72 protein-coding genes, 2 tRNA genes, 1 rRNA gene and 1 pseudogene (1 of these 76 only partly in view) are annotated in these 81,048 nt (G+C 69.5%); 39 read left to right on the plus strand and 37 right to left on the minus strand.

Annotated elements, in window-relative coordinates; all coding sequences use genetic code 11:
• The 4 genes in view from IEX05_RS11625 to IEX05_RS11640 are tightly spaced (at most 8 nt apart) and all read right to left on the minus strand, a layout consistent with a single transcriptional unit that may run on beyond the window.
• Nucleotides 1–622, minus strand: partial view of an SDR family oxidoreductase gene (locus IEX05_RS11625; protein ID WP_188702045.1) — the 5' portion only. 140 nt of this gene lie to the left of the window's left edge; only the first 622 of its 762 coding nucleotides appear in the window; its start codon is at nucleotides 620–622; its stop codon lies beyond the left edge, outside the window.
• A complete protein-coding gene (locus tag IEX05_RS11630; RefSeq protein ID WP_188702047.1) occupies nucleotides 619–1,614 on the minus strand; it encodes a 5-oxoprolinase subunit C family protein in 996 nt (331 codons plus the stop codon). Before IEX05_RS11630 ends, IEX05_RS11625 begins: the two co-directional genes overlap by 4 nt.
• On the minus strand, nucleotides 1,611–2,321 hold the full coding sequence (locus tag IEX05_RS11635; protein ID WP_188702048.1) for a 5-oxoprolinase subunit B family protein: 711 nt from the start codon (nucleotides 2,319–2,321) through the stop codon (nucleotides 1,611–1,613). Before IEX05_RS11635 ends, IEX05_RS11630 begins: the two co-directional genes overlap by 4 nt.
• A gap of 8 nt (nucleotides 2,322–2,329) precedes the next feature.
• On the minus strand, nucleotides 2,330–3,100 hold the full coding sequence (locus IEX05_RS11640; protein WP_188702050.1) for a LamB/YcsF family protein: 771 nt from the start codon (nucleotides 3,098–3,100) through the stop codon (nucleotides 2,330–2,332).
• 196 nt (nucleotides 3,101–3,296) lie between these two features.
• Here IEX05_RS11640 and IEX05_RS11645 point away from each other — a divergent pair, with 196 nt between their 5' ends.
• Entirely contained in the window at nucleotides 3,297–4,307 is a 1,011-nt protein-coding gene (locus IEX05_RS11645) for a LacI family DNA-binding transcriptional regulator (protein WP_188702052.1), read from the plus strand.
• 154 nt (nucleotides 4,308–4,461) lie between these two features.
• Here the strand turns inward: IEX05_RS11645 and IEX05_RS11650 are convergent, their stop codons facing one another.
• Nucleotides 4,462–5,820 (minus strand): MFS transporter, encoded by a 1,359-nt coding sequence (locus tag IEX05_RS11650; RefSeq protein ID WP_188702054.1) that lies wholly within the window; start codon nucleotides 5,818–5,820, stop codon nucleotides 4,462–4,464.
• Between the two features lie 280 nt (nucleotides 5,821–6,100).
• Here IEX05_RS11650 and IEX05_RS11655 point away from each other — a divergent pair, with 280 nt between their 5' ends.
• Complete coding sequence (locus IEX05_RS11655; RefSeq protein ID WP_188702062.1) at nucleotides 6,101–7,687, plus strand: CotH kinase family protein; 1,587 nt, start codon at nucleotides 6,101–6,103, stop codon at nucleotides 7,685–7,687.
• A gap of 44 nt (nucleotides 7,688–7,731) precedes the next feature.
• Here IEX05_RS11655 and IEX05_RS11660 read toward each other — a convergent pair whose 3' ends face one another.
• The 6 genes from IEX05_RS11660 to IEX05_RS11685 form a co-directional block, all read right to left on the minus strand.
• Complete coding sequence (locus tag IEX05_RS11660; RefSeq protein ID WP_188702071.1) at nucleotides 7,732–12,162, minus strand: glycoside hydrolase domain-containing protein; 4,431 nt, start codon at nucleotides 12,160–12,162, stop codon at nucleotides 7,732–7,734.
• Between the two features lie 13 nt (nucleotides 12,163–12,175).
• Nucleotides 12,176–13,216: a COG1470 family protein gene (locus IEX05_RS11665; RefSeq protein ID WP_188702073.1), complete on the minus strand. Its 1,041-nt coding sequence runs from the start codon at nucleotides 13,214–13,216 to the stop codon at nucleotides 12,176–12,178.
• Nucleotides 13,217–13,275: 59 nt separating this feature from the next.
• Nucleotides 13,276–13,890: a hypothetical protein gene (locus IEX05_RS11670; RefSeq protein WP_188702075.1), complete on the minus strand. Its 615-nt coding sequence runs from the start codon at nucleotides 13,888–13,890 to the stop codon at nucleotides 13,276–13,278.
• Nucleotides 13,891–13,949: 59 nt separating this feature from the next.
• Nucleotides 13,950–16,709, minus strand: a complete 2,760-nt coding sequence (locus tag IEX05_RS11675) for a fibronectin type III domain-containing protein (RefSeq protein WP_229661282.1) — start codon at nucleotides 16,707–16,709, stop codon at nucleotides 13,950–13,952.
• Between the two features lie 140 nt (nucleotides 16,710–16,849).
• Nucleotides 16,850–17,515: a BMP family ABC transporter substrate-binding protein gene (locus tag IEX05_RS11680; protein WP_188702076.1), complete on the minus strand. Its 666-nt coding sequence runs from the start codon at nucleotides 17,513–17,515 to the stop codon at nucleotides 16,850–16,852.
• A 79-nt stretch (nucleotides 17,516–17,594) separates the two neighbouring features.
• Complete coding sequence (locus tag IEX05_RS11685; RefSeq protein ID WP_188702078.1) at nucleotides 17,595–18,830, minus strand: multidrug effflux MFS transporter; 1,236 nt, start codon at nucleotides 18,828–18,830, stop codon at nucleotides 17,595–17,597.
• Between the two features lie 60 nt (nucleotides 18,831–18,890).
• On the opposite strand from IEX05_RS11685, the gene IEX05_RS11690 reads away from it, so the two are divergent.
• Nucleotides 18,891–19,328, plus strand: a complete 438-nt coding sequence (locus tag IEX05_RS11690; protein ID WP_188702080.1) for a MarR family winged helix-turn-helix transcriptional regulator — start codon at nucleotides 18,891–18,893, stop codon at nucleotides 19,326–19,328.
• A 17-nt stretch (nucleotides 19,329–19,345) separates the two neighbouring features.
• On the opposite strand, the gene IEX05_RS11695 is transcribed toward IEX05_RS11690, so the two are convergent.
• From IEX05_RS11695 to IEX05_RS11710, 4 genes are all read right to left on the minus strand, one after another.
• A tRNA-Met gene (locus tag IEX05_RS11695) sits at nucleotides 19,346–19,418 on the minus strand.
• Nucleotides 19,419–19,572: 154 nt separating this feature from the next.
• Nucleotides 19,573–19,645, minus strand: a tRNA-Arg gene (locus tag IEX05_RS11700).
• A gap of 83 nt (nucleotides 19,646–19,728) precedes the next feature.
• Nucleotides 19,729–20,289, minus strand: coding sequence for an asparagine synthase (locus tag IEX05_RS11705; protein ID WP_188702083.1), 561 nt, complete (start codon nucleotides 20,287–20,289; stop codon nucleotides 19,729–19,731).
• Between the two features lie 53 nt (nucleotides 20,290–20,342).
• Nucleotides 20,343–21,632 (minus strand): MFS transporter, encoded by a 1,290-nt coding sequence (locus IEX05_RS11710; protein WP_188702085.1) that lies wholly within the window; start codon nucleotides 21,630–21,632, stop codon nucleotides 20,343–20,345.
• Between the two features lie 79 nt (nucleotides 21,633–21,711).
• On the opposite strand from IEX05_RS11710, the gene IEX05_RS11715 reads away from it, so the two are divergent.
• Nucleotides 21,712–22,284, plus strand: a complete 573-nt coding sequence (locus tag IEX05_RS11715; protein WP_188702087.1) for a winged helix-turn-helix domain-containing protein — start codon at nucleotides 21,712–21,714, stop codon at nucleotides 22,282–22,284.
• A 7-nt stretch (nucleotides 22,285–22,291) separates the two neighbouring features.
• Here IEX05_RS11715 and IEX05_RS11720 read toward each other — a convergent pair whose 3' ends face one another.
• The 8 genes from IEX05_RS11720 to iolC form a co-directional block, all read right to left on the minus strand.
• Nucleotides 22,292–23,770: a glyceraldehyde-3-phosphate dehydrogenase gene (locus IEX05_RS11720; protein ID WP_188702088.1), complete on the minus strand. Its 1,479-nt coding sequence runs from the start codon at nucleotides 23,768–23,770 to the stop codon at nucleotides 22,292–22,294.
• 312 nt (nucleotides 23,771–24,082) lie between these two features.
• Nucleotides 24,083–25,099, minus strand: a complete 1,017-nt coding sequence (locus tag IEX05_RS11725; protein WP_188702090.1) for a Gfo/Idh/MocA family protein — start codon at nucleotides 25,097–25,099, stop codon at nucleotides 24,083–24,085.
• Between the two features lie 11 nt (nucleotides 25,100–25,110).
• A complete protein-coding gene (locus IEX05_RS11730) occupies nucleotides 25,111–26,028 on the minus strand; it encodes a sugar phosphate isomerase/epimerase family protein (protein WP_188702091.1) in 918 nt (305 codons plus the stop codon).
• Nucleotides 26,029–26,050: 22 nt separating this feature from the next.
• Nucleotides 26,051–27,964: a 3D-(3,5/4)-trihydroxycyclohexane-1,2-dione acylhydrolase (decyclizing) gene (gene iolD / locus IEX05_RS11735; protein WP_188702094.1), complete on the minus strand. Its 1,914-nt coding sequence runs from the start codon at nucleotides 27,962–27,964 to the stop codon at nucleotides 26,051–26,053.
• 2 nt (nucleotides 27,965–27,966) lie between these two features.
• Nucleotides 27,967–28,851: a 5-deoxy-glucuronate isomerase gene (gene iolB, locus IEX05_RS11740; RefSeq protein ID WP_188702096.1), complete on the minus strand. Its 885-nt coding sequence runs from the start codon at nucleotides 28,849–28,851 to the stop codon at nucleotides 27,967–27,969.
• A 41-nt stretch (nucleotides 28,852–28,892) separates the two neighbouring features.
• Entirely contained in the window at nucleotides 28,893–30,425 is a 1,533-nt protein-coding gene (locus IEX05_RS11745) for a CoA-acylating methylmalonate-semialdehyde dehydrogenase (protein ID WP_188702098.1), read from the minus strand.
• Between the two features lie 20 nt (nucleotides 30,426–30,445).
• Nucleotides 30,446–31,351, minus strand: a complete 906-nt coding sequence (locus IEX05_RS11750; protein ID WP_229661283.1) for a class I fructose-bisphosphate aldolase — start codon at nucleotides 31,349–31,351, stop codon at nucleotides 30,446–30,448.
• Complete coding sequence (gene iolC, locus IEX05_RS11755; protein WP_188702100.1) at nucleotides 31,348–32,298, minus strand: 5-dehydro-2-deoxygluconokinase; 951 nt, start codon at nucleotides 32,296–32,298, stop codon at nucleotides 31,348–31,350. Before iolC ends, IEX05_RS11750 begins: the two co-directional genes overlap by 4 nt.
• A gap of 151 nt (nucleotides 32,299–32,449) precedes the next feature.
• Here iolC and IEX05_RS11760 point away from each other — a divergent pair, with 151 nt between their 5' ends.
• Both IEX05_RS11760 and IEX05_RS11765 read left to right on the plus strand, forming a co-directional pair.
• Nucleotides 32,450–33,211 (plus strand): GntR family transcriptional regulator, encoded by a 762-nt coding sequence (locus IEX05_RS11760; protein ID WP_188702102.1) that lies wholly within the window; start codon nucleotides 32,450–32,452, stop codon nucleotides 33,209–33,211.
• A 41-nt stretch (nucleotides 33,212–33,252) separates the two neighbouring features.
• A complete protein-coding gene (locus IEX05_RS11765) occupies nucleotides 33,253–34,623 on the plus strand; it encodes a MinD/ParA family ATP-binding protein (protein ID WP_188702104.1) in 1,371 nt (456 codons plus the stop codon).
• A gap of 9 nt (nucleotides 34,624–34,632) precedes the next feature.
• Here the strand turns inward: IEX05_RS11765 and IEX05_RS11770 are convergent, their stop codons facing one another.
• On the minus strand, nucleotides 34,633–37,131 hold the full coding sequence (locus tag IEX05_RS11770; protein WP_188702106.1) for a DEAD/DEAH box helicase: 2,499 nt from the start codon (nucleotides 37,129–37,131) through the stop codon (nucleotides 34,633–34,635).
• Between the two features lie 91 nt (nucleotides 37,132–37,222).
• Here IEX05_RS11770 and IEX05_RS11775 point away from each other — a divergent pair, with 91 nt between their 5' ends.
• The 9 genes from IEX05_RS11775 to IEX05_RS11815 all read left to right on the plus strand — a co-directional run bounded on the left by IEX05_RS11775 (nucleotide 37,223) and on the right by IEX05_RS11815 (nucleotide 47,107).
• On the plus strand, nucleotides 37,223–37,867 hold the full coding sequence (locus IEX05_RS11775; protein ID WP_188702108.1) for a YigZ family protein: 645 nt from the start codon (nucleotides 37,223–37,225) through the stop codon (nucleotides 37,865–37,867).
• Nucleotides 37,868–37,963: 96 nt separating this feature from the next.
• Nucleotides 37,964–38,974 (plus strand): LacI family DNA-binding transcriptional regulator, encoded by a 1,011-nt coding sequence (locus IEX05_RS11780; RefSeq protein WP_188702110.1) that lies wholly within the window; start codon nucleotides 37,964–37,966, stop codon nucleotides 38,972–38,974.
• A 387-nt stretch (nucleotides 38,975–39,361) separates the two neighbouring features.
• Nucleotides 39,362–40,690: an ABC transporter substrate-binding protein gene (locus tag IEX05_RS11785; RefSeq protein ID WP_188702112.1), complete on the plus strand. Its 1,329-nt coding sequence runs from the start codon at nucleotides 39,362–39,364 to the stop codon at nucleotides 40,688–40,690.
• A 73-nt stretch (nucleotides 40,691–40,763) separates the two neighbouring features.
• Entirely contained in the window at nucleotides 40,764–41,666 is a 903-nt protein-coding gene (locus tag IEX05_RS11790) for a carbohydrate ABC transporter permease (protein WP_188702114.1), read from the plus strand.
• A gap of 8 nt (nucleotides 41,667–41,674) precedes the next feature.
• Nucleotides 41,675–42,622, plus strand: coding sequence for a carbohydrate ABC transporter permease (locus IEX05_RS11795; protein ID WP_188702115.1), 948 nt, complete (start codon nucleotides 41,675–41,677; stop codon nucleotides 42,620–42,622).
• Complete coding sequence (locus tag IEX05_RS11800) at nucleotides 42,619–43,896, plus strand: arabinan endo-1,5-alpha-L-arabinosidase (RefSeq protein ID WP_188702117.1); 1,278 nt, start codon at nucleotides 42,619–42,621, stop codon at nucleotides 43,894–43,896. Before IEX05_RS11795 ends, IEX05_RS11800 begins: the two co-directional genes overlap by 4 nt.
• Nucleotides 43,893–44,534 (plus strand): YesL family protein, encoded by a 642-nt coding sequence (locus tag IEX05_RS11805; RefSeq protein ID WP_188702118.1) that lies wholly within the window; start codon nucleotides 43,893–43,895, stop codon nucleotides 44,532–44,534. The genes IEX05_RS11800 and IEX05_RS11805 overlap by 4 nt, the downstream gene beginning before the upstream one ends.
• 61 nt (nucleotides 44,535–44,595) lie before the next feature.
• Nucleotides 44,596–46,098 carry an arabinosylfuranosidase ArfA gene (gene arfA, locus IEX05_RS11810; protein ID WP_188702120.1) on the plus strand — a complete coding sequence of 501 codons (1,503 nt, stop codon included), beginning with the start codon at nucleotides 44,596–44,598 and terminating at the stop codon, nucleotides 46,096–46,098.
• Between the two features lie 7 nt (nucleotides 46,099–46,105).
• Nucleotides 46,106–47,107 (plus strand): arabinan endo-1,5-alpha-L-arabinosidase, encoded by a 1,002-nt coding sequence (locus tag IEX05_RS11815; protein ID WP_188702122.1) that lies wholly within the window; start codon nucleotides 46,106–46,108, stop codon nucleotides 47,105–47,107.
• A 90-nt stretch (nucleotides 47,108–47,197) separates the two neighbouring features.
• Here the strand turns inward: IEX05_RS11815 and IEX05_RS11820 are convergent, their stop codons facing one another.
• On the minus strand, nucleotides 47,198–47,998 hold the full coding sequence (locus tag IEX05_RS11820; RefSeq protein ID WP_188702123.1) for an alpha/beta fold hydrolase: 801 nt from the start codon (nucleotides 47,996–47,998) through the stop codon (nucleotides 47,198–47,200).
• Between the two features lie 116 nt (nucleotides 47,999–48,114).
• Here IEX05_RS11820 and trxA point away from each other — a divergent pair, with 116 nt between their 5' ends.
• The 4 genes from trxA to IEX05_RS11840 all read left to right on the plus strand — a co-directional run bounded on the left by trxA (nucleotide 48,115) and on the right by IEX05_RS11840 (nucleotide 53,163).
• Nucleotides 48,115–48,477, plus strand: a complete 363-nt coding sequence (trxA, locus tag IEX05_RS11825; protein ID WP_188702126.1) for a thioredoxin — start codon at nucleotides 48,115–48,117, stop codon at nucleotides 48,475–48,477.
• Nucleotides 48,478–48,550: 73 nt separating this feature from the next.
• Nucleotides 48,551–50,263, plus strand: coding sequence for an AMP-binding protein (locus IEX05_RS11830; protein ID WP_188702128.1), 1,713 nt, complete (start codon nucleotides 48,551–48,553; stop codon nucleotides 50,261–50,263).
• Between the two features lie 169 nt (nucleotides 50,264–50,432).
• The gene (locus IEX05_RS11835; RefSeq protein WP_188702130.1) at nucleotides 50,433–51,275 is read left to right on the plus strand and encodes an alpha/beta fold hydrolase; all 843 of its coding nucleotides are present in this window, start codon (nucleotides 50,433–50,435) and stop codon (nucleotides 51,273–51,275) included.
• A gap of 121 nt (nucleotides 51,276–51,396) precedes the next feature.
• On the plus strand, nucleotides 51,397–53,163 hold the full coding sequence (locus tag IEX05_RS11840) for an HNH endonuclease signature motif containing protein (RefSeq protein ID WP_188702131.1): 1,767 nt from the start codon (nucleotides 51,397–51,399) through the stop codon (nucleotides 53,161–53,163).
• A 914-nt stretch (nucleotides 53,164–54,077) separates the two neighbouring features.
• Here IEX05_RS11840 and IEX05_RS11845 read toward each other — a convergent pair.
• On the minus strand, nucleotides 54,078–54,515 hold the full coding sequence (locus IEX05_RS11845) for an SRPBCC family protein (protein ID WP_188702133.1): 438 nt from the start codon (nucleotides 54,513–54,515) through the stop codon (nucleotides 54,078–54,080).
• A 113-nt stretch (nucleotides 54,516–54,628) separates the two neighbouring features.
• A complete protein-coding gene (locus tag IEX05_RS11850) occupies nucleotides 54,629–55,186 on the minus strand; it encodes a MarR family winged helix-turn-helix transcriptional regulator (RefSeq protein WP_229661284.1) in 558 nt (185 codons plus the stop codon).
• 76 nt (nucleotides 55,187–55,262) lie between these two features.
• On the opposite strand from IEX05_RS11850, the gene idi reads away from it, so the two are divergent.
• From idi to IEX05_RS11895, 9 genes are read left to right on the plus strand one after another with little or no spacing between them, the layout of a single operon-like run.
• Nucleotides 55,263–55,841 (plus strand): isopentenyl-diphosphate Delta-isomerase, encoded by a 579-nt coding sequence (idi, locus tag IEX05_RS11855; protein WP_188702135.1) that lies wholly within the window; start codon nucleotides 55,263–55,265, stop codon nucleotides 55,839–55,841.
• On the plus strand, nucleotides 55,841–56,887 hold the full coding sequence (locus IEX05_RS11860) for a polyprenyl synthetase family protein (RefSeq protein ID WP_188702137.1): 1,047 nt from the start codon (nucleotides 55,841–55,843) through the stop codon (nucleotides 56,885–56,887). The genes idi and IEX05_RS11860 overlap by 1 nt, the downstream gene beginning before the upstream one ends.
• Nucleotides 56,884–57,750: a phytoene/squalene synthase family protein gene (locus IEX05_RS11865; protein ID WP_188702139.1), complete on the plus strand. Its 867-nt coding sequence runs from the start codon at nucleotides 56,884–56,886 to the stop codon at nucleotides 57,748–57,750. Before IEX05_RS11860 ends, IEX05_RS11865 begins: the two co-directional genes overlap by 4 nt.
• Entirely contained in the window at nucleotides 57,747–59,276 is a 1,530-nt protein-coding gene (gene crtI, locus IEX05_RS11870) for a phytoene desaturase family protein (protein WP_188702142.1), read from the plus strand. Before IEX05_RS11865 ends, crtI begins: the two co-directional genes overlap by 4 nt.
• Nucleotides 59,273–59,608, plus strand: coding sequence for a lycopene cyclase domain-containing protein (locus IEX05_RS11875; protein ID WP_188702145.1), 336 nt, complete (start codon nucleotides 59,273–59,275; stop codon nucleotides 59,606–59,608). The genes crtI and IEX05_RS11875 overlap by 4 nt, the downstream gene beginning before the upstream one ends.
• The gene (locus IEX05_RS11880; protein WP_188702147.1) at nucleotides 59,605–59,907 is read left to right on the plus strand and encodes a lycopene cyclase domain-containing protein; all 303 of its coding nucleotides are present in this window, start codon (nucleotides 59,605–59,607) and stop codon (nucleotides 59,905–59,907) included. The genes IEX05_RS11875 and IEX05_RS11880 overlap by 4 nt, the downstream gene beginning before the upstream one ends.
• A complete protein-coding gene (locus tag IEX05_RS11885; RefSeq protein WP_188702149.1) occupies nucleotides 59,897–60,757 on the plus strand; it encodes a prenyltransferase in 861 nt (286 codons plus the stop codon). The genes IEX05_RS11880 and IEX05_RS11885 overlap by 11 nt, the downstream gene beginning before the upstream one ends.
• Nucleotides 60,758–60,771: 14 nt before the next feature.
• Nucleotides 60,772–61,941, plus strand: coding sequence for a ferrochelatase (locus IEX05_RS11890; RefSeq protein WP_188702151.1), 1,170 nt, complete (start codon nucleotides 60,772–60,774; stop codon nucleotides 61,939–61,941).
• Nucleotides 61,938–63,299, plus strand: coding sequence for a cryptochrome/photolyase family protein (locus tag IEX05_RS11895; protein ID WP_188702152.1), 1,362 nt, complete (start codon nucleotides 61,938–61,940; stop codon nucleotides 63,297–63,299). Before IEX05_RS11890 ends, IEX05_RS11895 begins: the two co-directional genes overlap by 4 nt.
• Here the strand turns inward: IEX05_RS11895 and IEX05_RS11900 are convergent.
• Nucleotides 63,272–64,369, minus strand: coding sequence for a carboxylate-amine ligase (locus IEX05_RS11900; RefSeq protein ID WP_188702155.1), 1,098 nt, complete (start codon nucleotides 64,367–64,369; stop codon nucleotides 63,272–63,274). The two genes, IEX05_RS11895 and IEX05_RS11900, sit on opposite strands and share 28 nt — an antisense overlap.
• A gap of 145 nt (nucleotides 64,370–64,514) precedes the next feature.
• Here IEX05_RS11900 and IEX05_RS11905 point away from each other — a divergent pair, with 145 nt between their 5' ends.
• A complete protein-coding gene (locus IEX05_RS11905) occupies nucleotides 64,515–65,051 on the plus strand; it encodes a DUF488 domain-containing protein (protein WP_188702157.1) in 537 nt (178 codons plus the stop codon).
• A 116-nt stretch (nucleotides 65,052–65,167) separates the two neighbouring features.
• Entirely contained in the window at nucleotides 65,168–65,431 is a 264-nt protein-coding gene (locus IEX05_RS11910; protein ID WP_188702158.1) for a DUF6458 family protein, read from the plus strand.
• 13 nt (nucleotides 65,432–65,444) lie between these two features.
• Here IEX05_RS11910 and IEX05_RS11915 read toward each other — a convergent pair whose 3' ends face one another.
• Genes IEX05_RS11915 through IEX05_RS11925 form a run of 3 tightly spaced genes read right to left on the minus strand, consistent with a single transcriptional unit; the run spans nucleotide 65,445 to nucleotide 67,635 of the window.
• Entirely contained in the window at nucleotides 65,445–65,837 is a 393-nt protein-coding gene (locus tag IEX05_RS11915; RefSeq protein WP_188702160.1) for a DUF1304 domain-containing protein, read from the minus strand.
• Between the two features lie 20 nt (nucleotides 65,838–65,857).
• Nucleotides 65,858–66,703 (minus strand): NAD-dependent epimerase/dehydratase family protein, encoded by an 846-nt coding sequence (locus IEX05_RS11920; RefSeq protein ID WP_188702162.1) that lies wholly within the window; start codon nucleotides 66,701–66,703, stop codon nucleotides 65,858–65,860.
• A 56-nt stretch (nucleotides 66,704–66,759) separates the two neighbouring features.
• The gene (locus IEX05_RS11925) at nucleotides 66,760–67,635 is read right to left on the minus strand and encodes a helix-turn-helix transcriptional regulator (RefSeq protein WP_188702164.1); all 876 of its coding nucleotides are present in this window, start codon (nucleotides 67,633–67,635) and stop codon (nucleotides 66,760–66,762) included.
• A 102-nt stretch (nucleotides 67,636–67,737) separates the two neighbouring features.
• Between IEX05_RS11925 and IEX05_RS11930 the strand changes: the two genes are divergently transcribed.
• The 5 genes from IEX05_RS11930 to IEX05_RS11950 all read left to right on the plus strand — a co-directional run bounded on the left by IEX05_RS11930 (nucleotide 67,738) and on the right by IEX05_RS11950 (nucleotide 72,033).
• Entirely contained in the window at nucleotides 67,738–68,955 is a 1,218-nt protein-coding gene (locus tag IEX05_RS11930; protein ID WP_188702166.1) for a multidrug effflux MFS transporter, read from the plus strand.
• A 29-nt stretch (nucleotides 68,956–68,984) separates the two neighbouring features.
• Complete coding sequence (locus IEX05_RS11935; protein ID WP_188702167.1) at nucleotides 68,985–70,007, plus strand: zinc-dependent alcohol dehydrogenase family protein; 1,023 nt, start codon at nucleotides 68,985–68,987, stop codon at nucleotides 70,005–70,007.
• Between the two features lie 10 nt (nucleotides 70,008–70,017).
• Complete coding sequence (locus IEX05_RS11940) at nucleotides 70,018–70,443, plus strand: cupin domain-containing protein (RefSeq protein WP_188702169.1); 426 nt, start codon at nucleotides 70,018–70,020, stop codon at nucleotides 70,441–70,443.
• A 109-nt stretch (nucleotides 70,444–70,552) separates the two neighbouring features.
• On the plus strand, nucleotides 70,553–71,314 hold the full coding sequence (locus tag IEX05_RS11945) for a sulfite exporter TauE/SafE family protein (protein ID WP_188702171.1): 762 nt from the start codon (nucleotides 70,553–70,555) through the stop codon (nucleotides 71,312–71,314).
• A 182-nt stretch (nucleotides 71,315–71,496) separates the two neighbouring features.
• On the plus strand, nucleotides 71,497–72,033 hold the full coding sequence (locus IEX05_RS11950) for a type 1 glutamine amidotransferase domain-containing protein (RefSeq protein ID WP_229661285.1): 537 nt from the start codon (nucleotides 71,497–71,499) through the stop codon (nucleotides 72,031–72,033).
• Between the two features lie 81 nt (nucleotides 72,034–72,114).
• Here the strand turns inward: IEX05_RS11950 and nrdF are convergent, their stop codons facing one another.
• Genes nrdF through nrdH form a run of 4 tightly spaced genes read right to left on the minus strand, consistent with a single transcriptional unit; the run spans nucleotide 72,115 to nucleotide 75,990 of the window.
• Nucleotides 72,115–73,089 (minus strand): class 1b ribonucleoside-diphosphate reductase subunit beta, encoded by a 975-nt coding sequence (nrdF, locus tag IEX05_RS11955; RefSeq protein WP_188702176.1) that lies wholly within the window; start codon nucleotides 73,087–73,089, stop codon nucleotides 72,115–72,117.
• A 33-nt stretch (nucleotides 73,090–73,122) separates the two neighbouring features.
• Nucleotides 73,123–75,282, minus strand: coding sequence for a class 1b ribonucleoside-diphosphate reductase subunit alpha (gene nrdE, locus IEX05_RS11960; RefSeq protein WP_188702177.1), 2,160 nt, complete (start codon nucleotides 75,280–75,282; stop codon nucleotides 73,123–73,125).
• Nucleotides 75,264–75,722: a class Ib ribonucleoside-diphosphate reductase assembly flavoprotein NrdI gene (nrdI, locus tag IEX05_RS11965; RefSeq protein WP_188702179.1), complete on the minus strand. Its 459-nt coding sequence runs from the start codon at nucleotides 75,720–75,722 to the stop codon at nucleotides 75,264–75,266. Before nrdI ends, nrdE begins: the two co-directional genes overlap by 19 nt.
• Nucleotides 75,723–75,756: 34 nt before the next feature.
• Complete coding sequence (gene nrdH, locus IEX05_RS11970) at nucleotides 75,757–75,990, minus strand: glutaredoxin-like protein NrdH (RefSeq protein WP_114117742.1); 234 nt, start codon at nucleotides 75,988–75,990, stop codon at nucleotides 75,757–75,759.
• A 344-nt stretch (nucleotides 75,991–76,334) separates the two neighbouring features.
• Between nrdH and IEX05_RS11975 the strand changes: the two genes are divergently transcribed.
• Nucleotides 76,335–77,486: an acyl-CoA dehydrogenase family protein gene (locus IEX05_RS11975; protein WP_188702181.1), complete on the plus strand. Its 1,152-nt coding sequence runs from the start codon at nucleotides 76,335–76,337 to the stop codon at nucleotides 77,484–77,486.
• Between the two features lie 53 nt (nucleotides 77,487–77,539).
• Here the strand turns inward: IEX05_RS11975 and IEX05_RS15325 are convergent.
• A pseudogene (locus tag IEX05_RS15325) lies at nucleotides 77,540–78,304 on the minus strand (transposase); the annotation flags it as partial.
• Between the two features lie 114 nt (nucleotides 78,305–78,418).
• Here IEX05_RS15325 and IEX05_RS11990 point away from each other — a divergent pair.
• The 3 genes from IEX05_RS11990 (at nucleotide 78,419) to IEX05_RS12000 (ending at nucleotide 80,863) form a co-directional block, all read left to right on the plus strand.
• On the plus strand, nucleotides 78,419–78,757 hold the full coding sequence (locus IEX05_RS11990; RefSeq protein WP_013350246.1) for a PadR family transcriptional regulator: 339 nt from the start codon (nucleotides 78,419–78,421) through the stop codon (nucleotides 78,755–78,757).
• A complete protein-coding gene (locus IEX05_RS11995) occupies nucleotides 78,754–79,383 on the plus strand; it encodes an HAAS signaling domain-containing protein (RefSeq protein WP_114116940.1) in 630 nt (209 codons plus the stop codon). Before IEX05_RS11990 ends, IEX05_RS11995 begins: the two co-directional genes overlap by 4 nt.
• A 166-nt stretch (nucleotides 79,384–79,549) precedes the next feature.
• Nucleotides 79,550–80,863 (plus strand): ISL3 family transposase, encoded by a 1,314-nt coding sequence (locus tag IEX05_RS12000; protein ID WP_188702182.1) that lies wholly within the window; start codon nucleotides 79,550–79,552, stop codon nucleotides 80,861–80,863.
• Nucleotides 80,864–80,947: 84 nt separating this feature from the next.
• Here the strand turns inward: IEX05_RS12000 and rrf are convergent.
• Nucleotides 80,948–81,048: ribosomal RNA gene (rrf, locus tag IEX05_RS12005) — 5S ribosomal RNA — on the minus strand; the annotation flags it as partial.

Below are 81,048 nucleotides of genomic sequence, written 5' to 3' on the forward strand. Positions count from 1 at the left end.
TCAGCGATTCGTAGCCCTCGAAGTAGGTGGCCCACGCCTCCGCCTCGGTCTCCGGCGTGCGACCGACATTGCGCGAGAAGATCTCGGTCTCGATCCGCCCCGGGCTGAGCTCGGTCACCCGCACGCGCTTGCCGAGCGCGTCGTTGCGCAACTGGCGCGAGAGCTGGTGAACGGCGGCCTTCGTGGCGTGGTATCCGGTGTGCCCGAAGAAGTTGTAGTGGCCTGCGATCGAGGAGATGTTGAGCACGTGGCCGCGATCGCGCTCGACCATTCCGGGGTAGAGCAGGCGCAGGATGTGCATGACGGCACCAAGGTTGACCTCGATGAGGTCGTCGATGTCGGCCTCCGTCGCGGTGAGGATGTTGCCCTGGCGACCGACGCCCGCGCTGTTAAGCACGATGTCCGCCTCCACCCCCTCGAGCGCCCGGGTGAGGGCGGCGGTATCGCGCACGTTGAGGGCGTGCGTGATCGCACCCTTCTCTGCCAGCGCGGCGAGACGCTCCTCGTCGCGGGCGATCGCGTGAACGGTCAGCCCCTTGTCGAGGAACAGGTCGACGGCGCCGCGGCCGACGCCGCTCGTGGCACCGGTGACGACGGCGACTCGGTAGTCGGAAAAGGTCATGAAAGGGTCCTTCCGGATGAAGTGGGCAGCGCGTCCAGCGCCGTGAAGACGGAGCGAACGCGGAGGCGAAGAGCATCGAGGGCGGCGCGCTCCGCGCGAGCGCGCTCGGTTGCCTGCGCTTCCGACACGCGTCGGAAGCGCAGGGTCTGGCCGGGGCGCGCCTGGGCCAGCACGTCGAGCGCGGTCGTCGTGACAACGGCGAGCACGGGATACCCCGCCGTCACCCCGCGGCCTCGATGCAGGACGAGAAGCTCGTTCCCGGGCGGAACCTCGACCGCGCCCACGGGCACGCCGCGCGAGAGGACCTCGCCCTGCACGCGGCGTTCGGGAAGGATCCCCGTCATCCGCAGGCCGATGTGGTTGCTCGTCGGCGATACCACATAGGGTTCCTCGTACAGGCGCCGGGCGGTGTCCGCGAAGTCGGCGATGTCGGGGCCGTCCGTCGCCTCGACGGTGGTCGTGTCCGGGCGCGCGGGGACGTTCAGCCGGTACAGCTCAGCGCCGAAGTTGGTGTTGAGGATCGGCGGCGTCGCGCGCGTGAGCGGGATCCGCTGACCCGCGAGGAGCCGTCCACCGAAGCCGAGCACCGAGTCGGGTGCGCAGCTGCCGAGCAGCCGCGGCACGTCGAAGGATCCGGCGACCGCGAGGTACGCGCGCAGGCCGCCCGTGATCTGCCGCACCTCGATCGTCTCACCGGCGCGCACCGAGACCGGCTGCTCGTTCGGGCGCTCGATGCCGCCGACGCGGAGGGTCGCAGCGGTGCCCGCCAGGGCGATCAGGATGTCACTGTCGGCGATGAACTCGGCGTCCAACGCCATGATCTCGAGGAGTGGCGCGCGGTCGTCGTTGCCGGCCAGGATGTTGGCGATCCTCGCCGAGCGCTGGTCGAGTGCGCCGCCCACGGGCACGCCGTATCGCGGCCCGCGGCTGCGGCCGAGGTCGGTGATCTGCGCCGATCCCGCCTCGACGACCGTGAGGAAGCCCGCGCTCATGAGGCCACCATCCTGGTGCCGAGCAGCGAGACGTACTCGTCGCGAGCGATGGGCCGGAACCGGATCAGGTCGCCGGGCTCGTACGGCACGAAGGGCTCGGCGTCGAGGTCGAGCACCACGAGAGGGGTGCGGCCGATCAGGGCCCAACCGCCGGGCGCGGCGGCCGGCGTGATCGTCGCCTGGCGCCCCGCGACCGACACCACGCCCTGCGGCACGCTCGCACGGGGGCTCGACAGCCGCGGAACCGGCAGCGGGAACGCGGGGCCGTCGAGCATGGGGGAGCCACCGGGCGCACCGAGGCACCGCACGACGTAGCTCGGCTCGCTGTGGAGGCGCACGATGTCTGCGGTGCTCAGCCCTTGCGCCTCGGCCACCATGCGGAGGTCGAGTTCGCCGTCGAGGTCGTAGAGCACCGGAACTTCGAAGAGGCGCGGCGTCTCGGTGAGCGGGCGGTCGGAATCCAGCCGGGCGATGACGCTCTCGAGGTACGAGCGCATGCGCTCGAGCGAGGACTCGACGGGGTCGATCTCGATGAGGGCGGCGTCGTAGGTGGGGATCACGCACTCGACGCCGGGCACCTGCGCGTCGTCGATGAATCGGGCCAGGTGGTGCACGAGCCGCCAGCCGGCCTCGCGATCCTCGAGCGCACTCGATACCCGCAGCGCGGCGTTTCCGCTCGCGGAGATGGTGGCGACGGGCGATGGCATCGGGGCGCTCACTGCAGCCAGTCGGCCAGCGGGGCGATCTCGACGCCCTCGGCCTCGAGTCCGGCGCGGATCTGCTTCGCGAGCGCAACCGCGCCCGCGGTGTCGCCGTGCACGAGCACCGTGTCGCAGGCGACGGGAATCTGCACGCCGCCCCTGCTCTCGATCACACCGTCGACGACCATCCGCACGGTGCGACGGCGGATCTCCTCGGCGTCGTGGATCACGGCGCCCGGTTCGGAGCGGCGCACGAGCGTCCCATCGTCCTCGTAGGCCCGATCGGCGATGCCGACGATGCCGACGCGCAGCCCCTGAGCGCGGGCGGCGTCGGCGAGCGCGCCGTCCTGCGCGAGCACAATCAACTCGGGATCGACCCTGCGCGCGGCCTCGGCGACGGCCGCCGCGTAGTCCTCGCGGACGGCGACGAGGTTGCCCAGGCGGCCGTGCGGGGCGAGGTGCGTGACGGCGGATCCGTGGTACGCGGCGACCGCCTGGAGGGCGCCGAGCTGATAGAGCACGTCGGTGCGCACCTCCTCGGCCGTCAGGCCCATGTCGCGACGCCCGAAGCCCTGCCGGTCGGGAAAGGACGGGTGAGCGCCGATGCCGACGCCGCGCGCGATGCACTCGCGCACGGTCTGGTCCATGATCTGCGGGTCACCCGCATGAAAACCGCAGGCGATGTTCGCCGAGCTGAGCACATCGAGCAGTGCGGAGTCGTCGCCCATCCGCCACGGTCCGAATCCCTCGCCGAGATCCGCAACGAGATCGATCTTCCGGCCCATGTCCGCCTCCGCTCTGAGTGCTTCTGCTGTCGAAATCAGCGTAGGTCGATGGCATTCGACGGTGCATATGTTCTGCCAACTCTGTGCCAGATCGCGTGACAAAACGGCTTTATATCAAGCCTCGTGGGCGCTACGATGGCAAGATCTGTGCAGGATTACGTGCGCCCGAGGGCGGCAGACACGAAGGAGGACGGGGATGGCCATTCCGGAACGCAGGGTGCAGCGTCGCGTGACGCTGACGGAGATCGCCGAGGCGTGCGGCATCGCACCGTCGACCGTGTCGCGCGCATTTTCGAACCCGAACCGGGTCAGCCCCGCGATGTATCAGCGCATCACGAGCAAGGCGCAGGAGATGGGTTACTCCTCCGCGCTCCTCCCCGCGCGCGACGATCGGCTCGCGCGCGGCACGATCGCCCTCATCCTCCCCAACCTCACCAACCCGTTCAACCTCGACGTCATCCGCGGGGCGCAGGCGCAGATACGCGCCGCAAGCTATCTGCACCTCGTGGTGAGCACCGAGGAGTCGCTCGCAATGGAGGAGCAGTGGCTGCGGGAGATGGCCCGCACGGTGGACGGCATCGTCGTCTCCTCACCGCGCGTCGACGACGACACGCTACGTTCCGTTAGCCAGACCGTGCCGACCGTCGTGATCAACCGCGAAGCGCCGGGACTGTCCGGCGTCGTGATCGACACCCCGGAGGGCCTCGCCCAGTCGCTGCACTACCTGCACTCCCTCGGCCACCGGCGGGTCGCGTACGTGCACGGCCCGCACGGATCCTGGACCGACAGGGCGCGCTTCGACGCCCTCTCGGAGGCCGCGTCCGCGCACGACGTGGAACTCATTCCCGTCGGACGGTATCAGCCGACACTCGCGAACGGCGCCGCGGCCGCCGACGCCGTGGCGTTGACGCACGCCACCGCCTGCGTGTTCTTCAACGACGTCCTCGCGATCGGCGCGCTCGACCGCTTCCGCCAGCTCGGCATCTCCGTGCCCCAGGACCTGAGCGTGGTCGGGTGCGACGACATCTTCGGAACCTCGTTCTCGAGCCCGCCGCTGACGACCGTGACCTCGCCCGGCGAAACCGCCGCCCGAGCCGCGGTCGACATGCTCATCGGTCGGTTCTCGACGCGCGATCGCACGGATCGCATCGACCACATCTCCGCGCACCTCACCGTCCGGGCATCGACGGCGCCGGTCGCGGGCTGAGGCCCGGAGGGGTCCCTTCCGGCCGAGGGTTCCTCTCCCGGATCCGTTCAGAAGGAGATGAGCCCTATCTCAGGAGCAGATCATCATTCCGCTCCTGAGATAGGGCTCATCTCCTGACTTGCGGATCCCCGGGAGCACCCGCGCAATGGCTCTACTACGGCCGGGGCAGCACGATCGATGCCGTTACCGCGGCCTTCTCGCGATCGCTCTGCTGCAGGTCATCGATCTCGTCCATCGTGTGATCCTTCGTCTCCTTCGCCGTCATCGCCGCGAAGGCGGCGACCAGCATCAGCGCGATGGCGAGCATCGACGGACCGATCCAGCTCGTCAGCTCCGCACCCGCGAGGGCCGTCGAGGCGACGGGGCCGATGGCGCCGGCGATCGCGAAACCGATCTGCGTGCCGACCGCGAGGCCCGAGACCCGAACACGGTGCGGGAACATCTCGGCGAAGAACGACGGCCAGGCGGCGTTCGCGGTCGAGTAGAAGAGACCGTTGCACAGGATGCCGAGCGTGAAGATCAGCGCCCAGTTGCCCGTCGTGATCGACCAGAGGTAGGGGATCGTCGTCAGCCCCGCACCGATGACGCCGATGAGGAACACGGTGCGTCGCCCGAACTTGTCGGCGAGCAGGCCTGCGAGCGGCGTGTAGGCCAGCGCGAGAAGGCTCGCGAGCACGGGGACCCAGAGCATCGTCGGTCGGTCGAGGCCGTATCCGGTTGTCGCGAAGGCCACCGAGAAGGTGGCGAACAGGTAGCTGATGCCCGCGACGAGCGCACACGCCGCGACGCGGAGGATCGCGAGCCGGTGGAAGCGCAGCGTCTGCGTCATCGGCGCCATCTGAACCTTGATCGCCTGCGTCTCGATGAAGGTCGGCGTCTCTTCGAGCGTGCGGCGGATGATGTACGCCACCACGACAACGACCGCCGACAGCCAGAACGGCACGCGCCAACCCCAGCTGAACAGCTGATCCTGCGGGAGCGCGGCGAAGGGAATGAACACGGCCGTCGCGAGGAGACCACCGGCCGCCGATCCGCTCGTCGTGAAGCTCGTCGTGAAGGCGCGACGGTGCTCCGGCGCGTGCTCGAGGCTCATCGTGATGGCGCTCGCCTGCTCGCCGGAGACCGACAGGCCTTGGATGATGCGGATCACCACGAGCAGGATCGGCGCGATCACGCCGGCCTGATCGTAGGTCGGCAGGCAGCCGATGATGAACGTACAGATGCCGATGCCGAACAGCGTGAGCATCATGACGGCCTTGCGTCCGTAGCGGTCACCGATCGGTCCCAGGATGAATGCGCCGAGCGGACGGACCACGTAGCCGACGGCGAGCGTCGCCATGCTGAGCAGGACGCGGATGCCGGCGGGCAGATCCTCCGGGAAGAACAGTTCGTTGAGCACGAGCGCAGACGCCGTGCCGTAGACCGCGAAGTCGTAGTACTCCAGCGTCGTCCCGGCCCAGGAGGCGATAGCCGCCTTCGCGGGAGTCTTCCGTGGGGTTGCAACTGTCGTCATGGCGCCTCCATTGGCGGGGTCATCTGGCGGCCCGTGTGGGGGAGCGGGATGCCGCCGGCCGCCTGAATCGAAACTGTAAGAACGCGATGCCCGCTCCGGCAACTCGCGTGCCACTTCTGTGCCATCGGGCGTGCTCAATCACCAGGAAATTAGGGAAGTACACGGATACGCGTGAAGTTCTGTGCCATTGCGATTGCCAATTATCGCGTGTGCGCACAGTCATGAATGTTTCATAGCCTCCGGAAACGGCTCGATAAGGCGGGGCTGGTTCGCTTGCGTCATGAATCATTCCGCATCCTCACGACATCATCTCCTGCCCGCTGCCCGCGGGACGCGCGTCGCGGCGGTGACTGCCGGGCTCGCCGCCGTGGCGCTCGTCGCGGCGGGCTGCACCGGTGGCGACGAGCCCGCCAGCGCCACCGCCAACGAGGCGGCCTTCTTCCACGCGGACGCCGTGCACACGGTCGCCGTCGAATTCGACGAAGATGACTACCAGGCCATGCTCGACGCCTATGCCGAGTCCGAAGAAAAGGACTGGATCACCGCCACGGTGACGATCGACGGCACGACCTTCGAGAATGTCGGCCTGCGGCTCAAGGGCAACTCGAGCCTGCGCGGCCTCGGCGGCAACGAGGCCCGCCCGGGTGCACCGGGCGCCGGCGAAGAGGAGGACGGCGAGGCGCAGGCCGACGAGGAGCCGTCGCGGGACGAGGGCGACGGCGACGGATCCGCCGACGACCCGGCCTCGCTCCCCTGGCTCATCCGGCTCGACAAGTACGTCGACGGTCAGCAGTACGCGGGGCGCTCGGACTTCGTCGTGCGCGGGAACAACACCGAGTCCTCGCTCAACGAGGCCGTCGCCCTGCACGTCCTCGACGAGGCGGGGGTCGCGGCGGAGGACGCCGCCTACGTGCGGCTGAGCGTCAACGGCGGCGACGAGCGACTGCGGCTCGTGCTCGATGTGCCCGACGACGACGCGTGGAACGAGGACGCATTCGGCGGCACCGGCATTACCTATAAGGCCGACGCGTCGGGCGATTACTCCTACCGCGGCGACGACAGCGCCGAGTATCTCGACGTCTTCGACGTGAAGTTCGACGCCGAGGGCCTCTCGGAGGAGGAACAGTACGCGCCGCTCATCGACTTCCTCGACTTCATCAACAATTCGTCCGATGAGGAGTTCGCCGAGCAGCTGTCCGATTACCTCGACGTGGATTCCTTCGCGGACTACCTCGCGGTGCAGGATCTCGTCGCGAACTCCGACGACATCGACGGACCGGGCAACAACTCCTATCTCCACTACGATCCGGACACCGATCTCATGACGGTGGTCGCGTGGGACCAGAACCTCTCGTACGGCGGCCTCGGGGGTGGCGGCTTCGGGGCGCCCGGCGGCGACATGCCGCAGCGCGATGGCGAGGGCATGCCCGAGATGCCGGAGGGCGCCGAGTTCCCCGAGGGATTTGAACCGCCCGAGGGCATGGAGCTCCCCGAAGGCGCGGAGCTCCCCGACGACCTGCCTCAGGGCGGCCGCCCCGGCGGCATGATGGGCGGCGAAAACGTGCTCGCCATGCGCTTCCTCGAGAACGCCGACTTCGCGCAGCTCTACGACGACTCTCTCGCCGAGCACACGGAGGCGATCTACGACAGCGGATCCGCGCAGGAGTACCTCGACGGGCTCGTCGCGCTGCTCTCCGAGCAGGCCGACGACCTGATCGACGCCGACACACTCCAGAGCGAGGCCGACTCGATCTCGCAGACGATCGCGGGCGAAGCGACGGGCGCCGGATCCCCGACCGGCGGATCCCCCGACCCGGGAGCCACCGAGGCGCCCGCGGCCGAGGGCCCGGAGGCCGACGCGTCGTAACCCGTTCGGTGGCGCGGGGCTCCCCCGCCCGCGCCACCGTTCGTTTAGCCCGCCGCCTCGTACGCGGCGGTCCGCGTGACGGTCGCGTCGCCGCCCGTCACGGTGACGGTGACCTCGCCCGCCGGGATCGCGGTGAGGCGCGAGTTGACCGACACGCTCGCCGTCTCGCCGGGTTGAACGCCCGCGAAGGTCTTGGATCCGTAGGCCGTGTCGACCACGAGGTCAACGGCGATGGCGGCGTCGTTCGCGACGCGCACGGAGACGTACTTCTTACCGGCGACCGTGCGCGTGTCGGCTTCGACCGTGACGTTGAGCCCCGGATCCTCGGGCCCGCCGAGCGCATCGAGCGCCGCTTCCAGCGCGCTCGCCGCCTCGGCGAACTGCTCGTAGCTCGCGTCGGATCCGATGGTGCGGGCCGCGTCGAGAGCCGCGTTCACGGCCGCGACGTCGTCGGCGGCGTGCGCATCCGGGTCCACGGCCTCGGCCCGCGCGATGAGGAGCGGCAGGTGGCGGGCAGGCCGCCACTCGAGCTGAGCGGTTGCGAGGTCGAGCACCCTCTGGGCCTCATCGGCGCGCTCCTGGGTGACGTCGCCCGCCGCGGCAACGGCGGCCGCCCGGTCGAGCGCCGCGACGAAGACGGCGAAGTCGAATGAGACGTAGCGCTCCTCCTCGCCGCGCAGAGGCTCGGCGGCTCCGATGGCGTCGTTCAACGCCGTCAGGTCGACGTCGCCCTCGGGAGACGGATCCGGACCGAACTCGAACCACTGCAGATTCGACACGTACGCGTATTCCTGACCCTCGACCGCGTCGGCGCGCATGACGACGATGAGCGTGTGCTCGCCCGAGATCGGGCGGTCGAGCACCGCCGTGGTCTCGACGTATCGATCCCATCCCCCGGTCTTCGGCAGCTCCACGGATCCGACCCGTGCCGCATCGCTCACCTCCTCGAGGTAGAACTCGAGGCGGCGGTTCTCACCCACGCGCTCATCGCGCGTCGACGTGCTCACCGTCACGTGGGTGAGCGGCTCCGAGCCGAACTCGCGGTCGCGGTACTCGAGGGTGCCGCCATCCCACGTGCCGCCGACGTTTCCGGAGGGGGCCTCGCCGCCCTCCTTCTTCAGGCCTCCCCCATTGTCGGCGTCGTAGGTCTCGGCCTCCACCCGCACGCGCAGCGAGACCGCCTCGATCTCGAGGGCGCCCGCCGCGCGCTCGAGGGCCTCGAAGGCCGACCGCAGCTCGTCGTCGGTCGCGGCGACGTTCGTGAGAACGTCGCCGGCGGATCCGCGGGCCGCGTCGAACGCGTCGAAGGACGCGGACGAATAGGATCCGCGCACGACGAGCGCCGCCTCGGCGGCGAGCGCCTCCAGCTGCTGGCGCCAGCGCTGGTCGCGTTCGATCACGAACGAGCCGAGCCCGGAGATCCCGTCGCCGCGCACCGTCGTGGCCGACGCGCCATCGAAGGCCGCGTCGGTGAAGTTCAGCGCGAAGGAGGCGCGACGGGCGTCACCGATGCTCCCGCCGAGGCTCATCCTGACGGTCGAGGCGTCCTGCACGACCGCGGACGCCGACACCATGTCGGGCAGACCCGCGAGCGTCAGCGCGCCGTCGGCGATGAGGTCTCGGCCGTTCGCGCCGGCGAAGCTCGCTCCGCTCGCCGTGAGCGTCACCGTGCCATCGAGCGCGCCGTCGTCTGCGGCCTTCAGCCGCGTGACGTCGGCCGCGACGGCGGGGTCTGCGAAGCTCACCCTGAGGGCGAACTCGCGCGTGCCGTTCGAGGGCTTCCGTGAGAACGCGGTATCGGAGATGGCTAGCGCGAGATCGTCGATGCTGTCGAGCGGGGTGGACGCCTCGGCTGTTCCCACGAGCTCCAGTGCCGCGGTGCGCGTTCCGGTGCGGGTCGCGACGAGTCTGAGGCCCGCGGGGAGGTTCTCGGCCGTGATCGCGCCAGAGAGGTCGGCGCCGTCGGACCCGGCGAACGTGCCGTTCGCGATCCTCAGCTCGATGCTGTTCCCGATCGTGCCGTCGCCCGCGTCGGCCTCGCGGAACTCCCGCGAGGAGACCGAGATCGCGCTGATGGGGTCGTACACCGAGCTCGGAAGCTCGTCGCTGAGCGACGACGACGCGACGGAGTCCGCCGCCCACTCCGACGGCTCCTCGCCCATCACGAAGGCGAGCTCTCCGCCCGCGGTCAGTTGGTCGTAGGTGACCCAGGTGCGGTCGAACGGCGCGCCGTTCAGGCTCACCGACTGCACGTAATACGCGTCGGGCGATACGCCCTCGGCCGAGATGTCGAGCTCGCGGCCCGAGGGGTAATCGATGCGCACGTTCTCGAAGAACGGCGTTCCGATCTGGTACTCGTCGGATCCGGCGAGCACCGGGAAGAGTCCCATTGCCGCCGCCACGAAGGTCGACGACATCGTTCCCGTGTCGTTGTCCATCGTCGGAAGGAAGCCCCGCGGGGAGTTCGTGAACACCCGCGTCTTGATCGGCGGGGTGAATTCGCCGCCGCCCGAGGGGTACTCGTGCGTGGACCCGGTGGCGATGTAGCGGTTCCAGGTCTCCTGCGTGTAGATGCTGCGCACCCAGTGCTGCGTCTTCGACGGGGCGCCGACGTAGTTGAACAGGTACGGCGCCTGCAGGTCGATCTCGTTCGCGTTGGCGTGCAGCATGCGCGAGCCGTCGTCGGGCGCGTGCTCGCCGAACATGAAGCTCAGCGCGCTCCGTGCCGTGTCCTCGCCGCCCATCTTCTCGATGAGACCGCCCATGTCGGGGGCGGCGTACCAGTGGTACTGCCAGAGGGTGCCCTGGTAGACGTTGCCGGCCTCGAAGCGCTCCGGATCCGCGGAGATCCAGGATCCGTTCGCGTCCTTCGGGAAGATCAGTCCCGTCTTCTCCCCGTCCGCGAGGGTGACCGCGTCGTCTCGGTACAGGTTCGTCCAGTTCGCGGCGCGCAGGCGGTAGTTCTCCGCGTCCTCGGTCTTGCCGAGCGCGTCGGCGATCGTCGCCATCGCCCAGTCGTCGTAGGCCGTGCCGAGGGTGTCGTCGACCTCGTTCGCGACGTAGCCGCGGCGCTCGTTGTCTTCGTTGGCGTATCCGCCCTGCGATTGCGAGACGAGCGCGGGCCACGCCCGCGAGAGACCCTCGAGGTGCGCGCCCTTGGCGATCGCGTCGGCGACGACGACGGCGGCGCGCTCGAAGCGCACCGTCGGAACCGCGTGCGTGACGTTCGCCAGCGATGCCTTGCCGCTGGCCGCGAAGGTGGCGTAGAGGTCGACGATCGACTGCGCCATGTCGCCGAAGACATCGGGGTACCCGATCGCCAGCACCTCGTACTTGCGGAAGTCGTCCCAGAAGCCCCAGCCGTCGTAGTGCACGTAGCCGTCGGACTCGTGCACGGCGCCGTCGAGCCCGCGGTAGGTACCGCTCGTGCTGGTCGCGTTCATGGGGGATCCGAACATGCGGTACAGGTGCGTGTAGAACAGCTCCTGCAGATCGCCGTCGGGATCGCTCGTCTCGGTCGCGGTGACGTCGATGCGCCCCAGCAGCTCGTTCCACACGGCGCGCGTGTCGCTGCGCACCTCCTCGAAGCCGCGCTCGCCCATCTCGGCGGCCAGGTCGATCCGCGCCTGCTCGGCGCTGATGGGCGAGACCGCGACCTTCAGCCCGACCTGCTCGCCCGCCGCGACGTCGAGGTCGATGACCGCGCCAATATCGGTGCCATCCCGGTGGACGGTCTCGCCGAGCGCGCCGTCGCTCCCCCAGGTGCGCACGCCCGCGACCGGGGCGGTGGTCTCGACGTAGTAGTGCATCGTGTAGTCGTAGCCGTTGAAGTGGCCCGTGAAGTCGCCCGCCAGCGACGCCCGCCCGTCGTCGAGCATCGCCGCATCGAGCGAGGCGCCCTTGCGGTTCGTGAAGTTGTTGCGCAGGTCGACGACGAGCGAGGCGGATCCCGCACTCGAGAAGGTGAACCGGTCCTGCCCCGTACGCACATCGGTCGTCGCCTCGGCGCGGATCGCGCCGCCGGCGGTCTGCAGGTCAACGGCGTAGTACCCGGGCGAGGCGTCCTCGGCGTCGTGGCTGAAGCCCTTGGCGTAGCTCTCGGTCGCGGGGCGGCTCGAGTAGGTCTCGTACGTCGGCACGACGAGCAGGTCACCGCCGCCGCCGGATCCGCCCACGCCGTTGAGGTTCGTGTGCGTGAAACCAGCGATCTGGTCTTCCGCGTAGTCGTAGCCGGAGTGCGAGCGGCCGGACACCGTCATGGGGTTGATCTTGACGATCGAGTTCGGCGCCTCGGCGCCGACGAGATCCTGGCCGAAGTCGTCCTCCGTCGAGACGAACGGGTTCACGAGCGCGGTGTAGTCGCGTTCGGCGGCCTCGTCGGCGACGGCCGGCGGCGCGGCGGTCAGCCCGCCGCCGAGAAGGGCCGCGACGACGCCGGTGGTGAGCAGGGCACGGGAGCGCAGGGCGAGAGACATGGGTGCGGGTTCCTCAGGATCGGGTTGCGGCGACGGCGGGGTGCGGGGCGCTCGCCTGGGCGAATGCCTCCTCGCGCGCCTGAGCGATGAGGCCGGCGACCCGCTCACGCTCGCGGCGGCGATGCGCGAGACCCCACACGAGCAGGGCGATCGCGATCAGGACGACGACGAGTTGCGGCCACGGCACCGCGGCGATCTGCGCGTCGGCGCGGACGGCCGCGGCCCCGCCGATCGGCGGCTGCTCGGACACCGCCCGCGGCTCGGCCTCGACGCTCACCGTGTAGGTGAACAGCGGCCAGGCGTCCGGGATCCGGATCGAGCCGCGGCGGGTCTCGCCCGGCGCGATCTCCGTGATCTCTGCGCCCTGGATCGTCTGGGATCCGATACCGAAGGGCCCGGCGACGGTGATGGTGGGCTGCGTGCGCAGCAGCGTGTTCCCGCTGTTCTCGATGTCGTACGCGACGTCGATCCCGCCGGGCAGGAACGGGTTGAGCTCGCCATCGTAGGATCCGCTCGCGGACGCATCGAGCGCCGCCACGAGCTCGCCTTCGACGCGCGTCATCACGCGGAAGCCCACCCTCGATTCGACGCCGATGCTGCCCTCCCCGTCGGAGAGGATGCTCGCGGCGACGCCCGCGGGGTGATCGCCGGGAGTGGCGTCGTCGGGGACGGTGACGGTGAACGGCACGACCTCCGCGCCGCCCGGCGGCACGACGACGCTGTCCGGCAGCTCGATCCACGTGCCGGCGTCCTCCGACTCATGGTCGGAGGGAAGCATGTTGAAGCGACCGGTGTCGGTGAAGTAGCCGTCGGCCGCCGAGAGCTGGAACTCGACCTCGGTCGAGCCGTGGTTCGTGACCACCATGTGGTCGGTGCGGGCCTCCCCCGGATCCGCGTCCCACTCCACCCAGGAGCGCCCGTCCTCACCGCTCCCGTCGCCCGGACGGACCGACCAGGTGACCGGCTCCTCCTCGGCGGCAACGGCGGGCGCCGCGCCGAGCGGCGCAAGGAACGTCGCGGCGGCGAGCGCGGCGACGAGGGTGATGGATCGCATGGGGGACCTCCAGAAGGATGGGCGGGGCGGGCGCCGGCCCGCCCCGCCCATCGGGTGACTCACTCGAACAGCGACAGCGTGATCGTCGACGTGTAGGTGCCGGCGGGCACGTCGGCCGGCACGACCAGGTCGAGGTCGGCCGTCGCGCTGAAGACGCCGCCGCCCGCGTTCGCCTCACCCGACTCGGCGAGGTACAGCAGCTCCTGGTCGACGAGACCCGGATCCGACGGGGCGACGTCGCCGCCGACCTCGACGAACGGCTCGCCCTCGCCCTCGCCGGCGACCAGCTTCGGCGACCAGCCGAGGTGGTTCGCCGAGATCGTCTCGCCGCCCACGGAGTCGTGGAAGTCGCTGGCGGTGCCGACGACGTACCAGAACGAGTCGACCGGCACGTCTTCCGGCGCGCGGGTGTCGGTCACCGTCACGGTCGGGAGGCTGCCCGTGAAGACGCGCTCGAGCTCGGTCGAGCCGTTCTCCTCGAGGCTCGTCGACGCGGCGGCCACCGTCATGGCGAGCGCGCCGGGGCCCTCGACGGGCGCGATCTCGACCGAGACGTCGACACCCTGCGAGTCACCCGCCCCGGTGCCCTCGGCGAGCGCGGCGGATCCGGCGGATACGAGCAGCGCGGCGCCGAACGCGATCGCGCTGCCGCGCAGTACAACAGACTTCTTCATGTCTTTATCTCCTTGAAAGGGGTGCCCGCGGCATCGGCCGCGGGCACCGAAAGTGGGGGTTAACCGGCGGCGTCGTACGCGGCCGTCTTGGTGACGCTGAGCTGCGCTCCGTCGACGTCGGCGGTCGCCGTCGCGGTCGCCTCGCCGGCGGGAATGGCGGCGGAGCGGGAGTTGATCGACGCGTTCGCGGAGTCGCCGGGCTGCACGGCCGAGAACGACTTCGAGCCGTACGCGGTCTCGACGACGACGTCCACCGGCACGTCTTCGTTGTTCGTCACCTTCACCGAGACGTACTGCTTGCCCGCGACGACGCGCGTGCTCGCCGAGGCGGAGACGTCCAGCCCGTCCTGTGCGTCGTCGGCGCGGCTGAGCACGACCTCGTCGACGACGCTGTTGACCGGGCTCGCGGTGCCATTGGCCTGGCTGCGCAGGGTCCGGACCGTGAGCGACTCGTCGGTGACCTCGATCGCCGAGTAGTTGCGCACCTTCTCCTGGTTGCGCACCGACGACCACCAGAGGTCGGTGCCGGTGTTCAGGTTGTAGTACTTCGAACCGCTCGCCGAGTTCGCGGTGACATACAGCACGTCGCCCGGGCCCGCCACGACGCTCTCGGACGCGGCCTGCTCCTCGGGATCGGCGATCTGGCCGTCGTTGATGAGATAGCTGCGGGTGTAGTGGTGGTCGTGGCCCATCAGCACCATGTCGATGCCGAGCTCCGAGATCTTCTGGGGCATCGAGTTACGGCGGTCGATGATGTCGCTGTCGGTGGCGTGCACCGCGGCCGAGTAGATCGAGTGATGGAAGGCGAGCACCTTCCACTTCGCCTTGTCGCCCTGCTCCGCGACGACCTTCTCCATGAACGCGTTGTGCGAGGCGTAATCGCGGCTGTTGGAGTTGATGTTGATGAACAGCACGTCCTTGTACAGGAACCAGTAGTCGCCGCCCGAGGCGCTCGAGCTGCCGGCCGCACCCGATTCGAGGTCGAGGTTCGGCAGGTTGAAGTGCTGCAGGTAGGCCTTCGACCCGACGTCGTGGTTGCCGTTCGTGGCGACGAGCGGGATCTCGCGCATCTGCGTCGGTGCGAGGAAGGACGCGTACTCGGCCTCGCTGCTCGCGGTGTTGACCTGGTCGCCGGCCGAGAAGAGCAGCTCGGCGTCGGGGTAGGTCTGGGTCGCGATGTTCATGGTGTCGACCCAGCCCGCCTCATCGGAGGCGAGATTGCCCGAGGCCCCCACCTGCGGGTCGCCGAAGAAGAGGAACTCGAAGTCGCCGTCGAAGTCCTGCGTGCGGAAGGTCGACGCGGCCGACCAGCCGGTCTCGTCGCTTCCGACGCGGTAGGCGTACTCGGTGTTCGGCTCGAGGCCGGAGAGCGCCGCGCTGCGGAAGTACTCGCCGCTCGTGGCCTGGCCGCCCGCGCTCGTCTCGACGGTGACGGCGGTCTCCGGGAAGACGCCGTCCTGCACCTCGGCGGCCTTCGCCAGCTGAGCCGTCTGCGGCACGTCGATGTCCGAGTACCACGCGAGGTTGCGCTCGGCCTCCGTCGCCCCCACGCCGAGCACGATGTCGGTGATCTCGGCCGGGCGGTCGGGCTGCTCCTCGACGGGTGCGAGCGATTGCCAGTCGAAGTAGATGTCGCTGCTCGTCTCTCGGTCCTGGTAGAGCGCGACGGCGATCTGGTTCTCGCCCGCCACGAGGGCGTCGGCGGGGATCTGGAAGGTGCCCGTGACGGGATCCCCGGCACTCTCGCCCGCGTAGGTGAGGTTCTGATTCTCGGCCGCGTCCACGCGGCCGTCCGCGAAGCCCGCGACCTTCTCGCCGTTGACGTACACGCGCACGGCGTCGTCATAGGTCACGGTGGCCTTGAGCGACTGAAGGCGCGCGAGCTCGTCCTCGTCGAGGCTCAGGTCGGTGCGGAAGTGGTACGTCGGCACGGTGTTCTCCGAGCCGTCGAGGAGGTACTGCAGCAGGGTGTTCGCGACGAAGCCGCCGCCGAGGTCCGCGGCACCGCGCTTGGATCCGAACGGCCCGCTCGCCTGGCTCCAGGCGGCGAAGTCGGCCGTCGTCCACGCGAGCGATCCGTCACCCGACGGGTCGGTGCCGTCGTCCGAATAGGCCCAGCTCGTCTCGCTGCTCAGGTACGTCTCGGGCAGGGGCGCGAGTCCGAACTCGAGGTAGTCGATGTTGCCGACGTAGTTGGGGTAGTCGGCGGCCTCGCCGGGCTTCGAGTCGGCGTGCATGACGACGATCACGGTGTGCTGGCCGCTGACCTCGCGCAGCAGATCGACCGTGGTCTCCCCGTACGCCTCCCAGTCGTTGCCCGTGGCGGGCATCGCGACCGTCGCGACCTTGTTCTCTTCCGTCTTCTCGTCGAGATAGACCTCGATCGACGAGTTGAGGCCGCTGCGCGCCTCGTTGACGACGTAGCGCAGCGTCAGCGTCGACAGGGGCGCCGAGCCGAAGTCGACGTCGGCGTAGGAGATCTCGGCGCCGTCGAAGGTGTTCTTCACGCGGGATCCGCCGGAGGCTGCGCCGCTCGATTCGACGCCGGTGTCGATCACCCGGCCGTTGATCTCGGCGCCGTTGTTGTCGCCGGTGTAGCTTTCCGCCTCGATGCGGACGGGCTCCGCGGCCGCGGCGATCGACGAGGAGCCCTCGGGTGCGTCGGCGGCGACGGCGGGGAGGGCCGCGGCGGCAAAGGATCCGGCGGTCAGCGAGACGAGGAGTGCTCCGGAGACGGTGCGTCGAACGGTGCGGTGTCGCGCATCGCGGCCGGGTGATGCCGCGACGGGCGGGCGCGGCGTGCTGTCTGTGGTCAGCAAGGTGGAGCTCCGATCTGAGCGTGCGTGGGGGGGAAGGCGCGCGAGACGCGCACCCACGACACACTGGAGAGGTCGGATGACCCCCAGCCGACCCCCACGTGAACGGAGGGTGTCGTTCGCCTGACGCCCCGGAGACGTGGTCACCCGGCGAGGCTCAGCACGACGCCCGTCGTGCCGTCGGCGACGGCGTCGAGCCCGGCGGCGACGGCTTCCGCGGCGCGCGCGGGGGTGGTACCCGCCGCGTCCAGCTCCCCATCGGCGGGCGCGCCGGATCCGCGCGAGGTCGCCCCCGGCCAGATCACGGCCGTCACGTTCGCCGTCGGCTCGGGTAGCTGCGCGCCGACGATCAGGAACTGCTGATCGAGCCACTGCGAGGTGAGGTACGAGAAGACATCCGATGTCGCGTCGCCCAGGCCGATCACGACATCGGCCTCCGCGGCGAGCGCCTCTTCGAACGCCGCATCGATTCCTGTCCCGCCGCCGTCCGCCACGAACTCCAGGGGGCGGGCGCCCGCGCGCTCCGCGACCTCCCGTGCCGCCGCGCGCAGGGTCTGCGTCGCCTCGTCGTCGGTCGGCACGACGACGGCGACAACCCACCCGGCGATGTCAACGGCGTCGGTGGGCGGCGCGGCCTCGATCGTGCGCCCGGGCTCCGGAACCACCCGGTACGGATCCTCGCTTGCGAGGGGAGCGGGAGTGTTCGGCGGGGCCGCATCGCCGTCCGCCCCGTGCGCGCTGCACGCAGCAAGCAGCGCGACCGCCCCGAGGGCGATCGCGCTGCGTAGCGTTCGAGACCACGAATCCATCGCGCCAGTGAACACCCGGATCCGGGACGCTCGGTGGCGCGCCGGTGTCCGGAGGGTGAACGGGCGCGTCCGCGGGTGCTTACTCGGGCTCGCCCTCTTCCCGGGTCCGGCCGATCGCGAGCCCGACGAGCGCGACGACTGCGGCGCCCAGCATCGTGAGGGCCAGCGGCAGCGTGGTGGCTTCGCCTCCGACGCCCACCAGCGCTGCGACGACGCCGGCGAGCACGAACTGCAGCAGGCCGAGGAAGGCGGAGGCCGCGCCCGTCGCCGCGGGCGGAACCGCCGAGAGCGCGAGGGCGGTCGCGTTGCCGAACACGAGGCCCAGCGGCGCGATGGCGAGGAAGAGCGGAACCATCAGCCACACCGCGGCTGCTCCGGCCAGCGTGAGGACGAGGATCGCGAGCACGGCGAGGAGGCTGATCATCAGGCCCGCGGCCGTGAGGGTACGGATCGAGTAGCGCTTCGTCAGGCGCGAGGAGATCGCCGTCGCACCCACGAGGCCGATCGCGTTGACCGCGAACGCCAGCCCGTACTGGGGCGCCGACAGCCCGATCATGTCCTGGTAGACGAACGGCGACGCCGAGATGTACGCCATCATGATCGCCATGCCGAAGCCGAATGCGAGCACGTGGCCGACGTATCCGCGGCGCAGGAGGCCGGACCAGGATCCGCGGGCGCCGGTGCGCGCCGCGGCGCGGACCGCCTTCGGCCGCGACTCGCGCACGAACAGCACGGTGGCGGCGAGCGCGACGAGGCCGAGGGCGCCGACGATCGACAGCAGGCCGCGCCAGCCGATGGTGTCGGCCAGGAGGCTTCCGGTGAGCGGCGCCACGACGGGGGCGACGCCGCCGATCATCATCATGAGGTTGAGGGCGCGCGCGGCGGCCGGCCCCGACTCGCGGTCGAGGATCATCGCGCGACCGATCACCATTCCGGCGGCGCCGCCGAGCCCCTGCGCGAGGCGGGCGACGACGAGGAGCTCGATGCTCCCGGCGGTCACGGCGACGGCGCTGGCCGCGATGAAGAGCGCCAGCCCCGTGAGCAGCGGGATCATGCGCCCGGCGCGGTCCGACCAGGGCCCGAAGAGCACCTGCCCGACGCCGGCGCCGAGCAGGAAGGCGGTCAGCGACAGCTGCACGCCCGTGGCGCTCGTCGACAGCTCGGAGGTCATCGCGGGGAAGGCCGAGAGGTACAGGTCGATGCCGAAGGGGGCGACGGCCGCGAGCAGGGCCAGTGCGAAGAGCGTCGCCGCGCCGATGCCTCCGCCTTTCGTCGGCGGGGCGGTCGGAGCGGTCGTGCGCACGGAATCGGTCATCGTCATATAGTTATGAAATCATAACTATATTCGCAAAGTCAAACGGGGTAGCCTTGCGGCATGGCCCCCGAGCACACTCCGCGCGACGAGGCTCTCGTCGAGCTGGCCGATCGCATCGTGCACATCGCCCGCAAGCTCAACGCGCGCACGCACCAGGATCCGCAGATCGTGCCCCTCAGCCCCCTCGAGGCGCTCGTCCTGCGGCACGTCGACCAGAACCCCGGGATCACCTCCTCGCACCTCGCCGCCGACCTCGAGCTGCGCACGAGCAACGCCAGCACCGTGCTGCGGACGCTCGTCGAGAAGTCGTTGTTGCGGCGCGAGAGCGACCCCGACGACAGACGAGCGGTGCGATTTGCGCTGACGGACACCGCGGTCGACAGCGTCGAGCGCCTGCGCACGCAGTGGGCGGAAACGCTCGGCGCGGCGCTGCCCGACACCGCGGATCCGGCGGAAGCGCTCGCGGTGCTGCGCGCGCTGGAGGAGGCGCTCGGATAGTAGGCGCCCGCTGTTCGACGCGACGGCGGGAGTCGAACCCGCAACGACTGACGGTATGAACCGTGCCCCGGGACCACCCGGATCGCCGCGATGCCTCCACGCTAGGCGGCGCTCGCGGGCCCCGCACCGTTGTGACGCTCTGTGAAGTCACGCGGCGTCATCTGGGGCGCGATCCGCGGATACCCAGAAACGCCGAGAGGCCGGTTCCGAAGAACCGGCCTCTCGTGACTGTCTCAACACAGTGTGCGCCCGAAGGGACTCGAACCCCTAACCTTCTGATCCGTAGTCAGATGCTCTATCCATTGAGCTACGGGCGCCCGTTGCCGTGGCAACTCATATAACTTACCCCGCCGCGCCGACAAACGCGAAATCCGAATCCGTCTTCGGGCGTGTCTGAGCGTCAGCTGGAATGCTTCTTCTTCGCGCGCGCCTTCGCCTCGCTCGAGAGCTTCTGCAGGTCGACGCTCATGAGCGCCTGCATGCGCGCTTCGCGCATCTTCTCGTAGTCGGGGTCGTCGTCGGGGCGCATCGCCTCGATGCGCAGGCGGTTGTCGATGTTGTTCTCGACGTCGTGCCAGGCGGCGTCGCGCGCGTCCTCGACGATCTTGGTGATCTGCTCGTCGTCCTCCGCGATCACCCGCAGCTTCTTGGCAACGCCCGCGTACTGCTTGGCGCGGCGGCGGAGGTTGCGCACGTCGCGATCGCGGTAGTCGTGCGTGCCGTGCGGGTCGCTGTGCTTACCCCAGGCCTTCGCGCGGGCCTTGCTCATCGTCGCGGCCGCCTCGTCCTGCTCGCGCGCGAGCGCCAGCAGCGCCTCGCGCGCGTCACCGCCGAAGACCTCCCGCGCGAAGTCGTCACCGTCGACGATCGTGTCGACGAGGATCCGGTTCTTCACCTGCAGACGCACGGCGGCGAGGGCGATCGACACGCCCTCTTCCACTGCGTCCGCGTTGCGCCTCACGGCCCCTCCTCTGGTCTGCCTCAATCTTAGTGGGGCGGGCCCGCGAACTCAGATCATGGCCTCGTCGACGCTCTCGGCTCGCCGCGCGGGTCCCGCTGCTCGGCGAACCGCGCCGCGTGCTCGGCCCAGCCGGACTCGGCGGGGATCGCGCGGAGCGACGGGGTCAGCGCCGCGAGGACCGCGGCGGAGAGACAGATCGCGGCGGCGACGATGAGGGTCGGGGTGCGCCCGAACAGGCTCAGCCCGAAGCCGGCGATCAGCGGCGAAAGGGGCGCGACCGCCGAGGTGCCCAGCATGGCGGCGCTCATGGCGCGGCCGGTCATCTCCGTCGGCACCGCGACCATGAAGTATCCGACCATGCCCGCGTTGATGGCGGGGATCAGCACGGATCCGGCGGCGAGGATCGCGACGATCGCCCACAGGTCCTCCACGAAGGGCACGACGGCGACGCTCAGGGCGAGGGCCCCGATGCCCAGGATCTCGAGGATCCCCGTCGCGACGCGCGTCACGATCGCCGACGAGGCGACCGCACCGAGGAGCATCGCGACGCCGATACCGGCCGAGAGCCAGCCGATGTCGGTCGGGGTGAAGCCGCGCTGCTGCAGCGCGTAGATCACGGTCGTCATCGACGCGCCGACCCCGAGGTTGATGATGGTGATGACGATCACCGCCCCACGCAGATCCGCCCGCCGAAAGAGCCACACGATACCCTCGCGCGCCTCCGCGAAGACCCCGGTCTTCTCGCGGGGCGCGCGGGGCGGATCCGGAACGCGGCGGCGCAGCAGGAGCGCCGTCGCGACCGCGATCGCCTGGCAGGCCACGAGCGCGACCCCGACGAGCCACGCGCCGACGCCCAGCAAAACCCCGCCGAGCGGGCCGCCCGCGAGGTTCATCGCGGCGTCGCGCGCCTGGTTGGCGCCCTGGGCGCGCCCCATCGCCTCGCTCGGCACGATGTCCTTGAGCAGAGCCTCCCCGGCCATTCCGAAGAATCCGCCGCGCAGGGCGAGCAGCACCTCGACGGTGAGGAGCGCGGCGAAGGTGAGCGCGTCCGCGAGCGCGAGCAGCAGGAAGGCGCCGGCGACGACGGCGCCGATGACGGATGCGAGGAGCAGGAGCCGCGTGCGCGAGTGGCGGTCGGCATACACTCCCCCGCCCATCATGGTGACGGCCGACACGGCCGCGCCGACGCCGCCGATCGTGCCCGCCTGGGCGGGGTCGTCGGTGATGGCGAGCGCGATCAGCGGGAGCGCGAAACCGGCGAGCGCGCGCGTCAGGCCGATCGCCGTATCGCTGACGAACCAGGTCAGGTAGGACGGCGTGCGCCGGAGAGAGGGAGCGGTCATGTCGATCACTGTAGTTACGCAAGTTTCATTGCGCAACTGTTCTTGCACAACTTTATCTGCGGATCGGTAGAGTGGGCGCATGGCAGACGAGCTCGCGGATCCCACCGCCTCCACGGCCGTGCTCAAGGCCCTCGCCAACCCGCTGCGCCGCGCCATCATGAGGGCGCTCCTGCGCCTCGAATCCGCGCGGGCGACCGACCTGTCGCGCGAGCTCGACGTGCCCGCCAACAAGCTGAGCTTCCACCTGCGGGCGCTCGCCGCTGCGGACCTGATCCGGGAGGATCCGTCGCTCGCCCGCGATAAGCGCGATCGCGTGTGGGCACCGGCGCCCCGGAACATCAACATCGGCAGCCCCGAGCACCCCGTGGAGGACGAGGCGCTCGGCCTCGCCGCCATCCACGGAATCGTCGACGACCACCTCGCGCTCGTCACCCGAACGGCGGCGTGGAGCATGGAATACGTCACGGGGCGGCAGACGGAGGAGCACGCGATGTTCGTGCACACCAACGTCCGCCTCACGACGGACGAGTTCGAGCGGCTCAACGAGCGCCTGCTCGAGGTCATCAACGAGTTCCGCGAGGCCCACGACGCGTCCGCCGCCGACACGCACCTCTACGAGATCGACATCATCGCGGCGGACGAGACGGTGTGAGGATCGCTCAGACGAGCACGGCCTCCGCGCGGACGGGGCGACGCTCCGGCAGGATCGCGGGGTGCACGCCCGCCATGCGCTCGAGCACGCGCAGCACCTGCGCCGAGTAGCCGAACTCGTTGTCGTACCAGACGTACAAGATCACGCGGTCGTCACCCGCGGCGAGCGTCGCGAGCCCGTCCACGACGCCGGCGCGGTTGGTGCCGACGAAGTCGCTCGAGACCGCGTCGGGGTTCTCGCTGTAGTCGATCTGCTGCCGCAGGGGCGAGGTCAGCGCCGTCTGGCGCAGGTAGGCATTGATCTCGTCCCGCGTGACGTCGCGCCCCAGCTCGAGGTTGAGGATCGCGAGCGACACGTTGGGCGTGGGAACGCGGATGGCGCTTCCCGTCAGGCGCCCGGCGAGCTGCGGCAGCGCCTTCGCGACGGCCTTCGCCGCCCCCGTCTCGGTGATGACCATGTTGAGGCTCGCGGCGCGGCCCCGGCGGGATCCGGGGTGGAAATTGTCGATGAGGTTCTGGTCGTTCGTGAACGAGTGCACCGTCTCGACGTGCCCGCGCACGACGCCGTAGGCCTCGTCGACTGCCGCGAGGACGGGGGTGATGGCGTTGGTGGTGCATGAGGCCGCCGACACGATCGCGTCGCTCGGCTCGAGCTGCTCGCTGTTGACGCCGAACACGATGTTCTTGATGGCGCCCTTGCCGGGCGCGGTGAGCAGCACGCGCGAAACCCCGGGGGCCGCGAGGTGCTGGCCGAGACCTTCCTCGTCGCGCCAGCGCCCCGTGTTGTCGACGACGATCGCGTCGTGGATGTCGTACGCCGTGTAGTCGACCGCGGCGGGGTCGTTCGCGTAGATGACGCGGATGAGGGTGCCGTTGGCGAGGATCGTCTGCTCCTGCTCATCGACCTCGATCGTGCCCGCGAACGGGCCGTGCACGCTGTCGCGGCGCAGCAGTTCGGCGCGCTTGAGCAGGTCGTCATCGGATCCGCGGCGCACGACGATCGCGCGCAGCCGCAGCCCCTGCCCGGAGCCCTGGTGCGCGATCAGCAGCCGCGCGACGAGGCGGCCGATGCGGCCGAATCCGTAGAGCACCACGTCCGTCGGGGCCGCGGCCGGGGCGGCGTCCGAGCTCGCGAGCTTCTCCCGCAGGAAGCCCGCGAGCTCGGGCTCGCCCCAGGCGCCGCCGTCGGCGTCGAACTCTCGCACGAGCCGCGCCACGTCGATCGACGCCGGCCCCACCGCCACGCGCTCGAGCGCGCCCAGCATCGCGAACGTCTTCTCCGGATCCAGCACCTCGTCGCCCGTCTCGCGCGTGAAGCGGTGCGCCTGAAGGATCTCGGCGGGCGAGCGGTTGATGATGCGCCGGCCGAGGATGTTCGTCACGACTCCGCCGCTGCGATAGAGGCGACCGATGAGCGGGATCATGCGCTCCGCGATCTCCTCCTGCCTCGCCCATTCGATGCGGCTGGTGTCGTATGCGGTGCTCACGCGGGGTTCTCCTCGGCGTCGGGAATCGGGGTCATTCTCGACGATAGGGAAACACTTCGATGGGTTTCGGCCGTGCAGCACGATAAGAATTGGGGATTTTTACGCTAGCGAAATCGACTACGCGGCGGGGACGGCGAGCTCACCCGTGAGGTCGGGGAAGTCGAGCAGGTGAACGGAGTCGTTAAAGGGCGTGAGATCGATCGCGATCCGGACCATGAGGGGTGTCTCCTTCGACGAATGATGATTCCGGTCGCAGAATCCGCTCCTCGCGGGACGAGGAGGAGCGGATTCTGCGACCGGAGCGGGATCGGGTCAGGCGTAGAACGCCGGGCGGGGCTGGCGCTCGACCTGCTGCACGCCGCCCTGCTCGAGGGCGCGCACGCCGGCCTCGCAGGAGGCGGCGACGAGGTAGCCGTCCCACGCGTTGGGGCCGTCGACGAGGTCGCCGCGGCGCACCGCGTCGACCCAGCGCTGGATCTCGTTGTCGTACGCGCTCGCGAAACGGGTCGTGAAGCTCGTGTGCTCGCGACGCCCCACGCGGGCGCCGTTCCAGAGGGTGAGGCCCGACGGATCCCCGATCCGCGCGACCGAGTCGGAGAAGACGGCCTCGGTCGTGACCTGGTAGCCGAACTGCACACTGACGTTCATCTCGAGGTCGACGAGCACGCCGTTGTCGAGTTCCATGATCACGAGGATCGGCTCGCGCAGGCGGTCGGGCGTCTTCGGGTTCTGGCGGGCGTACTTGACCTCGACGCTCTTCACGGGCGAACCCGCGAGCCACGGTACGACATCGAACTCGTGCACGACCGAGTCGGTGATCAGCATCGACTGCGTGTACGACTCGGGCACATCGGGGTTGCGGTGCGCGCAGCGCAGCATCAGCAGCTCGCCGGCATCGCCCGAGGCGATGAGCTCGCGGAGATCGGCGTACTCGGCGTCGAAGCGCCGCATGAAGCCCACCTGAATGTGCGGCTTGTCGAGCTTCTGCTCGGCCTCGAGGACCTGCAGGGAGGTCGCGGTGTCGGGCGTGAGCGGCTTCTCGCAGAGGATCGGCAGCCCCGCCTCGAGCGCGGGCAGCAACACCGGCAGGTGAAACTGCCCGGGGACGGCGATGAGGGCGGCATCGATCGCACCGGCCGCGAGGGCGTCCTCGATCTTCGCGAACACCTGCGCGCCGGGCGCGTGCTCGGCGGCCGCGGCCGCGCGGCCCGCGTCGGGCTCGATGACGGCCGACACGACGGCGCCGGCGATGCGGGTCGCGATGCGCTGGATGTGGTCGGCGCCCATTGCGCCGGCCCCGACGACTCCGATGCGGAGGTCTGTGGTCATGTGCTTCTTCCTCAGAACTGGCGTGCCATGTGCGTGCAGCCGTGGATGTGGTCGCGCGTGCGCCGCGCGATCGGGAACGGGGTGTCGACGTCGCAGCCGTACATGTCCTGCTCGACGATCGCGAAGATGTCGGGCGAGATGGCGGCGGCAGCCTCGATGATGGGGCCGAGCTCGGGCACGCCGTGCGGCGGCTCGATCATGATTCCGCCGGCGACCGCGTCGGCGAAGGGGACGTCGTTCTTCAGCACGTCGAACAGCTGGGTCTGGTCGACCTGCTTCAGGTGCAGGTAGCCGATGCGCTCGGGCCGCTCGCGGATGAGCGCGAGGTTGTCGCCGCCGTAGTATGCGTAGTGGCCCGTGTCGAGGCACAGGTTGGTGTAGCGCGGATCCGTCTCGTCGAGGAAGCGCGTCACCTCGCGCGCCGTGCCGACGTGGCTGTCGGCGTGCGAGTGGAACTGCTGCTTGACGCCGTACTCCTCGAGCAGCGCCTTGCCGAGCCAGTCGTGCCCTGCCGCGAGCTTCTTCCACTGCTCGTCGGTGAGCGTGCGCGGCTCGAGGTTCTCGCCCGTGGCGTCGCTGCGCCAGAGGTCGGGGATCACGACGATGTGCTCGGCACCCAGCTGCGAGGCGAGCCCGGCGACCTTCACGGCCTGGTCCCACGCGCGCGTGCGCTCTTCCTCGGTCTTGTGGAAGCCGGTGAACACCGTGCCGCCCGAGAGCTTGAGGCCGCGCGAGCCGAGTTCGTCCTCCAGCTGGTGCGGATCCGTCGGAAGGTATCCGTACGGGCCCAGCTCGATCCAGGTGTACCCCGCCTCGACGACCTCGTCGAGGAAGCGCTGCCACGGCACCTGCTTCGGGTCGTCGGGGAACCACACGCCCCACGAGTCGGGGGCGGTTCCGATGCGGAGTCCGGCACTGTTGTCGGTCATGTCTTCTCTCTTCCTTGAGTCTTCAGCCCAGCAGCGGGCGCTGCAGCCGGCGCTGCTCGACGTATTCGGCGCGTGCGGCGGCCGTCGACTCGATCGTCGACGGCTCCGCCACCGGCACGTCCCACCACCCCGCGCCGTCGGGCGCGTAGATCAGCGGGTCGCTGTTGATGTGGATGACGGTGGAGGCCTCCGAGGCTTTGGCGCGCGCGATCGCGGCGCCGAGCTCGTCGATGGATCCGGGACCGGGCTCGATCTCGATCGTCTCGATGCCGTAGCTGCGGGCGTTGGCGGCGAGGTCGACGGGGAGCACCTGCTCGCCCTGGAAGTCCTGCGCCTGGCGATCGTAGGCGCGGTACTTCGTGCCGAAGCGCTCGGATCCGACGGTCTCGGACAGGTGCCCGATGGAGGCGTAGCCGTGGTTCTGGATGATGATCACGATGATCTTGATGCCTTCGGACACCGCCGTCACGAGCTCAGTGTTCAGCATGAGGTACGAGCCGTCGCCGACCATGACGATGACGTCGCGGTCCGATCCGGACGCCTCCGCGCCGCGCTTGGCGCCGAGGCCGCCCGCGATCTCGTATCCCATGCAGCTGAACGCGTATTCGACGTGGTAGCCCAGCGGATCCCGCACCCGCCACAGCTTGTGCAGGTCGCCGGGGAGGGATCCGGCCGCCTGCACGACGACGTCCTCGGGCGCGGACGCGCGCTGCACCGCGCCGATGATCTCGGGCTGGCCGGGCAGGGCGCGGCCGGAAGGCCGGAAGGCCTCGTCGACCGTCCTGTCCCACGACGCCTTCTCCTCGGCGACGCGCGCGGCGTACTCGGGCGAGACCGTGTGACCGGCGAGCGCCTCCGACAGTTCGACGATGGCCTCGCGCGCGTCGGCGATCACCGGCAGCTGGGTGCCGTGCTTGTACGCGTCGAAGGCCGCGACGTTGATGTTCACGAAGGTCACGGACGGATCCTGGAACGCGGTGCGCGAGGCCGTCGTGAAGTCGCTGTAGCGGGTGCCGATGCCGATGACGACATCGGCCTCGGCGGCGATGCGGTTGGCCGCGAGCGTGCCCGTCGCGCCGATGCCGCCGAGGTTCTGCGGGTGGTCCCACGCGAGCACGCCGCCGCCGGCCTGCGAGGTGCCCACCGGGATCCCGGTCGCCTCGGCGAGCGCGCGCAGCTGCTCCTCGGCGTCCGAGTAGAGCACGCCGCCGCCGGCGACGATGATCGGGCGCTTCGCGGCGCGGATGGCGGCCGCCGCGCGTTCGATCACGCCCCGGTCGGGGCGGGGCCGGCGGATGTGCCACTCGCGGCGCTGCAGGAACTCGACCGGCACGTCGAAGGCCTCGGCCTGCACGTCCTCCGGCAGCGCGATCGTGACGGCGCCGGTCTCGGCCGGATCCGTCAGCACGCGCATCGCGGCGAGCGCGATCGAGAACAGCTGCTCGGGGCGCTGCACGCGGTCGAAGAAGCGCGACACCGGGCGGAACGCGTCGGTGACCTGGATGCCCGTATCGTGCGGGTGCTCGAGCTGCTGCAGCACCGGATCCGCGACGCGCGTCGCGAAGGTGTCGCTCGGCAGGAGGAGCGCCGGCAGGCGGTTCGCCGTCGCGAGCGCCGCGCCCGTGAGCATGTTCGCGGCTCCCGGCCCGACCGAGGCCGCGGCCGCGTAGGTGGCGCGCCGGCGGTGCATGCGGGCGTAGCCGACGGCCTGGTGCACCATCGCCTGCTCGTTCCGGGCCTGGTGGTACGGCATGAGCCCGACGCGCTCGGCGTGCAGCTGCTTCAGCGCCTGGCCCAAGCCGGCCACGTTGCCGTGGCCGAAGATGCCGAACGTCGCCGGGATGGTGCGCTCGACGATGTCGCCGTCGACCGTCCACTGGTTCGCGAGGAATTCGACGAGGGCCTGGCCCACCGTCATCCGCTTCGTCTCGCCCATGATCACTCCTTCGTGCTCTCGTACGGCAGTCGCTCGTCGAACGGCTGCCCCTCCCACGACGCCCTCACCCAGGCGTGCGCGGGGTCGTCGCTGATGTTCCAGACCCGCTCGGCGTCGGGCCCCGCCATGACATTGAGGTAGTAGAGGTCGTACCCCGGCGCGGCCACGGCGGGCCCGTGGTAGCCGTAGGGCACGAGCGCCACGTCTCCCGTCTGGACCCGCGCGTTGATATCGATCTCGCCCGCGGGCGAGCTGTAGGTGCTGAACATGCCGAACGCGCTCTCGGCGGGCACGCCCTCGCTCGTGCGGGTCGGCGCCGACTCGAAGTAGTAGATCTCCTCGAGCCGCGACTCGTGCTCCGGCACGTGCTCGTCGTGCTTGTGGGGTGGATACGACGACCAGTTCTCGCTCGGCGTGATCACCTCGCAGACGATGAAGCGCGCGGCCTCGAGCGCCTGCGGCGTGCCGAAGTTGTGCACCTGACGGCTGGACGCGCCGGAGCCGCGCAGCTCGACGGGCGTCTGCTCGGCCGGGATGAACCGATTCGGCAACGAACGCTCCGTCGGCGACGTCGCGACGGCGACGCGGCCGGTGCCGGAGACGCGCGCGGCCTCGGCGGTGCCGACGTAGAGGACGTCGGTCGGGCCGTCGAAGACCGACGCGCGGCCGGCGAGCTCGTAGCTCTCACCCTGCGTCTCGACGACGAAGGATCCCGCGAGCGGGACGACGAGCTTCTCGACGCCGGGCTCGAGCTCGACCGATCCCCCGTCGAGCTCCGCGACCCGCAGGCCCGTGTGCGCCCACCCGTCGATCCGTCCGTCGACCACCGTCTGCCACTGGCCGCGGGCGAGCTCGCCCCGGCGATGGAACCATCGCTGCTGTGTCATCGCTTCCTCATCTTCGAAGTGTCGTGATCGGCCGGGCCGGCTCAGTCGTTCTGCGGGAACCCGAGGTTGATGCCGCCGTGTGTGGCCGGGTCGAGCCAACGGCTCGTGATCGCCTTCTCGCGCGTGAAGAACTCGAAGCCCTGCACGCCGTAGGCCTTGCTGTCGCCGAACAGCGACGCCTTCCAGCCGCCGAACGAGTGGTAGGCGACGGGAACGGGGATCGGCACGTTGATGCCGATCATGCCCACCTGCACCTCGTTCTGGAAGCGGCGCGCGGCGCCGCCGTCGTTCGTGAAGATCGCGGTGCCGTTGCCGAAGGCGCCGGAGTTGATGAGGGCGAGGCCCTCCTCGTAGCTCTTCACGCGCACGACCTCGAGCACGGGTCCGAAGATCTCCTCGGTGTACGCGCGGGAGGTCGTCGGGAGCTTGTCGATCAGCGTCGGCCCGAAGAAGAATCCGTCCTCGCAGCCCGGCACCGTGAAGTCGCGGCCGTCGACGACGATCGTGGCGCCGTCGGCCTCGGCGATGTCGACGTATCCCGAGACCTTGTCGCGGTGCTGGGCCGAGATGAGCGGGCCCATGTGGGGCTCGGGCGTCGAGGATCCCGCGCCGACGCGCAGCTCGGCGATGCGGCTCGTGATCTTCTCGATCAGCTCGTCGGCGACGGGCTCGACGGCGAGGACGACCGAGATGGCCATGCAGCGCTCTCCCGCGGCGCCGTATCCGGCGTTGATCGCCTGATCGGCGACGATGTCGAGGTCGGCGTCGGGCAGCACCAGCATGTGGTTCTTCGCGCCGCCGAGGGCCTGCACGCGCTTGCCGTGCTGCGAGGCGGTCTCGTAGATGTACTTCGCGATCGGGGTGGATCCGACGAAGGAGATCGACTGCACGCGCTCGTCGGTCAGCAGCCCGTCGACGGCGAGCTTGTCGCCCTGCAGCACGGTGAAGACGCCGTCGGGCAGACCGGCCTTCTTCCACAGCTGCGCCATCCACAGCGCCGCGGAGGGATCCTTCTCGCTGGGCTTCAGCACGACGGCGTTGCCGGCGGCGATCGCCACGGGGAAGAACCACATCGGCACCATCGCCGGGAAGTTGAAGGGGCTGATGATGCCGACCACGCCGAGCGGCTGCTTGATCGAGAACACGTCGACGCCCGTCGAGGCGTTCTCGCTGAAGGCGCCCTTCGTGAGGTGGGCGAAGCCGGTGGCGAGCTCGACGACCTCCTGGCCGCGGGCGATCTCGCCGGCCGCGTCGGAGAGCACCTTGCCGTGCTCGCTCGAGATGATCTCGGCGAGCTCGCCCTTGCTTGCGTTCAGCAGCTCGCGGAAGGCGAAGATCACGCTCTGGCGCTTCGCGATCGAGAACGTCGACCAGGTCTCGTAGCCGCGCTGCGCGGAGGCGATGGCCGCGTCGATCTCGGCGGCGTCCGCGAGCGCCACCTCGGCGGTCTGTGCGCCCGTCGCGGGGTTGAAGACGGGTGCCGTGCGTCCCGAGCTCGAGGCGCTCGGCGCGCCGTCGATCCAGTGCCCGATGACGGGGAGGGCGGTGTCGAAAGACGTGGTGTCGTTGGTCATGATGTCCTCGCAGTTCGGGATCAGGCGGATACGGAATCGGTCGTGTGCACGAGCCGGGCGGCCGTGTCGACGGCGCCGGCGACGTCGCCGTCAGCGGGGTAGAGCAGGTTGCGGCCCACGGTGAGCCCGACGACTCCGGGGAGGGCGAGCGCCCGCTCCCAGGAGGCATACATCGCCTCGGGGTCACCGGCGCCGTCGCCGCCGAGCAGCAGCGTCGGCATGGTGGTGGCCGCCATGACGCGCTCCATGTCGTCGACGACGGGCAGCTTCATCCAGGTGCGCGAGCTGTCGGCGCCGAGGCCGGAGGCGATCGCGACGGACGAGATCACGGCGTCGGGCGAGAGATCGTTGACGATCCGGCCGTCGCGCCACTCGCTGATGAACGGCTCGAGCATGATCGGCAGGCCCGCCCGCGCGGCGGCCGTCACGGCGCGCGCCGTCGCCTCGAGCGTCGGCGCCGTGCCGGCGTCGGCGAGGTTGACGCGCACGAGCGTCTTGGCGAAGTCGATCCCCCGATCGACCATCGTCTCGACGTCGTGCCCGGTGTAGCGGTCGTCCATCTCGAACTCCGCGCCGCGCAGGCCGCCGCGATTCATGGATCCGACGAGGACCTTGTCGTCGAGCAGCCCGAGGGCCGCGAGGTCGTCGAGGATGTCGGGCGTGCCCAGCACGCCATCGACCCGCGGATCCCGCAGGGCCGTCGCGAGGCGGTCGAGCAGGTCGTAGCGGTCGGCCATCGCCATCGAGTCGGACCCGATCGCGAGGGATCCGCGAGCGGGGTGGTCGGCGGCGACGATGAGGAGGCGGCCGTCGGCGCCGAGCAGCGGCCGGCGGCGGCGTGCGGCGTAGGCGCCCACGATCTCCTCGGGGCGTCGCGCGCGCAACTCGCGCAGACGCGCGAAGTCGCGCTCGTCGAGAGCGGTCACGATGCCACGCTCGCAATCGCCTGCTCGACCTCGTCCGGCGTGGGCATCGCGGTGGAGCACTCGCGACGCGAGGCGACGATGGCGCCCGCGACGTTGGCGAAGCGGAGTGTGCGCTCGAGTCCCCATCCCTCCAGCATGCCGTGGCAGAAGGCGCCGCCGAAGGCGTCGCCGGCGCCGAGCCCGTTGATCACGTTCACGGCGTGGGTGGGCACCTCGACCTGCTCGTCGCGGGTCTTCGCGAGCACGCCGCGCGGGCCCTGCTTGACGACGGCGATCTCGACGCCGCGCTCGAGGAGGGCGTCGGCGGCGCGCTGCGGTTCGCTCTCGCCCACGGCGACCTCGCACTCCTCGCGGTTGCCGATGGCGATCGTCACAGATCCGAGCACCTGCTCAAGCTCCGCGGTCGCATCGGCGGGGTCGCTCCAGAACATCGGCCGGTAGTCCAGGTCGATGATCGTGTGCGCGCGGCGCTCCCGGAGGGCGAGCGCGCGGTGCAGCGCCGAGCGGCTCGGCTCCTCGCTGAGCCCCGTGGTCGTGATCCAGAGGATCCGCGCCTCGCGCGCCGCGGTCTCGTCGATCTCGTCGGGCGTGATGTTCATGTCCGGAGCCTTGGGCTCGCGGTAGAAGTACAGCGGGAAGTCGTCGGGCGGGAAGATCTCGCAGAAGGTGACGGGCGTGGCGAGCGTCGGGTCCGTGCGCACGAAGTCGGTGGCCACGCCGAGGCGCTCGAGCTCGGCGAGGAGGTAGCGGCCGAACGGATCGTCGCCGACTCGAGCGACGAGGGCGGGCGCGTGCCCGTGCCGTGCGGCGGCGACCGCCACGTTGGCGGCGGTGCCGCCGAGGTACTTGCCGAACGTCGAGACCTCCTCGAGCCCCACGCCGTCCTGCAGCGGGTAGATGTCGACGCCGAGCCGGCCGATGGCCAGTACGTCTGGGACAGAAACCATTGTCGTCACACTCCGTTGTCGAGACTTTCCGGTCGCGGCGCCGGGGTGCCGCGGTGTTTGTCCTGACAATATCACAACATGCACCCCGTGCAACAAGACATTTGCGCTTCCGAGTAATATTGTGATGACAAACGGAACGAAGGGGTAACCGATGCCGAACGACACTCCGGTGTGGCCCGATCACCTGTTTGCGGATCTCGACCGCACGGGCCCGATCCCGCTGTACTTCCAGATATCCAGCCGCCTCGAACAGGCGATCCGCTCGGGCGAGATCGCTCCCGGCGCCCGGCTCGAGAACGAGATCTCGATCGGGCAGCGCCTCGGCTTGTCGCGTCCCACGGTGCGCCGCGCCATCCAGGAGGTCGTCGACAAGGGACTCCTCGTGCGCCGCCGCGGCATCGGCACCCAGGTGGTGCAGGGCCAGGTCACCCGCGAGGTCGAGCTGACGAGCCTCTTCGAGGACCTCAAGGGATCCCAGCACGAGCCCGGCACCCGCGTCGTCTCGCGCGAGGTCGTCGCGGCGCCCGCGAGCGTCGCCGAGCGACTCGGCATCGAGACGGGCGCGCGCGTGCTTCGCCTGCGCCGCCTGCGCACCGCCGACGGCACGCCCATGGCCGTGCTCGAGAACCACCTCCCGGAGGAATTCGCCGATATCACCGAGGAGCAGCTCGCGGCGGGCGGCCTGTACGCGATCCTGCGCGCCCGCGGCGTGACGATCCGCGTCGCCAAGCAGCGCATCGGCGCCCGGCGCGCGCACGACGACGAGCCGAGCCTGCTCGACATCGACGCCGGGAGCCCCCTGCTCACGATGGAGCGCACCGCCTTCGACGCCTCCGGCCACGCCGTCGAGTACGGCCGCCACGTCTACCGCCCCGACATGTACTCCTTCGAGACGACGCTGATCGCGAAGTGATTCTGCGGTCGTAACCGAATCGAGATCTGTAGTCTGGACGGATGAACGCCACGCGCGCCAGCTCGAATGATGACGGACTCAACGCCACCATCCACCCCGACGGATCCGCCGTCCTCGTCGTAGACGAGACCCCGCACGAGATCGCGACCACGCACGCCGAAGACGCGCGCCGTGAGATCGTGCGGCTCACGGCGCAGATCGCTCGCCAGCTCGACACCCCGCTGCACGTGCTCGTCACCGAACCCGACGGCACGTGGCCGCTCGTGGTCGACGGCGACGAGAACGTCGAGTACGCGGCCCCGACGGGCGCCCCGCGCCCCGCCACGCCGTACAGCAGCGCGCCCGCCCCCGCCGCGGCGGCGGAGGATCCGACCCCGGGCCCCAAGCGCGGGTCCGCTCCGCGGGCGACGGAGACGCCCGCACCGGCGCGCGCGGCGAGCCCCCGTTCCGCCCACGACGCGAGGGTCGTGCGTCCCGAGCGCGAGACCTTCCTCACGAGCGGGCGCGACCAGGACGAGCGCGAGGAGCCGGCGACCCGCGGCTTCCGCGGAGCCATGACGCGCATGGGCATCCGCATGGCACCGGGCGCCGAGGAGCGCTCGGAGCGCTCCGACCAGATGGACGTCGCGCACCATTGGCCGGGCCCGCGCACCATCGCCGTCGTGAACGGAAAGGGCGGCAGCGGAAAGACGCCCACGACGATCCTGCTAGCGGCCGTGTTCGCCCGCTTCGGCGGCGCGGGCGTGCTCGCGTGGGACAACAACCAGACCCGCGGCACGCTCGGCTGGCGCACGGAGCAGGGCCCGCACGAGGCGACGCTGCACGACATGCTCGGCGCATCGGACCACCTGCTCTCGACCGAGGCGCAGGCCGCCGACGTCGCCAACTTCGTGCACCACCAGCGCCAGGACCGCTTCGACGTGCTGCGCTCGCAGCCGATCGCGCTCGCCTCGGAACAGCGCGTCTCGGCCGAGGACGTCGACCGGATCCACTCGGTCGCCGCCCGCTATTACCGCCTCATCGTGATGGACTCGGGCAACGACGAGTCCGACCCGCTGTGGCAGCGAATGATCGACCACACCGACCAGCTCGTCATCGCCACGACCACGCGCGACGAGCACGCGGAGGCCGGCGCCCTGCTGCTCGACGCCCTCGCGGAGCGGGACGAGCGCTCGGCGAAGCTCGCGGCGAACGCGGTGTCGGTCGTGAGCCAGGCCGATCAGCGCTCGACGGGTGCCGAGGTGCGGCGCATCGTCGACGGCTACCGCCAGCTCACGCGCGACGTCGTGCAGATCCCGTTCGACCCGGCGATGATCGACGGCCACCTGCACTACGGCGCCCTGCGCCCCGCCACGCAGCGCGCGTGGCTGAGCGCGGCGGCCTCGGTCGCGCGCGGCTTCCAGGGCGCCTGAGCCCGCCACCTACAGCCGCAGGACCTCGGTCACGTGCAGCACGGCCTCGCCGGCCTCCGCGGAGGCGGCGAGGTCGACGTCGCCGCGGATGCGCCAGTCGTGGTTGCCCTCGGGATCGTCGATCGTCTGCTCGACCTTCCAGGCGTCGGGCCCCTGCGTGATCTCGCACAGCTGAGGCGCGCGGGCAGCGGCACCCGTGAGGATGTCGTCGTGCTCGTCGTAGTAGTCGTCGAGAGCGCCGGGCCAATCGGCGTCCGGATCCAGCTCCTCGAGCTCGTCGTCCCTCTCGAGCGCGGCGAGCTGCACGCGACGGAACATCGCGTTGCGCACCAGCACGGTGAAGGCGCGCACGTTCATCACGACCGACGGCGGCGCGGGCGGCACGACGGGCGTGCCGTCGGCGTCGAGCCCCGCCATGAGCGTCTCCCACTCGTCGACGAGGCTCGAGTCGACCTGCCGCACCATCTCGCCGAGCCACTCGACGATGTCGTCGAGCTCGCGCGTGCGCGCCTCCGGCGGCACCGTCTGCCGGATGGTGCGATACGCGTCGGACAGGTAGCGCAGCACGAGCCCCTCGCTGCGCCCCAACTGGTACCACTGCACGAACTCGGCGAAGCTCATCGCGCGCTCGTACATGTCGCGCACGACCGACTTCGGCGCGAGCGCGAAATCGCGGATCCACGGCTGCGAGCTCGCGAAGGTCTCGTAGGCCTGCGTGAGCAACTCCGCGAGCGGCTTCGGGTAGGTGATCTCCTCGAGCAGCTCCATGCGCTCGTCGTACTCGATGCCGTCGCGCTTCATGGCGCCGACCGCCTCGCCGCGCGCCTTGAACTGCTGCTGGCTGAGGATCTGGCGCGGGTCGTCGAGCGTCGACTCGATGACGCTGACGACGTCGAGCGCGTAATGCCCCGTGCCCACTCCGCCGGGCCCGTCGTCCGGATCCAGGAGCTCGAGCGCCGCGAGCGCGAAGGGCGACAGGGGCTGGTTGAGCGCGAAGTTCGGCTGCAGGTCGAGGAAGAGCCGGATCTCGCCCGACGGCGTCACCTCGATGAGCTCCGCGTCGCGCAGCGTGCGGAAGATCGCGAGCGCCCGGCGTGCCAGGGCGTACTGCTCCTTCTTCGGCTGGTGGTTGTCGAAGACGAGCGAGCGCACGTTGTCGAACACGTCGCCGCCGCGCGCGATGATGTTGATGAGCATCGCCGAGGTCATCTGCATGCGCGGGCCGAGCGGCTCGGGTTCGGCCGCAATGATGTTCTCGAAGCTCTGCTCGCTCCAGCTGACGAAGCCCTTCGGCGGCTGCTTCTTCTTGACCTTCTTGAGCTTCTTCGGGTCGTCGCCGGCCTTGGCGAGCGCCTGCGCGTTCTCGATCTCGTGCTCGGGCGCGAGCACGACGACGTTGCCGTAGGGGTCGTAACCGGCGCGACCGGCCCGCCCCGCGATCTGGTGGAACTCGCGCGCGCCGAGCCTGCGCATCCGGGCGCCGTCGTACTTCGACAGCTCCGTGATCAGGACGGTGCGGATCGGTACGTTGATGCCCACGCCGAGGGTGTCGGTGCCGCAGATGACGCGCAGCAGCCCCTTCTGGGCGAGCGTCTCGACGAGCCGGCGGTAGCGGGGTAGCATGCCCGCGTGGTGCACGCCGATCCCGGCGCGGACGAGGCGCGAGAGGGTCTTGCCGAAGTTCGTCGTGAAGCGGAAGTCGCCGAGCGCGGCGGCGATCTCGTCGCGCTGCTCGCGCGTGGTGATGTTGATGCTCGCGAGGGCCTGCGCGCGTTCCATGGCGGCCGCCTGGCTGAAGTGCACGACGTAGACGGGCACCTCGCGGTCCTGCAGCAGTTCCTCGACGACCTCGTGCGCGGGCTTCTTCTCGTAGCTGAAGTGCAGCGGCACGGGGCGTTCGGCGCCCGCCACGAGGGTCGTGGCGCGGCCGGTGCGCCGCGTGAGGTCGTCCTCGATCGCGGAGGTGTCGCCGAGCGTCGCCGACATGAGCAGGAACTGCGCGCGGGGCAGCAGGAGGAGTGGGACCTGCCAGGCCCAGCCGCGGTCGCGGTCGCCGTAGTAGTGGAACTCGTCCATGACCACCTGGTCGACGTCGGCGTCCTCCCCCTCGCGGAGCGCGAGATTCGCGAGGATTTCCGCCGTGCAGCAGACGATGGGGGCGTCGGCGTTGACCGAGCTGTCGCCCGTCACCATGCCGATGTTCTCGGCGCCGAAGGTCTCGACGAGGGCGAAGAACTTCTCGCTCACGAGCGCCTTGATCGGCGCCGTGTAGTACGTGCGCCCGCCGCGACCGAGCGCGATCGCGTGCGCGGCGAGGGCGACGAGCGACTTTCCCGTCCCGGTCGGCGTCGCGAGGATCACGTTGTTCCCCGCCGCGAGTTCCATCGCCGCCTCGTCCTGTGCGGGGTAGAGCGAGATGCCCTGCTCCGTCGCCCAGTCGAGAAAGGCGTCGTAGAGGGAATCGGCGTCGTCACCGGCCGCGCGCGCGGCCTCAAGCAGAGAAGGCATCTCCCCCAGTCTGCCGCACCGGCCTGACCCGCACCCTCGCGCCGGCGCTCGCCGCCGGGATCCGTCGCCCCGGATTCGGTAGCCTGGGCGGATGGCCGAGTATCCCGCGACGATTGCCCGCCGCGTGGAGCACGAGATCGAGATCAAGAAGTCGCGGTTCATCACGCACCTCGAGCCGGTCGGATCCGTCGCGGAGGCCGACGAGTTCATCGCCGGGGTGCGCAAGACCTATTGGGACGCCCGGCACAACTGCGTCGCGATGGTCACGGGCGTGCGGGGCGGCCAGGCGCGGTCGTCCGACGACGGCGAGCCGTCCGGCACGGCGGGCGTTCCCATGATGGAGGTGCTGAAGCGGCGCGGCATGACCGATCTCGTCGCCGTCGTCACGCGATACTTCGGGGGCGTCAAGCTGGGCGCGGGCGGCCTGGTGCGGGCCTACGGCGGGGCGGTGTCCGAGGCCCTCGACCGCGCCGAGCTCGTTCATCGGCGGGCGCTCACCCGGGCGACGTTCGAGGTCCCCCACGCAGACGCCGGGCGCCTCGACAACATGCTGCGCGAGTGGGTGGGATCCCACGACGCCGCGCTCGGCGAGACCGCCTACGGCGCCGCCGCGCGCTTCGAGGTGTGGGCGCCCGAGGACCGCCTCGGCGCCCTCGCCGCCGACCTCGCGTCCTGGTCGCAGGGCGCCCTCGCCCCCGAGTTCGGCAAGACCCGCGTGGTCGACATCAGGGCCTGAATCCGCGGTTCGCGAGCAGCCGCGGCGAGGAGGGCGCCCCGCTCCGTCGCATAGACTCGGCCTACAACGTTATAGGTGGCGAGGAAGGGGGCCGGCGTGGCGATCACCCTGCATGACGTGGCGAGGCTCGCGGGGGTCTCGATCAAGACCGTCTCGAACGTCATCAACGACTACCCCCACGTGCGCCCGGCCACGCGGCAGAAGGTCGAGGACGCGATCGCCGAGCTCGGCTACACGCCGAACCTCACGGCGCGTAACCTCCGCTCGGGCCGCACGGGCGCCATCGCGCTCGCACTGCCCGACCTCGGCCTCGCGTACTTCGCGGAGCTCGCGGCGCAGGTGATCCAGGAGGCGGAGGCGGCGGGCGTCGCCGTGCTCGTCGAGCAGACGGGGGCCGATCGCGACCGCGAGCTCGAGCTGCTGCGGGGTCCGCGACGCAAGCTCACCGACGGCCTCATCTTCAGTCCACTCGGCATGTCGCACGATGACGTCTCCGCCCTCGAGGTCGACTACCCGCTCGTGCTCCTCGGCGAGCGCATCTTCGACGGGCCGACGGATCACGTCACCATGCGCAACGTCGACGCGGCGCGCGCCGCCACGGAACACCTCATCGCGTCCGGTCACCGCCGCATCGCCGCGATCGGGGCGCACGAGGGCGAGCTGATCGGATCCGCGGCCCTGCGCATGCAGGGCTATCGCGAGGCGCTCGAGGCCGCCGGAATCGCGTATGACGACGACATCGTCGGCTACACGACGCTCTGGCACCGGGCGAACGGCGCCGATTCGATGCGGGAGCTGCTCGCCCGCGGCGCGAGCTTCGACGCCGTGTTCGGGCTCAACGACACCCTCGCCCTCGGCGCCATGCGGGTGCTGCAGGAGGCGGGCCGCCGGATCCCCGACGACGTCGCCGTGATCGGCTTCGACGGGCTCGACGAGGCCAAGTACTCGATCCCGTCGCTCACGACGGTCGACCCCGGTCGCGAATGGATCGCCCGCACCGCGGTCTCCACCCTCCTCGAGCGGATCGCCGGCACCCCGGATCCCGCGCCGCGCACGATGCTCGCCGACTTCCAGATCCTCGACCGGGAATCGGCCCCCTCGGCGTAGCCGCGCGCGGCGCCCTCCCGAACTGCGGAGATGACCCACAACTGCGGAGGAATCCGAGGGATCCTCCCGCAGTAAGGGGTCAAGTCCGCCGCACCGGTCCCGGAAACGCGAGTCCGCGCCAGCGCGATCACCACGCCCGGCGCGCCCATTCTTCGGAACCGACCCACAACTGCGGAGGTACCCGAAGGATCCTTCCGCGGTAAGGGGCCACCTCCGCGATCGCGGCCCAGCAAGCCCCTCACCCGCGAAAAGCAGTTGACACCGCGCCGCCCCGCGCGTCACAATGATTTCTACAACGTTTACTACAACGTTGTAAACTCGGAAGATCCGGCCCTCCGGGACCGGTCTCGACAACGTGGTCACCCATTCCCGAGAGGACACAGCACAATGAAGTCACGGATCCTGGCCGTCGCGGGCGTCACCGCACTGGCCGCAACCGCACTCACCGGGTGCGCGGGCGGAGCCGATCCCGGCGACGGTTCGACGCTCACCTTCATGTTCCGCGGCGGCGACGCCGAGAAGGCGGCCTACACGGCCGCGATCGAGGCCTTCGAGCAGGCCCACGAGGGCGTCGACGTCAAGATCATCATGACGACGGCCGACGAGTACGCGACGAAGCTGAAGGCGGCGATCGCCGGCAAGCAGGTCCCGGACGTGTTCTACGTCGACCCGGGGAGCGTGCAGTCGTTTGTGAAGAGCGGCGTCATCGCCGACATCACCGAGGCCGTCGAGTCGTCCGACGCGATCGACCTCGACAACGTCTGGCCCTACGGCCTCGACAGCTACCGCTTTGACGGCACGACTCAGGGCACGGGGTCGATCTACGCCCTGCCGAAGGACATCGGCCCGTTCTCCTTCGGTTACAACAAGACCATGTTCGAGGCCGCGGGCATTCCGCTGCCCGATCCCGACGTCCCCTACACCTGGGACGAGTTCATCGAGGTGTCGAAGCAGCTCACGGCCGACGTCGACGGCGACGGCAAGCTCGACCAGTGGGGCACGGGCCTCAACGTCACGTGGAACCTCCAGCCGTTCGTGTGGTCGAACGGGGGCGACTGGCTCAACGAGGACCGCACGAAGGTCACGGTCAACGAGCCCGAGTTCGTCGAGGCGCTGCAGTACTTCGCGGACATGCAGAACGTGCACGGCGTCACGCCCTCCGCCGGAGACGCGCAGACGCTCGACACCTACCAGCGCTGGATGCAGGGCCAGATCGGCTTCTTCCCCGTCGGCCCGTGGGACGTCCCCACGTACCAGGATCTCGACTTCGAGTGGGACCTGATCCCCTACCCCGCGGGATCCACCGGCAAGAGCGCGACCTGGACCGGCACGCTCGGCATCGCCGTCTCGGCGTCCACCGCGGCGCCCGACCTCGCGGCCGAGCTCGCGATGTACCTCAGCGTCGACGCCGACGCGCAGCAGGAGCTGGTCGACGCGGGCGTGCAGATCCCGAACCTCATCGACATGGCGAACGAGTGGGTCACGACCTCGACCCTTCCCCCCGCGAACAAGCAGGAGTTCCTCGACATCGCCGAGGACTACGGCCGCGCGCTGCCGGCGAACAACACCTACAGCGCCGAGTGGTACGACGAGCTGTTCAAGAACATCCAGCCCGTGCTCGACGGGGATCAGACCGCCCAGGAGTACCTCGACGAGGTGCAGCCTCGCATGCAGGAGCTCCTCGACAAGGCCAACGCCCAGGCGGGAATCGGTTGATCGCGACGGGCGCCGCCGGTCTCGGCGGCGCCCGCCCCGTCTCCTCCATCCCCTGACACAGAGGTCCAGACGCATGACGACCCCCACTCCCCGCCGCTCCCGCCTCCACCGCAGGGAGCACCGCGCGGCGCTCGCCTTCGTTGCCGCGCCCGTGATCGGATTCCTCGCCTTCATCGGCTACCCGCTCGTGTACTCGATCTACGCGTCGTTCACCACGTGGAACGGCCTCGGCGCCCCCGTCCCCAACGGCGTCGACAACTTCGTCGAGATGATGGGCGACCGATATTTCTGGCAATCGCTGGGCAACACGGTGTTCTACATGATCGGCATCCCGATCGGCCTGGTGATCTCGCTCCTGCTCGCGCTCGCCCTCAACCGGCGCATGCGCGGCCTGACCTTCTTCCGCACGGTGTACTACGTGCCCGTGGTCTCCTCGCTCGCGGCGGTAGCGATCCTCTGGCAGTGGGCCTACAACGGCGACTTCGGCCTCGTCAATCAGGTGCTCTCCATCTTCGGCATCGACGGACCGAACTGGCTGCAGAACGCCGCCACCGCCAAGCCCGCCATCATCATCATGGCGGTCTGGAAGGGCATCGGCTATTCGATGCTCCTCTACCTCGCCGCGCTGCAATCGGTGCCGTCTCACCTCTACGAGGCCGCATCGCTCGACGGCGCCGGGCCGCTCGCGAAGTTCCGCTACATCACGGTTCCCATGCTCAGCCCCGTGACCTTCTTCCTGGTCGTCACCAACATCATCGGCGGCGCCCAGATCTTCATCGAGATCAACATCATGACGCCCACGGGCGGACCGGAGTTCTCCACGGCATCGATCGTTTGGTACATCTGGCAGAAGGCCTTCAACTATCTGCAGATGGGCTACGCGACGGCCATGGCACTCGTGCTCGGCGTGATGGTGTTCATCGTCACCGCCGTGCAGTTCCGCATCAACCGCCGATTCCAGTTCGCGATCGACTGAGGCCCGCCATGACACTTCACACTCCCGTTCAGACGGCACCCTCGGATGCCACCGACTCGACGATCGCGCAGGTCCTCCCCCGCGTTCCGAAGGATCGCCGCCGCGTGAGCGGTCCGCGCCTGTCGCGCTCGTACCGCGCCGTGAACGCCGTCCTCATCACGGTGCTCTCCATCGGCGGCATCATCATGATCGCGCCGCTGCTGTGGACCTTCAGCACCTCGCTCAAGACGAAGGAGGCCGTCTTCGCGCTGCCGCCGCAGTGGATCCCGGATCCGGTGGTCTGGGACAACTACGTGCGCGTGTGGAGCGCCGCACCCCTGGCCAGCGGCATCTGGAACAGCATCATCGTCTCGGCCAGCGTCACCATCCTCGGCACCATCGCGTCGATGCTGGCGGCGTTCGCCTTCGCGAAGCTCCGTCTCCCGTTCAAGAACGCCATCTTCCTGACCCTGCTCGGCGCGATCATGATCCCGTTCCCGACGATCATGATTCCGCAGTTCTCGATGTTCGCCTCGGCGGGCCTCGTCGACACCCTGTGGCCCCTCATCCTGCCGGGCATCTTCGGCAACATCGTGATGGTCTTCTTCCTCCGGCAGTACCTCGCCTCGGTGCCCGACTCGATCATCGAGGCGGCGAAGATCGACGGCGCCGGCTACACGCGCATCTTCTTCACGCTCATCTTCCCGGTGATCCGCCCCGCGATCGCGGCGCAGTTCATCCTCTGGTTCATGGGCGTCTGGAACGACTACCTCGGCCCGATCATCTACCTCAACTCCCCCGAGAAGCAGACCCTGCAGCTGGTCATCGCGAGCCTCAACATGACCTACGCGAGCCAGACCGACTATCCGCTGATCATGGCCGGATCCTTCATCGCGCTGATCCCCGTCCTGGTGGTCTTCGCGGTCTTCCAGAAGCAGATCATCGAGTCGATCGCGCTGACGGGGGCGAAGGGATGAGCGTCGATACGGAAACCGGGCGGGCGCTCGGCGCACACGATCCCACCGTCGTGCGCGGCGACGACGGCCTCTGGTACATGTTCTCGACCGACGCCGCCGTCGACGAGCGCGAGATCCCCGCGGGCGCCCACGTGCGCACCTCGACGGATCTCGTGCGGTGGAGCCTCGCCGGCACGGCGCTTCCCGGCGTGCCGGAGCCGGCGCGCGCCCACTCCGGCGCGGTCGGGCTCTGGGCCCCCGAGGTGGTGCGCTGGCCGAGCGGCGACGACGCACGCCGCTGGCGCATGTACTACTCGGCATCGTCTTTCGGATCCCGCACCTCCGCAATCGGCCTCGCGACGGCCCCGTCGCCCGCGGGCCCGTGGAGCGACGAGGGCGTCGTCGTCTCGACGGTGCACGAGGCCGACGCCCACAACGCGATCGACGCCGCGATCGTCTTCGACCGCAACGGCGAGCCGTGGCTCACCTACGGATCCTTCTTCGACGGCATCCGCACCGTGCGCCTCGACGCCGAATCGGGCCGACCGCTCGCGGGGGCCGATGCCGTGCTGATCGCGCGGCGCTCCCCCGGCGTCGACGGCGCCGTCGAGGGCGCCTATGTGGAGTACCGCCCGGAGCACGACGACTACCTGTTGTACGTCTCCTACGACTCGCTGTTCGACAGCTACAGCATCCGGGTCGGCACCGCGACCGAGGTCACGGGCCCCTACCGCGACGCCGCGGGCCGCCCCCTCCTCGACGCGCCCGCGGCCGACGAGGCGCGCGCCGGCACGAAGATCCTCGGCGGGCTGCGCTTCCCCGGCACCATCGGCTGGAGCGCGCCGGGGCACAACTCCGTCTTCTTCTACGGGGCCGCGCGATTCCTCGTGCACCACGTGCGCCGGGCCGACGATCCCCGGCAGCACGAGGCGCAGATCCGGCGCGTGCATACGACGCGCGGCGGATGGCCGATCGCGTCGCCGCACCCCTTCGCGGGCTACGAGGCCGAGCGCCTCGACGCACCTCAGGGCCTCGAGGGCACGTGGAACGTCGTACGCCTCGACCCCGCACGCACCGACGTCATCGACTCCCGCACGCTCCGCGTGAGCGGATCCCTGCGCACCGCCGCGGATCCCGTGACCGGCGAGATCGTCGTCCACGACGACTCCGACGTCGTCCTCGACGCCGTGGCGTTCGGGGCGACGGACCCGCGCACGGGGAGAGCGGTGCTCGCGTTCGGCGGTCTCGACCGCGATGGCGTCGTCTGGATCGGTTCGAAGGAGGAGGCCCCATGATCGCCGACGAGGGCTGGGTCGGGCGCATCATGTCCTGGCTCCGCGCGCTGTCGGCGCTCATCGTCGTCAACCTGCTGATCGTGGCGGGCGCGCTCGCCGGGGCGGTCGTGCTCGGCGTCCTGCCCGCGCTCTCGGCGGGCACCGTGTGCCTGACGATGCTCCGGGACGGCGACGGAACGGGCATCGTGCGCCGCTTCGTCGCGGAGTACCGCGCACGGTTCTGGCGTGCGAACGCGCTGGGGGCGCCGTTCGCGGCCACCGGCGTCCTGCTGATCGCCGACACCCTCGTGCTCTCGGCGCTGCCGCAACCGGTCGCGACGATGCTCGCGGTGTTCACCTGGGTCGCCGGGCTGTACACCGTCCTGGCGCTCGTCGCCGCCCTCGCGATCGATGCGCGCTATCGTGACCGGATCCTGCCGACCCTGCGATTCGCCCTGGGCCTGCCGCTCGCCTCGCCGCTCATGACGCTCGTCCTGACGGGCACGCTCGCCGTGATCATCGCCTCGCTCCTCGCGCTGCCGATGTTCATCCCGCTCCTTGGCCTCTCCGTCCCCCTCTTCGTCGGCGGCTGGTTCGTCGACCACCGCCTCGCTCAGCTCGACGCGCACCACCCGCGCGCCGCAGCGCTCGCGCGCTGAGCCCCGCTTCCCATACGCACCACCCTGGCGCTTCCGCGCGCCCGAAAGAGAAGGATCCCCCGTGACCACCGCACAGATCACCGTCCGCCGAGACGCCGTCGTCGCCCCGCTGAACCGCCGGATCTTCGGCTCCTTCGTCGAGCACCTCGGACGCTGCGTCTACAACGGCATCTACGAGCCCGAGCACCCGACCGCGAACGAGGACGGCTTCCGCCTCGACGTCGTCGAACTCGTGCGCGAGCTCGGATCCACCACGATCCGCTACCCGGGCGGCAACTTCGTCTCCGGCTTCCGCTGGGAGGATTCGGTCGGGCCGCGCGAGAAGCGCCCCGTGCGCCGCGACCTCGCCTGGCACTCGCTCGAGACCAACCAGGTCGGCGTCGACGAGTTCGCGCGCTGGCTGAAGCTCACGGGATCCGAGCTGATGATGGCCGTGAACCTCGGCACCCGCGGCATCGAGGCCGCGCTCGACCTGCTTGAGTACTGCAACCACCCATCGGGCACGGCGCTGAGCGATCAGCGCATCGCCAACGGCACCCCGGAGCCGCACGACATCCGGATGTGGTGCCTCGGCAACGAGATGGACGGCCCGTGGCAGACCGGCTACATGACCGCAGACGATTACGGAAAGCTCGCCGCCCGCACGGCGCAGGCGATGAAGGCCGCCGACCGCGGGCTCGAGCTCGTCGTCTGCGGCTCCTCCGGATCCTCCATGCCGACCTTCGGAGACTGGGAGCGCACCGTCCTCGAGCACGCCTACGAGCACGTCGACTTCATCTCGTGCCACGCGTACTACCAGGAGCGCCGCGGCGACCTCGACTCCTACCTCGCCTCCTCGCTCGACATGCAGTACTTCATCGAGACCGTCGTGTCCACGGCCGACCACGTCGGCAACAAGCTCCGTTCGTCGAAGAAGATCAAGCTCTCCTTCGACGAATGGAACATCTGGTACCTCGACGAGCACCGCGAGTCCGACGAGGTCAACGACGAGTGGCGCTACGCACCGCGTCAGCTCGAGGACGTCTACTCGGTGGCCGACGCCGTCGTGCTCGGAAACCTCCTGATCACGCTGCTCGCGAATCACGACCGCGTCGCGAGCGCCTCGCTCGCCCAGCTGGTCAACGTGATCGCGCCGATCATGACCGAACCGGGCGGCGACGCCTGGCGCCAGACGACCTTCTTCCCGTTCTCGGTGACCTCGCGCCTCGCCTCGGGCGACGTGCTGCGCCCGCGCATCGACGTGCCGAGCTACGACACGGCCGCCCACGGCGCCGCCCCTCTGGTCGACGCCATCGTCACGGCCGACGACGAGCGTTCTGCGGTGTTCCTCGTCAACCGCAGCCGCACCGAATCGATCACCGTGACGGTCGACGTCTCTGAGCTCGCCGCGTCGCGCATCACGGAGGCCGTGACCCTGTGGGACGACGACGTGTACGCCAAGAACACCCTCGAAGACCAGGAGCGCGTCGGCCTCAAGACCCTCGAGGGCGCGAGCCTCGACGAGGGAACCCTCACGGTTGTGCTGCCGCCCGTGTCGTGGTCGGCCGTCGCGCTGGCGAGCTGAGCGCCGCATGCTGTCGCGGATCCGCCGGATCCTGATCGGCGCCGCCGTCGTCCTCGCGGCGGCGGCGCCGACGGCGTGCGCCCCCACGCCGTCCGCGCCCGAGCTGTCGGGCGACGTCTTCGTGCACGACCCCGCGTACGTGCGCGGGACCGACGGCGAGCCGAGCTGGATCTACTCGACCGGCAACGGCCAGATCGCTGACGGCGGCATCCAGATCCGCCGTTCGGACGACGATGCCGAGTGGGAGTACGTCGGCGAGGTGTGGGATCGCAAACCCGAATGGCTCACGGAGCGCATCGACGGCGTCGACAACCTCTGGGCGCCGGAACTCTACGAGCACGACGGGAGCTGGTACCTCTACTACGCCGCCTCGACGTTCGGCAGCAACGATTCGGTCATCGCCCTCGCGACGAACACGACCCTCGATCCGGAGGATCCGGCCTACGAGTGGGTCGACCGCGGCGAGGTCATCTCGAGCGCCGGGATGCCCTACAACGCCATCGACCCGAACATCGTCGAGGACGAGGACGGCACGCCCTGGCTCGCCTTCGGCTCCTTCTCGAGCGGGCTTCAGATCGTCGAGCTCGAGTGGCCGAGCGGCCTCCTCGCGGACGGCGCGGAGCCCACGGCGATCGCCGACCGCGGCATGCTCGAGAACGCGATCGAGGCGCCCACGATCGTCCCGCACGACGACGCCTACTACCTCTTCGCCTCGCGCGGGTTCTGCTGCCGGGGCGTCGACAGCACCTACGAGATCATCGTCGGCCGCGCCGAGGAGGTGACCGGCCCCTACCTCGACCAGGCCGGATCCTCCGTGCTCGAGGACGGCGGAACCGTCGTCCTCACGAGCGACGGCGACCGCATCGGCCCCGGCGGCCAGTCGCTCTCGGGCGAGCTGCTGGCCTTCCACTGGTACGACGGCCAACAGGACGGCATGTTCCGGCTCGGCCTTCTGCCGGTGGTCTGGGAAGACGGCTGGCCACGCGCGAGCTGGCCCGAGGAGCCGTGACCCGCGCGCCCGTACGGCGGAGATGAGCCGCTACCACGGAGGATCGTCCGGGATCCCTCCGCGATAGCGGCTCATCTCCGTAAATGCGGCTCAGGCGTCGAGGGCCGCCTTGAGGAAGTCGATGCCCGCGTCCTTGAACTGGCGGGCGCCCGGCGCATTGAAGTGGTGTCGCTTCGGGATCTCGACGAAGGATCCGTCGGTCAGCAGCGCGGCGAGGCCCTTCGCGTCCTCGAAGATGGTGTCGTCGGTTCCGGCGGCGACGAGCGTCGGCTGCTGCGGGGCGTCGCCCATGTCGGGGTTCTCGTCGCCGAAGCGCATGCCCTCGGCGAGCGCCACGAGCGCGCTGAGGTCGTTGCCGGACACCCTCTCGGCGAGGCGCACGTAGTTCTGCGTCGCCGGATCCGTGACGGGCGTTCCGTCCGCGATGTAGGCGCGGGCCTGCTCGAGATCGAGCCGGCCGAGCGGGCGGCCGTCCGGGATCCCGCCGAGCACGGCGCGCTCGACGCGGTTCGACAGCTCCGCCGCCACGTGCCAGCCGACGCGCGCGCCCAGCGAATAGCCGAGGTAGAGCACCGGGTCAACCATGTAGACGTCGAGGATCGCCTCGACGTCGGCGACGAGCGAGGGCATCGTGTAGTTCTCGGCGTCGTGCGGCTTCTCGCTCTGCCCGTGCCCGCGCTGGTCGACCGCGAGCACGCGGAAGCCGGCATCGACGAGCCTGCTGACCCAGCCGGTGTTGACCCAGTTGTCGCGCGCGCTCGACGCGAAGCCGTGCACGGCGAGGACGACGGGGGCATCCTCGTCGCCCCAGGTATAGGTGGCGAGGCGGAACCCTTCCTGCGACATGACGTACTGGGGCTTCGGCATCTCGGGAATCAGCGGGGTGTGCATGCCTCCATTGTGCTCCTCCAATCTGTATTCACATGAATGAATCGCCGCGAGCGGCCCTCGAGCCCGCTCAGCCGCGTACCGTGGATGGAACCTGCCCGGCAAACGAGAGGACACCCGTGGCTACCATCGAACTCACCGACGACACCTTCGAGAAGGCCGTGCTGTCCGAGGGCATCACGCTCGTCGACTTCTGGGCGGAGTGGTGCGGCCCGTGCCGCCAGTTCGGCCCCATCTTCGAAGACTCGTCGGAGCAGAACCCCGACGTCGTGCACGCGAAGGTCGACACCGAGGCGGCCCGAGGCATCGCCGCGGCGGCTCAGATCACGTCGATCCCGACCCTGATGGCGTTCCGCGACGGCGTGCTCGTGTTCCGCCAGGCCGGCGCCCTCCCGAAGCAGGCCCTCAAGCAGGTCGTCACGGCCGTGAAGGGCCTCGACATGGACGAGGTGCGCAAGCAGATCGCGTCGCAGGCCGAGTAGCCGCGGCGCAGGCCGGCCCGGGGCGTCCTTGCCCGTACGATATTCGAGCGCCGACCGCGCGCGAGGAGGATCGATGACGGCAACGGACAACCCCCAGGCATACGACGCCCTGCGCGCCGCGCGCGATGTGATCGTGGCGACCCGCACCGACTACGGTCGCGCCTCCGTCGAGTTCGCCTGGCCCGACGTGGGCGAGCGCTTCACCTGGGCGATCGACTGGTTCGACCGCATCGCGCGCGGCAACGACCGCACCGCGCTGTGGATCGTCGAGGAGGACGGATCCGAGCAGCGGTTCACCTTCGACGAGATCGCGACGCGCTCCGATCGCCTCGCGCGCTGGCTGCAGGAGCAGGGCGTCGACGCGGGAGACGCCGTGCTCCTCATGCTCGACAACCAGGTCGAACTGTGGGAGTCGATGCTCGCGATCATGAAGCTCGGCGCCGTGGTCGTGCCGGCGACGACCGCGCTCGGATCCGCCGACCTGGGCGAGCGCGTGGAGCGCATCGCGGCGCGCGCCGTGATCGCCAACGGCTCGGACGCCGCGAAGTTCGCGGGCGTCGAGGGCGATTTCCTCCGCATCGCCGTCGGCGGCGCGGAGGGCTGGACCGATTACGCCGCCTCGCGCAGCCACGCGAACGCGGATCCGCTTCAGGTGCGGACGGCGCCGACGGATCCGCTCCTGATGTACTTCACCTCGGGGACGACTTCCTCGCCGAAGCTCGTGCAGCACACGCAGTACTCCTACCCCGTGGGCCACCTGTCGACGCTGTACTTCCTGGGCCTCATGCCGGGCGACGTGCATCTCAACGTCAGCTCTCCCGGCTGGGCAAAGCACGCGTGGAGCAGCTTCTTCGCGCCGTGGCTCGCGGAGGCGACGATCTTCGTCTACAACTACGCCCGCTTCGACGCCGAGGCGCTGCTGACGCAGATCGAGCGCGCCGGAGTTACGACGCTGTGCGCTCCGCCGACGGCGTGGCGCATGCTCGTGCAGCACCCGCTCGCGGGCCGCGGCGGATCTTTGCGCGAGCTCGTCGGGGCCGGCGAGCCCCTGAACCCCGAGGTCATCACCCACGTGCAGCGCGAGTGGGGCCTGACGATCCGCGACGGATACGGGCAGACCGAGACGACGGCGCAGATCGGCAACACCCCGGGATCCGAGGTGCACTTCGGGTCGATGGGCCGGCCGCTGCCCGGAGTGCCGGTCGTGCTGATCGATCCGGCGACGGGCGAGGCGGCCGACGAGGGCGAGGTCTGCCTCGATCTGTCGCAGGATCCGCGCAACCTGATGGCCGGCTACCGCGCGGATCCCGAGCGGACGGCCGCGGCGATGGCCGACGGCTACTACCACACGGGCGATATCGCCTCTCGCGACGCCGACGGCTACCTGACCTACGTGGGGCGCACGGACGACGTGTTCAAGTCGTCCGGATACAAGATCTCGCCCTTCGAGCTCGAGAGCGCGCTCATCGAGCACCCCGCCGTCGCGGAGGCGGCGGTCGTGCCCGCGCCCGACGAGACGCGCCTGACGGTGCCGAAGGCGTACATCGCGCTGGCCGCGGGCTGGGAGGCGAACGCGGAGACGGCCCTGGCGATCCTCGAGCACGCGAAGGGAGCGCTCGCGCCGTACCTCCGGGTGCGCCGCGTGGAGTTCGCCGAGCTGCCGAAGACGATCTCGGGCAAGATCCGCCGGGCCGAGCTACGCGCCCGCGAGGCGGCCGCGACCGAGCGCGCGGCCGGCGAGCACCGGTACGAAGACTTCGCCGAACTGCGCTCGACGAGGCGGTAGCCCCGCACCGATCTCGGAGAAATCACGAAACTCGGGCGCGAGGCGCGGATCCTTCCGAGTTTCGTGATTTTTCCGATTCTCGTGCGGCCCCAGGGGTGGTGTTCGTTCTCTAGTGTGGTGCGTGGCAGGAGTGAACGGCCGATCTCACCTCGAGCAAAAGGACCGCACCATGGGTTACATCACCGTCGGAACCGAGAACACCACCCCCATCGAGCTCTACTACGAGGATCAGGGATCCGGCCAGCCGGTCGTTCTGATCCACGGCTACCCGCTCAACGGCCACAGCTGGGAGCGCCAGACCCGCGAACTGCTCGACCGCGGCTACCGCGTGATCACCTACGACCGCCGCGGATTCGGCCAGTCGTCGAAGGTGAGCACGGGATACGACTACGACACCTTCGCGGCCGACCTCAACACGGTGCTCGAGACCCTCGACCTGCGCGACGTCGTGCTGGTCGGCTTCTCGATGGGAACGGGCGAGCTCGCCCGCTACGTCGCGCGCTACGGCCACGAGCGCGTCGCGAAGCTCGCCTTCCTCGCCTCGCTCGAGCCCTTCCTCGTGCAGCGCGACGACAACCCCGAGGGCGTGCCGCAGGAGGTCTTCGACGGCATCGCCGCCGCGGCCAAGGGCGACCGGTACGCGTGGTTCACGCAGTTCTACAACGACTTCTACAACCTCGACGAGAACCTCGGTGAGCGCATCAGCCAGGAGGTCGTGACGGCCAACTGGAACCTCTCCGTCACGAGCGCCCCGGTCGCCGCGTACGCCGTGGTTCCCACGTGGATCGAGGACTTCCGGGGCGACGTCGAGGCCGTGCGCGAGGCGGGCAAGCCGACGCTCATCCTGCACGGAACGAAGGACAACATCCTGCCGATCGACGCGACGGGGCGCCGCTTCCACCGGGCCGTCCCCGCGGCCGAGTACGTCGAGGTGGAGGGCGCGCCCCACGGGCTGCTCTGGACGCATGCCGACGAGGTCAACGCCGCCCTCGTGAGCTTCCTCGCGAAGTAGCTCCGGGCCGGGTGCGCCGGATCCATGTGGGTCCGGGCACCCGTTCCTGCGCCGCATTTTTCTTCGATTTTTCTTCTCGGGGCACGCTTCGTTTGTCGGTGGTTGTTTCTAGCGTAGAAACATGACCACAGGCGCCGCTTCCTCGCTCACCGGGCTCGACCCGGTAGAGCGCATGGTCACGGCCCTGCTCGTGGGCGACATCGCCCGCTACGACCGGGCCATCGCCCGCCTCGAAGCGCTCAAGGCCCGCAGCCTCACCCGCCTCGCCGGCGTCGCCCACGCGTCCGGGGAACGCTCCCCGAACCGCGATGGCATCGACTACGCCCGCCGCGCCATGGCCGCGGACATCGCCGCCGCCACCCATACGCATCCCGTCGCCGCGAAACACGCGATGGAAGACGCCGAGACCCTCACCCTGCGGTTCCCGGCGACGTTCGACGCGCTCGCCGGTGGCACGATCTCCGCGAAGCACGCACGGGTGATCACCGAGGCCGGGGGCGCGCTTCACCCGGACGCGCGGGCGGCGTTCGACTCTGCCACGGTTCCGGTTGCGGAGACCATGACGCCGGGGGAGCTGTCTCGGGTGGCGAAGAAACGTGCCGCGGAGATGGCCGACCTCTCACCCCGGGAACGACACCAGCGGGCCCGGGAGCGACGGTTCGTATCGATCACCGACCTCGACGACGGAATGAGCACCCTCCGGGTGAACGGGCCATCCCTGGAAGTGCATGCCGTGTATGACCGGTTGACGAAGCTCGCGAAGATCGTCAAACACGACCGGGCCGGGGTACGGGAACAGTACCGGCGGGCGGTCGGGCATCCGATCGGGGCGGAGTGTGCGGCGGAGGGGTGTGCGTGCCGGGAAGTGCGGGGCTCCCGCGCGGCCGGCGTCGATACCTCCAGCAGCGGGGCCGACGACGCCGTCGCCGACGGCGGGGCGCCCACGGGTTCTTCGAGCGCGGCGGGGATGAGCGGGAGAGCGAGCCTCGACGGCACGAACACGGCCCACGCGGGCACGAGTGACATCGGAACGGACGGTGAAGCAGCGGACAGCTCGGGAACACCCGTCACCGCGGGCGCTCTCACCCCGGAGGCGGTGACGGCCGCAACCGATCACCGTAGCCTCGACCAGCTCCGCACCGACTTGTTCATCGACCTCCTCCTCGGCGCCGAACCCACCGGACACGACCTCCACCGCGCCGGCACCACCGAAACCCTCACCCACATCCGCGCCGAGGTGCAGATCACGATCCCCGCGACCATGATCCTCAACCCCGACGACGGGACCGCCTGGCTCGACGCCGGAACCCTCATCTCCCCCGACACCGCACGACACCTCGCCGGTACCTCCCTTGGTTGGGACAGGCTCTTCTACCGGCCAGACACCGGCATCGTCGAACACATCGACCACTACCGGCCCACCGCCTGGCAGAAACGCGCCCTCATCGGACGAGACCTCACCTGCCGATTCCCCGGCTGCACCACACCCGCACGCCGCACCGACATCGACCACACCCACGCCTTCGCCGAAGGCGGCCGAACGACGATGTCCAACCTCGCCTGCCTCTGCGAGGCACACCACGTCATGAAACATCAGTCCGACTGGCAGATGAAGCAACTTGACGACGGGGTCATCGAGTGGACGAGTCCGTCCGGGTACTCCTACGAGACCGAGCCACCGAGCCGGGTGTTCTTCCGGGAAGAGCCCACAACGGAACCCGCATCGGCATCAACATCACCACCGTCGGCAGCACCGTCGCCGCGACAGTCACAGTCACAGTCACAGCCACAGTCACAGCCACAGCCACAGCCACAGCCACAGCCACAGCCACAGCCACAGCCACAGTCACAGTCACAGTCACAGTCACAGTCACCAGCATCACCGTGACCGTCAGCATCAGCATCACCACCCGCGTCAACATCACCACCAGCGTCAGCACCGCCGTCGCCATCAGCCCCACCGCCGAATCACATGTGGGACCCCTCGATTGAAGACTCAAGCGACCCTGCGGACCCACCNTCCGGAGCAGTCGGCACGATCGAAGTAACCGCCGGTCTGTTCCCGGTACGACTTTCCTCTCCTTGCCGGCGTGGGAGGCGGTCGCTCCTGCGGAGAATCACGCCACGCCAGAGACAGCTCGCCTGCGCCCGCGCCGCTGGCAGCAGGCAAGAGCTAATGTCCAACCGGTAGCGCGTTGCCCGGCAACTGCCAATAGCAATCGACACCCGGTAAGCCCAGGATGCCGACCGTCGGCCGGCACTTGGTGTCTCAACCTCGAACCCCACCGCACAGCATCGACCAACCTGCTCCCGGCATCAGACACCCGGCACCGGGTATCCGGGCACCCGGGCGTCCGGCGCCCTGCACCGGACCTCCGGAACCCTGCACCGGGCCTCCATAACCCGGTATCCGGCGCAGTACTCGACAACCGACACCCAGCACACGACATCCACCGCAGAACCCGCGACGCTGCCAGGTGCGACACGCGACACGCGGTATCCGACATCCGGGATCCAGCGCAGCCCCCGCCGAGCAACCAGCACTCGGCATTCGACGCCTGGCACGCGCCATCCGGCACGCAACCCAGCACGGGAGAAAGTCCCCGCCGACCCCTGACCGCGAGCAAGAACGCACACTCGCCACGACCGCCCCCGCAGAGGTGACTACCTCGACCTACGTCGCAACGACACCCGGCGCGGCGCCTCGATCGAGCCCCTCACCCCGTGCCGCCGCGAAGCAACGCGCCCAGACGCCACCCGCACCGCTCAGCTCACACGTAGCGCGCGACGCAACTCACCCCGTCACGCAGTCGCGATCTTCGCGAGTTCGTCGATGAACCCTTCCCACCCCGCGATGAGGCCCGCCTTCTGCTCGTCCGTGAATCCGGGCGCCTCCTGCGCGAAACGCACCCGCGTGCCGCCGGCGAACTCCGTCAGCTCAACCTCGACCCGCGCCCGTTCGGGGTTCGCCGGTTCGTCGGTGATGGTGAACACGAAGCGCTCGCTCGGCGACACCTCGACAACCTCGCCGGCCCAGTCGATCGTTCCGCCGCCGGGGAGCACCATCTGTGCGGCCCAATTCCGCCCCGGCTCCGCCACGAAGTCGAGCGATTCCCGCGGCACCTCGACCTCTGCCCCTCCGAACCAGCGCGCGAAACTGTCGGCGCTCGTCCACGCCGCGAATACCGCGGTCGGTGGCGCGAGGATGTCGCGCTCGATCTCGATGCCGCCTGTCGTCATGCCCGTCATGATGCTCCCTGATGTCGCACGGTCCCCCGAGCAGGATTGTCTCGCACCGCCGACCCCGGCGCCAGAGCGGATCCGCGGCGGGCCCGCAGACGCGAGCGCGCCCCCTACGCCTCGCCGAGCCCCGGCTCGATGCCCTCGGCCGCCCGCGTGAGCGCGTCGAAGAAGCGCAACACGGCGGCGCGATCCTCGCCGGACAGCGACGCAATCGCATCGAAGCGACGCGCGTGGCTGCGCCCCACGGAGGCGCGCGCCGACGCGCTCGTCGACTCCGTCACCTCGATGGCGATGCGGCGCCGATCCGCGGGGTGCGGCAGGCGCCGAATATGACCGCCCGCCTCGAGTCGATCGGTGAGCTTCGTGGTCGCCGCCGGACTGATCCGGAGGTGCGCCGCGATCATGCCGGGGGTCGCGAGGACGCCCTGCCGCTGAGCCGCGATCAGATAGCGCAGCGCCCGCATGTCCTTATCGCCGAGCCGCATGTACTCGCGGGCCTTCTCGCTGAGATCCCGCTCCAACCGGCTCCACGCTCCCATGGCTTCGAGAACCGCGACGACCTGTTCGACATCCTCCGCGCCGAGGTGCCGGTGCGCGACGATCTCGCCCGAGGGATCCATCAATCGCGGATCCACGAGGCTTCGCACCTTCTCGTCATCTTGCGTCACCCCTAGATCTTAATCCATGTTGTAATTCCACTCAGCATACTATTTACTAGGTAAAAGGCTAGAGAGGAGAGGGTTCGTGACACACGTAGAGCGAGTCGTTCTGTTGGACGACGACGGTGCCAGCATCGGAGCGGCAGAGAAAGGGGGTGTACACCACGGCGACACTCCGCTACATCTCGCCTTCTCCTGCTACGTCTTCGACCCGGCGGGCGGCCGTGTGCTCGTCACTCGACGCGCGCTCTCGAAGCGCACCTGGCCCGGCACCTGGACGAACTCGTTCTGTGGGCACCCCCAACCCTTCGAGAACATCGCCGACGCCGTCGCGCGTCGCGCCTCGCACGAACTCGGCATGGAGCTCACCGGCCTCAGGCTCGCCCTGCCCGACTTCCGATACCGCGCGATCGACGCCTCCGGAATCGTCGAGAACGAGATCTGCCCCGTGTACATCGCGACCGCGACGACCGACCCCCTCCCTCACCCCGACGAGGTGATGGATCTCGAGTGGGTGAGCCCGAAAGACCTCCTCGCCGCCGCCCGCGCCACCCCCTGGGCCTTCAGCCCGTGGATGGTCGAGCAGCTCGAGCTCCTCAGCCTCCTCGAGCCCGAGTTCGCCCGCGAACTGCCCGCCGAGCCCGCACTCGAGGGGCAGCCCTGATGTTCGCCAACCCGCAGACCCTCACCGCGGTCGACGACCGCCTCGAGGCCCTGCTCGCCGAGCGGATCGACCGCGCGGAGGCCATGGGCCCCGCGTACCAGCGGCTCTGGATCCGCATTCGGGCCGCGCTCCGCGGCGGCAAGCGGATCCGCCCGCAGCTCCTCCTCCACGCGCACGCCGCGCTCGGCGGGCGCGACGAGGCCGCGGCCGTCTCCGCGGCGGCGGCCGTCGAGCTGCTGCACACCGCGCTCCTCATCCACGACGACATGCTCGACGGCGACCTCGTCCGCCGCGGCGAGACGAACCTCCAGGGTGCCTTCGTCGCGGAGGCTCTCGACGCCGAGTCCTCCGTCGAGGCCTCCACCGCCTGGGGCGGCGCCGCGGGCCTCCTCGCCGGCGACTTGCTCATCAGCGCCGTCCACGCGGTCCTCGCCGAGATCCCTGCTCCCGCGTCCGCGCGCCTCCAATCGATCGTCGATGAGTGCCTCTTCGTCACCGCCGCGGGCGAGTTCGCCGACATCGGCCTGTCCGTGGGAACCCTCGACCCGACGCCCGACGAAATCTCTCGCATGATGCGCAACAAGACCGCCGCATACTCCTTCGCCGCGCCGTTGCGCGCGGGCGGGGCCGTGGCCGGCGCGGACGCCGACACCTGCGCCGACCTCGACGAGATCGGTGGCTCGCTCGGCTTCATCTACCAGCTGCGCGACGACCTTCTGGGGGTCTTCGGATCCGAAGAACTGCTCGGCAAGTCGGTCGACGGCGACCTCCGCGAGGGCAAGCGCACCCTGCTCATCGCCTACGCGGAGGGCACCGACGCCTGGGACGGCGTCCGCCACCTGTTCGGCAGGCGCTCGCTCGACGCCGACGACGCGCAGCTCATGCGCGACGCGCTGATCGACAGCGGCGCCAGGTCCCGCGCCGAGCTTCTCCTCGCGCGGCGGCGCGACGAGTGCGTCGAACGGATCCAGCGTTCGAGCCTCCCCTCACGCCTCCGTGACGAGCTCACGCGGCTCGCGCATCGCTGCGCGGAGCGGGAATCATGACCGGCCTCGAGCTCTACACGGGGACCGCCCGCGGTTCCTCGGCGCGCGTCATCGGGGCGTACTCGACCTCGTTCGGGCTGGCGAGCCGCCTGCTCACCCGCCCCGTCCGGCGCGCCATCGCCGACATCTATGCCCTCGTGCGGGTTGCCGACGAGATCGTCGATGGCCCGGCCGCGGAGGCCGGTGTCGACGCGCCCGAGCGGCGGCGGATCCTCGACGCGCTCGAACAGGAGACCCTCGCCGCGATGCGACGCGGCTTCAGCGCAAACCTCGTCGTGCACGCCTTCGCGGTCACGGCCCGCGAGGTATCGCTCGAGGAGCATCTCGTCGGCGACTTCTTCGACTCGATGCGCACCGACATCGACCCGCCCGCCACCTTCGACGACGACGCCTTTCGCCGCTACGTGCACGGCTCGGCCGAGGTCGTCGGATCCATGTGTCTCCGCGCCTTCATGCTCGAGGGCGGCGGCGCGGGAACACGCCACCCGGAGGCCGAAGAGGGCGCGCGCCGCCTCGGGGCGGCATTCCAGAAGGTCAACTTCCTCCGCGACCTCGCCGACGACTGCGACCGCCTGGGCCGCAGCTACTTCCCCGGCGTCGACCCCGACCGGTTCACCGACGAACAGAAGAACGCCATCGTCGCCGACATCGACGCCGACCTCGCGGCGGCCCGCCGTGCGCTGCGGCACCTGCCGCGCCGAGCCCGCCGGGCGACGGGCGCCGCGCTCGGCCTCTTCTCCGCGCTCAACCGCCGGCTGGCCGCCGCCCCGGCCGAGCGGATCCGCCGCGAGCGCCTCTCGGTGCCGCGGCGCGCGAAGGCGGCGATCGTGCTCCGCGCGATCGCCGGAAAGGATCCGCGATGAGCGCGCGCTCCATCGTCGTCATCGGCGGCGGGATCTCCGGGCTCGCGACGGCCGCGCTGCTCGCCCGCGACGGGCACGACGTGACCCTGCTCGAGGCCCGCGATGAGATCGGCGGGCGCGCCGGCACCTGGCGCGAGGGCGGATTCACCTTCGACACCGGCCCGTCCTGGTACCTCATGCCCGAGGTGTTCGATCACTTCTTCCGCATGATGGGCACCTCCTCGGCCGAACAGCTCGATCTTGCGCGCCTCGACCCCGGCTACCGCGTGTACTTCGAGGGCGACCCGGCACCGTTCGACCTCCCGGCCGACAACGCGCGCGAGGCGATCATCGGGCTGGATCCGGCGTCCCGCGACGATCTGACGCGCTACTTCGACTCCGCGGCGGACACGTACGCGATGGCGACCAGCCGCTTCCTCTACACGAACTTCGCCTCGCTCGACGGCGTCGCGGACCGCGAGACGCTGCGCCGCCTCCCGAGGCTCGCCCGTCTCCTCGCGCAACCCCTCGACCGTTTCATCGCCGAGCACTCGTCGTCGCGCCGCGTGCAGCAGGTGCTGGGCTACCTCTCGGTGTTCCTCGGCACGTCCCCCGCCGACGCGCCGAGCATGTACCACCTGATGAGTCACCTCGACGTCGACCAGGGCGTGCTCTACCCCCGCGGCGGCTTCGGCGAGATCATCGCCGCCATCGCGCGGCTCGCCGAGCAGAACGGCGTCCGGATCCTCACGGGCCACCGCGCGGCACGCATCCTCGTCGAGGGGAAGAAAACGCGCGGCGTCGAGACGCGCACGCCCGGCGGCGAGCGCAAGGTATTCGCCGCCGACATCGTCGTCTCGACCGCGGACGCGCAGGTCACCGAGCAGCTCCTGCCGCCCCGGGCGCCGCGCCGTAGCGCGCGCTGGTGGCGCCGCCGCAACCCCGGGCCCGGCGCCGTCCTCGCGCTGCTCGGCGTGCGCGGCGAGCTCCCCCAGCTCGCCCACCACACCCTGTTCTTCACGAACGCGTGGGAGGAGGGTTTCGACGCGATCTACGGATCCACGCCGCGGATCCCGGATCCGGCCTCGATCTACGTGTGTCGTCCGAGCGCGAGCGACGACTCCGTCGCGCCCGCGGGGCACGAGAACCTCTTCGTCCTCATCCCGACCCCGGCGGATACCGGCATCGGCGGGGGCGGCGACGAGCGCGTCGAACGCGCCGCGGACGCCGCGATCCGGCAGATCTCGGAGTGGGCCGGGATCCCCGATCTCGAGGAGCGCATCGTCGTGCGCCGCACGATCGGCCCCGCCGACTTCGAGCGCGAGTACGGGTCCTGGCGCGGCGGCGCGATCGGTCCCGCGCACACGCTCCGCCAGAGCGCGATACTCCGCGGCAGCACGCGGGCCCGCGGCATACGCGGCCTGCTGCTCGCGGGGGCGACGACCGTGCCCGGCGTGGGCCTGCCGATGTGTCTCATCAGCGCGGAGCTGGTGCTGAAGCGGGTGCGCGGCGACCGATCCGCGGGTCCGAGCGAGGTTCCCGCATGAGCCTCGTCTACCTCGGTTCGCTCCTCGTCTGCCTCGCCTGCATGATCGCGATCGACGTGCGGTTCCGCCTCTTCCTCGGGCGAGACTGGCGGCGGGCGCTCGTCGTGCTCGCCGTGGGTGTGGCGTTCTTCCTCGCGTGGGATCTCGCGGGGATCGCTCTGGGAATCTTCCTGCGCGGGGACGGGCCGTTCATGACGGGCGTCATGCTCGCGCCGGAGCTTCCGCTCGAGGAGCCGATCTTCCTGCTGTTCCTCTGCGAGGTCACGATGGTGCTCGTCCTGGGAACCCAGCGCCTGTTGCAGGCGCGGGAGCGGAAGGGATCCGGATCGTGACCTACCTCGCGCTCTCGGCCGTTTTCCTCGCGATCGCGGCGGCGGCCGCACTCCTCGCCGTCCGCCGCGGCGAGCGCGTGCCCGCCCTCGCCCTCGTCGCGGGAGGGCTGGCCCTCCTCACGCTGACGGCCGTCTTCGACACCGCCATGATCGCCGCGGGCCTGTTCACCTACACCGACGCGCACCTGATCGGGCCGCGCATCGGCCTCGCCCCCATCGAGGATTTCGCCTACCCTCTGGCCGCCGTCATCATGCTTCCGGCGCTCTGGGCCCGACTGAGGAGGAACGATGATCGGTGAGCTCCTGGCCGCCTCGCGCCCGCTGAGCTGGATCAACACGGCGTTCCCCTTCGCGGCCGCGTACCTGCTCGTGACGGGTCAGGTCGACGCGGCCCTCGTGATCGGCACGATCTTCTTCCTCGTCCCCTACAACTTCGCGATGTATGGGATCAACGACGTCTTCGACTACGCGTCGGACGTCGCGAACCCGCGCAAGGGCGGGGTCGAGGGAGCGCTCCTGGCCCCGAGTCGGCACCGGCTCGTCCTCGTCGGTGCGGCGCTGGCCTGCCTGCCGTTCGTCATCGCGCTCGTCGTGCTGGGCCCGCCCCTGTCGTGGCTCGCCCTCGCGGTGAGTCTGTTCGCGGTCGTCGCGTACTCGGCGCCGCCGTTCCGCTTCAAAGAGATCCCCGTTCTCGACTCGATCACCTCGAGCGTGCACTTCTGCTCGCCCGCGCTCTACGGGATCCTGCTGGCCGGCGAGCTGCCGGGCCTGACCTCGGGAACGATCCTCCTCGCCTTCTTCCTGTGGGGCATGGCGAGCCACGCGTTCGGCGCGGTGCAGGACGTCGTGCCCGACCGCGAGGGCGGGATCGCGTCGATCGCGACCGTGCTCGGTGCGGCCCGGACCGTGCGGCTCGCCCTCGCGCTCTGGACCCTCGCGGGCGCCCTCATGCTCACGACCGGCTGGCCGGGCGCCTGGGCGGCGCTCCTCGCCATCCCCTACCTACTCGCCGCGGGGCCCTTCGCGCGCATCTCCGACGAGAAGTCGGGGCGCGCGAACCGCGGCTGGCGCCACTTCCTCTGGATCAACTACCTCTGCGGCTTCCTGGTGACGATGCTCCTCATCGGGTACGCGCTCACGACCGCCTAGACATGGAGAAGAACATGACTTCCGTCCCCCACGCCTCCCCCGCCTCCACCTCCGGTGCGCCCTTCGCGACCGCACCGCAGGCGTACGACGGCATCCTCCTCGCGGGCTTCGGCGGCCCCGAGGGCCAGGACGACGTGATCCCGTTCCTGCGCAACGTCACCCGCGGGCGGGGGATCCCCGACGAGCGCCTCGAGGAGGTCGCGCACCACTACCGGCACTTCGGCGGCGTCAGCCCCATCAACGCGCAGAACCGCGCACTGAAGGCCGCGATCGAGGCCGAGCTGGCGACGCGCGGCATCGATCTGCCCGTGTACTGGGGCAACCGCAACTGGGAGCCCTACCTCTCCGACGCGGTCCTAGAGGCGGCCGGATCCGGAGACACCCGCCTGCTCGCCCTGGCGACGAGCGCGTACAGCTCGTTCTCGAGCTGCCGCCAGTACCGCGAGGACTTCGCGCGCGTGCTCGAGGAGACCGAGCTCGCCGGAACCGTCACGATCGACAAGATCCGCCAGTTCTTCGACCACCCGGGTTTCGTCGAGTCGTTCGTGGAGAGCATCGCCCGCGCTCTCGCGGAGTTCGCCGTCGACGGCGTGCCCCCGGAGCGGATGCGGGTCCTGTTCACGACCCATTCGATCCCCACCACTGACGCCGAGCGCTCCGGGCCCCGCGACCGCGACTTCGGCCCCGGCGGCGCATACGAGGCGCAGCACCTCGCCGTCGGCGCGGAGGTGATGCGGCGCGTCGCGGCCCGCGACGACCGCTTCGCCGACGTCGCCTGGGAGCTCGTCTACCAGTCGCGTTCGGGCCCCGCCTCGCAGCCGTGGCTGGAGCCCGACATCTGCGACCGCATCGAGCAGCTTCCGGGCGAGGGCGTGGGCGCGATCGCGATCTCGCCGATCGGCTTCGTCAGCGATCACATGGAGGTGATGTGGGATCTCGACACCGAGGCGCTCGAGGCGGCCGCCGAGGCCGGGATCCGCGCGGTGCGCACGGCGACCCCGGGCGCGGATCCGCTCTTCGTCGCCGGAATCGTCGACCTCATCGAAGAACGCATCGCCGCTGTCGACCCGGATCAGCGTCCCGCGGCGACGACGCTCGGCCCCTGGTTCGACGTCTGCCGCCCGGCCTGCTGCGAGAACGTGCGCGCGGGCTTCAAGCCCGCCGCGGCGGGCGTCGCGCCATGACGCCGAGCATCGTCTGGTTCCGCGACGACCTGCGCGTCGCGGACCATCCGGCGCTCTCGGCGGCCGTCGCGCGCGGCGGTCCGGTCGTGGCGCTCTTCGTGCTCGACGAGCACACCGCGGGCATCCGTCCGCTCGGCGGTGCCGCGCGCTGGTGGCTGCATCACAGCCTCGCGGCGCTCGCCGAGCGCCTGGACGGGCTCGGGATCCCGCTCGTGCTGCGGCGGGGCGGCGCGGAGCAGGTCGTCGTCGAGCTCGCGGACGACACGGGCGCCGATGCCGTCTTCTGGAACCGGCGCTACGGCGGGCCGGAGCGCGCCGTCGACGCGCGCATCAAGGCGCGCCTGCGCGGATCCGGCCGCGCGGCGACCTCCTTCGCGGCTTCGCTCCTCTTCGAGCCGTGGACGATCGCGACGGGATCCGGCACCCCCTACAGCGTGTTCACGCCGTTCTGGAAGGCGTGCCTGCGCGCGCCCGTGCCGCGCCGGCCGCTGCCGGATCCGCCCGCCGCCGATGCGCGCGCGGGCACCATCTCTTCCGAGGCGCTCGCGGACCTCGCGCTCCTGCCGCGGGATCCCGACTGGTCGGGCGGCCTCGCCGAGACGTGGCGGCCCGGCGAAGCACACGCACGGGCGGCGCTCGATGACTTCGTGCGCGGCGGGCTCGACGACTACGAGAAGGCCCGGGACGAGCCCGCGGCCGGCTCGACCTCGCTGCTCTCGCCGCGATTGCGATGGGGCGAACTGAGCCCGCACGAGGTGTGGCATGCGGTCGCGGGCGCGCCCGGCGCCGGAGGGTTCCTCTCGGAGCTCGGCTGGCGCGAGTTCGCCTGGCACACCCTGTTCCGCTTCCCGGAGCTCGCGAGCGGCAATCTCCGCCCTGAGTTCGACCACTTCCCGTGGGGTCCGGCCGACGACCCCGCCGTGCGCGCCTGGCAGCGAGGACGTACCGGTGTGCCGCTCGTCGACGCGGGAATGCGCGAACTGTGGCACACGGGACACATGCACAACCGCGTGCGTATGGTGACGGCGTCCTTCCTCGTGAAGAACCTGCTGATCAACTGGCGCGTGGGCGAGGCGTGGTTCTGGGACACCCTCGTCGACGCCGACGCGGCCAGCAACCCGTTCAATTGGCAGTGGGTCGCCGGATCCGGTGCCGACGCGGCGCCCTACTTCCGGATCTTCAACCCGCTCCTGCAGCAGAAACGGTTCGACCCTCAGGGGATCTACACGGCGAGCTGGGCACCCGACAGCGGTGGCACGCCGATCGTCGACCTCGCGGAGAGCCGGCGCGCGGCCCTCGATGCGTTGCAGGAGATGAAGCGGGTGGCGTCTCAGGGCGCGGCGTCCTCCACCGCATAGTCGAGGATCTCCGGGGCGACGACGTCTTCGAGGCGGCCGCTCTCCGCGTAGCGTTCGTGCTGCTGGTCGGCGCCCGTGCCGCGCGTCAGGATCGTCTCGACGCCCGCACGCACGCGCTCCTCGTCGCCCGCGACCGCGAGACCCGGCGCGGCATGCTCGAGCATCGCGGCGAGCGCGTCGCGCGCCGGCTTCGGCGTCATCCCGGCCAGCGGATCCAGCAGCTCGCCCCGCACGCCCGAGAGCGCCGCGCGGCCGTTCGCGAGGCGCAGGACGCGGTCGGCGCACTCGATCGGCGGGCGTCCCTCGCGCCACTCGGCGACGGCAGTCTCGACGAGTCCCCGGTACAACGCCGCGATCGTCACGGCGTCCTCCTCGTTCAGACAAACGTCGCACACGCGGACCTCCACGGTCGGCGCGTGCCGCGACAGCCGCGCGTCGAAGTAGAGCATGCCCGGGTCGAGCAGAGCGCCCGTTGCGAGGACCTGCTCCTCGTGTTCGCGATAGGCCTCGAGCGAGCCGAACACCGGGTTCGGCCCCGCCGACGGCCAGAAGCCCCAGATCCGGTGCCGGTACGAGGCGTGGCCGCTGTCCTCGCCCCGCCAGAACGGCGAGTTCGTGCTGAGCGCGAGCAGGGCCGGCAGCCATACGCGAATCCGGTCGAGCACGGCGACGCCCTCCTCCGGGGAGTCGACCGCGACGTGCACATGCATCCCGCAGACGAGCGCCTCGCTCACGGGGCGCCCGAACTGGCGCACGATCGTCTCGACGCGCGCCGCGGGCGACACGTGCGGCGTGACCGGCACGGGCGAGGTCGCGAACGCGACCGCCCGGGCGCCGGCACCGCGCGCGGCGATGTCGGCGCGGATCCGGCCACGCGAGATCGCGTCGGCCACCTCGTCGATCGTCTCGCAGGGCGGGGTGACCACCTCGAGCATCTCCTGCTGCAACTCCTGCTCGAGCACCGGGCGTTCCCACCCCGACTGCCATTCGAGGATCTCCGGTGCGACGGCCGCGGGCCGCCCCGCCTCGTCGACCAGGAGCAGTTCCTCTTCAACTCCGAGAGTTCTCATGGATCCATTTCCGCACATCCGGCGCCATCGCCCGGGGGTCTTGACAACGGCGCCGACATCGATGATTCAATGGACGCCACGAGCCGGGAGTGCACCATGACCGAACGATTCGCCGCCCATCTGGACGGCGCGCCGCGCCGCAGCGATGTCTGAGCCGGTCTTCACGATCGGCCATTCCACGCGGCCCCTCGACGACTTCCTCGCTCTGCTCGCCGCAAGCGAGATCGATGTCGTCGTCGATGTGAGAAAACTTCCCGGATCGCGCCGCTACCCGCACTTCGACGCCGACGCGCTCTCTGGCTCCCTCCGGGAGGCGGGAATCGCGTACGAGCGGATCCCGTCGCTGACGGGTCGCCGGCCCGTCAGCCGAGATGTCCCGTTCGAGACGAACGCCTGGTGGCAGAACCGCAGCTTCCACAACTACGCCGACCACGCGCTCTCCTCCGAGTTTCGCGAGGGGCTGGCGGGTCTCCGAGCGGCCAGCGCCGAGCGCCGGATCGCGCTGATGTGCTCGGAGGCCGTGTGGTGGCGGTGTCACCGCCGGATCATCGCCGACCAGCTCTTGGCGCACGGCGCGGAGGTCCGGCACATCCTCGGAGAGGATCACACCGACGCGGCAACGCTCAGCGCGGGCGCCGTCGTCGGACCCGGTCGGCTGGTCACCTACCCCGCGGACCCGTAGCGCCCTACTCCCCGTCCCCGCCACTGTCAACGCCCCTGCCGCGACGGTGCGAACGCACCATCATCGACAGGAGCCGGCCCGACCCGGGCGCGGCGCACCGAGCGGAAGGACGCATCATGGGCATCGGAACAGGAATCGCACTCATCGCGATCGGCGCGATCGTGGCCTTCGCCGTGAACGTCGACCTGGGCGGTACCGTCGATCTCGACCTCATCGGCTACATCCTCATGATCGCGGGCGCGGTCGTGTTCCTCATCAGCCTCGTGCTCGTCCTGCGGCGCCGAAGCACGGTGACGCAGCAGCGCGTCAGTACCGACCCGGCGAGCGGCGAGCAGATCGCGACGCGCCGCACGACCGACAACGGCGAGCCGATGGCCTGATCGGCCGCGGCCGTCAGGCGAGGGCCAGGCCCACGCCGAGCGCAATCACGGCAAGGAGCGGGAGCGTTCCCTGCGTGACGGCCGCCCGGCGCTTGTCCGGCGCCGAGAGGAACAGAACGAGCGCCGCGGCGAGCATGGATCCCGCGCCCGCGAAGACGAGCGCGTGCCCCACCGCCGCGTGCTCGCTCGCGAGCGCCACCGCGATGCCGACGGCCGTCACGATCGCCAAAAACAGGTTGTAGAAGCCCTGGTTGAACGCGAGCGACTTCGTCACCTGCGCCTCGTCCTCGGTCGTGCCGAACGTCTTCCGGCCCCGCGGCGCCGTCCAGAGGAACACCTCGAGAACGAAGATGTACACGTGGAGCACGGCGGCGAGCGCGGCGAGGACGAGGCCTGCAATGATCATGGTGTTCTGCTTTCTGAGGATTAGGCGTGGTCGCGCCAGGAGTGTGCCGGCTCGTACCCGAGCAGGCGGCGAGCCTTGTCGATCGACAGCAGCGTTTCGTTGTCGCCGATGGGCCTCTTCAACGGTACGTCGGGGAAGACCTCCGCGAGGAGTTCCGCGTTGGGGCGGGTCATCACCGTGTCGGCCGCGGCGATGATGAACTGGTCGAAGCCGGCCGGCGCCTGCTCGAGCGCCCTCTCGATCGCCTGCGCGCCATCCCGCGCGTCGATGTACCCCCACAGGTTCCACTTGCGGGCCCGCGCGTCGTCGTCGAAGGCGCCGAACGCCTCGTAGTCCTCGGGCACCATCACGTTCGAGAAGCGCAGTGCCGTGATCGACAGATCGGGATACCAGCGCACGAGTTCATCGGCCATGCGCTCTTCGAGCGTCTTCACGAGCGAGTAGACGCTCTCGGGCCGCGGAGCGTACTCCTCGTCCACCGGCGCGTACGGCGGGTCGATGTCGAACGGCAGGCCGAGCACTGTCTCGCTGGACGCGTAGACGATCTTCCGGATCCCGAGCCGCACCGCGGCCCAGAACACGTTGAAGGTCGCCGTCATGTTGTTGTGGAACGTCGCGACCTCGCTGCGGATCCCCGGGGCGGGGATGGCGCCCAGGTGGACGACGGCGTGGACCGGTTCGCCGCGATCACCGCCGCTTCCCAAGGCATCGATGACCTGACCGTAGTCGGTCAGCTCAACCTGCAGGAAGCCGCTTCCGCGGGCCCCGATGGCGTCCAATCCCAGGACCTCGTGCCCGGCAGCGCGCAACTCGCGCGCTACGACCGTGCCGAGCTTGCCGCTGTATCCCGTCAGTGCGATTCGCATGTGTCAAGAATGACACGAACGCGGGGCGGCATGGCGTCCGCGGCGGGACCGCGACCTCAAGTCGTGGCAGCCTGCGCCGGATGCTCCGCTTCCCAGGAGGCGAGCAGGACGAGGCGCTCGGCGGATGCCGACCCGGGCTCGGCCGTGTATATGAGCATCCTCGTCCCGGGATCGGCGGTGATGGCGAACTCTTCGTAGACGAGTGTGAGCTCCCCCACGATCGGATGGCGGAAGCGCTTGGTACCTGCGCCGTGGGTGCGGACGTTATGCGCGCCCCAGAGCGTGCGGAACGTGTCGCTGCGTGTGGAGAGCTCGCCCACCAGATCTTGCAGGGCGCGGTTGTGCGGGTCGCGACCCGCGGCGGCGCGCATGTTCGCCACGCACATCTCGGCGAACAGATCCCAGTCCGGATAGAACTCGCGCGACGCCGGGTCGAGGAACTGGAAGCGGGCCAGGTTCGGGGTGCGTCCACCGTCGCCGATGATGCCCGAGTAGAAGGCGCGCCCGAGAGCGTTCGTGGCGAGCACATCGGTCTGGGCGTTGCTGACGACCGCGATGCCGGTCGTGATCGACTCGACCGCCCACAGCAGTGACGGCCGGGCCGCCTGCGTGGTGCCGGCCTTGCGGCGAGCGCGCCCCGAGGTCGGGATGCCGTCGGCGGCACGGGCGAGGTCGAGCAGGTGCGACCGCTCGGCGTCGTCGAGTTGCAGAGCATCGCTGATCGCATCGAGCACGGCGGCGGAGGCTCCGGCGATCGCGCCGCGCTCCAGCTTGCCGTAGTACTCGACGCTCACGTCGGCGAGCATCGCCACCTCGGCGCGGCGCAGGCCCGGCACGCGCCGGTTGCCTCCAGCCGCCAGCCCGGCCTGTTCCGGCGAGAGCTTCGCGCGCCGCGACATCAAGAACTCGCGGACCTCTGATCGATTGTCCATGCCCACCAGGTTATGGAACCGCGAGGCCGCCTGGGGTGCCCTGCCAGTACACCTCTCGTCAGGGTATCCCTGTGCACGCGAGAAGGCGGTCTACTGGGATCCATGACCGCCACCCTCGCCGCCACCGCATCGCCTACGCGCGCCTCGACGCGCCTCGGCGTGCTGCTGATGGTTCTCACCGTGTTCGGCCCCATCTCGATGGACCTCTACCTGCCCGCGCTCCCGGCGCTGACCGACGAGCTCCGCGCGGCAACATCGACGGCGCAGCTGACCGTCACGGCGTGCCTCATCGGTCTCGCCGGCGGGCAGCTCATCGCGGGCCCGCTCTCGGACCGCTTCGGTCGCCGTAGGCCGCTGCTCATCGGCGTGACCGCATACGTCATCGTGTCGGTGCTGTGCGCGATGAGTCCGACCGTGGAACTGCTGGTGCTGGCCCGTCTCGTGCAAGGGCTCTCGGGCGGCGTCGGAATCGTGATCGCCCAGGCGGCCGGACGTGACGTGTACGAGGGCGGTGCGCTCATCCGCTTCTACGGCCGTCTGACGGTGATCGGCGGTCTCGCCGCCGTCGCCGGTCCCCTCCTCGGCGGTGCGCTGACGACAGTCATGGACTGGCGCGGCCTGTTCCTCGTCCTCGCCGGCATCGGCGCGGCGATCCTGCTGTGGGTGGCGCTCGGATTCGGCGAGACCCTCGCGTCCGAGGCCAGGACGACAGGAGGTTTCGGCCGCGTCGCTGCCGACATGCGCGTGCTCTTCTCCGACCGCAGGTTTGTCGGCGCGGTCCTGGTGCAGGGTTGCGTCAACGCCGCGCTATTCGCCTATCTCAGCGGCGCGACGTACGTGCTGCAGGGCGTCTACGGACTGACCCCCTTCCAGTACACGCTGGCCTTCGGGCTGAACTCCGCCGGCTTCGCCCTGTTCGGCTACCTCGCTGGCCGGACGAGCGAGCGGTGGAGCCTGCCCGGCACCCTCATTGTTGGTGTCGTCATGGCCGGTATGGGCGGTCTCGGCCTGTTCACGGCGGGCCTGACCTCTGTGCCGCTCGTCTTCGTGATCGTCTCGCTCCTGCTCCTCGTCGGCGGCACGGCGGTCACGAGCCCGCCGTCCACGACGATCGCGCTCTCCGACTATCCGCAGTTCGCCGGCACGGCCTCGTCGATCCTCGGCGCCGCACGGTTCGCGTTCGGCGGCGCGGTCGCTCCGCTCGTCGGCGTCGCCGGCGCCCTGAACATCCTGCCCCTGGGCATCGTCACCACCGGCAGCGTCGCGCTCGCGGCCCTCGCCGGCCTGGTCTTCCTGGCGCGCCCGCGCCGGGCGTCCTGAACCGTCCCCGAAGAGAAAGAACCATCATCATGCGTGGAGTAGTCATGCACGCGCCCGGAGACATCCGTGTCGACGAGCGCCCCGAACCCGTCATCGAGCTGCCCTCGGACGCGGTCATCCGCGTCACCGCCGCGTGCATCTGCGGCTCCGATCTCTGGCCCTACCGCGGCACGGATCCGGTGACCGAGCCGACCCCGATGGGGCACGAGTACGTCGGCATCGTCGAGCGGATCGGCGACGAGGTGACGACCGTGAAGGTGGGCGACTACGTCGTCGGCTCGTTCTTCGCCTCCGACAACACCTGCGAGATCTGCCGTGCCGGGTACCAGTCCCGCTGCGTGCACAACGTCCCCATGGGATCCCTCGGCACCCAGGCCGAGCGCCTGCGCGTCCCGCTCGCGGACGGCACCCTCGTCGTGGTGCCGGGCGAGCCCACCCCGGAGCAGGTCAGGAGCCTGCTCGCCGCATCCGACGTGCTCGGAACCGGCTGGTTCGCCGCGGACGCCGCGGCGGCCGGCCCCGGGAAGACGGTCGCGGTCGTCGGCGACGGCGCCGTGGGCCTGCTCGGGATCCTCGCCGCGAAGCAGATGGGTGCCGAGCGGATCATCGCGATGTCGCGTCACGCGGACCGGCAATCGCTCGCCCGCGAGTTCGGGGCGACGGACATCGTCACCGAGCGCGGCGACGAGGGCGTGGCGAAGATCAAGGAGCTCACGGGCGGCCTCGGTGCGCACAGCGTCATCGAGGCCGTCGGTACCCAGGAGTCAATGATGCAGGCCATCCGCTCCACCCGCCCCGGTGGGCACGTCGGATACGTCGGCGTTTCCCACGATGTGGAGCTCCCGGGCCTGGAACTGTTCTTCTCCGGCATCCACCTGCACGGCGGCCCCGCCCCGGTGCGCCGATACCTGCCCGAACTAGTCGACCTCATCATGCGGGGCGACATCGACCCCGGCCTCGTCTTCGACCTCACCCTGCCGTTGGAAGAGGCCGCCGAGGGCTATAAGGCGATGGACGAGCGCCGCGCGACCAAGGTCATGCTGACGTTCTGAAAGGAAAGCGATGAGCACCACCTTCAACCAGGCGTTCCCGCAGGGCGAGCCGAACGACGCGTTCGCACAGTACTTCGCGGGGCAGAGCTATCTCGCCCCGCTTGCCGGCGGAAGCGTGCCGGTATCGAACGTGACCTTCGAGCCGCGGTGCCGCAACAACTGGCACATCCATCACGGCGAGGACGGCGGCGGCGACCAGATCCTGCTCTGCACCGCCGGATCCGGCTGGTACCAGGCAGACGGCGAAGCGCCGATCAGCATGACGCCCGGCAGCGTCGTGCGCGTACCTGCCGGCACGAAGCACTGGCACGGGGCGAAGGCCGAATCCTGGTTCAGCCACCTCGCGTTCATCACGCCCGGCGACGGCGTGCGCAATGAATGGCTCGAGCCAGTCGACGACGCGCACTACGCCGCGCTTCCGGCTGACGCCGACTGAGCCGCCCGGTTCGACGTGCTCACGGCCGGCCGTGCCGCTCGCGGCACTCGCGAGTCGGTAACGTGGCTGGGATGGTGCAGAAGACTTCCCGTTGCCCGAAAAGGCAGCCGTGACGTTCGAGACCGTGCTGGCCCTCAGTGCCGTGGCTCTCGTCGCCGGTGCCCTGATCGGGTCGATCGGCATCGGCGGCGTGGTGGTCCCTCCGGCCCTGGTGTTCGCGCTCGGATTCGACCCGCACATCGCGGCGGGGACCAGCAGCTGGAGCTTCCTGTTCACCGGGGTCGCGGGAAGCCTCATCTACATCCGGCGCGGGTTCATGCCGTGGCGCATGGTCATCCTGCTCACCGCGGGGATCATCCCCGCCGCGGTCCTCGGATCCGCCCTCAACTCGCGCATCCCTGATGCAATCGCCATGGTCCCCCTCGCGCTCCTCGCGCTCGCGGCGGGCGGATACCAGCTTCTCTCACCGCGGCCACGCGGGGCCACCGACCGGCGCCTGCCCGCCGCCGGCCTGGTGTGCATCGGCGCCGTGGTGGGCCTCGCGTCGTCGGCGACTGGCACGGGCGGTCCGTTCATCCTGGTGCCGATTCTGCTGTTCCTCGGCGTGCCCGTGGTCACCGCCGTCGCCGCCGCGCAGGTGATCCAGGTGCCCCTCGTGATCTTCGCGAGCGCCGGGTACGCGTTGCACGGAGACGTGGACTTCGCGGCCGGTACTCTCCTGGGCATCGTCGCCATCGTCGGTGTGTATCTCGGTAGCAGGGTGGCGACGCGCGCGCCCGCGAACCGGATCCGCCTCTTCGCCGGCTTGAGCCTGTTCGTGATCGGCGTGGCTCTCCTGATCGTCAACGGCATCGACCTCTTCGCGGGCTAACGAGACGTCCGCCGATGAACCGCATGCTACGCCGCGGGCCGGGAGGAGAGCGAACTTTCCTCCTCATTTCTGTCCCCGGAAAACTCGTAACGCACTGAGGGCATCGAGTTCAAGGGGATCCGCGCGGCACGCCGAGGGATGCAGGGTAGATGGACGCATTCGCCGAATCGAAAGGACACACTATGCGCGCACTCGTCATCACGACCAACTACGGCACGGAGCAGGACGAGCTCCTCAGCCCGGCGAAGGCCCTCAAGGATGCCGGCGCCGAGGTCACCGTCGCCGCAACGGAGGACGCTCCGATCAAGACTCTGGTCTCGGACCAGGACCCCGGCGAGACCCTCGCCCCGGATGCCGCGATCGGAGCCGTCTCGCATCGCGACTTCGACCTGCTCGTCATCCCCGGCGGAACCATCAATGCCGATTCGCTTCGCCTGAACGAGCCTGCGCAGGAGCTCGTGAAGGCATTCGCCGCGGACGGCAAGACGATCGCGGCGATCTGCCACGGCCCGTGGTTGCTCGTGGAGACCGGCCTGGTCTCGGGCAAGCAACTCACCTCGTATGCCAGCGTCGCCACGGACATCCGCAACGCCGGTGGGCTCTGGCACGACCGGGAGCTGGTGACCTGCGAGCACAACGGCTGGACGCTCATCACGTCCCGCTCCCCGCAGGACCTGCCTGCGTTCAACGCCGCACTCACCGAGCTGGCCCAGGCCTGACACGCAGCGAGCCCCGGAGCTGCACGGGAGTGCAGTTCCGGGGCTCGTACGCGCCGTTTCGACGGTCAGTGGCTCTGGGGCTTAGAAGTCCCAGTCGTCGTCCTCGGTGGCCTCAGCCTTACCGATGACGTAGCTGGATCCGGAGCCCGAGAAGAAGTCGTGGTTCTCGTCGGCGTTGGGCGAGAGGGCCGACAGGATCGCCGGGTTTACGTTCGTCGTCTCGGCCGGGAACATGGCCTCGTAACCGAGGTTCATGAGGGCCTTGTTGGCGTTGTAGTGCAGGAACTTCTTCACGTCCTCGGTCAGGCCGACCGAATCGTAGAGGTCCTGCGTGTACTGCACCTCGTTCTCGTAGAGCTCGAAGAGCAGGTTGAACGTGTAGTCCTTGAGCTCCTGACGGCGCTCCTCGGTCTCGTTCTCGAGCCCCTTCTGGAACTTGTAGCCGATGTAGTAGCCGTGCACGGCCTCGTCGCGAATGATGAGGCGGATCAGGTCGGCCGTGTTCGTGAGCTTCGCGTGCGACGACCAGTACATGGGCAGGTAGAACCCCGAGTAGAACAGGAACGACTCGAGCAGCGTCGAGGCGACCTTGCGCTTCTGCGGGTCGTCGCCACGGTAGTAGTCCATGACGATCTTGGCCTTCTTCTGAAGGTTCGGGTTCTCGATCGACCAGCGGAACGCGGCGTCGATCTCGGGCGTCGAGGCGAGCGTCGAGAAGATGCTCGAGTACGACTTCGCGTGCACCGACTCCATGAACGCGATGTTCGTGTAGACGGCCTCCTCGTGCGGCGTGACCGCATCCGGGATCAGCGACACGGCGCCCACGGTGCCCTGGATCGTGTCGAGCAGCGTCAGGCCCGTGAAGACCCGCATCGTCAGCAGCTTCTCCTCGTCGGTGAGCGTCGCCCACGACTGGATGTCGTTCGACAGCGGCACCTTCTCGGGCAGCCAGAAGTTGCTCGTGAGGCGGTTCCACACCTCGACGTCCTTGTCATCCTGGATACGGTTCCAGTTGATGGCCTGGACGTGATCCAGGAGCTGGAGCTTCTCAGTCATTCTCTTCCTTCGACGGTTCTCGGCGGGGCGTTCTTACAGCGTGCAGCTCACGCACATCTCGAGCTCGGTGCCCTCGAGAGCCATCTGGCGCAGACGGATGTAGTAGATCGTCTTGATGCCCTTGCGCCATGCGTAGATCTGCGCGCGGTTAATGTCGCGCGTGGTCGCCGTGTCGGGGAAGAAGAGCGTCAGCGACAGGCCCTGGTCGACGTGCTGCGTCGCCGCGGCGTAGGTGTCGATGACCTTCTCGTAACCGATCTCGTACGCGTCCTGGTAGTACTCCAGGTTGTCGTTCGTCATGAACGGCGCCGGGTAGTAGACGCGGCCGAGCTTGCCTTCCTTGCGGATCTCGATCTTCGACGCGATCGGGTGGATCGAGCTCGTCGAGTTGTTGATGTACGAGATGGATCCGGTCGGCGGCACCGCCTGCAGGTTCTGGTTGTAGATGCCGTGCGCCTGGATCGATGCCTTCAGCTCGCGCCAGTCGTCCTGTGTCGGGATGTGGTGGCCCTCGAACAGCTCGGCGACGCGAGCCGTCGCCGGCTTCCACTCCTGATCGATGTACTTATCGAAGAACTCGCCCGACGCGTACGTCGAGTTCTCGAAGCCGTCGAACGTGACGCCGCGCTCGATCGCGATCCGGTTCGACGCGCGAAGCGCGTGGAACAGCACCGTGTAGAAGTAGATGTTCGTGAAGTCGATGCCCTCTTCGGATCCGTAGAAGACCCGCTCGCGCGACAGGTAGCCGTGCAGGTTCATCTGGCCGAGGCCGATGGCGTGCGACTTGTCGTTGCCGTCCTCGATGGAGCGGACCGACTCGATGTGGCTCTGGTCGCTCACGGCGGTCAGGGCGCGGATCGAGGTCTCGACCGTCTGGCCGAAGTCCGGCGAGTCCATCGCGAGCGCGATGTTCAGCGAACCGAGGTTGCAGCTGATGTCCTTGCCGATCTGGTCGTACGACAGGTCGGTGTTCAGCGTCGTCGGGGTGTTCACCTGCAGGATCTCGCTGCAGAGGTTCGACATGTTGATCCGGCCCTGGATCGGGTTGGCCCGGTTGACGGTGTCCTCGAACATGACGTACGGGTAGCCCGACTCGAACTGGATCTCGGCGACCGTCTGGAAGAAGGTGCGCGCGTTGATCTTCGTCTTCTTGATGCGCGGGTCGTCGACCATCTCGCGGTACTTCTCGGTGACGGAGATGTCGCCGAAGGGCACCCCGTAGACGCGCTCGACGTCGTACGGCGAGAAGAGGTACATGTCCTCGTTGTTCTTCGCGAGCTCGAAGGTGATGTCGGGGATCACGACGCCGAGCGACAGCGTCTTGATGCGGATCTTCTCGTCGGCGTTCTCGCGCTTGGTGTCGAGGAACTTCATGATGTCGGGGTGGTGCGCGTTGAGGTAGACGGCACCGGCGCCCTGACGCGCACCGAGCTGGTTGGCGTAGCTGAAGGAGTCTTCCAGCAGCTTCATGACGGGCAGGATGCCGCTCGACTGGTTCTCGATCTTCTTGATCGGGGCGCCCGCCTCGCGGATGTTGCTGAGCAACAGCGCCACGCCGCCGCCGCGCTTCGAGAGCTGCAGAGCCGAGTTGATGCCGCGGGCGATCGACTCCATGTTGTCCTCGATGCGCAGCAGGAAGCAGCTGACGAGCTCGCCGCGCTGCGCCTTGCCGGCGTTGAGGAACGTCGGAGTCGCGGGCTGGAAGCGGCCGGAGAGGATCTCGTCAACGAGCTTCATCGCGAGGTCTTCGTCGCCGTCCGCGAGCGCGAGGGCCGTCATCACGACGCGGTCCTCGAAGCGCTCGAGGTAACGCTTGCCGTCGAAGGTCTTCAGCGTGTAGCTCGTGTAGTACTTGAACGCGCCCAGGAAGGTCTCGAAGCGGAACTTCTTCGCGTAGGCGAAGTCGTTGAGCTTCTCGATGAAGGCGAAGTCGTACTTCTCAATGACGGCGCCCTCGTAGTAGTGCTTCTCGACGAGGTAGTCGAGGCGCTCGCGCAGCGAGTGGAAGAACACCGTGTTCTGGTTGACGTGCTGCAGGAAGTACTCCCGAGCGGCACGCTTGTCGGCGTCGAACTGGATCTGGCCGTTCGCGTCGTACAGGTTCAGCATCGCGTTCAACGCGTGATAGTCGAGACCCTCGAACGCGGGGTTGTGCTTGAAATCGACCTCGGTCGTCACTGCTGCTTCCACCATTTTTCCAATCCTCGGGTGACCCGGGACACGTCCTCGGGTGTGCCAAAAAGTTCGACGCGGTCCAAGTGCGGCACCTTGCACTTGCGACTGATGATGTCGCCACCTATGCAGTACGCGTCGCCGAAGTTCGTATTACCAGTCGAGATGACTCCGCGGATCCACCGCCGGTTCCCCTCGTCGTTCAGGAACCGGATGACCTGCTTCGGAACCGCCCCCTCCCCATTCCCGCCGCCGTAGGTGGGGGAGATGAGGACGAACGGCTCGTTCACCTCGAGCGCGTCATCGCGCTTGTACAACGGGATCCGTTGGGCCCGCATTCCCAACTTCTCCACGAAGCGTTCGGTATTTCCCGAGACGCTGGAGAAGTACACGATGAGCGGCTCGGCCGTGGCCGAGCCGCTCTCCGCGGACGGAGCAGAGCTCGCTGTCGCGGTGGTCATGAGCACTCATCCCCTCGCCGCGTCAGCGGCACGATTACGCCAGGCGCGCGGCGAGCTCGTCGATCTTGTCGGGGCGGAAGCCCGACCAGTGGTCGCCGTCGGTCACGACGACGGGGGCCTGCAGGTAACCGAGCGACTTGACGTGCTCGAGCGCGTCCGCGTCTTCCGAGACGTCGGTCACCGAGTACTCGATGCCCTTGGCGTCGAGAGCGCGGTAGGTCGCGTTGCACTGAACGCACGACGGCTTGCTGTAGACGGTGATCGCCATGGCTTCCCCTCCAGATGATGTGGTTACGCGGCACCTCGTGCCGTGACTTCAATACTACATATAGAGGTCGATCGCGGTCTAGACCACAAGAGGTAGTAGTTACACGCATGTGGTTTTCCACCGCAGTCTCCACACGTTATGCACCGAGTTGTGCACAGGCGCCTCCTCTCCCGCGCCTCTCGAGAACGCCGGGATCATGCGCTTCGGGCTACGTTCTCGTCGAGTTCTCCACAACTCGAACGCTAGCTATGACCTCCGACAAACGACGGCCTGGGAAAGCCCGCTGTGGGCGTGTCGGTCGACGAGCGACCCCCACATCTGGGGGCGCTCCTAGGCTGGCCTACATGAGTGCAGCATTCGACCCCTCGCTCGCGCTGCCGAGCGAGCTCCTCGAACGGATCCGCGACCGCGCCGCGCAGGTCGATCGCGACAACAGCTTCCCCGACGACGACCTCGCGGACCTCACGGCCGCCGGCTACCTGCGGATCCTCCTCCCCCGCGATCGGGGCGGATCCGGTGCCACGCTCGCGGACGCGAGCGCGGCGCAGCAGCGGCTCGCGACGGCCGCACCCCCGACGGCCCTCGCCATCAACATGCACCTGGTGTGGACGGCCGTCGCGCGGATCCTCGGCGAGCGAGGAGACGACGCGCTCGACCTCGTGGTCGAGGGCGCCGCCGCCGGGGAGGTCTTCGCCTTCGGCGTCAGCGAGGCCGGCAACGATGCGGTGCTGTTCGACAGCCGCACCTCCGCCGAGCCGGTGGACGGCGGCTACTCCTTCACCGGCACGAAGATCTTCACCTCGCTCGCGCCCGTCTGGACCCTGCTCGGCGTGCACGGGCGCGACGACAGCGACCCCGAGCACCCGCGGATCGTCTTCGGCTTCCTGCGCCGCGACGAGAGCATCGTCACCCGCGACGACTGGGACACGCTCGGCATGCGGGGTTCCCAGAGCCGCACGACGGAGCTCCACGCCGCCCACGCACCCGCCGAGCGGGTCGTGCGGGTGATCGACATGGCGGACATCCCCGACGCCCTGCAGTTCGCGATCTTCGCCGCCTTCGAACTGCTCGTCGCCTCCGTGTACACGGGCATCGCCCGTCGCGCGATCGAGCTCGCCGCCCGGGCGGTCTCCGCGCGTGTGAGCAGCGCCACGGGTGCGCCGCGAAGCGAGGATCCGGTCGTGCGCGACCGCATCGGCGACATGTCGATCGCGTACGACGGCATCGTGCTGGAACTGCGCGCGCTGACGCGCGACGTCGACGAGCAGGTCGATCACGGCCCCGCCTGGTTCCCGATGCTCTCGGGCATGAAGGACCGCGCGACCGCGACGGCGCAGCGGATCGTCGACGACGCCCTCGCGCTGGCCGGCGGCGGATCCTTCCGCGCCTCGAGCGAGCTCGCGCGCCTGGCGCGCGACGTGCGCGCCGGCGTCTTCCACCCCACGTCGCCGCGGGCGACGCGGCAACAGGCCGCCGGGGCCTGGCTCGACGTGTGAGAAGGAGGGGTGTCTCCGCGCGAAGGCGCGGAGTCACCCCGGCGTTTATCGGCTCATCGCATTCCAGGGTGTAGGCGGGGTCTGAAGCCACCCGCCCCGAGCAGGGATCGGGCGATGCAGTGCGTGAGATCTCGGAAACCGAGGGCGGATCCGTGGGGTGTTTGAGCCTGCCGTTGGTGGCCTCGGTGGGGCCGTTGCTGGCGCCGGGTAGGTCGAAGAATGCCAGCACGTCGCTGGCTCGCCGACGCAGAGCTCGACCGAGGCGGGCCTGTTCGTCGAGGCCTTCGGGGATAGCCGTGCGGAGGACGTCCATGACGGCCTGCATCTCTGGTTTCCCGAGTGTGCGGTCCGGGAGGCGGCGATCATGCGCTGGTAGATGCCCCAGGTCGCTTCCACTTCGACGTGTTGCTCGTCGACATACAGGTCCTGGATCCGTTCGACCTGGCGGTCGGTGATTAGCGCTGCTCCAGTGTGAAGGGTGCATCGGCAGGAATAGAGCGGGTCGCCGGCGCGGCGCGGTGTCCGTGCAGGAGTAACTGGATGCGCCGTCGGCAGACGTCGACCGCTTCCCGGGCGAGCCGCCCGACGCGGAAGGGGTCCATTACCGCGACCGCGTCCGGGAATTTCTCGGCTGCGGCGGTCTTGAACCCGGTGAAGCCGATTGTCGCAACAACTTCCGCTGCCTCGCGCCAAGTCTAGGGGCGGGCGGCGAGCCAGGTCTTGAACACTGCCTTGGAGCAGCCTTCGACCATGTCCAGCAGCCTGGAAGGGCCGCTGTCCTGGCGAACCGTGGTCAAGTCGATGATCACCGTACAGTGCGGCCCGATATGCGACGGCGGGCTTGCAGGGCGGAGACCACCCGCGCGCAGGATCCTTGGCCTCGTCTACCCCACACCGAACAGATCCTGGCGGAGCGTGCTACCTTGTGGTGCATGGAACCTGACGCTGTTCACCTCGTAGGGCAGTTGCGCCGCGGCGCTCTCGAACCATGTGTCCTCGCCGTCATCGCCCAGCAACCGACCTATGGTCTCGACCTGGCTCGAACGCTGAGCGAACGAGGACTCCTCGAGAGCGAAGGGACGCTGTACCCGCTCCTGTCGAGACTCCGAAAACGCAACCTCGTGACCACTGCCTGGCAAGAGTCCCCGAGTGGACCCCCGCGCCGCTACTACCACATCACCCCGGCAGGCAAGACCGGACTTGCTACATTCACCCAGGAATGGGGCCGCTTCCGGCAAGCCGTCGACCTCGTCATTGGAGACCACGCATGACCACTCTGCCCTCGTCCGCCGCCGCCCAGGCCTACCTCAAGCGCCTCACTGCCCTGACCGAATCGCTCCCCTCCAGCGAGCAGCTGGATCTTCTCACCGGAATCGAGGAACACCTCAGGGACGCCGAACAGCGAGGCGTGATCCAGGCGGCACTCGACAGTCTCGGCGCACCTGAGCAGATCGCCCTGGAAGCCGGGGCAGAGACGGCCGGCACACCGCGGTGGATGCGGCTGCTCGCCGTAGCAAGCGCCGTGGCCACAGTGGGAGGTTTCATGGCCCTGGGGGCACTGCTGTGCTTCACGGCGTACTTCGACGATGACTCCGAATACGCTCTACACCCGATGCTCATCCTGCTCGCCTTCGGTGCCGGCAGCATGACAGGAGTCTTCTCGACCGTGCTGTCCTTCCTCGTCAGAGAGCTGACCGGACAGCAGCGGGTTCTGCTGACCGCTTCGTGGATCGCCTCCTCGCTGCTGGCCATCGTGTTCGGCATCGCGGGCGGGAGCGTCCCGGTCGGAGTCAACCTCCCTCTCAGCGCCCTCCCGCTCCTGATGGGTGCCATCGGGGTCGTCCTCGTCCTGCGCTACACCGCACCGAACCCCGCTCGCAAACTGGTCCGAAGCTGAGCCACCCTGGGCCCCATCGCACGTCGCGCTGGGCCGGGTTTCGGGGCTCTTCACAGATGAGGGTGTAGCTGTGGTGCGACCTGGGGCGGCGCGTCGGTGTCGTGGTGAGGGTCGAGGCCTTCCGAAGATGGAAGTTCCTACGCTCGCCATCCGAAAGACCTCGACGATGTTCCACGCTACCTTCACCGCGCCCGATCTGACCGCATTCTGCCTCCTGGACGACCACGGCCTCACCGTCACGGGTCAGGAGATCTCGCCGGACAAGGCGATCCTGGAGTGTCGTGTCACGGACCGCGACCCGTTTTGTCGCGGCTGCGGCGCGGAAGGCGTCGCCCGGGGAACGCAGGCGCGTCGTCTCGCGCATGTCCCGCTGGGGTGGCGGCCGACGACGCTGCTGGTCCGTGTCCGCCGATACCGGTGTGAGAACTGCGCGACGGTCTGGCGCGAAGACACCACGGCGGTGGCAGAGCCACGCGGGAAGCTCACGCGCGCCGCTATCCGGTGGGCGTTAGAAGCGGTCGTCTGCCAGCACCTGCCCGTTGCCCGGGTCGCGGAGTCTCTCGACGTGTCATGGCATGCCGCGAACGACGCGGTCCTCGCCGAGGGGCAGCGGCTCCTGATCGATGATCCCGCCCGGTTCGACGGGGTGACCACGATCGGTGTCGACGAGCATGTTTGGCGCCATACGCGCCTCGGCGACAAATATGTGACCGTCATCATTGATCTCACCCCGGCCCGCGACAAGACCGGCCCCGCCCGGCTGCTCGACATGGTTCCGGGCCGGTCGAAGCAGGCGTTCAAGACCTGGCTCGCGGGCCACCCGAAGGCCTGGCGCGACGGCGTCGACGTCGTCGCGATGGACGGGTTCACCGGCTACAAGACCGCCGCCGGCGAAGAGATCCCTGACGCGACGACAGTGATGGACCCGTTCCATGTCGTCGCGCTGTTCGGCGACGCCCTCGACAAGACCCGGCAGCGCGTCCAGCAAGAGACCCTCGGGCACCGCGGACGCACGGGCGACCCCCTCTACGGGTGTCGTCGCTTGCTACGCACCGGGCTCGGCCTGCTCAAGCAGCATCATCTCGCGAAGCTGGAGGACGTGTTCGACCGGCATCCCGAGCATCTCGCGGTCGAGATCACCTGGGACATCTACCAGCGCGCGGTCGCTGCTTATCGCCACAAGGACCCGTCGCGAGGGAAGAAGATCTTCGAGCGCGTCATCGCGATGCTCTCCAGCGAGGTTCCAAGGGACCTGCCCGAACTGATCAGCCTCGGCAGGACAATCGCGCGCCGGGCGGGAGACATTCTCGCGTTCTTCGACCATCCCGGCACGAGCAACGGGCCATCAGAAGCGATCAACGGGCGTCTTGAGCACCTCCGCGGCACGGCGCTCGGTTTCCGAAACCTGGCCCACTACATCGCCCGGTCACTGCTCGAAGCCGGCGGCTTCAGGCCGCGGCTACACCCTCAAACACGATGAGCCCGTTTATCCGCTCGGGTGAATACGTGCCGTAAACGACGAAAAGGTCACCCAACACTGGGTGACCTTTTCGTTTTAAGTGAAGTCCGGCGGTGTCCTACTCTCCCACAAGGTCCCCCTTGCAGTACCATCGGCGCTGAGAGGCTTAGCTTCCGGGTTCGGAATGTGACCGGGCGTTTCCCTCT

The organism is Microbacterium nanhaiense (assembly GCF_014646015.1).
Lineage (GTDB): Bacteria > Actinomycetota > Actinomycetes > Actinomycetales > Microbacteriaceae > Microbacterium > Microbacterium nanhaiense.

What these genes read in the sequence shown, in the direction of transcription:
- IEX05_RS11630 (WP_188702047.1), bottom strand. Translation starts at nt 1,614, where the DNA reads ATGAGCGCGGGCTTCCTCACGGTCGTCGAGGCGGGATCGGCGCAGATC.
- IEX05_RS11635 (WP_188702048.1), bottom strand. Translation starts at nt 2,321, where the DNA reads ATGCCATCGCCCGTCGCCACCATCTCCGCGAGCGGAAACGCCGCGCTG.
- IEX05_RS11640 (WP_188702050.1), bottom strand. Translation starts at nt 3,100, where the DNA reads ATGGGCCGGAAGATCGATCTCGTTGCGGATCTCGGCGAGGGATTCGGA.
- IEX05_RS11645 (WP_188702052.1), top strand. Translation starts at nt 3,297, where the DNA reads ATGGCCATTCCGGAACGCAGGGTGCAGCGTCGCGTGACGCTGACGGAG.
- IEX05_RS11650 (WP_188702054.1), bottom strand. Translation starts at nt 5,820, where the DNA reads ATGACGACAGTTGCAACCCCACGGAAGACTCCCGCGAAGGCGGCTATC.
- IEX05_RS11655 (WP_188702062.1), top strand. Translation starts at nt 6,101, where the DNA reads ATGAATCATTCCGCATCCTCACGACATCATCTCCTGCCCGCTGCCCGC.
- IEX05_RS11660 (WP_188702071.1), bottom strand. Translation starts at nt 12,162, where the DNA reads ATGTCTCTCGCCCTGCGCTCCCGTGCCCTGCTCACCACCGGCGTCGTC.
- IEX05_RS11665 (WP_188702073.1), bottom strand. Translation starts at nt 13,216, where the DNA reads ATGCGATCCATCACCCTCGTCGCCGCGCTCGCCGCCGCGACGTTCCTT.
- IEX05_RS11670 (WP_188702075.1), bottom strand. Translation starts at nt 13,890, where the DNA reads ATGAAGAAGTCTGTTGTACTGCGCGGCAGCGCGATCGCGTTCGGCGCC.
- IEX05_RS11680 (WP_188702076.1), bottom strand. Translation starts at nt 17,515, where the DNA reads ATGGATTCGTGGTCTCGAACGCTACGCAGCGCGATCGCCCTCGGGGCG.
- IEX05_RS11685 (WP_188702078.1), bottom strand. Translation starts at nt 18,830, where the DNA reads ATGACCGATTCCGTGCGCACGACCGCTCCGACCGCCCCGCCGACGAAA.
- IEX05_RS11690 (WP_188702080.1), top strand. Translation starts at nt 18,891, where the DNA reads ATGGCCCCCGAGCACACTCCGCGCGACGAGGCTCTCGTCGAGCTGGCC.
- IEX05_RS11710 (WP_188702085.1), bottom strand. Translation starts at nt 21,632, where the DNA reads ATGACCGCTCCCTCTCTCCGGCGCACGCCGTCCTACCTGACCTGGTTC.
- IEX05_RS11715 (WP_188702087.1), top strand. Translation starts at nt 21,712, where the DNA reads ATGGCAGACGAGCTCGCGGATCCCACCGCCTCCACGGCCGTGCTCAAG.
- IEX05_RS11725 (WP_188702090.1), bottom strand. Translation starts at nt 25,099, where the DNA reads ATGACCACAGACCTCCGCATCGGAGTCGTCGGGGCCGGCGCAATGGGC.
- IEX05_RS11730 (WP_188702091.1), bottom strand. Translation starts at nt 26,028, where the DNA reads ATGACCGACAACAGTGCCGGACTCCGCATCGGAACCGCCCCCGACTCG.
- iolD (WP_188702094.1), bottom strand. Translation starts at nt 27,964, where the DNA reads ATGGGCGAGACGAAGCGGATGACGGTGGGCCAGGCCCTCGTCGAATTC.
- iolB (WP_188702096.1), bottom strand. Translation starts at nt 28,851, where the DNA reads ATGACACAGCAGCGATGGTTCCATCGCCGGGGCGAGCTCGCCCGCGGC.
- IEX05_RS11745 (WP_188702098.1), bottom strand. Translation starts at nt 30,425, where the DNA reads ATGACCAACGACACCACGTCTTTCGACACCGCCCTCCCCGTCATCGGG.
- iolC (WP_188702100.1), bottom strand. Translation starts at nt 32,298, where the DNA reads ATGGTTTCTGTCCCAGACGTACTGGCCATCGGCCGGCTCGGCGTCGAC.
- IEX05_RS11760 (WP_188702102.1), top strand. Translation starts at nt 32,450, where the DNA reads ATGCCGAACGACACTCCGGTGTGGCCCGATCACCTGTTTGCGGATCTC.
- IEX05_RS11765 (WP_188702104.1), top strand. Translation starts at nt 33,253, where the DNA reads ATGAACGCCACGCGCGCCAGCTCGAATGATGACGGACTCAACGCCACC.
- IEX05_RS11770 (WP_188702106.1), bottom strand. Translation starts at nt 37,131, where the DNA reads ATGCCTTCTCTGCTTGAGGCCGCGCGCGCGGCCGGTGACGACGCCGAT.
- IEX05_RS11775 (WP_188702108.1), top strand. Translation starts at nt 37,223, where the DNA reads ATGGCCGAGTATCCCGCGACGATTGCCCGCCGCGTGGAGCACGAGATC.
- IEX05_RS11785 (WP_188702112.1), top strand. Translation starts at nt 39,362, where the DNA reads ATGAAGTCACGGATCCTGGCCGTCGCGGGCGTCACCGCACTGGCCGCA.
- IEX05_RS11790 (WP_188702114.1), top strand. Translation starts at nt 40,764, where the DNA reads ATGACGACCCCCACTCCCCGCCGCTCCCGCCTCCACCGCAGGGAGCAC.
- IEX05_RS11795 (WP_188702115.1), top strand. Translation starts at nt 41,675, where the DNA reads ATGACACTTCACACTCCCGTTCAGACGGCACCCTCGGATGCCACCGAC.
- IEX05_RS11800 (WP_188702117.1), top strand. Translation starts at nt 42,619, where the DNA reads ATGAGCGTCGATACGGAAACCGGGCGGGCGCTCGGCGCACACGATCCC.
- IEX05_RS11805 (WP_188702118.1), top strand. Translation starts at nt 43,893, where the DNA reads ATGATCGCCGACGAGGGCTGGGTCGGGCGCATCATGTCCTGGCTCCGC.
- IEX05_RS11815 (WP_188702122.1), top strand. Translation starts at nt 46,106, where the DNA reads ATGCTGTCGCGGATCCGCCGGATCCTGATCGGCGCCGCCGTCGTCCTC.
- IEX05_RS11820 (WP_188702123.1), bottom strand. Translation starts at nt 47,998, where the DNA reads ATGCACACCCCGCTGATTCCCGAGATGCCGAAGCCCCAGTACGTCATG.
- IEX05_RS11830 (WP_188702128.1), top strand. Translation starts at nt 48,551, where the DNA reads ATGACGGCAACGGACAACCCCCAGGCATACGACGCCCTGCGCGCCGCG.
- IEX05_RS11835 (WP_188702130.1), top strand. Translation starts at nt 50,433, where the DNA reads ATGGGTTACATCACCGTCGGAACCGAGAACACCACCCCCATCGAGCTC.
- IEX05_RS11840 (WP_188702131.1), top strand. Translation starts at nt 51,397, where the DNA reads ATGACCACAGGCGCCGCTTCCTCGCTCACCGGGCTCGACCCGGTAGAG.
- IEX05_RS11845 (WP_188702133.1), bottom strand. Translation starts at nt 54,515, where the DNA reads ATGACGACAGGCGGCATCGAGATCGAGCGCGACATCCTCGCGCCACCG.
- IEX05_RS11860 (WP_188702137.1), top strand. Translation starts at nt 55,841, where the DNA reads ATGTTCGCCAACCCGCAGACCCTCACCGCGGTCGACGACCGCCTCGAG.
- IEX05_RS11865 (WP_188702139.1), top strand. Translation starts at nt 56,884, where the DNA reads ATGACCGGCCTCGAGCTCTACACGGGGACCGCCCGCGGTTCCTCGGCG.
- crtI (WP_188702142.1), top strand. Translation starts at nt 57,747, where the DNA reads ATGAGCGCGCGCTCCATCGTCGTCATCGGCGGCGGGATCTCCGGGCTC.
- IEX05_RS11875 (WP_188702145.1), top strand. Translation starts at nt 59,273, where the DNA reads ATGAGCCTCGTCTACCTCGGTTCGCTCCTCGTCTGCCTCGCCTGCATG.
- IEX05_RS11885 (WP_188702149.1), top strand. Translation starts at nt 59,897, where the DNA reads ATGATCGGTGAGCTCCTGGCCGCCTCGCGCCCGCTGAGCTGGATCAAC.
- IEX05_RS11890 (WP_188702151.1), top strand. Translation starts at nt 60,772, where the DNA reads ATGACTTCCGTCCCCCACGCCTCCCCCGCCTCCACCTCCGGTGCGCCC.
- IEX05_RS11895 (WP_188702152.1), top strand. Translation starts at nt 61,938, where the DNA reads ATGACGCCGAGCATCGTCTGGTTCCGCGACGACCTGCGCGTCGCGGAC.
- IEX05_RS11900 (WP_188702155.1), bottom strand. Translation starts at nt 64,369, where the DNA reads ATGAGAACTCTCGGAGTTGAAGAGGAACTGCTCCTGGTCGACGAGGCG.
- IEX05_RS11905 (WP_188702157.1), top strand. Translation starts at nt 64,515, where the DNA reads ATGTCTGAGCCGGTCTTCACGATCGGCCATTCCACGCGGCCCCTCGAC.
- IEX05_RS11910 (WP_188702158.1), top strand. Translation starts at nt 65,168, where the DNA reads ATGGGCATCGGAACAGGAATCGCACTCATCGCGATCGGCGCGATCGTG.
- IEX05_RS11915 (WP_188702160.1), bottom strand. Translation starts at nt 65,837, where the DNA reads ATGATCATTGCAGGCCTCGTCCTCGCCGCGCTCGCCGCCGTGCTCCAC.
- IEX05_RS11920 (WP_188702162.1), bottom strand. Translation starts at nt 66,703, where the DNA reads ATGCGAATCGCACTGACGGGATACAGCGGCAAGCTCGGCACGGTCGTA.
- IEX05_RS11925 (WP_188702164.1), bottom strand. Translation starts at nt 67,635, where the DNA reads ATGGACAATCGATCAGAGGTCCGCGAGTTCTTGATGTCGCGGCGCGCG.
- IEX05_RS11930 (WP_188702166.1), top strand. Translation starts at nt 67,738, where the DNA reads ATGACCGCCACCCTCGCCGCCACCGCATCGCCTACGCGCGCCTCGACG.
- IEX05_RS11935 (WP_188702167.1), top strand. Translation starts at nt 68,985, where the DNA reads ATGCGTGGAGTAGTCATGCACGCGCCCGGAGACATCCGTGTCGACGAG.
- IEX05_RS11940 (WP_188702169.1), top strand. Translation starts at nt 70,018, where the DNA reads ATGAGCACCACCTTCAACCAGGCGTTCCCGCAGGGCGAGCCGAACGAC.
- IEX05_RS11950 (WP_229661285.1), top strand. Translation starts at nt 71,497, where the DNA reads ATGCGCGCACTCGTCATCACGACCAACTACGGCACGGAGCAGGACGAG.
- nrdF (WP_188702176.1), bottom strand. Translation starts at nt 73,089, where the DNA reads ATGACTGAGAAGCTCCAGCTCCTGGATCACGTCCAGGCCATCAACTGG.
- nrdE (WP_188702177.1), bottom strand. Translation starts at nt 75,282, where the DNA reads ATGGTGGAAGCAGCAGTGACGACCGAGGTCGATTTCAAGCACAACCCC.
- nrdI (WP_188702179.1), bottom strand. Translation starts at nt 75,722, where the DNA reads ATGACCACCGCGACAGCGAGCTCTGCTCCGTCCGCGGAGAGCGGCTCG.
- nrdH (WP_114117742.1), bottom strand. Translation starts at nt 75,990, where the DNA reads ATGGCGATCACCGTCTACAGCAAGCCGTCGTGCGTTCAGTGCAACGCG.
- IEX05_RS11975 (WP_188702181.1), top strand. Translation starts at nt 76,335, where the DNA reads ATGAGTGCAGCATTCGACCCCTCGCTCGCGCTGCCGAGCGAGCTCCTC.
- IEX05_RS11990 (WP_013350246.1), top strand. Translation starts at nt 78,419, where the DNA reads ATGGAACCTGACGCTGTTCACCTCGTAGGGCAGTTGCGCCGCGGCGCT.
- IEX05_RS11995 (WP_114116940.1), top strand. Translation starts at nt 78,754, where the DNA reads ATGACCACTCTGCCCTCGTCCGCCGCCGCCCAGGCCTACCTCAAGCGC.
- IEX05_RS12000 (WP_188702182.1), top strand. Translation starts at nt 79,550, where the DNA reads ATGTTCCACGCTACCTTCACCGCGCCCGATCTGACCGCATTCTGCCTC.